110 protein-coding genes and 1 pseudogene (2 of these 111 only partly in view) are annotated in these 112,281 nt (G+C 59.0%); 51 read left to right on the top strand and 60 right to left on the bottom strand.

Annotated elements, in window-relative coordinates:
• The 3 genes from RGM3321_RS20095 to RGM3321_RS20085 form a co-directional block, all read right to left on the bottom strand.
• Window positions 1–740: the 5' portion of a metal-dependent hydrolase gene (locus RGM3321_RS20095; protein ID WP_244394558.1), read on the bottom strand. 112 nt of this gene lie to the left of the window's left edge; the window shows 740 of its 852 coding nt (coding positions 1–740); its start codon is at window positions 738–740; its stop codon lies beyond the left edge, outside the window.
• Between the two features lie 120 nt (window positions 741–860).
• Window positions 861–1,184: an EscU/YscU/HrcU family type III secretion system export apparatus switch protein gene (locus RGM3321_RS20090; protein WP_244394557.1), complete on the bottom strand. Its 324-nt coding sequence runs from the start codon at window positions 1,182–1,184 to the stop codon at window positions 861–863.
• Window positions 1,184–2,821: a flagellar hook-length control protein FliK gene (locus tag RGM3321_RS20085; protein WP_244394556.1), complete on the bottom strand. Its 1,638-nt coding sequence runs from the start codon at window positions 2,819–2,821 to the stop codon at window positions 1,184–1,186. The genes RGM3321_RS20090 and RGM3321_RS20085 overlap by 1 nt, the downstream gene beginning before the upstream one ends.
• 190 nt (window positions 2,822–3,011) lie before the next feature.
• On the opposite strand from RGM3321_RS20085, the gene ccmA reads away from it, so the two are divergent.
• From ccmA to RGM3321_RS20035, 10 genes are read left to right on the top strand one after another with little or no spacing between them, the layout of a single operon-like run.
• Window positions 3,012–3,653, top strand: a complete 642-nt coding sequence (gene ccmA, locus RGM3321_RS20080; protein WP_244394555.1) for a cytochrome c biogenesis heme-transporting ATPase CcmA — start codon at window positions 3,012–3,014, stop codon at window positions 3,651–3,653.
• Window positions 3,650–4,321 (top strand): heme exporter protein CcmB, encoded by a 672-nt coding sequence (ccmB, locus tag RGM3321_RS20075; RefSeq protein WP_244394554.1) that lies wholly within the window; start codon window positions 3,650–3,652, stop codon window positions 4,319–4,321. Before ccmA ends, ccmB begins: the two co-directional genes overlap by 4 nt.
• 54 nt (window positions 4,322–4,375) lie before the next feature.
• Window positions 4,376–5,179, top strand: coding sequence for a heme ABC transporter permease (locus RGM3321_RS20070; RefSeq protein ID WP_244394553.1), 804 nt, complete (start codon window positions 4,376–4,378; stop codon window positions 5,177–5,179).
• Window positions 5,176–5,352 carry a heme exporter protein CcmD gene (gene ccmD, locus RGM3321_RS20065; RefSeq protein ID WP_004417064.1) on the top strand — a complete coding sequence of 59 codons (177 nt, stop codon included), beginning with the start codon at window positions 5,176–5,178 and terminating at the stop codon, window positions 5,350–5,352. The genes RGM3321_RS20070 and ccmD overlap by 4 nt, the downstream gene beginning before the upstream one ends.
• Window positions 5,349–5,816, top strand: a complete 468-nt coding sequence (gene ccmE / locus RGM3321_RS20060) for a cytochrome c maturation protein CcmE (RefSeq protein WP_244394552.1) — start codon at window positions 5,349–5,351, stop codon at window positions 5,814–5,816. The genes ccmD and ccmE overlap by 4 nt, the downstream gene beginning before the upstream one ends.
• 3 nt (window positions 5,817–5,819) lie before the next feature.
• On the top strand, window positions 5,820–7,793 hold the full coding sequence (locus RGM3321_RS20055) for a heme lyase CcmF/NrfE family subunit (RefSeq protein WP_244394551.1): 1,974 nt from the start codon (window positions 5,820–5,822) through the stop codon (window positions 7,791–7,793).
• Entirely contained in the window at window positions 7,790–8,326 is a 537-nt protein-coding gene (locus RGM3321_RS20050; protein WP_244394550.1) for a DsbE family thiol:disulfide interchange protein, read from the top strand. The genes RGM3321_RS20055 and RGM3321_RS20050 overlap by 4 nt, the downstream gene beginning before the upstream one ends.
• A complete protein-coding gene (locus tag RGM3321_RS20045) occupies window positions 8,323–8,793 on the top strand; it encodes a cytochrome c-type biogenesis protein (RefSeq protein WP_244394549.1) in 471 nt (156 codons plus the stop codon). The genes RGM3321_RS20050 and RGM3321_RS20045 overlap by 4 nt, the downstream gene beginning before the upstream one ends.
• On the top strand, window positions 8,790–9,971 hold the full coding sequence (ccmI, locus tag RGM3321_RS20040) for a c-type cytochrome biogenesis protein CcmI (RefSeq protein WP_244394548.1): 1,182 nt from the start codon (window positions 8,790–8,792) through the stop codon (window positions 9,969–9,971). The genes RGM3321_RS20045 and ccmI overlap by 4 nt, the downstream gene beginning before the upstream one ends.
• A gap of 11 nt (window positions 9,972–9,982) precedes the next feature.
• Complete coding sequence (locus RGM3321_RS20035; protein WP_122257972.1) at window positions 9,983–10,390, top strand: hypothetical protein; 408 nt, start codon at window positions 9,983–9,985, stop codon at window positions 10,388–10,390.
• A 57-nt stretch (window positions 10,391–10,447) separates the two neighbouring features.
• Here the strand turns inward: RGM3321_RS20035 and RGM3321_RS20030 are convergent, their stop codons facing one another.
• The 3 genes from RGM3321_RS20030 to RGM3321_RS20020 all read right to left on the bottom strand — a co-directional run bounded on the left by RGM3321_RS20030 (window position 10,448) and on the right by RGM3321_RS20020 (window position 13,546).
• The gene (locus tag RGM3321_RS20030) at window positions 10,448–11,446 is read right to left on the bottom strand and encodes a sulfate ABC transporter substrate-binding protein (protein WP_244394547.1); all 999 of its coding nucleotides are present in this window, start codon (window positions 11,444–11,446) and stop codon (window positions 10,448–10,450) included.
• Window positions 11,447–11,550: 104 nt separating this feature from the next.
• Window positions 11,551–12,384: an ion transporter gene (locus tag RGM3321_RS20025; RefSeq protein ID WP_244394546.1), complete on the bottom strand. Its 834-nt coding sequence runs from the start codon at window positions 12,382–12,384 to the stop codon at window positions 11,551–11,553.
• Between the two features lie 148 nt (window positions 12,385–12,532).
• Entirely contained in the window at window positions 12,533–13,546 is a 1,014-nt protein-coding gene (locus RGM3321_RS20020) for an AraC family transcriptional regulator (protein ID WP_244394545.1), read from the bottom strand.
• A 321-nt stretch (window positions 13,547–13,867) separates the two neighbouring features.
• On the opposite strand from RGM3321_RS20020, the gene RGM3321_RS20015 reads away from it, so the two are divergent.
• From RGM3321_RS20015 to RGM3321_RS19990, 6 genes are all read left to right on the top strand, one after another.
• The gene (locus RGM3321_RS20015) at window positions 13,868–15,115 is read left to right on the top strand and encodes a dienelactone hydrolase family protein (protein WP_244394544.1); all 1,248 of its coding nucleotides are present in this window, start codon (window positions 13,868–13,870) and stop codon (window positions 15,113–15,115) included.
• A 9-nt stretch (window positions 15,116–15,124) separates the two neighbouring features.
• Complete coding sequence (locus RGM3321_RS20010; protein ID WP_244394543.1) at window positions 15,125–15,928, top strand: SDR family oxidoreductase; 804 nt, start codon at window positions 15,125–15,127, stop codon at window positions 15,926–15,928.
• A gap of 84 nt (window positions 15,929–16,012) precedes the next feature.
• A complete protein-coding gene (locus tag RGM3321_RS20005; protein ID WP_244394542.1) occupies window positions 16,013–17,251 on the top strand; it encodes a styrene monooxygenase/indole monooxygenase family protein in 1,239 nt (412 codons plus the stop codon).
• Between the two features lie 23 nt (window positions 17,252–17,274).
• Window positions 17,275–17,811, top strand: a complete 537-nt coding sequence (locus tag RGM3321_RS20000; protein WP_002554209.1) for a flavin reductase family protein — start codon at window positions 17,275–17,277, stop codon at window positions 17,809–17,811.
• Window positions 17,812–17,851: 40 nt separating this feature from the next.
• Entirely contained in the window at window positions 17,852–18,787 is a 936-nt protein-coding gene (locus RGM3321_RS19995) for a transporter (protein WP_244394541.1), read from the top strand.
• 82 nt (window positions 18,788–18,869) lie between these two features.
• Window positions 18,870–20,423 (top strand): PAS domain-containing methyl-accepting chemotaxis protein, encoded by a 1,554-nt coding sequence (locus tag RGM3321_RS19990; RefSeq protein ID WP_244394540.1) that lies wholly within the window; start codon window positions 18,870–18,872, stop codon window positions 20,421–20,423.
• A 285-nt stretch (window positions 20,424–20,708) separates the two neighbouring features.
• Here the strand turns inward: RGM3321_RS19990 and RGM3321_RS19985 are convergent, their stop codons facing one another.
• Entirely contained in the window at window positions 20,709–21,719 is a 1,011-nt protein-coding gene (locus RGM3321_RS19985) for an AraC family transcriptional regulator (RefSeq protein WP_244394539.1), read from the bottom strand.
• 193 nt (window positions 21,720–21,912) lie between these two features.
• Between RGM3321_RS19985 and antA the strand changes: the two genes are divergently transcribed.
• The 7 genes from antA to RGM3321_RS19950 all read left to right on the top strand — a co-directional run bounded on the left by antA (window position 21,913) and on the right by RGM3321_RS19950 (window position 28,138).
• Window positions 21,913–23,319 (top strand): anthranilate 1,2-dioxygenase large subunit, encoded by a 1,407-nt coding sequence (antA, locus tag RGM3321_RS19980; RefSeq protein WP_244394574.1) that lies wholly within the window; start codon window positions 21,913–21,915, stop codon window positions 23,317–23,319.
• A 2-nt stretch (window positions 23,320–23,321) separates the two neighbouring features.
• On the top strand, window positions 23,322–23,831 hold the full coding sequence (antB, locus tag RGM3321_RS19975) for an anthranilate 1,2-dioxygenase small subunit (protein WP_244394538.1): 510 nt from the start codon (window positions 23,322–23,324) through the stop codon (window positions 23,829–23,831).
• A gap of 15 nt (window positions 23,832–23,846) precedes the next feature.
• A complete protein-coding gene (antC, locus tag RGM3321_RS19970) occupies window positions 23,847–24,869 on the top strand; it encodes an anthranilate 1,2-dioxygenase electron transfer component AntC (protein ID WP_244394537.1) in 1,023 nt (340 codons plus the stop codon).
• 57 nt (window positions 24,870–24,926) lie between these two features.
• Window positions 24,927–26,048, top strand: coding sequence for a muconate cycloisomerase family protein (locus RGM3321_RS19965; protein WP_244394536.1), 1,122 nt, complete (start codon window positions 24,927–24,929; stop codon window positions 26,046–26,048).
• A 40-nt stretch (window positions 26,049–26,088) separates the two neighbouring features.
• Window positions 26,089–26,379 carry a muconolactone Delta-isomerase gene (gene catC, locus RGM3321_RS19960; RefSeq protein WP_244394535.1) on the top strand — a complete coding sequence of 97 codons (291 nt, stop codon included), beginning with the start codon at window positions 26,089–26,091 and terminating at the stop codon, window positions 26,377–26,379.
• A gap of 61 nt (window positions 26,380–26,440) precedes the next feature.
• Complete coding sequence (gene catA, locus RGM3321_RS19955; protein WP_244394534.1) at window positions 26,441–27,346, top strand: catechol 1,2-dioxygenase; 906 nt, start codon at window positions 26,441–26,443, stop codon at window positions 27,344–27,346.
• Window positions 27,347–27,592: 246 nt separating this feature from the next.
• On the top strand, window positions 27,593–28,138 hold the full coding sequence (locus RGM3321_RS19950) for a GNAT family N-acetyltransferase (RefSeq protein WP_244394533.1): 546 nt from the start codon (window positions 27,593–27,595) through the stop codon (window positions 28,136–28,138).
• A gap of 20 nt (window positions 28,139–28,158) precedes the next feature.
• Here the strand turns inward: RGM3321_RS19950 and RGM3321_RS19945 are convergent, their stop codons facing one another.
• The 6 genes from RGM3321_RS19945 to RGM3321_RS19920 all read right to left on the bottom strand — a co-directional run bounded on the left by RGM3321_RS19945 (window position 28,159) and on the right by RGM3321_RS19920 (window position 33,711).
• Window positions 28,159–29,592 (bottom strand): efflux transporter outer membrane subunit, encoded by a 1,434-nt coding sequence (locus RGM3321_RS19945; protein ID WP_244394532.1) that lies wholly within the window; start codon window positions 29,590–29,592, stop codon window positions 28,159–28,161.
• A complete protein-coding gene (locus RGM3321_RS19940; RefSeq protein ID WP_244394531.1) occupies window positions 29,589–30,473 on the bottom strand; it encodes an HlyD family secretion protein in 885 nt (294 codons plus the stop codon). The genes RGM3321_RS19945 and RGM3321_RS19940 overlap by 4 nt, the downstream gene beginning before the upstream one ends.
• Window positions 30,470–30,679, bottom strand: coding sequence for a DUF1656 domain-containing protein (locus tag RGM3321_RS19935; protein WP_003315925.1), 210 nt, complete (start codon window positions 30,677–30,679; stop codon window positions 30,470–30,472). Before RGM3321_RS19935 ends, RGM3321_RS19940 begins: the two co-directional genes overlap by 4 nt.
• Window positions 30,676–32,763: an FUSC family protein gene (locus RGM3321_RS19930; RefSeq protein ID WP_244394530.1), complete on the bottom strand. Its 2,088-nt coding sequence runs from the start codon at window positions 32,761–32,763 to the stop codon at window positions 30,676–30,678. Before RGM3321_RS19930 ends, RGM3321_RS19935 begins: the two co-directional genes overlap by 4 nt.
• Window positions 32,760–33,212, bottom strand: coding sequence for a MarR family transcriptional regulator (locus tag RGM3321_RS19925; protein WP_244394529.1), 453 nt, complete (start codon window positions 33,210–33,212; stop codon window positions 32,760–32,762). The genes RGM3321_RS19930 and RGM3321_RS19925 overlap by 4 nt, the downstream gene beginning before the upstream one ends.
• 259 nt (window positions 33,213–33,471) lie before the next feature.
• On the bottom strand, window positions 33,472–33,711 hold the full coding sequence (locus RGM3321_RS19920) for a hypothetical protein (RefSeq protein WP_244394528.1): 240 nt from the start codon (window positions 33,709–33,711) through the stop codon (window positions 33,472–33,474).
• A 53-nt stretch (window positions 33,712–33,764) separates the two neighbouring features.
• Between RGM3321_RS19920 and RGM3321_RS19915 the strand changes: the two genes are divergently transcribed.
• On the top strand, window positions 33,765–34,433 hold the full coding sequence (locus RGM3321_RS19915; RefSeq protein ID WP_005733740.1) for a polysaccharide lyase family 7 protein: 669 nt from the start codon (window positions 33,765–33,767) through the stop codon (window positions 34,431–34,433).
• Between the two features lie 19 nt (window positions 34,434–34,452).
• Here RGM3321_RS19915 and RGM3321_RS19910 read toward each other — a convergent pair whose 3' ends face one another.
• Window positions 34,453–35,841, bottom strand: a complete 1,389-nt coding sequence (locus RGM3321_RS19910; protein ID WP_244394527.1) for a heavy metal sensor histidine kinase — start codon at window positions 35,839–35,841, stop codon at window positions 34,453–34,455.
• A complete protein-coding gene (locus tag RGM3321_RS19905) occupies window positions 35,820–36,509 on the bottom strand; it encodes a heavy metal response regulator transcription factor (RefSeq protein ID WP_002554192.1) in 690 nt (229 codons plus the stop codon). Before RGM3321_RS19905 ends, RGM3321_RS19910 begins: the two co-directional genes overlap by 22 nt.
• Window positions 36,510–36,679: 170 nt before the next feature.
• Between RGM3321_RS19905 and RGM3321_RS19900 the strand changes: the two genes are divergently transcribed.
• From RGM3321_RS19900 to RGM3321_RS19890, 3 genes are all read left to right on the top strand, one after another.
• Window positions 36,680–37,285 (top strand): hypothetical protein, encoded by a 606-nt coding sequence (locus RGM3321_RS19900; RefSeq protein WP_004657065.1) that lies wholly within the window; start codon window positions 36,680–36,682, stop codon window positions 37,283–37,285.
• Between the two features lie 72 nt (window positions 37,286–37,357).
• Window positions 37,358–37,978 (top strand): cytochrome b/b6 domain-containing protein, encoded by a 621-nt coding sequence (locus tag RGM3321_RS19895; protein ID WP_244394526.1) that lies wholly within the window; start codon window positions 37,358–37,360, stop codon window positions 37,976–37,978.
• Window positions 37,975–38,745: a molybdopterin-dependent oxidoreductase gene (locus tag RGM3321_RS19890; RefSeq protein WP_244394525.1), complete on the top strand. Its 771-nt coding sequence runs from the start codon at window positions 37,975–37,977 to the stop codon at window positions 38,743–38,745. Before RGM3321_RS19895 ends, RGM3321_RS19890 begins: the two co-directional genes overlap by 4 nt.
• A 405-nt stretch (window positions 38,746–39,150) precedes the next feature.
• On the opposite strand, the gene efeO (RGM3321_RS19885) is transcribed toward RGM3321_RS19890, so the two are convergent.
• From efeO (RGM3321_RS19885) to efeU, 4 genes are read right to left on the bottom strand one after another with little or no spacing between them, the layout of a single operon-like run.
• On the bottom strand, window positions 39,151–39,975 hold the full coding sequence (efeO, locus tag RGM3321_RS19885) for an iron uptake system protein EfeO (protein ID WP_005733750.1): 825 nt from the start codon (window positions 39,973–39,975) through the stop codon (window positions 39,151–39,153).
• A 29-nt stretch (window positions 39,976–40,004) separates the two neighbouring features.
• Window positions 40,005–41,327 (bottom strand): iron uptake transporter deferrochelatase/peroxidase subunit, encoded by a 1,323-nt coding sequence (gene efeB, locus RGM3321_RS19880; protein WP_244394524.1) that lies wholly within the window; start codon window positions 41,325–41,327, stop codon window positions 40,005–40,007.
• A gap of 24 nt (window positions 41,328–41,351) precedes the next feature.
• Window positions 41,352–42,563, bottom strand: coding sequence for an iron uptake system protein EfeO (gene efeO, locus RGM3321_RS19875; protein WP_244394523.1), 1,212 nt, complete (start codon window positions 42,561–42,563; stop codon window positions 41,352–41,354).
• Window positions 42,564–42,571: 8 nt separating this feature from the next.
• The gene (gene efeU / locus RGM3321_RS19870; protein WP_244394522.1) at window positions 42,572–43,426 is read right to left on the bottom strand and encodes an iron uptake transporter permease EfeU; all 855 of its coding nucleotides are present in this window, start codon (window positions 43,424–43,426) and stop codon (window positions 42,572–42,574) included.
• Between the two features lie 311 nt (window positions 43,427–43,737).
• Here efeU and RGM3321_RS19865 point away from each other — a divergent pair, with 311 nt between their 5' ends.
• Window positions 43,738–44,352 (top strand): DNA-3-methyladenine glycosylase 2 family protein, encoded by a 615-nt coding sequence (locus RGM3321_RS19865; RefSeq protein WP_244394573.1) that lies wholly within the window; start codon window positions 43,738–43,740, stop codon window positions 44,350–44,352.
• A gap of 70 nt (window positions 44,353–44,422) precedes the next feature.
• Window positions 44,423–45,523 carry a bifunctional DNA-binding transcriptional regulator/O6-methylguanine-DNA methyltransferase Ada gene (gene ada / locus RGM3321_RS19860; RefSeq protein ID WP_244394521.1) on the top strand — a complete coding sequence of 367 codons (1,101 nt, stop codon included), beginning with the start codon at window positions 44,423–44,425 and terminating at the stop codon, window positions 45,521–45,523.
• Here the strand turns inward: ada and ampC are convergent.
• Together ampC and RGM3321_RS19850 are read right to left on the bottom strand one after the other, a co-directional pair.
• Entirely contained in the window at window positions 45,512–46,669 is a 1,158-nt protein-coding gene (gene ampC / locus RGM3321_RS19855) for a class C beta-lactamase (RefSeq protein ID WP_244394520.1), read from the bottom strand. The genes ada and ampC overlap by 12 nt on opposite strands.
• The gene (locus RGM3321_RS19850) at window positions 46,669–46,815 is read right to left on the bottom strand and encodes a hypothetical protein (protein WP_005744526.1); all 147 of its coding nucleotides are present in this window, start codon (window positions 46,813–46,815) and stop codon (window positions 46,669–46,671) included. Before RGM3321_RS19850 ends, ampC begins: the two co-directional genes overlap by 1 nt.
• Here RGM3321_RS19850 and RGM3321_RS19845 point away from each other — a divergent pair.
• Together RGM3321_RS19845 and zapE are read left to right on the top strand one after the other, a co-directional pair.
• Window positions 46,814–48,259 carry a SulP family inorganic anion transporter gene (locus tag RGM3321_RS19845; protein WP_244394519.1) on the top strand — a complete coding sequence of 482 codons (1,446 nt, stop codon included), beginning with the start codon at window positions 46,814–46,816 and terminating at the stop codon, window positions 48,257–48,259. The genes RGM3321_RS19850 and RGM3321_RS19845 overlap by 2 nt on opposite strands.
• A gap of 50 nt (window positions 48,260–48,309) precedes the next feature.
• Complete coding sequence (zapE, locus tag RGM3321_RS19840) at window positions 48,310–49,425, top strand: cell division protein ZapE (RefSeq protein ID WP_244394518.1); 1,116 nt, start codon at window positions 48,310–48,312, stop codon at window positions 49,423–49,425.
• A 3-nt stretch (window positions 49,426–49,428) separates the two neighbouring features.
• Here zapE and rarD read toward each other — a convergent pair whose 3' ends face one another.
• From rarD to RGM3321_RS19775, 13 genes are all read right to left on the bottom strand, one after another.
• Window positions 49,429–50,313 carry an EamA family transporter RarD gene (gene rarD / locus RGM3321_RS19835; RefSeq protein WP_244394517.1) on the bottom strand — a complete coding sequence of 295 codons (885 nt, stop codon included), beginning with the start codon at window positions 50,311–50,313 and terminating at the stop codon, window positions 49,429–49,431.
• A 177-nt stretch (window positions 50,314–50,490) separates the two neighbouring features.
• Window positions 50,491–51,138, bottom strand: coding sequence for an HAD-IA family hydrolase (locus RGM3321_RS19830; protein WP_244394516.1), 648 nt, complete (start codon window positions 51,136–51,138; stop codon window positions 50,491–50,493).
• 6 nt (window positions 51,139–51,144) lie between these two features.
• Window positions 51,145–52,371 carry an MFS transporter gene (locus RGM3321_RS19825; protein ID WP_244394515.1) on the bottom strand — a complete coding sequence of 409 codons (1,227 nt, stop codon included), beginning with the start codon at window positions 52,369–52,371 and terminating at the stop codon, window positions 51,145–51,147.
• A complete protein-coding gene (locus tag RGM3321_RS19820; RefSeq protein WP_244394514.1) occupies window positions 52,368–53,282 on the bottom strand; it encodes an ABC transporter substrate-binding protein in 915 nt (304 codons plus the stop codon). Before RGM3321_RS19820 ends, RGM3321_RS19825 begins: the two co-directional genes overlap by 4 nt.
• 8 nt (window positions 53,283–53,290) lie before the next feature.
• Window positions 53,291–53,887 (bottom strand): GDP-mannose pyrophosphatase NudK, encoded by a 597-nt coding sequence (gene nudK / locus RGM3321_RS19815; protein ID WP_058409091.1) that lies wholly within the window; start codon window positions 53,885–53,887, stop codon window positions 53,291–53,293.
• Window positions 53,884–54,792 (bottom strand): S-methyl-5'-thioadenosine phosphorylase, encoded by a 909-nt coding sequence (gene mtnP / locus RGM3321_RS19810; protein ID WP_244394513.1) that lies wholly within the window; start codon window positions 54,790–54,792, stop codon window positions 53,884–53,886. Before mtnP ends, nudK begins: the two co-directional genes overlap by 4 nt.
• Complete coding sequence (locus RGM3321_RS19805; RefSeq protein ID WP_244394512.1) at window positions 54,789–55,901, bottom strand: fatty acid desaturase; 1,113 nt, start codon at window positions 55,899–55,901, stop codon at window positions 54,789–54,791. The genes mtnP and RGM3321_RS19805 overlap by 4 nt, the downstream gene beginning before the upstream one ends.
• A 2-nt stretch (window positions 55,902–55,903) precedes the next feature.
• On the bottom strand, window positions 55,904–56,602 hold the full coding sequence (locus RGM3321_RS19800) for an HAD family hydrolase (RefSeq protein WP_244394511.1): 699 nt from the start codon (window positions 56,600–56,602) through the stop codon (window positions 55,904–55,906).
• The gene (locus RGM3321_RS19795) at window positions 56,599–57,969 is read right to left on the bottom strand and encodes an FAD-dependent oxidoreductase (protein ID WP_244394510.1); all 1,371 of its coding nucleotides are present in this window, start codon (window positions 57,967–57,969) and stop codon (window positions 56,599–56,601) included. Before RGM3321_RS19795 ends, RGM3321_RS19800 begins: the two co-directional genes overlap by 4 nt.
• Window positions 57,950–59,056, bottom strand: a complete 1,107-nt coding sequence (locus RGM3321_RS19790) for a DegT/DnrJ/EryC1/StrS family aminotransferase (protein ID WP_244394509.1) — start codon at window positions 59,054–59,056, stop codon at window positions 57,950–57,952. Before RGM3321_RS19790 ends, RGM3321_RS19795 begins: the two co-directional genes overlap by 20 nt.
• Window positions 59,053–59,565: an NUDIX hydrolase gene (locus tag RGM3321_RS19785; RefSeq protein ID WP_244394508.1), complete on the bottom strand. Its 513-nt coding sequence runs from the start codon at window positions 59,563–59,565 to the stop codon at window positions 59,053–59,055. The genes RGM3321_RS19790 and RGM3321_RS19785 overlap by 4 nt, the downstream gene beginning before the upstream one ends.
• Window positions 59,566–60,678 (bottom strand): DegT/DnrJ/EryC1/StrS family aminotransferase, encoded by a 1,113-nt coding sequence (locus tag RGM3321_RS19780; RefSeq protein ID WP_244394507.1) that lies wholly within the window; start codon window positions 60,676–60,678, stop codon window positions 59,566–59,568. It abuts the gene before it with no gap.
• A 42-nt stretch (window positions 60,679–60,720) separates the two neighbouring features.
• A complete protein-coding gene (locus RGM3321_RS19775) occupies window positions 60,721–61,740 on the bottom strand; it encodes a Gfo/Idh/MocA family oxidoreductase (RefSeq protein WP_244394506.1) in 1,020 nt (339 codons plus the stop codon).
• Window positions 61,741–62,576: 836 nt separating this feature from the next.
• Here RGM3321_RS19775 and RGM3321_RS19770 point away from each other — a divergent pair.
• Entirely contained in the window at window positions 62,577–63,728 is a 1,152-nt protein-coding gene (locus RGM3321_RS19770; RefSeq protein WP_244394505.1) for an MFS transporter, read from the top strand.
• Between the two features lie 6 nt (window positions 63,729–63,734).
• Here RGM3321_RS19770 and RGM3321_RS19765 read toward each other — a convergent pair whose 3' ends face one another.
• The 5 genes and pseudogenes from RGM3321_RS19765 to RGM3321_RS19745 all read right to left on the bottom strand — a co-directional run bounded on the left by RGM3321_RS19765 (window position 63,735) and on the right by RGM3321_RS19745 (window position 67,236).
• Complete coding sequence (locus tag RGM3321_RS19765) at window positions 63,735–64,568, bottom strand: PhzF family phenazine biosynthesis protein (RefSeq protein ID WP_244394504.1); 834 nt, start codon at window positions 64,566–64,568, stop codon at window positions 63,735–63,737.
• Window positions 64,569–64,666: 98 nt separating this feature from the next.
• Window positions 64,667–64,864, bottom strand: coding sequence for a hypothetical protein (locus RGM3321_RS28520; protein ID WP_244394503.1), 198 nt, complete (start codon window positions 64,862–64,864; stop codon window positions 64,667–64,669).
• Window positions 64,865–64,894: 30 nt separating this feature from the next.
• Window positions 64,895–65,128 (bottom strand): annotated as a pseudogene (locus RGM3321_RS28515) (retron system putative HNH endonuclease); the annotation flags it as partial.
• A gap of 224 nt (window positions 65,129–65,352) precedes the next feature.
• Complete coding sequence (locus tag RGM3321_RS19750; protein ID WP_244394502.1) at window positions 65,353–66,678, bottom strand: AAA family ATPase; 1,326 nt, start codon at window positions 66,676–66,678, stop codon at window positions 65,353–65,355.
• Between the two features lie 75 nt (window positions 66,679–66,753).
• Window positions 66,754–67,236: a multidrug/biocide efflux PACE transporter gene (locus RGM3321_RS19745; protein ID WP_244394501.1), complete on the bottom strand. Its 483-nt coding sequence runs from the start codon at window positions 67,234–67,236 to the stop codon at window positions 66,754–66,756.
• 99 nt (window positions 67,237–67,335) lie between these two features.
• Here RGM3321_RS19745 and RGM3321_RS19740 point away from each other — a divergent pair, with 99 nt between their 5' ends.
• The 3 genes from RGM3321_RS19740 to RGM3321_RS19730 all read left to right on the top strand — a co-directional run bounded on the left by RGM3321_RS19740 (window position 67,336) and on the right by RGM3321_RS19730 (window position 70,835).
• Window positions 67,336–68,220, top strand: a complete 885-nt coding sequence (locus RGM3321_RS19740) for a LysR family transcriptional regulator (protein ID WP_244394500.1) — start codon at window positions 67,336–67,338, stop codon at window positions 68,218–68,220.
• Between the two features lie 97 nt (window positions 68,221–68,317).
• Window positions 68,318–68,536: a DUF6434 domain-containing protein gene (locus tag RGM3321_RS19735; RefSeq protein WP_244394499.1), complete on the top strand. Its 219-nt coding sequence runs from the start codon at window positions 68,318–68,320 to the stop codon at window positions 68,534–68,536.
• 208 nt (window positions 68,537–68,744) lie between these two features.
• Window positions 68,745–70,835, top strand: coding sequence for a PAS domain-containing protein (locus tag RGM3321_RS19730; protein WP_244394498.1), 2,091 nt, complete (start codon window positions 68,745–68,747; stop codon window positions 70,833–70,835).
• A gap of 12 nt (window positions 70,836–70,847) precedes the next feature.
• On the opposite strand, the gene RGM3321_RS19725 is transcribed toward RGM3321_RS19730, so the two are convergent.
• Window positions 70,848–71,408 carry an ankyrin repeat domain-containing protein gene (locus tag RGM3321_RS19725; RefSeq protein WP_244394497.1) on the bottom strand — a complete coding sequence of 187 codons (561 nt, stop codon included), beginning with the start codon at window positions 71,406–71,408 and terminating at the stop codon, window positions 70,848–70,850.
• 61 nt (window positions 71,409–71,469) lie between these two features.
• Window positions 71,470–72,975, bottom strand: a complete 1,506-nt coding sequence (gene katB / locus RGM3321_RS19720) for a catalase KatB (protein WP_058400953.1) — start codon at window positions 72,973–72,975, stop codon at window positions 71,470–71,472.
• A 567-nt stretch (window positions 72,976–73,542) separates the two neighbouring features.
• On the opposite strand from katB, the gene RGM3321_RS19715 reads away from it, so the two are divergent.
• From RGM3321_RS19715 to RGM3321_RS19705, 3 genes are all read left to right on the top strand, one after another.
• A complete protein-coding gene (locus RGM3321_RS19715; protein ID WP_244394496.1) occupies window positions 73,543–74,268 on the top strand; it encodes a GNAT family N-acetyltransferase in 726 nt (241 codons plus the stop codon).
• A gap of 197 nt (window positions 74,269–74,465) precedes the next feature.
• Window positions 74,466–76,106, top strand: a complete 1,641-nt coding sequence (locus RGM3321_RS19710; RefSeq protein ID WP_244394495.1) for a methyl-accepting chemotaxis protein — start codon at window positions 74,466–74,468, stop codon at window positions 76,104–76,106.
• Window positions 76,107–76,244: 138 nt separating this feature from the next.
• Window positions 76,245–77,126 carry a CAP domain-containing protein gene (locus RGM3321_RS19705; RefSeq protein WP_244394494.1) on the top strand — a complete coding sequence of 294 codons (882 nt, stop codon included), beginning with the start codon at window positions 76,245–76,247 and terminating at the stop codon, window positions 77,124–77,126.
• Between the two features lie 27 nt (window positions 77,127–77,153).
• Here RGM3321_RS19705 and RGM3321_RS19700 read toward each other — a convergent pair whose 3' ends face one another.
• From RGM3321_RS19700 to RGM3321_RS19690, 3 genes are all read right to left on the bottom strand, one after another.
• Complete coding sequence (locus RGM3321_RS19700; protein WP_244394493.1) at window positions 77,154–77,582, bottom strand: nuclear transport factor 2 family protein; 429 nt, start codon at window positions 77,580–77,582, stop codon at window positions 77,154–77,156.
• Window positions 77,583–77,722: 140 nt separating this feature from the next.
• Window positions 77,723–79,351 (bottom strand): methyl-accepting chemotaxis protein, encoded by a 1,629-nt coding sequence (locus tag RGM3321_RS19695; RefSeq protein ID WP_244394492.1) that lies wholly within the window; start codon window positions 79,349–79,351, stop codon window positions 77,723–77,725.
• A 185-nt stretch (window positions 79,352–79,536) separates the two neighbouring features.
• Window positions 79,537–80,166 carry a TetR/AcrR family transcriptional regulator gene (locus tag RGM3321_RS19690; protein WP_244394491.1) on the bottom strand — a complete coding sequence of 210 codons (630 nt, stop codon included), beginning with the start codon at window positions 80,164–80,166 and terminating at the stop codon, window positions 79,537–79,539.
• A 224-nt stretch (window positions 80,167–80,390) separates the two neighbouring features.
• On the opposite strand from RGM3321_RS19690, the gene RGM3321_RS19685 reads away from it, so the two are divergent.
• On the top strand, window positions 80,391–80,912 hold the full coding sequence (locus RGM3321_RS19685; RefSeq protein ID WP_244394490.1) for a DUF3237 domain-containing protein: 522 nt from the start codon (window positions 80,391–80,393) through the stop codon (window positions 80,910–80,912).
• A gap of 58 nt (window positions 80,913–80,970) precedes the next feature.
• Here the strand turns inward: RGM3321_RS19685 and RGM3321_RS19680 are convergent, their stop codons facing one another.
• The 3 genes from RGM3321_RS19680 to RGM3321_RS19670 form a co-directional block, all read right to left on the bottom strand.
• A complete protein-coding gene (locus tag RGM3321_RS19680; protein WP_244394489.1) occupies window positions 80,971–83,091 on the bottom strand; it encodes a TonB-dependent siderophore receptor in 2,121 nt (706 codons plus the stop codon).
• Between the two features lie 109 nt (window positions 83,092–83,200).
• Window positions 83,201–83,638, bottom strand: a complete 438-nt coding sequence (locus tag RGM3321_RS19675) for a GNAT family acetyltransferase (RefSeq protein WP_244394488.1) — start codon at window positions 83,636–83,638, stop codon at window positions 83,201–83,203.
• A gap of 54 nt (window positions 83,639–83,692) precedes the next feature.
• Complete coding sequence (locus tag RGM3321_RS19670) at window positions 83,693–84,637, bottom strand: alpha/beta hydrolase (protein WP_244394487.1); 945 nt, start codon at window positions 84,635–84,637, stop codon at window positions 83,693–83,695.
• Window positions 84,638–85,000: 363 nt separating this feature from the next.
• Here RGM3321_RS19670 and RGM3321_RS19665 point away from each other — a divergent pair, with 363 nt between their 5' ends.
• The 3 genes from RGM3321_RS19665 (at window position 85,001) to RGM3321_RS19655 (ending at window position 88,267) form a co-directional block, all read left to right on the top strand.
• The gene (locus tag RGM3321_RS19665; protein WP_002554160.1) at window positions 85,001–85,483 is read left to right on the top strand and encodes a GNAT family N-acetyltransferase; all 483 of its coding nucleotides are present in this window, start codon (window positions 85,001–85,003) and stop codon (window positions 85,481–85,483) included.
• Between the two features lie 457 nt (window positions 85,484–85,940).
• Window positions 85,941–86,201, top strand: a complete 261-nt coding sequence (locus tag RGM3321_RS19660) for a DUF1652 domain-containing protein (RefSeq protein ID WP_244394486.1) — start codon at window positions 85,941–85,943, stop codon at window positions 86,199–86,201.
• 665 nt (window positions 86,202–86,866) lie between these two features.
• A complete protein-coding gene (locus RGM3321_RS19655) occupies window positions 86,867–88,267 on the top strand; it encodes a lysine N(6)-hydroxylase/L-ornithine N(5)-oxygenase family protein (RefSeq protein WP_244394485.1) in 1,401 nt (466 codons plus the stop codon).
• 109 nt (window positions 88,268–88,376) lie between these two features.
• Here RGM3321_RS19655 and csrA read toward each other — a convergent pair whose 3' ends face one another.
• From csrA to RGM3321_RS19640, 3 genes are all read right to left on the bottom strand, one after another.
• Complete coding sequence (gene csrA, locus RGM3321_RS19650; RefSeq protein WP_002554157.1) at window positions 88,377–88,565, bottom strand: carbon storage regulator CsrA; 189 nt, start codon at window positions 88,563–88,565, stop codon at window positions 88,377–88,379.
• 558 nt (window positions 88,566–89,123) lie between these two features.
• Window positions 89,124–90,476 carry a GntP family permease gene (locus RGM3321_RS19645; RefSeq protein ID WP_055005401.1) on the bottom strand — a complete coding sequence of 451 codons (1,353 nt, stop codon included), beginning with the start codon at window positions 90,474–90,476 and terminating at the stop codon, window positions 89,124–89,126.
• Between the two features lie 98 nt (window positions 90,477–90,574).
• On the bottom strand, window positions 90,575–91,063 hold the full coding sequence (locus RGM3321_RS19640) for a gluconokinase (RefSeq protein ID WP_244394572.1): 489 nt from the start codon (window positions 91,061–91,063) through the stop codon (window positions 90,575–90,577).
• A gap of 282 nt (window positions 91,064–91,345) precedes the next feature.
• Here RGM3321_RS19640 and RGM3321_RS19635 point away from each other — a divergent pair, with 282 nt between their 5' ends.
• Complete coding sequence (locus RGM3321_RS19635; protein WP_244394484.1) at window positions 91,346–92,362, top strand: LacI family DNA-binding transcriptional regulator; 1,017 nt, start codon at window positions 91,346–91,348, stop codon at window positions 92,360–92,362.
• Window positions 92,363–92,689: 327 nt separating this feature from the next.
• Window positions 92,690–93,661, top strand: coding sequence for a YncE family protein (locus RGM3321_RS19630; RefSeq protein ID WP_244394483.1), 972 nt, complete (start codon window positions 92,690–92,692; stop codon window positions 93,659–93,661).
• A gap of 77 nt (window positions 93,662–93,738) precedes the next feature.
• Here RGM3321_RS19630 and RGM3321_RS19625 read toward each other — a convergent pair whose 3' ends face one another.
• The 4 genes from RGM3321_RS19625 to glcD are packed head-to-tail and all read right to left on the bottom strand — an operon-like array spanning window position 93,739 to window position 97,974.
• Window positions 93,739–94,146 (bottom strand): heme-binding protein, encoded by a 408-nt coding sequence (locus RGM3321_RS19625; protein ID WP_244394482.1) that lies wholly within the window; start codon window positions 94,144–94,146, stop codon window positions 93,739–93,741.
• A 20-nt stretch (window positions 94,147–94,166) separates the two neighbouring features.
• Window positions 94,167–95,414, bottom strand: coding sequence for a glycolate oxidase subunit GlcF (gene glcF, locus RGM3321_RS19620; protein ID WP_244394481.1), 1,248 nt, complete (start codon window positions 95,412–95,414; stop codon window positions 94,167–94,169).
• Between the two features lie 2 nt (window positions 95,415–95,416).
• Window positions 95,417–96,475 (bottom strand): glycolate oxidase subunit GlcE, encoded by a 1,059-nt coding sequence (glcE, locus tag RGM3321_RS19615; RefSeq protein WP_244394480.1) that lies wholly within the window; start codon window positions 96,473–96,475, stop codon window positions 95,417–95,419.
• A complete protein-coding gene (gene glcD, locus RGM3321_RS19610; protein ID WP_244394479.1) occupies window positions 96,475–97,974 on the bottom strand; it encodes a glycolate oxidase subunit GlcD in 1,500 nt (499 codons plus the stop codon). The genes glcE and glcD overlap by 1 nt, the downstream gene beginning before the upstream one ends.
• Before the next feature lie 159 nt (window positions 97,975–98,133).
• Between glcD and maiA the strand changes: the two genes are divergently transcribed.
• Together maiA and hppD are read left to right on the top strand one after the other, a co-directional pair.
• On the top strand, window positions 98,134–98,769 hold the full coding sequence (maiA, locus tag RGM3321_RS19605; RefSeq protein ID WP_244394478.1) for a maleylacetoacetate isomerase: 636 nt from the start codon (window positions 98,134–98,136) through the stop codon (window positions 98,767–98,769).
• 143 nt (window positions 98,770–98,912) lie between these two features.
• On the top strand, window positions 98,913–99,989 hold the full coding sequence (gene hppD, locus RGM3321_RS19600; protein WP_244394477.1) for a 4-hydroxyphenylpyruvate dioxygenase: 1,077 nt from the start codon (window positions 98,913–98,915) through the stop codon (window positions 99,987–99,989).
• 56 nt (window positions 99,990–100,045) lie between these two features.
• Here hppD and RGM3321_RS19595 read toward each other — a convergent pair whose 3' ends face one another.
• The gene (locus RGM3321_RS19595; RefSeq protein WP_244394476.1) at window positions 100,046–102,244 is read right to left on the bottom strand and encodes an EAL domain-containing protein; all 2,199 of its coding nucleotides are present in this window, start codon (window positions 102,242–102,244) and stop codon (window positions 100,046–100,048) included.
• A 620-nt stretch (window positions 102,245–102,864) separates the two neighbouring features.
• Window positions 102,865–103,656, bottom strand: coding sequence for an IclR family transcriptional regulator (locus RGM3321_RS19590; RefSeq protein WP_244394475.1), 792 nt, complete (start codon window positions 103,654–103,656; stop codon window positions 102,865–102,867).
• 138 nt (window positions 103,657–103,794) lie between these two features.
• On the opposite strand from RGM3321_RS19590, the gene hmgA reads away from it, so the two are divergent.
• Entirely contained in the window at window positions 103,795–105,102 is a 1,308-nt protein-coding gene (hmgA, locus tag RGM3321_RS19585; RefSeq protein ID WP_244394474.1) for a homogentisate 1,2-dioxygenase, read from the top strand.
• Window positions 105,099–106,394 (top strand): fumarylacetoacetase, encoded by a 1,296-nt coding sequence (fahA, locus tag RGM3321_RS19580; RefSeq protein WP_244394473.1) that lies wholly within the window; start codon window positions 105,099–105,101, stop codon window positions 106,392–106,394. The genes hmgA and fahA overlap by 4 nt, the downstream gene beginning before the upstream one ends.
• Before the next feature lie 18 nt (window positions 106,395–106,412).
• Here fahA and RGM3321_RS19575 read toward each other — a convergent pair whose 3' ends face one another.
• Window positions 106,413–107,027, bottom strand: a complete 615-nt coding sequence (locus RGM3321_RS19575) for a TetR/AcrR family transcriptional regulator (protein WP_005732625.1) — start codon at window positions 107,025–107,027, stop codon at window positions 106,413–106,415.
• A gap of 194 nt (window positions 107,028–107,221) precedes the next feature.
• Here RGM3321_RS19575 and RGM3321_RS19570 point away from each other — a divergent pair, with 194 nt between their 5' ends.
• The 3 genes from RGM3321_RS19570 (at window position 107,222) to RGM3321_RS19560 (ending at window position 110,385) form a co-directional block, all read left to right on the top strand.
• Complete coding sequence (locus tag RGM3321_RS19570; RefSeq protein ID WP_244394472.1) at window positions 107,222–108,325, top strand: MBL fold metallo-hydrolase; 1,104 nt, start codon at window positions 107,222–107,224, stop codon at window positions 108,323–108,325.
• Between the two features lie 141 nt (window positions 108,326–108,466).
• Window positions 108,467–109,381: an MFS transporter gene (locus tag RGM3321_RS19565; RefSeq protein WP_244394571.1), complete on the top strand. Its 915-nt coding sequence runs from the start codon at window positions 108,467–108,469 to the stop codon at window positions 109,379–109,381.
• A 68-nt stretch (window positions 109,382–109,449) separates the two neighbouring features.
• Window positions 109,450–110,385 (top strand): LysR family transcriptional regulator, encoded by a 936-nt coding sequence (locus RGM3321_RS19560; protein WP_244394471.1) that lies wholly within the window; start codon window positions 109,450–109,452, stop codon window positions 110,383–110,385.
• Window positions 110,386–110,392: 7 nt separating this feature from the next.
• Here the strand turns inward: RGM3321_RS19560 and RGM3321_RS19555 are convergent, their stop codons facing one another.
• From RGM3321_RS19555 to RGM3321_RS19545, 3 genes are all read right to left on the bottom strand, one after another.
• Window positions 110,393–110,542, bottom strand: coding sequence for a hypothetical protein (locus RGM3321_RS19555; RefSeq protein WP_244394470.1), 150 nt, complete (start codon window positions 110,540–110,542; stop codon window positions 110,393–110,395).
• 118 nt (window positions 110,543–110,660) lie between these two features.
• Window positions 110,661–111,338 (bottom strand): type 1 glutamine amidotransferase domain-containing protein, encoded by a 678-nt coding sequence (locus tag RGM3321_RS19550; protein WP_244394469.1) that lies wholly within the window; start codon window positions 111,336–111,338, stop codon window positions 110,661–110,663.
• Window positions 111,339–111,497: 159 nt separating this feature from the next.
• Window positions 111,498–112,281, bottom strand: partial view of an aldose 1-epimerase family protein gene (locus RGM3321_RS19545; RefSeq protein WP_244394468.1) — the 3' portion only. 434 nt of this gene lie beyond the right edge of the window; only the last 784 of its 1,218 coding nucleotides appear in the window; its start codon lies off the right edge, out of view — the gene reads right to left on this strand; the stop codon is at window positions 111,498–111,500.

Here is a 112,281-nt window from a genome sequence, read left to right as displayed (position 1 = left end):
ACACTGTGTGCGTCGAGTCGACGGCTTCGTTCAGCAGCAAGCAGCGCCGTAAATATGACCATCGCTGTAATCACCGCCGGGATTCCCACCAGCACGAATGCGCCTGTTCGTAGCAGATAAGCTTTCGTCCCGCGGCCTACTGCATTGATCCATAGGTCATAGGCCACCGATTTATGCGCGACTTCTTCATGGGCATGCCATAGCCAGAGCTGTTTGAAACCGCTCAACGAGTCGTTAATCGATTCCGGTCTGTCCAGCGTCATCTGTGCCATCAGCGCAGCATAATGCTCTAACATCAATACGACAGCGAGACGAAAGGACGGCGAAACCCATCGTCCACTCAGCGCTGTCTTCAGAAGTTTTTCGACTTGGCGCTCAAGTTGCGCTGCGGGCAGGCCGGCCTCCCCAAGAAGTCGGTTGTAGTGGCTGTGTACACGGCGATGTGCAGCTTCCTGACTCATCAGGTCCATGACTCGTTGCCTGATTTGCGGATGGTCTGTGCGGCACTGGAAATACAGTGTGCTGGACATGATAAACCGCTCGACTGGAGGGGCCATTATCGACATCGTGTTCAGAAAATGGCTCATCAGCATTCCCTCGGCATGCCAGTCGCTCATTCTGTCTGCGGGTAAATCGAAGTGCGTATGACGCCCGGGCTGTGCCACTTCCAGTGGCTGACGCTGATTTTGCCCGGACAAGATTTGAGGTTTATACAGGTTGCTAGGGACCGTGCGTTTCATCACGAAATTTTCCGCTTCGATGTTCGTGACTCAATTAAAGATCCATTCGCAGCGGTCTGTGCGTCAGGCACCTGTGAAGCAGACCACTTGCAAGACTATTTGGCGATGAGATCCGTCGCTTTATCGACCCGGCGTAATATCCCGCTCGACAGGCGGCGCATTCGGGTCCTGGCCTGCCGGAAACTTGCCTTTCAGGTGCCAGGCAAACGCGATGATTTCGGCAATCGTGCGGTATAGCGGCTCGGGGATGCTGTCGCCCAGTTCCAAGCGTGCCAGCAGTTTGACCAGTTCGGCGTTCTCGTAGATCGGTACTTCATATTCACGGGCAATGGCCAGAATGGCCTCGGCCAGCTGGTCGTCGCCCTTGGCGCTGAGCGTCGGGGCCTGTTGGCCGTCGTAGCTCAGGGCAATAGCCTGGCGCGGGACATGATCGGGTAGGGACATCAGGCGTTCTCGTCAATCCAGCGTTGTTCAAGGGCGGTGCGCGGGCCGCTTGGCGGTGCGCCGTGGCTGCAGGCCAGTTCGCCCACTGCCAGGCCGCAGGCAATCAGCCGCTCGCGCAAATATCCCAGTTCATGTTCGATCAAGGCCGCGCTGTCGGGCCGCTCGGCCCATAGCTGACTGGACAGCGTGCCGCGCAACAACTGCGCCTGTACCTGCAGCGGCCCCAACGGCTCAAGGTCGAATGCCAGATCGACTTTCCAGAGTTTTTCCCGGGCTTCCTTGATCTCGACATCGTCACGGTCTTCGGCAGCTTCCTGATCCGGCTTGTCTTCACGCTGCACCTTGACCTGCAAGGGCACGATGTCATGCGCGTTACGCATCGGCACTTCCAGTTGCCAGGTGGTCACCTGAGTGCCGTCGGCATTGGTGCGGGTCTGCTCCAGACCGCCCAGCTGGTGGCTTTGCAGGCGCGAAACAGCTGCCGCAGCCAGCTTGAGCAGAATTTCCAGATCGTCCTCTTTTTCGCCACCGCTAACATTGCGCGACGGCAACGGAAATATGCTCGGCTGGGTGCGTGCGGCAACTAGCCCAAGGGTGCCCAGGGCGTTGCGAATCGCATTGGGCATGGCTCGCGCCAGAGTATTGGAAGCAGCGGCGGCGCTGTAAGTGGTGTTGTCCGGCAACCCCGGCAGAATCTGCGCAATCAGACGCATCAGGTTGGCTTTCATGTCCGGAACCTGAGTCGGATTGAGCCCGGCAAGCAGCTTCGCTTCCAGAAACACGCCGCTGGCATTGAGGGCTTGGGCGACGCCTTTCGGTGTGCTCATCTGCTCGATGTCGGGCAGATCGTCCAGCAACTGGCTGATGGCGGCTTGCAGCGGGGCGCTGATCGCTGAGTTGCTGGGAGGGCTGGCAGTGGCTGTACTGGCTGACTGCAGGTTTTGCAGGGCGTTGATCAGGTTATCCAGAGAGCCCTGGCGGTTTTGCTGAGCAGTCAGTTGCTGGGCCACGGCCAGTTGATCGAAACGACCGGGCAGGGCGACGAAGTTCAGCGCTTGGTTGCCTTGTACCTGCGCGCTCAGCAGGCTACCGACCGTCAGCGGCTGCGGACTTTCGATGGTCAGGCTGGAGCCCGCCAGCGCAGTATTGAGCAGCATCACTATGGCGCGATAGGTGGGCGTTGCGGCACCCGGGTTTTGCGTGGCCAGTTGATTGACTGCCTGCGCGATCACCTGGCTGGTCATGACTTTGCCCTGCAACAGCGTGCCGACCGGCAATTGTTGCGTATCGATGCTGGTCATCGAGTTTTTCAGTGCGCTGTTGATCTGTTGCAGCGTCAGTGTCAGCTCGTTGGGCGAGGCTTGCGCCACCTGTAACAGGCTGCCGGGCGTGAACGGTACGCTGCTGGTGACCTGCAGGTTGGTCAGGCTGCCATTGGCGAGTACCAGTCGCAGCAGCAACTGGAAGTTCTGGTTGACCTGCTTGAGGGTCAGCACTTCGGCGTCGACGGTTTCGCCTTCGGGGATCAGATTATCCGCCGATTGCAGCAGGGTCAGCACCTGCGCAGGGGAGATGCCGGCGCGCAGCAGTGTTGTGGTAGGGATTGTCGCCGGGACGCTGGTGATGTCGCCTGTCATTGAAATATCGACCTGAGGAAATTGCCCCTTTGATAACAGGACTCGCATGTATAATACCGGCCAAAACCGGACCAGCCGCCATTAACTTCTCTTCATGTAACGGCCATATCCCCCCCGACTTGAACCGCCTTCTACTGCGTATGTGTCTGTTTTGGTACATTTCGCGACGCTCCAGCACTGGAAACGCACGATGATCCCAGTCCCCCCATTTTTGCAAGCAACGGCTCTGACGTGTGAGCGGGACGGGCGGATGCTGTTCGAAAACCTTGATCTGCAGGTGCGCACGGGGGACATGCTGCAGGTCAGCGGCCCCAATGGCAGCGGCAAGACCAGCCTGCTGCGCCTGTTGTGCGGGCTGATGCAGCCCACCGCCGGGCACGTGCTGCTCAACGGTGAGCCAGTGGGCCGCCAGCCGACAGCGCCAGGGCTCAATCTGTCATGGGTCGGCCATGCGCCGGCGCTCAATGACCTGCTGACGCCGCTGGAGAATCTTTCCTGGCTCTGTGCACTCCATCACCCGGCCGATGCCGAGGCCATTTTCAATGCGCTCGACGCGGTCGGCCTGGCAGGTTTCGAAGATGTGCCGTGTCACACCTTGTCGGCCGGACAGCAGCGTCGCGTCGCGCTGGCGCGCCTGTATCTGCCAGGCCCGCCACTCTGGCTGCTCGATGAACCGTTCACCGCGCTGGACCGCCAGGGCATTGCCCAACTGGAACACCATCTTGCCGGGCACTGTGAAAAGGGCGGCATGATCGTCATGACCACTCATCACACCCTGAGCCGCCTGCCTGCGGGCTATCGGGAGATCGATCTGGGGCAGTGGTCAGCATGAGCAATGTCTTTGCAATGCTGATCGCCCGTGAGTTTCGTCTGCTGGCCAGGCGTCCGGCAGAGCTTGCCAACCCGCTGGTGTTCTTTGCGATTGTGGTCGCCTTGTTCCCGCTGGCGCTGGGGCCGCAGACGCAATTGTTGCAAGCCTTGTCACCGGGGCTGGTCTGGGTCGCGGCACTCCTGGCCGTGTTGCTGTCGCTGGATGGGCTGTTTCGCAGTGATTTCGAGGATGGCTCGCTGGAACAGTGGGTCCTTTCGCCGCACCCGCTGGCCCTTCTGGTCTTGAGCAAAGTACTGGCACACTGGGTTTTTTCCGGGCTGGCACTGGTATTGTTGTCGCCCTTGCTGGCGCTGATGCTGGGGCTGCCGGTGCGGTGCCTGGCGGTGTTGATGGTGTCGCTGCTATTGGGCACGCCAGTGCTCAGCCTGCTAGGTGCAGTCGGTGCGGCGCTGACCGTGGGTTTGAAGCGCGGCGGCCTGTTGTTGGCATTGTTGATTCTGCCGCTGTACATCCCGGTATTGATTCTCGGCAGCGGTGCGTTGCAAGCCGCGCTGCAAGGCATGCCAGCGACTGGCTATCTGCTGTGGCTGGGCTGCCTGAGCGCGCTGGCGATTACCCTGGCCCCCTTTGCGATAGCCGCTGGCCTGAAAATCAGCGTCGGTGAATAAATTGAGGTTCCGGAATCGAGAATTCGATGCCGGTCAACACCCTGGATACACCTGATGAAAAGCAACGCCATGAAAAGCAGCATCGGTTGGGCCTGGTTGCACACACTCGGCTCACCGAAAGGGTTTTACCGCATCAGCGCACGCCTGCTGCCATGGCTGAGTGTGGCCGCTGCACTGCTGCTCGGCATCGGCATCATCTGGGGCCTGGCGTTTGCGCCGCCGGATTACCAGCAAGGCAACAGCTTCCGGATCATTTATATCCACGTACCTGCCGCCATGCTCGCTCAGTCCTGCTACGTCATGCTTGCCCTGTGCGGCGTGGTCGGGCTGGTCTGGAAAATCAAACTGGCCGATGTCGCGCTGCAATGCGCGGCACCCATTGGCGCATGGATGACCGCGCTGGCACTGGCGACCGGCGCCATCTGGGGCAAGCCGACCTGGGGTGCGTGGTGGGTCTGGGACGCGCGCCTGACCTCGATGCTGATTCTGCTGTTCCTGTATTTCGGGCTGATCGCGCTGGGCAATGCCATCAGTAACCGCGACAGCGCCGCCAAGGCCTGCGCGGTACTGGCCATCGTCGGCGTGGTGAACATTCCGATCATCAAGTATTCGGTCGAGTGGTGGAACACCCTGCATCAGGGGTCGACGTTCAGCCTCACGGAGAAACCCGCCATGCCGGCTGAAATGTGGCTGCCACTGCTGTTCACCACGCTGGGTTTCTACTGCTTGTTCGGCGTGCTTTTGATGATGCGCATGCGTCTTGAAGTGTTGCGTCGCGAAGCGCGCACCCAGTGGGTCAAGGCCGAGATTCTGCGCAGCCTGGGGCACACAGCAGCGCAGTCGGAGAACACGCTTTGAGTTTTGCATCGTTCAGCGATTTTCTTGCCATGGGCCGCCACGGGGTATTTGTCTGGTCGGCATACGGCCTGTGCCTTGTGGTGCTGCTGATCAACGTGGCGCTGCCGCTATGGGCGCGGCAGCGCTTTCTGAAACAGCAGGCGCGTCGCCTGAAGCGGGAGAATCGCCCGTGAACCCGCTACGCAAAAAACGCTTGTTGATCATTGTCGCGCTGCTGGCCGGCGTCGGTCTGGCCGTGAGCCTGGCTCTCAGCGCCTTGCAGGAAAACATCAACCTGTTCTACACCCCCAGCCAGATCGCCAATGGCGAGGCACCACTGGATACCCGCATTCGGGCCGGCGGCATGGTCGAAAAGGGCTCATTGCAGCGCTCGGCCGATTCGCTGGACGTGCGTTTTGTGGTCACCGATTTCAACAAGTCGGTAACCATCACCTATCGAGGCATTCTTCCCGATCTGTTTCGCGAAGGGCAGGGCATCGTGGCGCTGGGCAAACTCAATGCACAGGGCGTAGTGGTGGCCGACGAGGTACTGGCCAAGCATGACGAGAAGTACATGCCCCCCGAGGTCACCAAGGCCCTGCGTGACAGCGGTCAGGCGGTACCGGTGGCGTCTCCCACACCCGTCAAACAGGGTTGATCGATGATTCCCGAACTCGGCCATCTGGCCATGATTCTGGCACTCGGCTTTGCGCTGGTGCAGGCCATCATTCCGCTGATCGGCGCATGGCACGGTGACCGCTTGTGGATGAGCCTGGCCCGTCCGGCAGCCTGGGGCCAGTTCAGCTTTCTGATCTTCGCCTTCGGTTGCCTGACCTACGCGTTCATGACCGACGACTTTTCCGTTACCTATGTGGCGCAGAATTCCAACACGGCGCTGCCTTGGTACTACAAATTCAGTGCCGTGTGGGGCGCGCATGAAGGCTCGTTGCTGCTCTGGGCGCTGATTCTCGGCGGCTGGACCTTCGCTGTTTCGGTGTTTTCCCGGCAATTGCCTCAGGTGATGCTGGCGCGGGTCCTTGCCGTGATGGGCATGATCAGTCTGGGCTTCCTGTTGTTTCTGATCCTCACCTCCAACCCATTCGCCCGCCTTTTGCCGCAAATGCCTGCCAACGGACGCGATCTCAACCCCCTGTTGCAGGATATCGGCCTGATCGTACATCCGCCGATGCTCTACATGGGTTATGTCGGTTTTTCCGTGGCCTTTGCCTTCGCCATCGCCGCCTTGCTTGGCGGCCGACTTGACGCCGCCTGGGCGCGCTGGTCGCGGCCGTGGACGCTGGTGGCCTGGGCCTTTCTCGGCATCGGCATCAGCCTGGGCTCGTGGTGGGCGTATTACGAGCTGGGCTGGGGCGGCTGGTGGTTCTGGGACCCGGTGGAAAACGCCTCGTTCATGCCCTGGCTGGTGGGCACTGCGCTGATTCACTCGCTGGCGGTCACGGAAAAACGTGGCGTGTTCAAGAGCTGGACGGTATTGCTGGCCATTGCTGCGTTTTCACTGAGCCTGCTGGGCACGTTCCTGGTCCGTTCCGGGGTGCTGACCTCCGTGCACGCCTTTGCCTCGGACCCGGCGCGCGGCGTGTTCATTCTGATGTTCCTGCTGGTCGTGGTGGGCGGCTCACTGACGTTGTTCGCGGTTCGTGCGCCGGTGGTCAAAAGCCATGTCGGCTTCGGCCTGTGGTCGCGTGAAACCCTGTTGCTGGGCAATAACCTGTTGCTGGTGACTGCTGCGTCGATGATCCTGCTGGGCACCCTTTATCCGCTGGTGATCGATGCCATGAGCGGAGCCAAGATGTCGGTCGGTCCGCCGTATTTCAATGCGCTGTTCGTACCGTTGATGGGGCTGTTGCTGGTGGTCATGGCGGTCGGCGTATTGGTGCGCTGGAAGGACACACCGCTGAAATGGCTGCTGGGCATGTTGGCACCGGTACTGGTCGGCAGTGCCGTGCTGGCAGTGATCGCCGCTCTGCTCATGGGCGATTTCCAGTGGGCGGTGCTGGCCACCTTCATGCTCGCCGCCTGGGTGCTGCTGGCCGGGGTCCGCGACTTGCTCGACAAGACCCGTCACAAGGGCCTGCTTCGCGGCGCACGCGGCCTGACCCGCAGTTATTGGGGCATGCAGTTGGCGCACCTTGGTATCGTGGTGTGCGCGCTGGGCGTGGTGTTGTCCAGCCAGAACAGCGCTGAGCGCGATTTGCGCATGGCCCCTGGCGAGTCCACTGAACTGGGCGGTTACGTCTTTGTATTCGAGGGCGCGAAGCATTATGAAGGGCCGAACTTCACATCCGATCGCGGCACCGTTCGCGTCCTGCGCAACGGGGCGCAGATCACTGAACTGCACCCGGAAAAACGTCTTTACAGCGTGCAGCAGTCAATGATGACCGAAGCAGGCATTGATGCCGGTTTCAGCCGCGATCTTTACGTAGCATTGGGTGAACCGCTGGGTAATGGCGCATGGGCCGTACGGGTTCACGTCAAACCGTTTGTGCGCTGGATCTGGCTCGGCGGCCTGCTGACCGGTATGGGCGGTGTGCTGGCGGCGTTTGACCGTCGTTATCGCATGCGGGTCAAAAACAAGGTGCGCGAGGCATTGGGCATGTCGGGAGTTGCCCTGTGAAACGCTGGGTCATGCTCCTGCCACTGGCATTGTTTCTCGGCGTGGCGGCGTTCCTGTATCGCGGTTTGTATCTGGACCCCGCCGAGCTGCCGTCGGCGCTGATCGGCAAGCCGTTTCCGCAGTTTTCGCTGCCCGAAGTTCAAAGCAGCCGCGTATTGACCCGCGCTGACCTGCTGGGCAAACCCGCACTGGTCAACGTCTGGGGCACCTGGTGCGTGGCCTGTCGGGTGGAGCATCCTGTGCTGACCCGGCTGGCGCAGCAGGGCGTGCTGATCTACGGCGTGAATTACAAGGACGTCAACACCGACGCGCTGAAATGGCTCAAGGAATTTCACGATCCTTATCAGCTGAATATCCGCGACGAAGCCGGCTCGCTGGGGCTGAACCTGGGCGTGTACGGTGCGCCGGAGACCTTCCTGATCGACCGTCAGGGCATTATTCGTTACAAACATGTCGGGGTCATCGACGAGGCTGTGTGGCGAGAAAAGCTCGCTGCCCGTTACCAGCAACTGGTTGATGAGGCGCGGCCATGAAGCGCTGTCTGATGACTGTCCTGCTCAGCGTGCTGTGCTCCGGCATAGCCCACGCTGCCATCGATGCCTACACCTTTCGCGACGACGCCGAGCGTGCCCGCTACAGCGAACTGACCAAGGAACTGCGCTGCCCCAAATGCCAGAATCAGGACATCGCCGATTCCAATGCGCCGATTGCTGCCGACCTGCGCAAGGAAATCTACCGCATGCTGGGTGAAGGGCAGAGCAATCAGCAGATCATCGACTTCATGGTTGATCGCTACGGTGACTTCGTTCGTTACAAACCCAGCCTCAACGCCCGCACCTGGCTGCTCTGGTTCGGCCCGGCCGGTCTGCTGATCGGCGGTCTGGCGGTGATCGGTTTCATCGTCGGGCGGCGTCGCAAGGCGCACTCCGAACAGGCCGATGTGCTTTCCGAGGACGAGCGACAACGCCTCGCCGCATTGCTGGATGACCACCGCCCATGATCGATTTCTGGATAGCGACCGGGCTTCTCTCGCTCGTGGCGCTGAGTTTTCTGCTGATACCGGTGCTGCGCGGCCATCTTGCGCAACGTGAAGAAGACCGCACAGCCCTGAACGTGGCGTTGTATCAGGAACGGCTGGACGAGTTGCAGGTTCAGCAAGAGCAGGGCGTGTTGTCGGTGGCGCAACTGCAAGGCGCCCGTGCCGAAGCTGCGCGCGAGCTGCTCGCCGACACTGAAGGTGCAGAGCCTGCCCCTACGTCGCGTCTGGGCAAACCCGTTCTGCTACTGGCTGCGGTGCTTGTGCCGGTGTTGGGGCTGGCGGGTTATCTGCAACTGGGGGCCATTGACCGCGTTGCGCTGAGCCGCGAATTCGCCCGACCGCCAAGCTCGCTGGCCGACCTCACCCAGCGTCTGGAGCGCAGTGTGCAGGCTCAGCCGGATTCAGCCGAAAACCTGTATTTTCTGGCACGCAGCTACATGGCGCAAAATCGTCCCGGCGATGCAGCCCGGATGTTCGAGCGCTCGGTGGCACTGGCCGGAAGATCGCCAGAGCTGCTCGGGCAGTGGGCGCAGGCGTTGTATTTCGCCAGCGACAAACACTTCACCGCACAGGTGCAGGCGCTGACCGACGAAGCGCTGCAGGCCGACCCCAAAGAAGTCACCAGCCTCGGTCTGCTGGGGATCGCCGCGTTTGAGACCCAGCGTTATCAGGCAGCGGTGGATTACTGGACCCGCCTGCTGGCGGCGTTGCCCGCGCAGGACGCTTCGCGCTCGGCGCTGGAAGGCGGCATAGCCCGCGCCAGAGAAAATCTTGCCGGGCAGGCCGCGCCGGTCAAGGCCAAGGCGCTCAAGGTGCGTGTCACGCTGGCTGCCTCGCTCAAGGGTAACGTTCAGCCGGGTGACAGCGTGTTCATCTTCGCCCGAGCAATCAACGGCCCGGCCGCGCCACTGGCGGTCAAACGTATCACGGTGGCAGACCTGCCTGCCGAGGTCGAACTGAGTGATGCCGATGCAATGATGCCGCAACTGAACCTGTCGAACTTTGCGCAAGTCCAACTGGTTGCGCGAGTGTCTCGCGCAGGGCAGCCAACCACCGGTGAGTGGGTCGGCCGCAGTCAGCCGCTGGCCAGTGACATCGCGGCGCAGCAGGTATTGATCATCGACAGTCCGGATAACTAGAGAAATCGCTTATGTACCGTACCGCACGCATCACCTTGTTGGGGCTGGTCGTTGGCCTGAGTGCCTGTGCTGTCCAGCATCCGGCACCGCCTCACAGCCAGGATCCAATCCTTAACCTGCCAGGCGGCCAGCAACCCGGCGCACCTCGGCCAAGCACGGCGCCTGCCGAGCCTGCCAAAGCGCCAGCCGCAGCGCCGAAGACCTCGGCCAGTTTCGCCCCACCACCGGGCGGTGGCAGCCATTGGGACCCGCGCCTGGGCGTGTACGTTATGGACGATCAGCCCAACACCTTCTATCGCCAGCGTACTTACTATCAGTGGAACAACGGCTGGAGCTGGGCAACCAACCCCAATGGTCCGTGGCAGGCGACCGACGCCAGCGGCGTACCGGCCGGGCTGGGCAAGCAGTTCAGTAACTGATTCAAGCCTGCAAATGAAAACGGCGACCTGATGGGTCGCCGTTCTGCGTTGGGGGGCTTATTTGCCCGGATAGATCTGGTCGAACACACCACCGTCAATGAAGTGGGTCTTTTGCACCGTGCGCCAGTCACCAAAGGTTTTCTCGACCGACAGGAAGTCCACTTTCGGGAAACGGTCGGTGTATTTGGCCAAGACCTGCGGGTCGCGTGGGCGCAGGTAGTTTTTCGCCGCGATTTCCTGACCTTCCGGTGACCACAGGTATTTCAGATAGTCTTCAGCCAGGGCGCGGGACTGTTTTTTGTCCACGACCTTGTCGACCACACTCACTGGCGGCTCGGCCTCTGCCGACACGGACGGGTAGACCACTTCAAACTGGTCGCGACCGAATTCACGGGCGATCATTTCCGCTTCGTTTTCGAAAGTCACCAGCACGTCGCCGATCTGGTTGGTCATGAACGTCGTGGTCGCGCCTCGACCACCCGTGTCGAGCACGGGCACATGGCGGAACAGTTCACCGACGAATTTCTTCGCGGCCGCTTCATCGCCACCTTTTTTCAGGGTGTAGCCCCAGGCCGACAGGTAGGTATAACGGCCGTTGCCCGAGGTTTTCGGGTTAGGCACGATGACTTCCACGCCATCCTTGATCAGGTCCGGCCAGTCTTTGAGGGCTTTCGGGTTGCCCTTGCGCACGATAAATACAGTGGCCGACGTGAACGGCGCACTGTTGTTCGGCAGGCGGCTGACCCAGTCTTTCGGCACCAGCTCGCCATTGTCGGCCAGCGCGTTGATATCGGTGGCCATGTTCATGGTAATCACGTCAGCCGGCAGCCCGTCGATGACCGAGCGCGCCTGCTTGCTCGAACCGCCAAAGGACATCTGCACGGTCACGTCTTCATTTTTCTCGGCTTTCCAGTGCTTCTGGAAGGCGCTGTTGTAGTCCTTGTAGAAATCACGCATCACGTCGTAGGAGACGTTGAGCAGCGTCGGGGCTGCCTGGGCAGCGCTGGCAAAGGCCATGCCAGCGGCCAGTAGCGAGGCGGCGAAGAGTTTATTCACTGCAGGGTCCTTGAGATGAAGAGTCGTGTGATAAAGCCTGATGGCGTAATGCCGCGACACTATCAGTATCGCGCCTGCTGTTTAAAGACTGAAAAGGTCTTTGCTTATGCCTTGTGCTCTACTTTTGCAAACAATTGATTACCGCAGCGCGAACAGAACGCCGCGCCGTGCTCGTGGAAATTCTTCGAGCACACCGGGCAATCGTGTTTCAGCTGTTCGCCGCGCATGGCGTTGGCCAGTTCGGCGGTGAATATACCGGTGGGCACGGCGATGATCGAGTAGCCGATGATCATCACCAGCGACGAGAGCATCTGCCCGACCGGCGTTTTCGGCACAATATCGCCAAAGCCCACAGTGGTCAGGGTCACGATAGCCCAGTAAATACCTTTGGGGATGCTGGTGAAGCCGTGCTCCGGGCCTTCGATCACGTACATCAGCGTGCCGAATACCGTGACCAGAGTGGAAACGGTGACCAGAAACACGATGATCTTCTGCTTGCTGCCACGCAGCGCAGCCAGCAAATAGTTGGCCTGGCGCAGGTAAGTGCCGAGCTTGAGCACCCGGAAAATCCGCAGCATACGGATGATCCGCACAATCAGCAGGTACTGCGCGTCGCTGTAATAGATCGACAGAACCCCCGGCACGATGGCCAGCAGGTCGACCAGCCCGTAGAAACTGAACGCGTACTTCAGCGGTCGGGGCGAGCAGTACAGGCGCAGGATGTATTCGATCGCAAACAGCAGGGTAAAGCCCCATTCGATCCAGGCGAACAGCATTGCGTAATCGCGGTGAATGCTCTCGATGCTGTCAATGACCGTGACCAGCAGGCTGAGCAGAATCGCGACCAGCACAATCTTGTCAAAGGTTCTGCCGGCAGGCGTATTCGCCTCGAAAATAACGATATGCAACCGCTCGCGGCGGCGGAGAGAGGTGTCCATGGTGCTTCCCGAAGCAAAGATCGGCAGAGCCTAGGAGCATTGGGCAGGTGAGTGCAAGTGCGTTGGCACCACATTCAAAGATCGGACGCATAGCGTCCAGAACAGCGTTCCTACGCTGGAGCGTCAGGAACGATAACCTCAACTATCCTCATTGGCGAAAGCGCAAGGTTGCCGAGGGCAACTCGCCGTAGTACTTGCGATATTCCTGCGAGAACCGCCCCAGGTGTGCAAATCCCCATTTCATTGCGATATCGGTCACCGAATCGGTACCGGGGTTGCGCAATTCCAGGTGTACGCGCTCCATGCGTACATTGCGCAGGAACGCCATCGGGCTGATGTTGCGAAACTCCCGGAACCCGGAAAATAGCGTACGCACGCTGACCCCCGCATGCTCGGCCAGTTGTTCGATGGACAGCGGCTCATGAGCGTGGGCGAGGATGAACTCTTCGGTGCGTTTGACAAAGTACGGCGAAACCCGGCGGGCCGGTTCCGGCGCGCTCAACGGGTTTTGCAGGGTGTTCGGCTGCCCGTATATAAGGGCATTGATCAACGTCGCTTCAAACTGCTTGAGCACCAGCGGGTTGTGGATGGGGTGCCCGTCGAAGGCCAGTGCATCAGCCAGTGCACCGAGCAACTGCAGAAAGTAGCTCGCGTTCGGATGGGTCAGCAGCAGTTCGGGCTTGAAGCGCAGCGGGGTTTTCAAACCGTGGCCCAGATGCTGGGCACAATGTTTTTCGACCTCTTGCCGATCCAGACGCAAGGCCAGTTGTGGAGCATCGGCGGCCCAGCGCATCGAAACCGGTGTGTCGGGCGAGATGATTGAGGCGCATTGTGCCGAGGACGTAAAACGCACGCCGTCACAGTGGATCTCGGCACTGCCGCGCGTTGGAATCTGAATTAGAAAGAAATTTTCCAGTCGGCCCGGATCGATGCTCACCGGCACCCCGTACTCCAGTCGGCTCAACGACAGCTTGCCCAGGTGCACATGGTGCATGGAAGCACTGACTTCCTGCGTGGATGTCGCCACCTTCAGATCATGAGGTTGGAATACCTTTCCTACCTGTTCACGAATGCGTTCTCGGTCATGCAGCAAAAAGAGACGGTTCTGCGCCGTAAACAGCGGCGTGTTTTCAAAAAGGGCCCCACCCAATTCCGAATTCATGGCAACTCTCACTCGTGCACGGTTTCAAGGCAGCTTGAGTCTTTATGTCACCCGCCATTTTCACACTGCGGATAACGCTCGCAGTTTCTGGATACTGCGGCCGCTCTGCTGTTTCTTTTTGGCCACTTTTTTGTGGTCCTGACGAGTACTTAGCAAACGCCACGCCAGTTCTACGCATGCGGATTTATTGCGTATCGAAAGAAAAAAAGCGTTGTGCAACTTTTTGCGCCGTCCGGACAGGGCCCGCAGCCAGCGGATAGTGGATCCCGTTCAAGGCTCGCAAGATTGGCTCCAACTTCACACGATGTTGGAGACTCGCAAATGAACGGTCGCTATGTCAGCGTCAATGCGCACGATGGAAGACAGTTCCAGGCCTACCTGGCCACTGCAATCGGCGGCAGCGGCCCCGGAGTGGTGCTGTGCCAGGAAATATTCGGGGTCAATCAGGCAATGCGCGACGTTGCCGACTTCCTCGCCGAGGAAGGCTACAGCGTACTGGTGCCCGATCTGTACTGGCGGCAGAAGCCTGGCGTCGAGCTGGGTTACAGCGAAGAGGATTTTCAGCAGGCATTCGGTTTTTATCAGGCGTTTGACGAGCGTGCCGGTGTCGATGACATTCGCGCCAGCCTGCACGCCCTGCGCCAACTGCCGGAATGCACCGGCAGTGCTCAAGGAGTGGTGGGTTATTGCCTGGGCGGCAAGCTGGCTTATCTGGCCGCCTGCCGCTTGCCCGAGGTGGCGTGTGCGGTTGGCTATTACGGGGTTGGCATAGAGAAGGCGCTGGCCGAGCTGGAGGGGCTGCAAGGTCGCCGTCTGGTGTTGCACGCTGCCGAGCTGGATCAATTCTGCCTCACAGAGGCCCGTGCCGAGATATTTTCCGCCGCACAGAACACGCCGGGCGTGGAAACCTACCTGTATCCCGGCGTCGACCACGCCTTCGCCCGTCCCAACGGCCACCATTTCAACAAGCCCGCCGCGCTGATGGCACATGAACGCACTGTGGCAGCACTGCGCCGCACGCTGGGCCCCGAGTACGACCTGTCAGCGCTCTGGGAAGAGCACATTCGTCATGAGTTCGAGACCCGTGACGTGCCCGCAACAATGGCCACTATGGTTGCCGAACCGTACGTCAATCACATTCCGACCATGACCGGCGGTGTCGGCCATGCGCAATTGAGCCGCTTCTATCAGCACCATTTTGTGCACGGCAACCCGCAGGACATGGCGCTGACGCCTATTTCCCGAACGGTGGGCGCTACCCAGATCGTCGACGAATTCATCATGACCTTTACCCACGACAGCGAGATCGACTGGATGCTGCCGGGCGTCGCGCCCACGGGGCGCAAGGTGCAGATACCGATGCTTGGCGTTGTGAAGTTTCGAGGCCCCAGGCTCTGTCACGAGCATATCTATTGGGACCAGGCCAGCGTGCTGGTGCAAGTCGGTCTTCTTGACCCGTCCGGGCTGCCCGTCGCCGGGGTCGAAACCGCCCGCAAGCTGCTTGATGAGAGTCTGCCTTCCAACAGCCTGATGCCCAATTGGGCGAACAGTGCCGACCAAAGCGCCTGAGGATTACCCATGTCTACATTTCTGAACCCCGATGCCTTGCACGGCAAGGTCGCGTTGATCAGCGGCGGCGCAACACTGATCGGCATAGCCGTGGCCCGCGGACTGATCGAAGCGGGCGCGCGAGTGGCGCTGTTCGACATTGACGCCGAAGCCGGTCAGCGCGCTGCCGAACAGTTGGGCAAGCAGGCGCGATTTTTCCCCGTTGATATCACCAGGGATGAAGAGATCAGCGAAGCCCTGACCGGGGTGCGCCAGGTTTTGGGCCCGGTAAACCTGCTGATCAACCTGGCCTGTACCTATAAGGATGACGGCTTTGCTTCCAGCCGCGAAGACTGGTTGCAAGCGTTGAACGTCAATCTGGTTTCGGCCATCGCTCTGGCTCAGGCCGTACACGACGATCTCAAGGCCAGTGGCGGTGCGATTGTCAATTTCTCTTCCATTTCTGCGGGCTGCGCGCAGACCGGTCGCTGGCTGTATCCGGTTTCCAAGGCGGCGATCAGGCAACTGACGCGGAGCATGGCCATGGACCTTGCCCCCGACGGCATTCGTGTCAATTCGGTATCACCGGGCTGGACCTGGTCGCGGGTGATCGCCGAGGTCAGTGGTGGCGATCGCGCCAAAGCCGATCAGGTGGCGGCTTCGTATCACCTGCTGGGCAGGCTCGGCGAGCCCGCTGAAGTGGCCAACGTCGTGACCTTCCTGTGCTCGTCAGCAGCCAGCTTTGTCACCGGTGCCGACTATGCCGTGGACGGCGGCTATTCGGCGATGGGGCCCGAGCAGAACTTGCCTGCCATCCCGCGCCTGGCGCAGTGATGGCTTCGGCGGACATGCAGCCTTTTCATAACGCTTGACCCCGGTGCAACACGCCTACCCACTCACAACAACAGGAATGCCATCATGCGTCGTATTGCAATCGTCGGAGCCGGCCAGGCCGGTCTGCAACTCGCTCTCGGGCTACTTGCCGAGGGCTATCACGTCACCCTGACCACCAACCGCACGGGCGAGCAGATTCGCAACGGCAAGGTCATGTCCAGCCAGTGTATGTTCAACACCTCGCTGCAGACCGAACGTGATCTGGGGCTCAACTTCTGGGAGCAGCAATGCCCGGCAGTCGAGGGTATCGGCCTGACCGTGCCGCACCCGGAGTTGCCCGGCGAGCAACTGTTCAGTTGGGCCGCGCGGCTGGATCGCTACGCTCAGTCAGTGGATCAGCGGGTGAAAATGCCGGTATGGATGGACGAGTTTGTCAAACGTGGCGGCGAGCTGGTCATTGCCGATGTGGGCATCGACGAGCTGGAAACCTTGTCGCTGAACCATGATCTGGTGCTGCTGGCCGCTGGCAAGGGCGAAGTGGTCAACCAGTTCGCCAAAGACCCGCAACGCACGCAGTTCAGTCAGCCGCAGCGGGCGCTGGCGCTGACCTACGTTAAGGGCATGACGCCGGTTTCGCCGTTTTCCAGGGTGGCGTTCAATCTGATTCCCGGAGTCGGCGAATACTTTGTGTTTCCGGCGCTGACCACCAGCGGCCCTTGCGAAATCATGGTGTTCGAAGGTATCCCCGGCGGCCCTCTGGATTGCTGGCAGGACATCAAGACACCTGAAGCCCACTTGCAGAAAAGCCTGGAAATCGTTCGTCAGTACCTGCCCTGGGAAGCCGAGCGTTGCCACAACCTGACCCTCACCGACGATCAGGGTTTCCTGTCCGGGCGCTTCACGCCGATGGTCCGCCGCCCAGTACTGACCTTGCCGTCCGGACGTCAGGTGCTGGGTATGGCCGACGCGCTGGTGGTCAACGATCCAATCACCGGACAAGGCTCCAACAACGCCGCCAAGTGCAGCAAGGTCTATCTGCAATCGGTGCTCGATCGTGGCGATCAAGCGTTCGATCAGGCGTGGATGGAGCAGACCTTCGAGCAGTACTGGAGCTACGCCCGGCATGTGGTGGAGTGGACCAACAGCATGCTCACGCCGCCGCCCCGGCATTTGCTCGAACTGCTCGGCGCGGCCAGCCAGTCACTGCCGCTGGCTTCTGCCATCACCAACGCGTTCGACGACCCGCGCCAGTTTGCCCCGTGGTGGTTCGACGCCGAGCAATGCCAGGCCTTTATCCAGAAGAACAACAAACAAGCGGCATAAGACTGCTGCCAGAGGGAGCCCCTATGAGCACTGATATCGAAACCACCCAGCCACTGTGCGACGCAAAAGACTCTGACCCTCGCGACTTGCGCGGTCTGTTGGGCCAGTTCGCCACTGGCGTCACGGTCATAACGACCTGCACTGCCGACGGACGCAAGGTGGGCATGACCGCCAACTCGTTTTCATCGGTTTCGCTGGAGCCCGCGCTGGTGCTCTGGAGCCTGGCGCGCAGCGCACCGAGCCTGAACGATTTCTGCGAGGCCAGCCACTTTGCGATCAACGTGCTCGGTGCCGAGCAGCATGGCTTGTCGCGACACTTTTCCCGACCCTCCAGCGACAAGTTCGCCGGCGTGGCGCATGCGGCCGGCACAGCTGGCGTACCGCTGCTCGATGACGTGGTCGCCACGCTGGTGTGCCGTAACGTGCGTCAGTACGAGGGCGGTGACCACCTGATCTTCATCGGCGAAATCGAGCATTACCGATACAGCGGCGCAGAACCGTTGGTCTTTCACGCAGGCCAGTACCGGATTGCCGCCGCGCACCCCGGACTGGCCCAGTAAGCCTGCCGCACGACATGCAGAAAAACGGGGAGATAAACGCATGAAAACGCAACTGATGTGTGTTTGCGGGGCGGGTTTGTTGATCGCACAAGGGGCCGGTGCCTACGACTTGCCGGTGGTCAATCTGGGCCTGACCAGCTTTCTGGACGGCGGTTTGCCCGCAGGTCCCGGGTGGTACTTGCAAGAGTATTTCCAGAATTACAGCGCTGATCGCCTGCGCGACAAGGACGGCAAGGCCCTGGGTTTGCCGAAGCAGGATCTGGATTATCAGGTCGCGGTGACCCAGCTCAGCTACCTGTCTAACGTGCGTCTGGGCAACGCCAGCCTGGGGCTGAACGCAGTATTGCCTGTGGTGACGCGCATGAAGGTCGACGACGGGCTGAACAACGCCGCGTTGCGCGGCCAGACCGGTATGGGCGATCTGTTGATCGGGCCGTTCATTCAGTTCGACCCGGTGATGGGGCCGGACGGACCGCGCTTTGTGCAGCGCATTGAGTTGCAGGTCAACCTGCCTACTGGCGAGTACGACGACAAACACGCGATCAACCCTGGCAACAACGCCTGGTCGTTCAATCCGTATTGGGCTGCGACTTACTGGTTCACGCCGAAGTGGACGGCGTCGGTTCGCGCGCACTACTTGTACAACGGCAAGAATGACGACCCGGCACAGTCGTTCGGCAATGTCAGCGATATTCAGGCAGGGCAGGCGTTGCACGCCAACTTCGCGACTGAGTATGCGGTCACCGATCAGCTTCGGCTGGGGATTAACGGTTACTGGCTCAAGCAGATCACCGACACCCAGGTCGACGGTCACGACGTTTCCGGGCGCAGGGAAAAAGTCTGGGCAATCGGGCCAGGTGCTATGTACAGCTTCTCGCAAAACGACCATGTGTTCGTCAATGCCTACTTCGAACAGGATGTCGAAAATCGTCCTGACGGCAGCCGCGTACAGATGCGCTACGTTCATCATTTTTAAATCACCGCAGGCGCTGCTCCACAGCTGACTCGGGTTTTGCCTGTCGATGCGACAGGCTTTTTTTCTGTGTGCGAGTTTCAATATGACCATTCCTTCTAATAGCTCTGCACCCAGCAGGCCTGCACTGATTTGCCGGACCAACCTCAAAGGTCAGATCAGACACTGCTCCGATGGATTTGCCCGCGAACATGGTTACGCTCGCGATGAGTTGCTGGAGACCTCGATGACGCTGCTTCGTCACGAGTTGATGCCCGCCGCTGTCTTTGCAAGCCTGTGGTCGACGCTGGGCCAAGGCACGCCGTGGATGGGCATCGTCTGCAACCGTCACAGGGACGGCAGCCAGCGTTGGCACAATGTGTACATCAAACCGGTATACGGCAGCGAAGGCGTGCAGGGCTACGGTGCGATCTATCTGCCGTTGAGCAGTGAGCAACAACACCGTGCTCAGGTGTTTTTTGCCCGCTGGCAGCGTCGTGGCTCGCCGGTCTCGGTGGTTGCGGCAATGACTCGCTGGTTGTCGTGGAGCTGGCCGGCTCTGCTGGTCGGTTCCGGTATCGCTCTGGCCTGCGCGGCGCTGGAGTCGGCCTGGCTGCAAGGTGCCAGCGCATTGCTGGGTGTCCTTGTGCTCACGGGCTGGCAGAGCTGGCGTCAAAACCGGCAAGTGCGAGCGGTATTGGCGTCACACCCCAAAGCGTTTTCCGCCCCTGCGCTGGCCGGGTTGTACGCTGACCTGAGCGCTACGCCAGCGTTGGTCAACATGGCTTTGATCGCCGGGGAGGCGCGTCTGCAAACTGCCCTCAGCCGGATTGGCATGAGTGGCCGACTGATTGACGAGCACATGGGCGCGCTGCATGAATTGATCGGCCACGAGGCCCGGCGACTCGAAGAGCAGCGCAGTGAATCCGATCAGTCGGTGGTGGCGTTGAGCGAGATGACTGCGACCATCCAGGAAGTCTCTCGCAACCTGCAACACAGTGCCGAAGCCACTGGCCAGGCGGTGGAACAATCCAGTCAAGGGCAAGCCTTGGCTGAACAGAGCTTGTCGGCCATGCAGCGGCTGAATGCCTCGGTCGCCGAAATTTCCGCTGCGGCCGGCCAGCTTTCGACGGCAACTGAATCCATCGGCAGCATCACTGACATCATCAGCAACATTGCCGGACAGACCAACCTGCTGGCGCTCAATGCCGCCATCGAAGCCGCGCGTGCCGGTGATGCCGGGCGAGGTTTCAGCGTGGTGGCCGATGAGGTTCGGCAACTGGCGACCCGCACCCAGGAAGCCACGCTGAATATTCAGCCGCTGCTGCAGCGCTTTCGCCAGACCACCGAACAGACCGTGCAGCTTACCCATGAGGGGCAGACGCTCTCCCGGCAAGGCATGGCAGCGGTCACGTCGGTGCGTGAAAGTTTCTCTCAGGTCAACGAAGCGCTGGACCGGATTTCCTCCATGAGCGTGCAGATCGCCAGCGCCATGGAGCAACAGGGGCAGGTCGCTGAAGACCTGAACCAGCAAGCCATGCGGATCGCCGACGCCTCGCGACAAAGCGCGGCCAAGGCACTGGATGGCAGACGCATCAGTGAGGAAATTGGCCATCAGGTGGAGGGTTTGAGGAGCCTCGCCGAGCGGTTTGATCGTTAGCGGTTGCTGTTGGGGGCTTGAGTCGGGCCTGAATCTTTCTGATATCGCAGAACTGTATGATGCGTCGCGTCACATATTGGAGCCTCACGCCTGCTCCGGGCAGTACGAGATGCAGGCTTGAGATTCGGTTACGGCTACTGTCTCGCCAGGCTGAAGACTTTTGACGCAGAGCGTCACGAACTGCCTGCCAACGCGTAGCATTGGCACGATAGTTATAAATCTCGTGGGAGCCTGCGGCCCATCAAAGCAGATTTGTGTATGAAAACGAGCGCTGCATAGGAACGATTAGTGTCGGCTGCCACGTTCCAGCGTCTGCGAGGGCAGCTCGCCGAACAGGCGCTGGTAGTCCTGTGCAAAGCGCCCCAGATGATTGAAGCCCCATTGCGAGGCGATGGCCGCGATGTTGTAGCCACTGTGCCCCTGCAACAGGCTGCGCCGCGCAGACTGGAGTCGAAAACGCTTGAGGTAGGCCACAGGCGAAACGCCGAAGTGTGCCTTGAAACTGTCGTGCAGTTTCTGCGGGCCTATACCGGCCGCGCGTTCGATATCGATCAGGTGGATATCATCGCCGCAATGGTCTTCGATGAACTGTTGCGCCCGTTTCAGAAAGGCCGGACAGCGGCTCTGGACCTTTTCGTTCAGGGCCGCCGAATAGTTGTTCGGCTGCGAGAGAATCAAGCCTTTGATCAGGCTGCGCTCCAGGTCCCGCGCCATCGGCAGGTGCTCGAAATAGTCGCTGTCGCCGTCCATTTCATCGACCAGATACCGCACCATGCGCCACCACGATGCCGTGGCACCCAGTTCGGCATTGATACACGGCTCGAACACCAGCGGCGCCTGGGCCGGACGCTCCAGCAACTCGTCCAGCACGCGCTGCATTGAGCAGCAGTCAATCGCCACCTGCAACTTGCGGCAGTTGCCGGTGATGCTCAGTCGCTGCGAGTCGAACGGCGAAATAATCAGCCCGGTTCCGGCATTGGAACGCAACAGTCCCTTGCCGCAGTCAAGCTCCTGCTCGCCGTCCAGCGGCAGGCTGATGCTGTAGCTCTTCAACGAACTGCCGGGCTCGACGCCGATCACCACATCGGTGCCGTACTGGATACGCCCCAGCACCGTAGACATTGCGCTGAGCACGTTCGCCGAATGTTCGAATTCCAGGCAATGCGGAGCGCTCGCCTGAAGGCTGTGCGGGCCGCAGATGGTCGACATCCAGGCGCGCGCGCCGTCCAGATCATGGTGCGCGGCATGAAGGCCGTGGGCGCGCGAGTCGTTGGGCAAAACAGCTTCACTCTTCATATCGATGCCCTGCCGGTAAGTCCGGTCTGGTTCTGATCAGGTTCTGCTCACGTTACTGCGGCAGGTATGCCGCCTCTATCCACTTACTGCAAATAACCGCAAAACGGATATGTTCTGCCGGGAAAACGGATAGAAGGTCATTGCTGCGGGGCGTTCAATCAGTTCAAGGCTGATGACTCTAAAAAGGAGCCCCCTGATGAGCAGCGCAAAAACCGTAAGCCAATGGCAGCACTTCGTTGAAGGTTGCCTGGATTTTCGTCCAGTCGAAGGTGTGTACCGCATTGCCCGGGAGATGTTCACCGAGCCCGAGCTGTTCGATCTGGAGATGGAACTGATCTTCGAAAAGAACTGGATCTACGCCTGTCACGACAGTGAAATTGCCAATAATCACGACTTCATGACAATGCGCGCCGGTCGCCAGCCGATGATCATCACCCGTGACGGCAACGGCCAGCTCAATGCATTGATCAACGCCTGTCAGCATCGCGGCACCACCCTGACCAGGGTCGGCAAAGGTAACCAGTCGACGTTTACCTGCCCGTTCCATGCCTGGTGTTACAAGAGCGATGGCCGCCTGGTCAAGGTCAAGGCACCCGGCGAGTATCCGGAAGGCTTCGACAAGGCCACGCGTGGTCTGCGCAAGGCGCGCATCGAGAGCTACAAGGGGTTTGTTTTCATCAGCCTCGATGTGCATGGCAGCGACAGCCTTGCCGACTACCTGGGCGATGCCAAGGTATTTTTCGACATGATGGTCGCGCAGTCGGCTACCGGTGAACTGGAAGTGCTGCCGGGCAAGTCGGCCTACACCTACGACGGCAACTGGAAACTGCAGAACGAAAACGGTCTGGACGGTTATCACGTCAGTACCGTGCACTATAACTACGTCGCCACGGTGCAGCACCGCCAGCAGGTCAACGCCGAAAAGGGCGCAGCGGCGGGCAGTACGCTGGACTACAGCAAGCTGGGGGCCGGTGATGCAGACACCGACGACGGCTGGTTCTCGTTTCACAACGGTCACAGCCTGCTATTCAGCGACATGCCCAACCCGAGCGTGCGCCCCGGTTACGCGACCATCATGCCGCGCCTGGTGAAGGAATACGGGCAGAGCAAGGCTGAATGGATGATGCACCGGCTGCGCAACCTGAACATCTACCCGAGCATGTTCTTCCTCGACCAGATCAGCTCGCAACTGCGCATTATCCGCCCGCTGGCCTGGAACAAGACTGAAATCAACAGTTTCTGCCTGGGCGTCAAGGGTGAGTCCGACGCCGACCGCGAAAACCGCATCCGCCAGTTCGAAGACTTTTTCAATGTGTCCGGGCTGGGCACGCCGGATGACCTGGTGGAGTTTCGCGAGGCCCAGCGTGGCTTTCAGGCGCGCCTGGAACGCTGGAGCGACATCTCGCGCGGGTACGAAAAATGGGTCGCGGGGGCAACACCCAACAGCGAGGCCATCGGCATCTCGCCGGTACTCACCGGCACCGAGTTCACCCACGAAGGGCTGTACGTCAATCAGCATGGTAACTGGCAGCGCTTCCTGCTCGAAGGGTTGGCACGCAAGGCCGCTGAAGAACACTCCCTGAAACTGCGTGAGGTCTGAACATGAGCGCCCAATTGCAGTACCGCATCGAGCAGTTCCTGTACCACATGGCCGAAGTCTGCGATGCCCAGGATTGGGATCGCTACCTGGACCTGTTCAGTGAGGACAGCGAGTTCCACCTGCCGCAATGGGATTCGGAACATGTCTACACCACCGATCCCAGAAAAGGCATGTCGCTGATCTATTACCCCAACCGCGGTGGCCTGGAAGATCGTGTCTACCGCCTGCGTACCGGCAAAGCGGCGTCAACCATCCCGATGCCGCGCACGCTGCACCTGATCAGCAATGTGCGCATCGCACCTGCGGATGGGGATGTAAATGGGCAGGCGGGCGAACTGGACGTGCAGGTCAACTGGCACACCCTGTATTACCGCCTGCAAGTTGCGGAGCAGTTCTTCGGACGCGCCAGCTATCGCCTGCGTCCTGATGGCGACAGCTGGAAAATCGCCCGCAAACACGTGGTGCTGCTCAACGACACCATCAACTCGGTGCTCGATTTCTATCACCTCTGAGGTAGCGGGGCGGACATGACTTATAAGGTCGCTTTCAGTTTTGCTGATGGCAAGACGCTGTTCTGCAACGTGCAGAACAATGAACTGTTGCTGGATGCTGCGTTACGCAGCGGGATCACGTTGCCGATGGATTGCCGCGAAGGCGTGTGCGCCACCTGTCAGGGGCGTTGCGAGTCGGGGCAGTACACCCAGGATTACGTGGACGATGAGGCGCTTTCGGCCAGCGACCTGGCGCAACGCAAGGTGCTGAGCTGCCAGACCCGGGTGAAGTCCGATGCGGCGTTCTACTTCGATTTCGCCTCCAGCCTGTGTGACAACACCGGCCCGAGCGCCCTTCAAGGCAAGGTCAGCCAGGTCGAACAGGTTTCGCAGGGCACCGCCATTGTTCAGGTGACGCTGGATGAGCAGGCCAGTGGACTGGATTATCTGCCCGGCCAATACGCCCGGTTACAAATTCCCGGCACTGATCTGCGTCGCTCTTACTCGTTTGCCAATGCTCCCGGCAGTAACACGCTGGAGTTCCTGATTCGCCTGTTACCTGACGGGGCGATGAGCAACTACGTGCGTGACCGCTGCCAGGTGGGCGACGTGATTCAGTTCGAAGCACCGCTGGGCACGTTCTACCTGCGCCATGTCGATCGGCCGCTGACGCTTGTCGCCGGAGGTACGGGGCTGTCCGCCTTCCTCGGCATGCTTGATCAGATCGCCGCCAAAGGAGGCTGCGGGCAGCCCGTGCACCTTTATTACGGCGTGCGTACGGCGCAGGACCTTTGCCAGCTTGCGCGAATTGAAGCCTACAGCCAGCAGATTCCCGGGTTCAGGTTTGTCCCGGTGGTCAGCGAAGAGCAGGCCGACTGGAGCGGAAGGCGCGGCTACATCGTCGATCACCTGGACGCCGCTGCATTGGCCGCAGTGCCCACAGACATTTACGTGTGCGGGCCGCCACCGATGGTCGAGTCCATCAAGGACTGGCTGCACGGGCATTCGCTGGACGCCTCGCGTTTGTACTTCGAGAAATTCGCCGACAGCAGCGTTTGACCGGCCGCCTGACGCCAGTCGCTGCTCCAGAACAATTACCCAGCAGACGGAACCCCCATGAGTGCCATCACGATCGAACGTTTCGAGACCCTGATCGTCGACCTGCCGACGATTCGTCCGCACAAACTGGCCATGCATACCCTGCACGGTCAGACACTGGTCATCCTGCGCATTCGGTGCAGTGACGGCATTACCGGTATCGGCGAGGCCACCACCATCGGCGGCCTGGCTTATGCCGGAGAGAGCCCGGAAAGCATCAAGGTGAACCTCGACAAATGGTTCGCTCCACTGCTGACCGGGCAGGACGCGACCAACCTCAACGCCGCGATGCAACGCGTTGACCGTGCCATTCGCGGCAATACGTTCGCGCGTTCTGCGGTTGAAACGGCGCTGCTTGATGCTCAGGGCAAGCGCCTGGGTTTGCCCGTCGCCGAATTGCTTGGCGGACGCGTACGCGACGGTGTGGAAGTGGCCTGGACACTGGCCAGCGGCGACACCGGCAGGGACATCGAAGAAGCCGAGCGCATGCTGGAGATGCGCCGTCACCGGCATTTCAAACTGAAGATAGGTGCCGGTGAGCCCGTCCGTGATATCGCCCATGTTGCGGCGATCAAGCGGGCATTGGGTGATCGAGCCAGCGTGCGCGTCGACATCAATCAGGCGTGGAGCGAGGCGGTGGCCATACGTGGCTGCCAGCTGCTTGCAGAGGCTGGCGTCGAGTTGGTCGAGCAGCCGCTTTCGCGCCACGACCGTGCCGCCATGGTTCGTCTGAATGCTCGCAGCCCGATTCCATTGATGGCCGATGAAGCCATTGAATCGGTGCAAGACAGCTTTGCGTTGGCGCAGTCGGGTGCAGCGTCGATTTTCGCTCTGAAAATCGCCAAAGTCGGCGGCCCGCGTGCCGTGTTGCGCACCGCTGCGATTGCCGAAGCCGCCGGTATCGGGCTGTACGGCGGCACCATGCTGGAGGGCAGCGTCGGCACGCTGGCTGCAGCTCACGCCTTCGCCACGCTCGACCGGCTGGAGTGGCACACCGAACTGTTCGGGCCACTGCTGCTGACCGAAGACATTCTGGTCAAGCCACCGGTCTATCGCGATTTTCAACTGATCATCCCCGACACCCCAGGGCTTGGGCTGGAGCTGGATGCTGAGCGTCTTTCGCACTTTGCCCGCAGTTGATCTGCCGGAGCACAAGACTAGCCACGAGGATATCCACAACATGCTTTTCCACGTCCGCATGACCGTCAAACTTCCGATCGATATGCCGGTCGACAAGGCCGCTCGACTCAAGGCTGATGAAAAAGCCCTGGCCCAGCGTCTGCAGGAAGAGGGCACCTGGCGCCATCTGTGGCGCATCGCCGGGCTGTACGCCAACGTCAGTATTTTTGATGTGGCAGACGCCCAGGCACTGCACGACACATTGCTGCAACTGCCGCTTTATCCCTACATGGAAATCGAGGTTACGGCCCTGTGCAGGCACCCGTCTTCCATCCATCAAGACGACCGCTGAGTTAGTGCCTTTTCAGCCCGACACCCACAAAACAACAATGAACACCGATGAGGACAAGACTATGAGCGTACGCATTTCCCAGACTGATGATGTACAACAGTTCTTTAATGAGGCTTGCGGCCTTGACCAGCCAGGCGGCAGCCCACGGATGAAAAGCGTTGTGCATCGGGTGCTGACCGACACGATAAAAATCATCGAAGACCTGCGTATTACGCCGGAAGAGTTCTGGAAAGCCGTCAATTACCTCAACGTGCTTGGCAGCCGTCAGGAAGCCGGTTTGCTGGTGGCGGGGCTGGGGCTCGAGCATTACCTGGATTTGCTGATGGACGCTGAGGACGAACAGGCCGGGCAGACTGGCGGCACCCCGCGGACCATTGAAGGGCCGCTGTATGTCGCGGGTGCTCCGCTGTCCGATCACTATGCCCGCCTGGACGATGGTCAGGATCCTGCAAACGTAATGTTCATGACCGGCCAGGTTCGCGGCACCGACGGAGCGCCGCTGGCCAATGCCATCGTCGATGTGTGGCACGCCAATACCAGGGGCACCTACTCGTATTTCGACCCGTCACAATCGGCTTTCAACCTGCGTCGCCGGATCCGCACCGATACACAAGGGCGCTACCGCTTCCAGAGCATCGTGCCATCAGGCTACGGCTGCCCGCCGGATGGGCCGACTCAGCAATTGCTCGACCAGTTGGGTCGCCATGGTCAACGTCCGGCACACATTCATTTCTTCATTTCAGCGCCTGGCCATCGTCACCTCACCACGCAGATCAATCTGGCGGGCGACAGGTACCTGCACGATGATTTTGCCTACGCCACGCGGGATGAACTGATCGCCGAAATTCGCTTCACCGAAGACGCCAACGGCCGCCACGCAGACATAGACTTCGACTTTGTGCTCCAGCCTGCAACGACTGTCGAGGACGAACGCCGCCAGGAACGCCTGCGGGCACTGGAAGTCTGAGTCGAGCGTATTCTCCGAAGATGTAACGCTCCGACCACTCAAGATCGGACGCAGAGCGTCCAGAGCGGCATTCCCACGCGGAGCGTGAGGAACCATACCCTGACTATCGTGCGTCGCTCTGCGTCGCATACCGTTCTGGACGCTCCGCGTCCTCTTGTGGCGTAGAGCGTCCAGTGCTGGAATCATCAGGGCTACGTATAACAAGCCAGGTGGTGAGCGTCGGCAATGGCTGACGCGGGAGGATGCATGCAGTATTCGGGTGAGGGCTTTTCGATCAGGGTATTGGCGTTTGATGATTGCGAGTTGATCAACTGGTATGAAAAGGCCAATCGCAAGCATCTGCAGCCTTGGGAACCGTTGAGGGACGATGACTATTTCATCCTCGAAAACGCCAGATCAAGGGTTCAGCAGCAGTGGGAAAGCATGCAGGCCGGCAGCGCGATTTTCTTCCTCGTCACCGAGCCAGACGGCGGCGAATTGCTGGGGCGGTGCAGTTACACGAATATCGTGAGGGGCGTTTTTCAGGCCTGCAGTCTCGGCTTCTCGCTGGCAGAGACTGCTCAGGGGCGTGGCTTGATGAAAAGGGCGCTTGAGGTGACCAATCGCTATTGTTTCGAACAGATGGGGCTGCATCGAATCATGGCCAGCCACATGCCAGCCAATGTACGCAGCGAGCGACTTCTGCAATCACTCAGCTTCGAAAAGGAAGGGTACGCGCGCGCCTACCTGAAAATTGCTGGCGTCTGGGAAGACCATGTCCTGAGGGCACTGATCAATCCGAACGAGGCCTGATGGCGAGGCGAACGCCTTTCCTACTTCTGCGCCACGTCATCCTTTTCCCAGCCGCCGCCGAGTGCCAGAAACAGGTTGATCTGTCCCATGGCCACTTGGGTGTTGGCCTCTGCCATCTGTGCGCGTACGTCGGTGTAGGTGCGGGTGGCTTGCAGGTCGGCGAGGAACGAGGCGCGTCCGGCCTGGTAGAAGCGGTGGGTCTGGTCAGCGGCTTCCTTGGCCGACTGCTCGGCTTCCTTGAGAGCATCGCGGCGGTCGAGCAGGGCGGTATATTGCGCCAGGCCGGTCTGGGTTTCACGGATGGCGTTGAGCACCACACCGTCAAAGCGAGCCAGAGCAGCCTGGGCCGAGGCTTCAGCCTGATGGATGCGTGCGCGTGAGCCGTTGGACGGGATGGTCCAGTTCAGCAGCGGCCCGAAGCCCCAGCGGTTGGCGGCCGGTTTGCCAAGGTTCTCGATCAGGCCGGTAGTGCCGATGCTCGCGCCGATGCTGATGTCAGGATACAACTCGCCGGTGGCAACACCGATCTGAGCAGTCGACATCGCCAGATGACGTTCAGCCCGACGCACATCCGGGCGGCGTTTGAGCAGTGTTGCGCCGTCGCCCACCGGCATGACCTGCGCAATGTGCGGCAGCGCGTTGCAGCTGCTGACCCCGGCGGGCAGTTGCTCCACGGGTTTGGCCAGCAGCATCGACAGGCGGAACATCGCCGCCTGACGCCGCGCTTCGTAACGGGGCATTTCGGCGCGCAATGACTTGAACTGCGTCTGCGAGCGAGTGACCTGGGTTTCATCGCCTCGCCCGGCATCGCGAAGACGCTGGTTGAGGGTCACGCTCTGTTGTTGCAGGTCCAGCGATTCGCGGGCGATGTCGAGCTCTTCGTTGGCCGCGCAAATCTGCGTGTAGGCCCGAACCACATCGGCGACCACGGTGATGCGTGCGGTATCGACCGCCGCCTGATTGGCATCGACATTGGCCTGCGCTGCTTCGATACCGCGCTGCAAGGTGCCGAACAGATCGAACTGATACGACGTAGTCAGACCCACATCCCCGACGTTGGCGACCGGCACCTTGTCGGTCAGCAAAAACGCTTCGCCCGATTCCTGCACGCGCTGTGCGCCAATTTTCGCGCCGTTGGTAAAACCGCCCGCCGCTTCGGCCTCCGAGGTCTGGTAGCGGGCACGCTGCAGGTTGGCGGCGGCGATGCGCAGGTCGGTATTGGAGGCGATGGCCTGGCGCACCAGTTCATCCAGACGCGCATCCTGATACAGCCGCCACCAGTGCGCAGGCACCGGGGCCGATACCGTGTTGACCGAGCGCCCGGCCAGCTCGCCCTGTAAATCCGGACGATTGATCGCGCCATCCTTGGGCAGTTGGTAATCCGGCCCGACTACCTGACAGGCCGACAGCACAGCAGTAAAACCGAGTGCGGCCACGCGTAAGGCACGTTTCATCGTGTGCGCTCCCGCGTATCGTCGATGATCGACACCGTTGCAGTACGCCCGGCGATCATGCGGAAGTCGGCAGGTACGTCATCGAAGGCAATGCGCACCGGAATGCGCTGTGCCAGACGCACCCAGCTGAAGGCCGGGTTGACGTTGGGCAGCAGGTTCGAGCCGCTGCTGCGGTCGCGGTCTTCGATGCCGGCAACGATGCTCACCACGTGGCCGGTCAGCCGTGCGTTGTCACCGATGACGCGAATGTCGACGCCCTGGCCGACATGAATGCCGTCCAGTTTGGTTTCTTCGAAATAGCCGTCGATGTGGAACGATGCGGCATCGACCACCGACAGCACCGGACGCCCGGCGGTGACAAACTCATGGTCGCGGGGCGCACGGTCATTGAGGTAGCCGTCCACCGGGCTGCGGATCACCGAACGATCCAGATTCAACTGCGCGGCATCCACTGCGACCTTTGATTCACCAAGCGCAGAAAGGGCGCGGGCTTCGCGCGACTGGCTTTCTTCCAGTTGCTCACGCGCCACCAGATTGCCCAGGCCACGGTTACGCTTGTTCTCGCGGCGTGCCTGCTCCCAGGTCTCCTGGCGCTCGGCGACTGTGGCCTGCGCCTGACGCAAGGCCAGACGGAAGCGGTCCTGATCGATGGTGAACAGCACCTGGCCTTTGTGCACGGGCTGATTGTCGGTGACTTCGACCTTCTGGATCAGCCCGGACACGTCTGGCGCGATTTGCACGATATCGGCACGAATATGCCCGTCGCGGGTCCATGGCGCGTACATGTAATACATCACCATGCGCCACACAACGACGGCAGCCAGAGTGACAATCAGCAGGGTCAGGACCACGCGGCCCAGTGTCAGTATCGGTTTTTTCATGTCATCAGGTATCGACTTAGAGTATCCACGGCGCCGAGCAACAAAGCGTATAGACCTACGTTGAACAAAGCCCGGTGCCAGACCAGACGGTAGAAGTGGGCACGCGACAGCACTGCGTGCACGACAAGAAACAGCAGATAGGCGATGCCCATCATCGCCAGGAACGTGGGGATGAAGATCCCGCTGATATCCAGATCACCGATCACAGGGGCGCTCCATCGATGTTATGCGGCAGTTGCTCGGTCAGTTCGCCGCCCACGGTGACAATCTCGACCCCCGGCAACAAGGCCAGACGCAGGCCGCTGAGGGCGTGCAACAGGTGCAGCCGGGCCGGGTTGTCGCCCATCTCCTGCGCCGTCAACGAACGGCGTGCGCGGTCCATTGCCATCAGCAGGCCGCGGGGCGCGGGCAGCCTTTCACCGGCCTTGCGACAGTGCTTGAAGTAGCCGCTGACTTCATCGATCACCTGACGCAACAACACTTGTGCGGCAGGCGTGGCGCGTCGGGTGTAGGCCAGCAGGTCGAGCATATTCAGCGCGACCCGCACTTCACGCAGGGCAATTCCGGTGTCCTGCGCGGTAAGCGTCAAACGCGGCAGTTGCTGCATCAAACGGTCGAGCATTTGCACGCCCATGCGCCGGTGTTCGGCCAGAGACGAGTCTTCACTGAGGCTGGCGATGTCACGCCAACTGAAACGGGTCAGACGCTTGACCGCCAGTTCAACGCCGAACGGGCGGAACACCAGCGTCCAGATAAAGGCGAACAACAGCCCGGCAGGACCGGCCAGGTTGGAGTTGAGAAAGTTCATGAAGTCCGCGTCGTAGGCGCTCTGAATGCTGATGAACGACGAGGTGTTGACGATGGTCAGCAGTGTGCCGAGAAAGAAACGCGGTTGCACAGTCAGGGTGCCGACGCAGATGAAGGGCACCGCAAAGGCCAGAACCAGCATCGGGAAGTCGTGCAGGTTAGGCAGCACCACGAACAGGTACAGGCTGGCAAATACCACCGAGAGCAGGGTCCAGAAGAAGAATCGGTAGATTTGCGGGGCAGGGTCGTCCATGGCTGCAAAGAAACTGCACGACACTGCTGCCAATGCCACGGCACTGGCACCGTCTTTCCAGCCCAGCAGAATCCACAACACCGATGCAGCGATGATCGCCAGTACCGTCGAAGTCACTGAATAGAGCATCAGGCCGCGGTCCAGAAACGGCGTCAGCCGACCCAGACGCCAGTGGCGATAGACCGCTCTCCATTGAGATTGATCGTCTGTCTTGATCGCATATTGCAGGGTCCGGCAATCCAGCCACAGGTCGATCCACTCGCCGAGCCTGAACAGTGTATTGGAGAGCAGCAGTTGATCGCGGTCGTCCAGTTGTGTGGAGTTCGGCTGGAGGCGTTCCAGCTCACCGTGCAACTGTTGCCATTGCTCCCGTTGCGGGCCGTCGGCAGTGCTTTCAAGCCAGTCGCAAGCCTTTTCAAGCACGGGTTTCAGACTGGCCAACAGCTCAGGCGTGCGTCGCTCCAGCGCCCACAATGCGTCATCCAGTGCATCGATGACCGGCAAAAGATGGATCATTCGGCCGCGCAGTTCATTGGCGTTGCGTACGGTTTGCTTGCGTGCGCCTTCGTGACTCAACTGGCCGATCATCATTTCCAGCGAGTTGAAGCTGCCGACCATCGAATTGCGTAGTGCGCCGATTTCCTCGGGCTCACAGGTGCGGCTGATAAAGCGCTGGCTGTAGGTCGAGGCGTCACTGAACCATTTTTCTGTGGTGGCCTGAAACACCGGTGCCAAGCGTCTGGGCCAGAACATCGCACCTACGACGGCGGCGCAGATGATGCCGAGAAAAATCTCTTCGGTACGCGACACGGCGATATCGAATACGGCCTGCGGGTTGTCGACCACCGGCAGGGAAATCAGCGGCATGGTGTAACCCGCCAGCATCAGTGCGTAGCTGTTGGCAGTACGCAAGTGCAGGGACAGAAACAACAGGGTGCCGGTCCACAGGCCGACCACGATGGCCAGTAGCAAGGGCGTCTGTACGAACATCGGCACCAGCAGCACCGACGCCGCTGCACCGGCCAGGGTGCCGGCGGCCCTGTACAGCGCTTTGGAACTGGTCGGGCCGACAAAGGGGCTGGAGACGATGTACACCGTGGCCATCGCCCAATAGGGGCGAGGCATTTCCATCAACAGCGCGATGTACAGCGCCAGCATCGACGCGCCGAAGGTACGCACGCCGTAGAACCAGTCGCGTGCCGGTGGGACGCTGGAGAAAAATCCGCTCAAACCGGCCCCCCGTGCTCACCTTGTGCAGCCTCGGCGAAGGCCTGGAATACCCGCAAGGTGGCTTCGAGATCGGCGGGTTGAAGGCCCTGAAGCACATCCGCCCGCAGACGCGTCAGTTCCAGTTCTATCGAGCCTGCCAGTGTACGGCCCTTGTCGGTCAGGCTCAGGGCCTTGGCGCGGCGATCATTGGGGTCTTCGCTGCGGCAGACGATGCCGGCCTTGCACAGCTGGTCGAGCAGGCGCACCAGTGTCGGGCTTTCCATGCCAGCCGCCTGCGCGACTTTTACCTGATGCACGCCGTCACCCAGGCGTGCAATGGCCAGCAGTGGCCCGGCGCACGCTTCAGAAATTTCATAGGTGGCCAGTGTGTTGTGGCAAATGCGTCGCCATTGGCGAGAGGCGGCTACCAGGCCGCTGCTGACAGCGCGATGCAGTGGATCGACAAGCATGAATCACCGGGTTGAGTCAGGATTGAATTTAGTTAGGAGCAATATTGTTAGGGAGGACATTAGTAGGATGCTAACTAATATCCCGTAACAAATTCTTACAGTCAACCCGAAACTGCCGAGTGGAGACTTTTCGCTTATTCAAGCGTCCGCCAACCGGTTTTACCCATCAAAAGGGCGATAAACGGTCGCCCGCGTCAGCGTGCAATGCTGAAAGTTCATTTTTTTAAAAAATAGTTTCTACCGTTCGTCGGTAAATTGTTCAAAAATCGGGTGATTTTGCCCAGGCCCATTCAAAAAAATGACGCGGCATTCGATAGGAGGGTCCTGATGAATCGCTGCCTGCAGCAAATGGATGGCAATTCGCCTTGCAGGAAGATTTGACATCAAAGTAATGGCATTGGCTGTTTTGTGGCGGTTTATTGGCGTCAGTGTCTTGTTGTTGCTGTTTAAAAAATAAACGATTCAGCCGATAGTCTGGTTGACCACAACGGGCCAGCACACCCGTTCCAGAGCCATCTGTCGGTGCGTAATGCGTACCTTGCGAGCTACTCCATGATCGACCTTGCCACCTGGAATCTTTCCGTCCCTGTCGGAAGTCCCGCGACCATCATCGAAACCCCCAAGTTGGTGAAGGGCTATCGGGATGGCTATTTTCAATCCGGAGATACGCTGTTTTTCTGGGCACCGGTGACCGGTTCCACCACAGAGAACGCCAAGTACCCGCGCTCCGAATTACGCGAGACGACGTCCGATGGCAGGGTCTTCAACTGGGCCTACTCAAGCGCTGACAATTTTCTGCGCGCGACGCTGGAAGTCGATCAAGTACCTTCCACGGGCAAAATCGTGATCGGTCAGATTCACTGCTACCAGAGCACCGAACCGCTGCTGAAGGTTGAGTACCAGTACAAGGAGAAGCTGCAGACCGGCAATATCGTCGCCAAGTTTCGTCGTACGCCAGACTCGGAAATCGAGGTCATTACCATTGCGCAGGGCGTGCCGCTCAACAAGCAGTTCAACTACACCATCAACCTGTCGCCCAGCGGCGACCTGACGGTCAATGCCTTTGACGCAGTCTGGTACGCCAAGCTGGATTCAGCCTGGGCCAGTAAACTGTTCTACTTCAAGGCAGGGGTCTATACCCAGGACAATACCGGTTACACCACTGAAGGCGGTTCCGCCACTTTCTACAAGCTGGCCATTGCCCACGAGAAAAAGAATTGATCATTGCGGTCTGGAAGATTCATATCGCTGGAAATATCAGACTGAAGCAGATTCTGCCGGCGGCGGGTTGAGCCACTTCGACCCGCCCGCCATGCAGGTGCATGATTGCCGTAACAATGGCCAGCCCCAGGCCGTTGGAGTCCGATCGCTCATGGCGTGAGGCGTCACCCCGATAGAAACGGTCGAACAGTCGCGCGAGCGTGGCGTGTGGCAAGACCGGGCCCTGATTTTCTACCTCGATTCGCCACTGACGATCAACTGCCGCAACACGAATCAGGATCTCGCTGTTTTCATTCGCATAGCGAATTGCGTTGGCGACCAGATTGCTCAGTGCACGGCGCAGCAGGATCGGGTCGGCCAGCAACGTACCTTGTCCGCTGTGGCTCAGCCACAGATTACGTTCTTCAGCCAGCCCTTCGAAATAACCGGCCACGCGTTGCAATTCATCGTGCAGGTCCAGCGGCTGGCGTTCCAGCGCGGCCTGGGCTTCGTCCGCTCGTGCCAGAAACAGGATGCTTTCCACCAGCCTTGAGATACGTTCCAGCTCTTCCAGATTGGAAGCCAGCAGGGCTTGATATTCATCGGCGCTGCGGTTCTGGCGCAAGGCGACCTGACAGTGGCCCATCAGCGAGCCGACCGGTGTGCGAATTTCATGGGCCAGATCGGCAGAAAACTGCATCAGGCGCCGGTAGCCATCGTCCAGACGGTCAAGCATGGCGTTGAAGGCATCGCTCAATTGTTGCAGCTCGACAGGCGTGTCGTGGCTGTCGAGCCGTTTGTGAAGGCTGGCCGGGGTGATTGCGGCAGCGTGGGCAGCCATTCTGCGCAGTGGGCGCAAGCCGCGTTGCAGCAATACGTAACCCAGCACGGCGGTAATCAGGAACGCCAGCGCAACGGCGATATAAATGCTCTGCCGGAAGCTGGCGAGCATGGCCATTTCCTTGACCATCAGGTGCGCGGCCTGCAAGCGCACTTCAACGCCATTGGACATCACCTGTACCGCGGCTGCACGCAACGGCACGCCTTGCAGGCTCAGGCCACTGCGCAGGTCATCGACCCGTAATGGCTGATCCTGCGCCACGGTCGGCAGTTCTGGTAGCGGCGCGCGTTGCGGGTTGACCGATATCACCGGTGGCTTGCCCGGCTCGCCAATGATGAAGATATCTTCCTCGCTGTCGAGCATGTTCTCGAACAGTTGCGGACTGCCTTTGAGGTTGTCCATCGTCAGGTCATAGCGCAACAGCTTGCGGAAATGATCTAGCCGCGCCAGTACCGCGTGGTCGCTGCGCTGCATCACCGTTTCCTCTATGGACTGGTACAGATAAAGGCCCGCGCCGCTGACCGTAAGCATGGCCACCAGCGCGAAGGCGAGGGTAGAACGCAGGGTCAGGGAAGGCTGGCGTCGCATGGCCGCACCTCACACACATAACCGATACCGCGCACGGTGTGGATGAGCTTGACCGGGTAGGGCAGGTCGACCTTGCTGCGCAGGCGCTTGATGGCGACGTCCACGACATTGGTGTCGCTATCGAAATTCATGTCCCAGACTTCCGAGGCAATCTGTGCCCGTGACAGCACGTCGCCTTCGCGGCGCAATAACAGGTGCAGCAGGGCAAACTCCTTGTTGGTCAGCACGATGACCTGCTGCTGACGCGTCACGCGGCGGCGCAGCAGGTCCAGTTCAAGGTCGGCCAGATGAAAGTGGTCTGCCTCGCGTACCACACCCCGGCGCAGGATGGTGCGGATGCGCAGCAGCAGTTCAGTGAAGGAAAACGGCTTGACCAGATAATCGTCAGCGCCTAGCTCCAGCCCGCGAATCCGGTCCTGCAACTGGTCGCGCGCGGTGAGAAACAGCACCGGCACGTCCTGCCGGGCGCGCAGTACTTCGATGATCTGCCAGCCGTCGATGCCCGGCAGCATCACGTCCAGCACGATCAGGTCGTAGCGGTTTTCCAGGGCCAGGTGCAGGCCGTCTGCACCGTGCTGGGTCCAGTCGACCTTGTAGCCGGACTCACCCAGGCCCTTCTTCAGGTATTCGCCGGTTTTGGTGTCGTCTTCAATCAGCAGGATATGCATCGTTTTGTCCGCTACGCTTTTGCAGGCACCCACGGTGCACCGATGCCAAAGTCTAACCAGTTGCCGACAAGGTGTCCGGCGAATGACAAAAATGTCATTGCCCGGTCATTCTGCGGTGCCGGTAGCGGTGCAAGGATGGGTTTCAGATATCAACTGCCAAGGAAGTACCGATGAAGACTGCACTCTCTACAACGTTCGGCCTGCTGTTGCTCAGCGCTGCTGTCATGACTCAGGCTGCTGACATGAAGGTGGTCAAACCCATGCGCGGGACCGTCGACAGCGTAAGCGCCGACACACTTGACTTCACCACCCGTGCGGGCCAGCACCAGAGCATCAAACTGACTGAAAAGACCGGTATTCGTCTTGTATCCGAAGCCGATTTCAAGCAGATCAAAGGTGACAGCTTCGTGGGTTCGGCTGCCATTCCCCAGGCTGATGGCACGTTGAAAGCGCTGGAAGTGACCGTTTTTGAAGCAAGCCTCAAAGGCAGTGGCGAAGGTCACTATGGTTGGGAAAACGCTGATGGCAGCACGGGCACCATGACCAATGGCACCGTCGGCACGCTGGCCGGGGCTGATGGTCGCACGCTGACCGTCAAGTACGAGGGTGGCGAGAAGAAGCTGGTGGTTCCGCAGGACGTGCCTATCGCCTACGTTGAACCGGGCAAGGTCGACCAGTTGACCAAAGGTGCCAAGGTCGTGGTGTTCCCGGCTGACGACGGCAAGTCGGCACGCGGTGTGGCAGTTGGCAAGGACGGTTTTACCCCGCCGATGTGATCGCCGCCGAGGATGTCAGTGGCTGGCTGCTGCTGACATTCCCGGCCATGCCTGATTCAGAGGAATCTCGACATGAAAACCCGTCCCATTCACCCGTGGCCGGTGCGCCTGACGCATTGGGTCAATGCCGTGGGCATGGTCTGCATGTTCATGAGCGGTTGGGCGATTTACAACGCATCGCCACTGATGCCATTTACCTTTCCCAAATTCCTGACCCTCGGCGGCTGGCTGGGCGGCTCCATTGCCTGGCACTTCGCGGTCATGTGGCTGTTGGTAATCAACGGCCTGCTGTATGTGCTGTATGGCGTATTCAGCCGCCACTTCAAACGCGATCTGCTGCCGGTTCGCCCTTCTGAAGTGAAGCGTGACATGAGTGATGCGCTGCATTTTCGCCTGGCCCACGTCAAAGGCCGTTACAACGCGGTGCAACGGCTGATGTACTGGCTGGTGTTGATCATGGGCGTGCTGGTCGTGGTGTCCGGGCTGGCTATCTGGAAACCGGTGCAGTTTCAGGGCCTGGTTGCCCTGCTGGGCGGGTTCGATTTTGCCCGCTGGGTGCATTTTGGCGCGATGACCGCCATCGGCGCGTTTGTTGTTGTTCATCTGGTGCTGGTCGTGCTGGTGCCCAGTACCTTGTTACCCATGATTACCGGCGGCCGCCAGCCGAACGAAGATGGAACTGCGCAATCATGAACGAACCACGTAAACGTACGACTCAGCGCATCATTCTGGAGCCTGCGCAGCAGCGTCAGCTGGCTGATATCCAGCGCCGCTCGTTTCTGCGCGCGGGGCTGACCGTGGGCGCGATGTCGATGCTCACGGGCTGCAACCTGCAGGATGGCGATCAGGTCGATAAGGTGCTGTGGGCCATGTCGCGCTGGAATGACCGGGTTCAGGCCTGGCTGTTCAACGGCCAGAAGCTGGCGCCGACCTACAGCAAGGCGCAGTTGATCAACCCGTTCCCGTTCAATGCGTTCTACCCTGAATATAACGTGCCGGAGGTGGAGCTTTCCGACTATCGGTTGGCGGTGTCCGGGCTGGTGCGTGACAAGCAGCCGTGGACGCTGGGTGCTCTGCGCAAATTGCCGCAACGCACCGATATTACGCGGTTGATCTGCATTGAGGGCTGGAGCGCGATAGGACAATGGGGCGGTGTGCCGCTGAAGACGTTTCTGGAGTATATCGGTGCCGATACCACGGCACGTTTCGTCGGCTTCAAGTGTGCCGATCGCTATTATTCAAGCCTGGATATGCCCACTGCGCTGCACCCGCAGACGTTGCTGGCGCTGGACTTCGGTGAAGTGGCCCTGCCACCTGATTACGGTTACCCGTTGCGGGTGCGGGTGCCGACCAAGCTGGGCTTCAAGAACCCCAAGCACATCGTCGAGATCTTCGTCAGCAACGAAAACCCCGGCGGGTACTGGGAGGATCAGGGCTACAACTGGTTCAGCGGGATCTAGGCGCGGACGCAGAGCGTCGCACGATGGCGGTAGTGAGATTATCGTTCCTCACGCTCCAGCGTGGGAATGCCGTTCGTGACGCTCTGCGTCACACAGCGGTTCTGTGGTGTCAGGTGGATGTAGGCTCGACTCAAGTCACCTTTTCGCCCCTCGGCGAGTTACTTTGATGAGGCCAAAGTAACCAAAGCCTTTCGCTCCTGTTTCCGGCCCGACTTCGTCGGGTTCCTTCGTCCTGACACTGATCCGGGGGTCGCCGCAACGGGCCATCCATGGCCCGGTGCGGCTAGCCTGGCGTCCTGCCAGGCTACCCCCGGATCAGCGCCAGAACTCAGCCGTCACTGACGTCGCACTCTGCGTCGTCAGTGCCATCGCGTTAAAAAGCGCTTTCAGGCGCGGCGTTTCAGGTCAATTCAGGCCCAGTTTGCCGCGCAGGGTCGAGAGGTCTTCGGCCAGGGTGTTGACCGGGCCGACCAGAGCTTTGCGGTCGTTCTCTTTGACTTTGTCGTAGGTTTCAAAGCCACCGTCCTTGGTCTTGTACTTGGCCAGAATCTTGTCCACGGTGGCGAAGTTCTTGTCGACTTTGCTGGAGAAGGCTTTGTCCTGCTGCTCGATCTGCGGGCGGAACAGGTCGACTATTTTCTTCGCACCGTCGATGTTGCCCTGGAAGTCATACAGGTCGGTGTGGCTGTAGCGGTCTTCTTCGCCGGAAATCTTGGTCGCCGCTACTTCTTCCAGCAAGGCTGCTGCGCCACCGACGACTTTCTCAGGCGGGAAGGTCAGGTCGGCTACGCGCTTTTCCAGGTCCTTCACGTCGCTCATCAGCTTGTCGGCTATAGGGCCCTGGTCCTTGGTGGTGTTCTGCGAGAACAGCGCGTACTCCAGACGATGGAAACCGGTGAAGTCTTCTGCCGTAACGCCTTGCTCGTGGTCGTCGACGCGTGAGTCGATGGATGCATCCAGGTCACTGAACAGTTCGGCAATCGGCTCTACCGACTCGTAGTACACGCGGGTAGGGGCATACAGCTTTTTGGCCGTCGCGATGTCGCCCTTCTTCACGGCATCGGTGAACTTCTGGGTGTGGCTGACCAGTTCTTCGATGTTTTCGGTCACGTAAATCTTGTAGTCCGAAACCGGACCTACCAGGTCCAGCGGCGCGGTGGCGGCAAAGGCAGCCAGTGGCGTCTGGAGCAGGCCAAGGGTCAAGAGCAAAGCCAGGGGCGTCTTTTTCATGGGTGTCTTCCGGGTCTGGAGTGGGTAGGTCATGCGGTTTTAGTGGGCGACGCCGCTGCCAGCAGCGAGCGGCCGATGAAATCCTGGTCACCGGTTACCCCCGGCAGGGTGAAGAAGTAACCACCACCGACCGGCTTGAGGTATTCCTCCAGCGGCTCGCCGTTGAGGCGGGTCTGAACGGTGATGAAGCCTTTTTCCAGGTCAGCCTGATAGCAGATGAACAGCAGGCCCATGTCCAGCTGACCGTTCTTGTTCACCCCATTGGAGTAATTGAACGGACGCCGCAGGATCAGGTTGCGCTGGCTCTCGGCGGTACGCGGGTTGGCCAGGCGGATGTGCGAATCCAGTCGGGTTTTCTTGCCTTCCGGGTCTGCTGCATAGTTGGGTACGTCGGTCTCGACCTTGCCGTCCATAGGCGCACCGGTAATTTTGCTGCGACCGAAAATCGATTCCTGCTCCTGCAATGGCGTACGGTCCCAGCGTTCCACGAAGTTACGGATGATCCGCACGGCCTGATAGCTGCCATTGGCGGCCCACGCTGGCTCATCGCTGCCCGGCTGCACCCAGACCAGCTCGTTCATGGTCTTCTGGTTGTTGGAATCCGGGTTTGCCGAGCCATCCCGGAAACCGAGGAAGTTGCGCGCGCTTTCCGGCGGCTGACCAGGCTTCTTCGGTGCCTGCGGCGGCACGGTGCCTTCCTGTTTCCAGCGCACCAGCAACAGGTCAGGCAGGTTTTTGACGATGTCGCGCAGGGCGTGAATGTTGCTGTCGGCGGTGTTGGCGCAGAACTGAATACTCAGGTCGCCGTGACAACTGGCCGGGTCCAGCGCGTCGTTGGGGAAGCCGGTCATGCGGATCAGGCGTTTGGGTTTGACCGGGGTCAGGCCAAAGCGCTCATCGAACAGCGATTCGCCTACCGACACGGTAATGGTCAGGTTGTCCGGGGTGACCACCGGTCCAAGAATGCCGGAATCAGGCGGTGGTAGTTTCGGATCAATCTCCGGCACCGGGCCGCCGGTCATCAGGAACGCGATGCGCTCATTGAGCGTGCGGAACAGGCGCTCGAGATCTTCGCGGTCGGCAGCCAGCACGTCGAACGCGACCAGCATGCCTGCGGCCGGACGCGGGTTGACGATGCCGGTCTGATGCAGGCCATGAAAGTCGTTGTGGTCCTGGGTCTTTTCGCTGTTGGGCGCTTCGGTGACTTGCGCCGGCGTTGCGGCCAGTACGTTGCCGCTCAGGCTGCTGCCAGCCAGCGCGGCACCGGCAGCACCGAGCCCCATCAAGACACGGCGACGCTGTATTGAAGCGGGGGCGTTAGTAGCGTCTGAATTGCTGTCTGGGTTTTTCATCGTAGTGTGCTGTGCTCCAGTGAATCAGAGGTCAGAAAGGCCAAGTGCCGCGTCGATGCCGGTGAGTGCGTCAGCCAGCGCGCCAGCCTTGGCGGCGATTTGCCGACGCTGGGTCTCGTCCACCTGGTCATAGGGGCGCATGCCTCCCTCAGCGGTGCTCAACGCATCAAGTGTGGTGTCCAGATCCGCCATGGCCGCATCGATTTTTTGCAGCAGATCGGCAGCGCTGCGGGTCAGCAACGGACGCAGCAGATCGACGATTTTGCGGGTACCGTCCAGATTGGCGGCAAAGCCGTTGAGGTCGCTGTGGCTGTAGCGTTCCTCTTCGCCGTTGCTGCGTACATCAGCCAGGCTGCGCATCGTGCGGATGGCGATGGCCGCCAGTTGTTCGGGGGCCAGCGATTGCGCCATCAACTGCTGTTTGAGCTGAGTGACATCGGTTTGCAGGCGCTGCGCGACGGGCGACAGGCCCTCGACGCTGTGCTGATCGAACAATGCGTATTCAATGCGGTGGAAGCCGGTAAAGCCCGGATCCTGTTCACGCTTCTCGTAGTAATCGGCGCGGGCATTGATGGCATTGTCCAGTTCCGACAGGCGCTGAGCAGCGGGAGCAATACGCTGATACGCGGTGCGGGCGGGCAGATAGGCCGCCTGAGCGGCGCTCAGGTCGCCAGCGTCAATGGCCTGTTGCAGAGCCGTCACGGCCTTGATCAGTGCCGAACCTTGCAGGCTCAGGTACACCCGGTATTCGGAAAGAGGGCCGATGAAGGCGGTCATCGACGGGCGTGCCTTGGCTTTTGCATCTGACTCGGCAGTCGGGGTGACGTGCAAGGTGCCACGCGGGTTGCTGAGCAGGCCGCAGGTGATCGCGTAATCGCCGGGCGCCAGATTGGCATTGATCACCTGGCTCAAGCCCGGCGCAATGTTTTCCCGCTCTTCAACCACCAGCACGCCATCGAGAATTTCCCATTCGACGGCGCGTTCCGAGCGGTTGACGATGCGGAAGGCATTCTTGCCCGCCGCCACTGTCAGCACATTCGGCTCACAGTTGCGGGCGTGAATATTGACCACGGTTTCAGTGCCTGCATTGGCTGCACGCTTTTTTGCGGCGACCTGCGAGGCGTAATAGAACAGCCCGCCAGCGGCAATCATCAGGATCACCGAACCGGCGACAGCCAATTGCAGGGCACGGGGCGGCCGGGCGTTTTCGGAAGGCCCTGGGGTACGGATAGACATGAGTGCCCTTATTCGTTCGTCACAGAAGATGTTTTCGGCTGTAGGGTCTTGCCGGACGCCGGGGTGTGCGGCATGAAGAACAGCAGCAGTGCCCCGATCAGGTAAATCAGGTAGGCACTCAGAGTGCTGACCGTCGGCGCGTCCTGGTAACCGAACATGCCTGCCAGCACCGAACCGGCAGGGCCGTCCATCGGCAACCGTGCACTGATGTCGAAGACCACTTCCTGCAGGTGATTCCAGATCCCGGCTTCATGCAAAGCCTGAACAGAGTTGGCGAGAATGCCCGCGGCTACCACCAGAATGAACAGCCCGGTCCAACGGAAAAACAGGCCCAGGTTCAGGCGCATGCTGCCGCTGTAAATGGCTACGCCGAAGCCCACGGCCAGCAACAGGCCGAGCAGGGCACCCAGCGGTGCGCCCGAGCCTTCGCTCTGCTGGAACACCGCGAGCAGAAAGAATACGGTCTCCAGCCCTTCGCGGGCCACGGCGAAAAACACCATGGCGATCAGCGCGTAGGTCTGGTTTTTCGAGCCGGTGAGGGCAGCGTCCAGAGATTCATGCAAAGCGTGCTTGATCGAGCGGGCGACTTTGCGCATCCAGAACACCATCGAGCTTAAAATGCCCACGGCGATCAGGCCGACAATGCCTTCGAACAACTCCTGTTGCTTCTGCGGGAACTCGGCGCTCATCAACTCAAGCCCGCCACCGACGAACAGCGACAGCGCGGCAGCAAGGAACACGCCGATCCACACCGCAGGCATCCACTCGCCGCGGCCGGTCTGCTTCAGGTAACTGGCGATAATGCCAACAATCAGCGCGGCTTCTATGCCTTCGCGCAGCATGATCAAAAATGGAACGAGCATATCTCACCGGGTCAAAACTGTAGGGTGAACGTGCTTCAGCGAGCTATAGCCGGAAACACTGCGTAACATAATGATACTCATTCTTGACTGCGGGTAGTTGTTTTTTATCTGCGTCCCGGTTTTGGCAGGTTGTTCAGGTCAGGTTCAGCTGGGCTGACTTGAGCGTAAGAAGCACCGGGGCGGCCCACTGGGTGGCCTGACCTGCCTATTTCAATTTGGAAAACACAATGTCATCAGAATCAGACGCACCTTGTAGCGAGTGCGTACCGCCACGTGACGCGAACGCTGCTGCACATGCAGAGGCGGTCGAAATGCTCAAAGCCATCGACAGGCGGTGGGAGTCACTGATCAATCACGTCGGCCCCTGTCTGCACCCCGTCACTGCTGCGCAGGACCCTTTCCAGGCGCTGATCAAGGCCGTCGCCTATCAGCAACTGCATGCCAAAGCGGGTGACGCTATGGTGATGAGGCTGCGCGCCCTGTTTCCAGACGCGGCCTTTCCGGCCGCACAGGCATTGGTCGAGCTGGATGAGCAAACACTGCGCTCCTGCGGTTTCTCGGCGTCCAAGTGCCGTGCGATCAAAGCCATTGCCGCGGCACGGGTCGACGGTCTTGTCCCCGATGTCAGCGCTGCATTGGCCATGAGCAATGAAGCGCTTGTCGAGCGCCTCATCCAGTTGCCGGGCGTAGGTCGCTGGACGGTTGAGATGATGCTCATTTACGGTCTGGGCCAGATGGACGTGATGCCCGCCAGCGACTATGGCGTGTGCGAAGGCTATCGACGGCTGTATGCTCTCGAACTCAAGCCGGGTCATAGGGAAATGGCCAGAATTGGCGAACGGTTCGGCCCTTACAGGACGATTGCCGCCTGGTATTTGTGGCGAGTACCCACCAACTTCAGCGACATCGATTTATCTCGAATTTGAAAGCAAGACTCGGAGTGCCTGGGCGTTGCGGCAGGGATAGGCTCATCGAAACTCAAGACAGGCCATCAGCATGGAAAACATGAACGGCACGTTGAAAGCGTGCGCGCTACGGACCGAAGAGGACCCGCGCTGGGAGATCCTGCTCAATCGTCGTCCAGGTGCTGACTTCGTCTACGGTGTGCTGACAACCGGTATCTATTGCAAACCCGGCAGCCCGAGCAAACTCCCAAGACCGGAAAACGTCGTGTTCTTTGCCTCGGCGAGCGAGGCTGAAGCTGCCGGGTTTCGCCCGTCGCGGCGCACTGGCAGTGATCAGCAAAGCGTGGACCTCAAGCATGCCTCGGCCGTTTCCGAAGCCTGCAGGCTGATAGACGCCTGCGACTCGATGCCCAATCTCGCTGCGCTTGCGGAGAAGGTCGGGATGAGCAGTTTTCATTTTCACCGCACTTTCAAGAAGCTCACCGGGTTAACGCCCAAAGCCTACAGCGTTGCTTCCTTGCGCTCGCGAGTGAAAGTCGAGCTTTCCCACGACGTGACCATCACCAGTGCGCTGTATGAAGCAGGTTTCAACTCCAACAGTCGATTCTATGAGGCTTCGCAAAAAATGCTGGGCATGAAACCTTCTGAATACCGGGCAGGTGGGGCTAATGTCGATATCAGGTTTGCATTGGGTGAAAGCTCGCTGGGGTCGATTCTGGTGGCCAGAAGTCCCAAGGGCATCTGCGCCATTTCGCTCGGAGACGACCCCAATGTTCTGGTCGAAAAGTTTCAGGATCAGTACCCCAATGCCAATCTGATCGGCGGGGATGAAGAGTTTGAACAACTTGTCGCCCAGGTCGTGGGCTTTGTCGAGTCGCCTGCGACCGGCCTCGCGCTGCCGCTGGATATCCGCGGCACGGTTTTTCAGGAGCGGGTATGGCAGGCGCTCAGGGATATACCTGCCGGATCGACCGCAACCTACACCGATATCGCCACGCGAATCGGTATGCCCAGCGCGGTTCGCGCAGTGGCGAATGCGTGCGGCGCCAACACGCTGGCAGTTGCCATTCCCTGCCATCGGGTCGTGCGCAGCGACGGGTCGTTATCCGGTTATCGCTGGGGTGTCGAGCGCAAGCGCAAGCTGCTTGAAATCGAAGCTGCCGAGGGAACAGGGCTTTTTTCAGGGCTTTGAACAGCACCCTGACTCGCCGAGAATCCGGTAGGCCAGCCTTACCCGTTCTTCATTCGGATAGTTCTTGTTGGCCAGAATTACGATGCCGAGCTGTTTTTCCGGTATGAACGCGACATAGCCACCGAAACCGTTGGTTGATCCGGTCTTGTTGACCCAGACCGCAGATTGCGCTGCCTGCGGCGGCTCGATCACTTCGGTTTTGAGGGTGTTCAGCATGGCACTGGCGTTGCCTTCAAGCAGCTGCGCCAAGCCAACCGGCATCGGATACTGCTCCCAGATCAGATCCTGAGTCATGCCGCCGACTTTGAAATAGCTGATCCGTGTGTCGCTGAGCGCGCGTTGCAGCGGCGCGTCGTATTGACCAGGCCCAAGGTTTGCCTCGACAAAACGGATCATGTCCCGAGCACTCGATTTCACGCCGTAGGCTTCACTCGCCAGAGGACCTGGGTTAACTCTGACCGGTTCGTCGAGTTTGTTGTAGCCCTGCGCATAAAGCGCCTGCTTTTCGTCGGCCACGGTCACGTAGGTGTTGCTCAGGTTCAGCGCCGGAAAAAGGCGCTGCTGGAGGGCTTTTTCATACGGCAGCTTCATGCTGCGCGCCGCAACCATACCGAGCAGGCCCACACTGGGGTTGGCATAGGTGCGGTGAGTGCCGGGCAGGTAGTCGGGCTGCCAGGCCTTGAAATAGTCCATCAATTGGCGAGTGTTCTGCACCTTGTCGGGCACTTGAAGGGGGAAACCGCCTGCTGTGTGGGTGCCGAGGTGAAAGACCGGTATCTTGCCCAGACGTGTGTCATTCAATTGCGGCAGGTAGGTGTCGATGCTGTCGGTCAGCGACAACTGCCCATTGGCCTGCGCCCAGGTGGCCAGTGTGGCGGTGAAGGTTTTGCTGATCGAGCCCAGTTCGAACAACGTATCGCTGGACACCGGCTGGCCGGTTGCTTTTGAGGCGACGCCGTAGTTATAGAACTGTTGTGTACCGTTGCGGGTGATGGCGATGGACATGCCTGCAATGTTGTTTTCCTGCATCGCCTGCTGCGCCGCTTGCTGCACAACGGCATCAAGGTCAGGTGCCGGGTCTTGAGCGCAGGCAAGGGACGCGTTCAGCACAAGCGCCGCGCATAACAGTGTCTTATTCCATGGCATCACATGATTCCTTGTTGTTTTGGGTCGCCGCCGATCATCGAAGAACGCTGTTTTGAAGCCTTGCTGCGGTGGTCGGTGGCGGCGGGTTTGCGTAATATGCCTCCTTTTTTGCGCTTCCTCCACGGGGCGCGGTTCAGGTAACCCATGAAATCAATCCGTATACGCGCCGAAGTCCTGGCCGGGCTCACGACATCTTTTGCCTTGGTGCCCGAGTGCATTGCCTTTGCACTGGTGGCCCATCTCAACCCGCTGATGGGGCTCTACGGCGCGTTCATCATTTGTACGCTAACGGCGCTGTTCGGCGGGCGTCCGGGTATGGTCTCCGGCGCGGCCGGTTCGATGGCGGTGGTAATCGTCGCGCTGGTGGTGCAGCACGGCGTGCAGTATTTGCTGGCGACCGTGCTGCTGGGCGGTTTGATCATGATCCTGTTCGGGCTGCTGCGGCTCGGCAAACTGGTGCGGCTGGTGCCTTATCCGGTGATGCTGGGCTTCGTCAACGGCCTGGCGATTGTGATTGCGATGGCGCAACTGGAGCACTTCAAGGTTGGTGAGTCATGGCTCAGCGGTAAGCCGCTGTACGTGATGCTCGGTCTGGTGGCGCTGACCATGGCGATTGTCTATCTGTTGCCGCGCCTGACTCGTGTTGCACCGCCTGCGCTGGTTGCGATTCTAGGCATCGGGCTGGCGGTCTACCTGCTCGACCTGCCGACCCGCACCCTGGGCGACATGGCGCACATTGCCGGTGGCCTGCCGGTATTCGCCATGCCGGACATTCCGTGGAGCCTGGACACCCTGCGCATCATCGCCCCGTACGCCATCCTGATGGCGCTGGTCGGTCTGCTCGAAACCCTACTGACCCTGAACCTGACCGACGAGATCACCGAAACCCGTGGTTATCCGGATCGTGAGTGCGTGGCACTGGGCGCTGCCAACGTGGTGTCCGGTGCCTTCGGCGGCATGGGCGGTTGCGCGATGATCGGCCAGACGGTGATCAACCTCAGTTCCGGCGGCCGCGGTCGTGTGTCGGGCGTGGTAGCGGGTTTGATGATCCTGATGTTCGTGCTGTTTCTGTCGCCGCTGATCGAGCGCATTCCATTGGCGGCGCTGGTCGGGGTGATGTTCGTGGTCGCTCAGCAGACCTTCGCCTGGGCCTCGTTGCGTGTGCTGCGCAAGGTGCCGGTCAATGACGTGTTGGCGATCATTGCGGTGACCGTGGTCACGGTGCTTACCGATCTGGCCACTGCGGTGCTGTTCGGCATTATCATCGCGGCGATAAATTTTGCCTGGCAGCAGGCCCGCGAGCTGTATGCAGACAGCCATGTAGAGGCCGACGGCAGCAAGGTCTATCACCTGCACGGCACGCTGTTCTTCGCCTCGACCACGCCGTTTCTCGACCAGTTCAACCCGGCCGAGGACCCGGCACAGGTGACACTGGACTGCCGCCACCTGAGTTTCGTCGATTACTCGGCCATTGCTGCGCTCAAGACCTTGCGCGAGCGCTATGTCAAAGCGGGCAAGCATTTGCGTGTTGTGCATCTGTCCGAGCGCTGCAAGCGGCTGCTCAAGCGCGCCGGCGTGCAGCACGCATGAGCCGCTTTTAGGCCGTATGTCTTTTCTCTGATACCGAAGGTGTGTGCCTGATGGATGCCGTCTCCCCGCTGCAAGCCTACGAACGTGCCGTCCAGCGTGGTTTTCAGCCTGATCAGGCGCAGTTGCAGGCTGCCCGACAGTTGCAGGCGTGCTATCAGGCACTGGCCGATGCTCGTGGTCGGGCACAGGGCGTCTATTTGTGGGGGCCGGTCGGGCGCGGCAAGACCTGGTTGATGGACCGCTTTTTTGAAAGCCTGAGCGTGCCGGCCCGGCGTCAGCATTTTCATCACTTCATGCGCTGGGTGCACAAGCGCATGTTCGAGCTGATGGGCACGCCTCAGCCGCTGACCGTGGTCGCCAAAGAGCTGGCGCGGGAAGTGCGGGTGATGTGTTTCGATGAGTTGTTCGTGACTGACATCGGCGACGCAGTGATTCTCGGCGGGCTGCTGCAGGTGATGTTCGAAGAAGGCGTAGTGCTGGTCTGTACGTCCAATCAGCCACCGGAAAAGTTGTACAGCCACGGCCACAACCGTGAGCGTTTCCTGCCTGCGGTCGCCGCGATCCTGAAATACATGAATGTGGTGGCGGTCGACGGCGGCGAGGATCATCGCCTGCACCCCGGACAGTTGCACCAGCGTTACTGGGTTGCGCAGGCCGGTCAGCCAAGTGCATTGAAGGCGATATTCGAAGCGCTGAGCGCTGGCCAGCCGGTTCACGACTCGCAGGTCATGCTCGGCTATCGCAGTATCAATGTGGTTCAGCATTCCGACACGGCAGTGTGGTGCCGCTATCGCGACCTGTGTGAACAACCGCTGGCGGCAATGGATTTCATCGCGTTGTGTGATCGTTTCTCGGTGATTCTGCTTAGCGAAGTACCGCCCCTCAGCGCCGCCCAGCGCGAGGCGAAGATTGCCCGTGGCACCGAGGACGGGGTGGAGCAGGTGACGGCGGGCGACCGCGAGCTGCCGCAGTTATCGCCCAACGACGACGGCGTGCGACGTTTCATTGCGCTGGTGGACGAATGTTACGACCGGCGCATTCCGCTGTATGTCGAAGCGCCAGTGCCAATGGACGAACTGTACACCCAGGGTTATCTGTCGTTTGCCTTTCGGCGCACCCTGAGTCGGCTTCAGGAAATGCAACTGGAGCGTTTCACCGAGTCCTGAGCCTCAAGCTGCATCCCGACGGCGCTGGGCCAGCATGTGTTTGGCGCCTTCGATCATCAGCACCACGACGGCCATCCAGATTGGCAGGTAAGTCAACCATTCATCGCGGCCGATGCTCTCGCCCAGCAACAGGGCGACGCCTACCAGCAGCACCGGTTCGACATAACTGAGCAAACCGAACAGGCTGAACGGCAGCAAGCGGCTGGCAACGATGTAACTGACCAGTGCCGAGGCACTGATGACCCCGAGCACGGGAATCAGCAGGTACAGCAGCGTTGCCTGTTGGATGGCTTGCGGATGACCGTTGGCGATAAACCACAGGCCGATGGGCAGCATCAGCAGCATGTCGAACCAGAGCCCGCCGAGGTGGTCGGTCTTGAGCTTGCGTCGCAGCACGAAGTACAGCGGATAACCGCCCGCGACCAATAGCGTCTCCCACGAAAAGCTGCCCAGCCGCCACAGCTCATGGCCGACACCGATCATGGCAAATACCGCCGCGACCTTTTGCAGATACGAGAGGTGCTCGCCGTACACGATGCGGCCGGTGAGAATCATGCTCAGCGGCAGCAGGAAATAACCCAGCGACACCTCCAGGCTGCGCCCGTGCAGCGGTGCCCACATGAAGATCAGCAACTGCGCGCCCAGCAACAGCGAGGACAGCAGCAGCCCGGCTATCAGCAGCGGCTGCCGCCTGAGCCGCCCCGCCAGTTCACGGACCCGTGTCCAGTCGCCACTGACCCACATGAACAGCGTCGCGCAAGGCACTGTCAGCAGCATGCGCCAGCCGAAGATCTCTTCACCGTCGAGGGGCGACATCAGCGAGGTATAGAAATACATGACCCCGAACAGCACGGAGGCCAGGACTGACAGCGCGACACCTTTGTACACAATGGCCTCTTTTGCAGATGCTCGGGCATGGACTTGCGCACCGGTCTGGTGCGAACGGAGGCCAGTTTAGTGTGCAGGTGAGGAAAAAGCTTGGGTTTGCAGGCGCAATTTTGCTCAGGCAACGGGCACACCGTGGTATGTCCCGGCACCTGACAGGTCAGAGATGCATCAGCAGGGTTATTTCAGCGTATTCCAGAGTGCATCGTCGTTGAAGTCGCGGATAACGCTTTTGGCTCCGGCCGCCCGAAGCTGAGTTTCGTCAAGCCCCGACAGCATGCCGAAAGTATGAATCCCGGCGGCGCTCGCCGATTGCACACCCGCCAGCGAGTCCTCGAAAGCAAGCGCCTGGTCGGCCGTCACGCCCAGCAGCTCCAGGGCTGTGAGGTAAGGCATGGGATGCGGTTTGCCGCGCTCCAGCTCGCCGCCGATCACAATGATTTCGAAGCGGTCGACAATGCCCAGCCCGGTCAGCATGGCCATGGCATTTTCGCGTGGAGCATTGGTGACCACCGCCGTGCGCAGGCCGCTTTGCCGAGCGTGGTCAAGGATACGCAGCACGCCCGCCACGGGAATGGTTTCACCCAGTTGAGCGCGAAACATTGCCTCTTTTTCCGCTGCCAGACCGGCGTATTGCGCCGCGGGAATATCGGGAAACAGACCGCCAAAAATCATGTCATCCGGAAAGCCCATGACATGGGCCTTGTAGTAGCCGATGTCCATCGAACGGTCCCAGCGGGCCAGCAACTGGTTATAGGCGTTCAAATGCAGTTCATCGGTATCGATAAGGGTTCCGTCCAGATCGAACAACAGCGCGCAAAGAGCCATTGGTTCTTACTCCTTTGAAGGTTCGGTAGGGTTGCCGACAGACCAGACGCCACGCAGGGCAGGTACCCACGGCAACATGAGAAGGGGGTAGACGATCAAAAGGCTGAAGGCAGCTTCGACTCCGATTCGTTCGGACAGCAGCCCGAGCAGAAACGGTGCCAGCAGGAGCGCCACGCCGACCGCCTGTGACGCTTGCGTGCTGAGCGCGGAGCTTGCGTGGGGCGCAACGCGCATGGCGGATCCCAGGATCAGCGGAAAGAAGTTGCCCAGACAGGCACCGAGCACGAACGTGAGGATCGCGGTGCCGACCACCCCTTCGATCAACGACAGCACCAGCAGTGTAGCAATGGCGCTCAGTATCACCACGGTCAGCAATGTAAAGGGGGAGGCCCGGCGCAGCGCATAGCTGCTGACCAACCGCCCGCAGACGGTGCCGGCAAAGTAAAGGCTCATCAGCGTAGCGGCGACCGACGCACTGGTCTGTACGTGGGTCTTGATGTATTCCGCGCCCCAGAACCCCACACCCCATTCCGCCGAGATGCCCAGAATCACCAGTGCCCACAGGCTGAGCCGAACCAGACGCTGTGGGCGCAGGCTATCGGCCATTGGCGACGACCCGGCTTGGCCGGGCGTGGCCCGATGGATCGTCTGCGGTGCGCAAAACATGATCAATGCCCATGCGCTGATCAGCAGCGGAGCCACGCGCCACGACAGCCCGATAGCCGTCGCTGCGCCCACCAGCAGCGCGCCGCCCAGCACACAGAGGCCTGCCACGATGTGGGCTTCCACCAGTTTCGCGGCAGCCTGCTGGCCATAAAGTTTGCCGAGCATGGCCTGTCCTACGGCCATCACCAGACCTCCCGAGAACCCCATCAGTACGCTGCCGGGCAGGGTCATGGGTAAACCGCTGGCGATCGAAAACAGCCCGCTGGCCAGCACAATCGAGCCTATGGCGATACGTCCGGTGCCGATGGGCAGTGCCCGACCTTCCAGCCAGCGATACGGAGTTCCGATCAGTACCAGCCCCAGTGCATAGGCGGCAAAATGCAGGCCGGTCCAGCGCAGATCAAGATCGAATTCGGCACGCAGAAACGGCATCAGCGGCCCGAGCATACCTTGCTGAGCCCCGAACAGGCCGAACATCAGGTAAATCGACCAGGGCCGCCGCTCCGTTCCTGCTGGCGCAGACGACGAGGGCTGCTGCGTCGAAGGGGGGTGGGCCATGTCGGTCATAGGCCAGCCTTTGTGTCGAACAGTGAATGCCAGCGTGCACAACGGGCGACCTTGGCATGGCTGGCCTCGATTGCATTCAGCGCCTTGAGATCGACAGTCGCCAGGGTCTCGCTCGACACGCCGCCGACCACCACCTTGCCGTAGTGTCGGCTGATTGCAGCAGCGTCCGGCGAAAGCATCCAGCCAAGCGCCTGTACCGCCTGCTTCGCACGTTGCGAACCGGCGCGGCAGCCGAACACTTCGAACTCGTAACGACGTGCGTCATCGGGGACGCACCACTGCAAGGAACTGTGCTGCGCCGCTGCGCGAGTGGCCGCCGTGGAAACCGTAACGCCGACGTATGCACGGCCTTCGGTCACGGCGTCTATCGGTGCTGTGGAAGACCCGCTGATCGAAGGTCGCAATTGTGCCACTTGAGCCAACATGCTCCAGGCCCCCTCGCCATACGCTTCCAGCAAAGCGCTCAGGTGCAGATAGCCTGCACCTGAGCGGCCCGGATCTGGCAGGGCAATGCGCTGCGCCCACTCTGGCGCGCAGAGCGCCTCCCAAGAGAATGGTGGCGTGAGGCCGTGTGCGGCGAGCCCTTCAGGATCGTAGCAAAAGGCCGGCACGAAGCCTGAAGGGCTGAACCAGCGCCGGTCAGCGGCAATCGCTTGTGCAGGCAAGGTCGAGCAGTCAAGCGCGTCAAGAATCAGCAACTGTGCGCTCAGTGCGGGATCAGGCAAGGCGGTGGCCGCAGTCCCCAACAACAGGTCCCAGTTGCCCGCCGTGCCGTTGCTCACGCGGTCGATCAGCTCTGATGTGGACCAGCGAGAGAGGCGCACGGGCACCCCGATATGCTCGCTGATGCCTGCCACGAACTCGGCCAGTTCGGCATTTTCCATCGAGCTGATAGCGATAAGTTCATCCATGTCAGGCCTCAATCCAGCAGTCCATGCAGTTTGGCGTATTGCAGCAGCATGATGGTCTTGCCGTCGCAGATCGCTCCGGTGTCTATCATCGCCAGCGCTTCGTCCAGAGGCAATTCAAGAACCTCGATTTCTTCGCCTTCCGCCTCCAGGCCACCTCCGTCGCTTAGCTTGTTCTCGTCGAAATATTCACCGACAAAAAAATACAGACGCTCGGTCACCGACCCCGGGCTCATGAACGCCTCGAACACCTTGCGCACTTCCTGAATGCGATAACCGGTTTCTTCCTCGGTTTCCTTGCGTATACAGGTGTCTGGATCGTCACGATCCAGCAACCCTGCGCAAGTTTCGACCAGCATGCCATCGTGCTCGTTGACGAACGCGGGAAAGCGGAACTGCCGGGTCAGGACGACGGTCTGCTTCAGCTTGCTGTAGAGCAGGATGGTCGCGCCGTTGCCCCGGTCGTAGGTTTCGCGGGTCAGTGTGCGCCACGTGCCGTCGCGCCCCTGAAAGTCATACGTGGTCTTGCGCAGCACGTACCAGTTGTCCGAGAGCACATCGACCTTTTTGATTCGTACCCGGTCCTGGGTGGTCAGCGCCTTGCTCATGCTTTCGCTCCCAGGTGAGTGGCGTTGGGAGCAACCGTCAGCAGGCGTGCGACCATTTCCGGATCACGGTGCTCGGGGGCGGTCATCACCGCCGTATCAAGTGCATGATCGCACCCGGATGAACAAGCCCCCTGATGTTCGCCCAAGCGCGTGACGGCTTCGGTGACCAGACGACGGGTCAGTGCGAACGTACCAGCCATTCTCTGGGCAACCAGCGTCGCGTTGACCTCCTCATGGGATTCGTGCCAGCAGTCGAAGTCCGTGGGGATGGCAATCATTGCGTAGCAAAGCTCTGCTTCACGCGCCAGTTTGGCTTCCGGCATTGCGGTCATACCGATCACGGTGCCGCCCCATTGGCGATAGAGACTGGATTCGGCACGCGTCGAAAACTGCGGCCCCTCCATGACCACGTAGGTGCCGCCATTGAGAGCATGCACATCAGCGGTTTCTGCAGCGCTGGCCAACACCGAGCGCATGCGCCCGCACACAGGGTCGCCGAACGGTACGTGGCCGACCAGGCCCGGGCCGAAAAACGTCTTGTCACGCTTGATCGTGCGATCAATGTATTGATCGATCAGCACGAAACTGCCTGGCGGTGCGTCGTGGCTCAGGCTGCCCACGGCACTTACCGATAACAGTTGAGTGCAGCCAACACTGCGCAGCGCGGCGATATTGGCGCGCACGTTGATGAACGCTGGCGGGATGGTGTGCCCGACACCGTGGCGCTGTACGAAAGCCACTGGCACATCATTGAGGGTGCCCAGCGTGACGGGGGACGAGGGTTTGCCGAATGCTGTTTCGCATTCGACAAGCTGTATGTCCTTCAAACCGGGCAATTGCTGAAGGCCACTGCCGCCGATGATGCCGATACGTTGAGTCTGCTGGTGAGCCAAGGGGGTATTCATACGCTGCCTCTGGTCTTCAAGGTGGTTTCGGGGTGTCCGGCATTCACCAGACGCTCATACAGTTCGGAAAGCGCGGTGGGTGCGCTGCCGCGTCGCAGCAGCAGGCCTTCACTGGCGTTGTTGCTGTAGCGTGGCTCGTGAATTTTCAAGTGCCGGTCAATCGCTGGCAGGTAGTTCCAGCGCACGCCCGGGTACAGCGAGTGCGCCAGATGGTAGGCATCCGACGTTGGTGCGATGAACACGCGGATCAGCCATCCGCTAACACCGAAATAATCGGTGGGGCGGCCTGCCAGGTACTCAAGATCGCGGCGGTCTCTGGACGTCCCTTCGACAAACCAGCGGTGCTCGGTGAGCAGTGACACCCAGGCAAATACCGGGTATGAGGTCAGCAATGGCACCAGCCAGCCAAACAGCACGCCTTTCCAGCCGCCTGCCCAGTAGAGCAGGGCGGCAACCGTCATCAGACACAGCACACGGACCGCCGTGGTCAGGTGCGAGTGATTCAGCAAACTGTTGCGCGCCATGGTGCTCAGATTGACCCAGGCACCCTGAGGCGTCAGCGGATAGAGCAACAATGAATGAAATTTTCCGGGGGATATCCCGGCCACATAGCCACCGGCATGTACTCGCGCGCGGTTGGGGTCAAGATGCGGATGATTAGGGTTGCGATGATGTTCCAGCGTGTGGGTCTGGTGTCGGCTGCGCATGTCGCGTTTGAATGACGGGAACTGATAGAAGATGTTGCTCAGCCACCACTGCCATTGGTGATTAGGGCATAGCGCAAAATGCACGGCGTTATGACCGAACTCCTGCAGCGCCCGAAACCGTCCGCCGCTCCAAAGCACGACCATCAGCCATGTCAGCGGTGACGAGTAGAGCGATGCGAGCAGTACGGCGGCCACGATATCCATCCATGTCCAGATGAACGGCAGTGGCGCAAGCCATTCATCCAGCGGTCGGTAGTAGTGCTCCTTGCGGTCGGGAAGCCTTGGTATCAGACGCAGCAATCGCAATATGCGCTGCGTATCGCGGTAATAAAAAGCGACGGTCGCACGCAAAGCCAACGCAGTGGCGATCAGAGCAGCCAGAACAAGGTGCGATGTGCTCATGGTCAGGCACTCCCGGTCTTGGCGAGCAGGGCGTGACCGTGCGTGAAGCGCTCAAGCAGATTGCCCAGGCCGCTGAACAGCGGGGCGCCGCTGAGCTGCAGGCGTTGGTAGTCCTGATGACCTGTCGAAACCAGAACCGGTGACCAGCCCACCGCCTGCGCGACGTCGAAATCATGCAGCGTATCGCCGACAAACAAGGTTCGTGAGGCGGGCGTGCCCAGTTTTTTTTGCAGCACTACGGCTTCGGCCGTCTTGCTGGTAGCCTGGTTATGGCTCAGCCCGACGACATGCTCGAAACTGTCAAACAAACCCTTGGCACGGAGGGTCTGTACCAGAACGTCGCAGTGCGATGCCGACAGGATCGAGACGCCGATCCCGAGCTGGCGCGCCGCATCGAGAAACTCGATCACGCCCGGTTGCAGCGGGCATTGAGCGACATTTGCGTCAAAGTGTTCGAGGTAGTGTTTGACGATGACAGAAAAGGGCACACGGTCCAGATCGAAGCCGAGTGACGCGTAGAAACCGGCAATCGGAAAATCGAACCTGGCCCGATATTGCTCGGCGGTTACAGGCGCGACACCAAAATGCTCGCCGCAGCGATTCACGGCGAAGACAGCAAGATCGATGTCGTCGATCAAAGTACCGTTCCAGTCGAACACCACATGCTCGATGCCGGAAAAATGCAGGATATCGTCAATCATTGTCGAGTATTCCGAGAAAGTAGGGCGTTAAGCGCAATGCGCGACACAATTGCCGGCGCATAAACCCGGGCGGGGTTTACCACCAGATTGGTCACTCCGATCTGTGTTTCCAGTGCACGGCGGTTGTCCGCCGAGAGCGAGCCCAGCCCGGCACCGTACCAGTGGTCGAAACGGGTGCGCCATGTGCGTTCCCCCGAGGTTTCCGGGAAACGAAAGTCTTCGGTCGTGGCCATGTTCCAGGCACCGTCGACGACACCGCACAGCAAGCCTTGCAACTGATGGCAACCGAGCGAGCGGTCCAGCAGGGCATCAAGGCGTTGATCGAGGCAGTCGGCTTCAAGCGCGCCGATGGTCATGCCCTGGCTGTAAAGCGGATTCATGCTGCTCAAGGCATCGCCCACGACCAGCAAGCCCTCTGGCCAGCGCTCGAGACGGTCGTAATGGGTGCGACGACTGCCGGGCATCCTGAAGGTAAAGACCTCGGACAGTGGCTCGGCCTCGCGGATGACATCATGGATGTCTGGCACAGGCAGGCCGGCCAGTGCCTGAAGGAACTCGTGCGGATCCTTGCCGGGGAAGTTGCCGAACCAGCCACCGGTGGTGACCATCCAGCGATCGCCCTCGATCGGGCTGATGACCCCCATCGAATGCTGGGCCGGAGCGGTCGGCAGCACCAGTAGTACTTGCCATTGTTCAGCGAAGGCAGGCAGCCGTTTGTAGATGCGCGATGCGTAGCCCAACTCGGTCTTGACCACGCTGTTCTGCACACTGCCAAAGCCTGCGCCTTTCAGCCATGAAGGCATGTGTGTGCCCCGGCCACTGGCATCCACCAGCAGGTCGCAGGACAGGCTGAGCTCGCAAGAGCCGTCATCAATGATGACACCGCTTACCTGGCCTGGCTTTTCAACACCTGCAAACTCGATACGCGTCACCCGTGTACCCGAAAGAACAGTGACCTGCGGGACTGTCGTCAGGCAACGGCGCAACTGGTTGTCGATGAGCCTGCGGCTGCAGTAGTGAGCCTCGATACCGCTGCGATAACGATTTTTCCAGCGACCGCGCTGGTACCACTTCACATCATGTCCGAGGTCCGCTACCTGAGCACCGTGTTGTTCGAGTGCGCTCAGCAGGCCCGGAAAGATCCGCTCCATGATCTGCTTGCCGCGCAACAGCAGCAGATGCACATGATGCTCTTGAGGGAGGCTCTGACGTGGTCCCGTCTCGTCGTGAAAGTCGCCTTTCTCGACAACGGTGACACGCTCGAAACGGCGTGCCAGTACAGCAGCGGTCAGGCAGCCTGTGACACTGCCGCCAATCACTACCGCATGGCCCGAACGCAGGGCCGGTTCAACCGGGAGAGTAGCCATTGAGTACCTCGGCGATGTAATGCAGATCGTCGTCCAGCAGGTTCTGATGCAACGGCACCGTCGTCAACGAACGCAGCAACCTGGCAGCGTTGGGGCAATCGCGGTGATACCGGGTCAGCAGCGGTAGTTGATAAAGCGGCTGGTTGTCATATTTACCGATGTCCGATTCGATGCCGTGGCGTTGCTGGTAGTGCACCAGTTGGCGACCGTCATGCCCCACCGATTGCAGTAGCAGGGAATAGGCATTGACCGCGCCGCCTTTGACGACAGGCAGCTCGCGAAACGCCGGGTTGTCGAGCTTTGATAGAAGCTGTTCGCGGTTGCTCATGCGGCGTTCAAGATGCGAATAGAGCTGACGCGAGCGCGCCAGTCCCAGCGCTGCCTGCAGACCGCCCAGTTTCAGGTTGATGCCCAGCGACTCGCCCGTCAGGTTGCCGAAACGGGTATAGGCACGGATACGTCTGGCCCGGTCATCGTCATCGGTCATCACGAAGCCGCCTTCGCCGGTCGAGATGAACTTGCAGTCATGGGTGCTGAAACAGCTGATATCGCCATGTCGCGCGAGCCACGTGCCGTCCAGCCGGGTCATGTGGGCGTGGGCCAGGTCCTGAATCAAGGTGATACCGGCTTGCCGCAGAAACGCCCAGGTGTCTTTCGAGCGGATCGGATACCCCCACATGGGCACTTCGATGACTGCGCAGGTACGGGGTCCGATACAGCGCTGCAGGTCTTCCGGGTCCAGGCCGAAGCTGTCCGGCGCGACATCACAGAACACCGGCACAAGCCCCAGTGAGAGAATCGGCAGGACCGTACAGATCGGGCCTGTCGGCGCAACGATGACTTCATCGCCCGGCCTGAAGTCGACGCCGGCAAGCGCAGCAGTTACCGACGCCGCACCCGAAGAAACGGCGATCACATGCCTGATGCCATACAGCGCCGAAAGTGCTGCTTCGTATTCTTCGACCACCTGCGAAGTGCCTGTCAGGCCCGAATGCAGGGCGCGCTCCAGCTCATGCAGGTCATCGATCGAATGCATCGGCCCTTTCTGGGTAATGGTGCGCATCTGGGTAATGGTTCGCAGGTTCATTGCGCCACCTTGATTCCTACCAGGTCCCACAGCGCATCGTCTGCAAAAACCCGGTCGACCATTCGCCGGAAGTTGGGAAACATCTTCAGGTCTGCGGTTTCCTGCTGGCTGAAGAAGCGCGCATGCTCGACTTCCCGGTTATCCGGGCAGGCAAGCAGACTGGTCGCCGTGACATAAATCAGGTCCAGGTGATAGTGCGGGCCGCGTTTATCGTCGATGTATTCGCACAGTACTCTGTAAGGCTGATGCAGTACGGTGACATCGGTTTCGACGTCGGCGAGCTCTTCATCGCGCTCGCCGAGCAGCTCGGCATGAATACCGGTTTCCTCGAAAATTTCCCTGAGCACTGCGACGTCCGGGGTTTCTCCCTGTTCGATGTGCCCGCCCGGGTAAAGCCAGACTCCGAGCTTGCGGTGATGCAGCAGCAGCATCTTCCGTTCCGGGTTCAAGACGAACCCGGACGCGGTGAAATGCCGATCCAGTTGTGAGCGATCGAGTGGGTCGGTCATTTATGCGGCACCATACTGGTTGATGCGATCAGCCATGTAGTCGAGTTCCGCCCGGGTAATGTCCGGATGCACCGGAATCGTCGTCATGCCAGCCAGCAGCGCTTCCGCATTCGGGCATTCGTTGCGGTACTGCGCGAGTGCCGGAAATTCATAGAGCGCCTTGCACCCGTAACGCTTGATGTCGGACGGGATACCGGCCTCGTCGAGGTAGTCGATGAATGCACGGTTGTCGGCGAAGTGCAGCTCAAGGTTCAGGAAGTAATAGTTGGGCACACCGCCCTCAATGATCTTTTTCTCCCGGACCTTGCTGTGGTCGAGCCTGGCAAGAAAGTAGGCTGCGTTCTCTCTGCGTTGCTGGATCTGGCCTGTCAGTGAGGCCAGGCGGCTGCCACCCAGTGCCGCCGGCAGTGCCGCGAGTTTGTAGTTAAGGCCGAAATCCTTGCCATTGAGGTTGCCGAAACGACTGTAGTCGCGGCAGCGCTGGGCCAGTTCCTGATCGTCGGTGAGAATGAAGCCTCCTTCACCGGTTGCCAGTGGCTTGCGTTCATGGGTACTGAAGCAGGAGAGGTCGCCGAACTGCGACAGCGGGCGGCCTTCCAGGGTAGTGCCGTGCGAATGAGCCAGGTCCAGAATGAGCTTGATACCCAGCTCGTGGGTCAAGGTGCGTAATTCGTCGACTTCCGTCGGATAGCCCCACATCGGAATATCGATGATGGCCTTGGTGCGTGCCGTTATCCGCGCTTTTATTGACACAGGATCGGCGCCAAAGCCATGGGCCCGGGTGTCGACAAAGATGGGGTTGGCCCCGGCCGCGATGATTGGGTAAATCGTGCACAGCGGGCAACTTGGGGTCAGCAGAACGTCGTCGCCCGGACCGACACCGGATGCATAAATAGCCACGCTTAACGCTGCGCCGCCTGACGATACGGCAATGGCGTGTTGCGCTTCGAACCAGGCGGCGAGTTTGCTTTCGTACTCACCGACCACATCGCTGGTGCCCGACAGTGGGCGTTCCAGCGCCAGTTGCATGGTCAGCAGGTCATCGGTATACACCGGACGATATTTATCCGAGACAGCAGGTCGAGCAGTTGCGCTATTGGAAAGACTGGACATTTTTGCAGGCTCCGAAAACAGGCATTGGGTTGACGTAGAGGGTCAGGCGCTCAGAGCAAGGTCTGGTCGAGCCATGGCGTCTGCATTACAAATGCTCTCGATGACCTGGTAGGTCGGTCGCAGGCTTTCGAAGCTCGCTTCATAGGCGGCATTGGTGCGAACGGAGTGAAAAAACTGTTCCAGCTCGCCGAAGTAGCCGCTGCGCTCATACCCGGAATCAAGAGGCCCCGGCTGCCATGCGCCTCTCCAGCGTTTGCCCGGGCCGGTAGCGCTGGTGCCGTGTTCCGGCTCGTGCATGGTGATGTTCCACAGGTTATTGAGCTCAACCATCATCGAGTTCGAACTGACGATCTTCATGTCGAATTCGAAGTAGGGGAACATGGTGCCGCTGAGCAGGCTGACACTGGCGCCCGTGGTGAACTGCAGCTCCAGACTGACCAGTAACGAGTCGCCATGACGCTGTACTCGGGATTCGATATCACGCAGCTCGCCGCCGCCGAACGTGACGCCCAGGTCGATCGTATGGATGGCCTGGGCGAGCAGGAAAGATCTCAACGTCGAATCGAGGCCCCAGAGTGGCGATGTGGGCTTGCTGGCGTAGTGGTTGAGCTGGATATGTACGATCTGGCCGAATTGCTCGGCACTGGTCATCTGGCGCAACTGGCGCATGGGCTTGGCAAATTTGAAGTTCATACCGACGCCGGTGATCACTTTCGCGCGGCGACTTGCATCGATCAGCTCCTCCAGTTCGGCAAGGGTGAAGCAGGGTGGCTTCTCGACAAAAACATGCACGCCTCTGGCCATCGCTTTGAACGCAAGATCGCGATGAGCCTGCGGCGGGCAGGCCATGACGACCGCATCGAGTCCGGCGTTTGCGAGCATGTCATCGAAATTGTCCGTGATCATCACGTTCGATACGAAACGATTGATTTGCTCGGCTCGACTGCGATCACTGTCGCAGACCGCCACAATACGAATGTCCGGCATTTGCAAAAGCGTGGGCAGCAGATTTTCCTGCATCTGTGCGCCGAGGCCAACGATGCCAACTTTGAGTCCAGTCATAATCATCTCCGTCTTGAAAAGTCAGATGTAGTTCATTGGAAAACAAGGGCAAGCGCGTACACCAATCCCGTGACGGATTGCCCGAAGGGCAAACTGAATGAGTTCGGTGTTCGTTTCGAGTCGGTAGAGCAGGGCAGCAGTGCCCTAAGGTATGGGGGCCGTCGGGCAGGGGGGACTGCCATCATGTGTGGCAGGCTGGCTTGTGACGGTCGGCATCAAGTCAGGGGCGTTAGATATCCTTGGCAACCGGTCACGCACGTTGCACATCAGGACAGAGGATGGACGATTAAGGGTGTTTGGCAAGCGGGGAGGGAGGTAGCCTTTATTGCTCTGACTGATTCCGGTGAGGAACAGTACGCTGGTAAAAGACTCATGCGGTGCGTTACGCAGGGAGCGATGGTTTTTGTTCGGGCAAGTATTCATATATCGAATCCTCCATGAACATCTGGTTCTTCCGTGGCCCGCTGACAATTCCCGTGGGGAACATCTCATCGGTTAGTTGCACTAACCCAGTGCGGGAACGAATCTAACCCAGCCCTTTACCCATGGCAATAAACGAGTCTAGATCAAAAAAACATAAAAAAAGATTATGCAGATTATGCTTTCGTATTAAGTTCATTGAGATACTTTAAAATGCTTTTGATATTCAACGACTTTTTCAGATATTCTTGGTGTTTGCTGGCTTTTTGCCAATCGTGGGTAGGAAGATTATTCATGTTTCACGCGATTTTTAGCAGGCGTGAATCGATTGCGTATCATAAGTTTATCTGACGCATTGGATTCTGAAGTGCCGAGCCTCGCGACTCGTGGTAACCCAACCCCAAAAAGGAGCATGCATGACCTCTTTCAGCACCGCAGCCCAGGATGCCAAGGCTCGGGCGGAACAGTCCTCAACGCGTATAGCGTTTTTCATTGCCGGTTTCAGTGTGGCTTCCTGGGCGCCACTGGTGCCTTACGTCAAACAGCGGATGGGTCTTGATGAGGGCACGCTCGGGCTTTTGTTGCTGTGCCTCGGCGTAGGCTCGATTCTCTCGATGCCGTTGGCCGGTGCGCTGGCTGCGCGGTTTGGCTGTCGGCGGTTGCTGGTCTGCTCGACGGTATTGATCTGTCTGTGTCTACCGCTATTGGCGACGATATCCAGTCTGCCGCTACTCATAGCCACGCTGTTCCTGTTTGGCGCGAGCATGGGGGGGGTGGATTGCACGGCCAACGTTCAGGCTGTGATTGTCGAGCGTGCCAGCGGCAAGACCATGATGTCCGGGTTCCATGGCCTGTTCAGCCTTGGCGGTATTGTCGGCGCTGCCGGTGTAGCCGGTCTGCTCAGCCTGGGTATTTCACCTTTCCAGTCGATGCTCGTCGTGGTGATGCTGACCTTGATAGCGCTGGCCAAGGCCGCTCCGAACCTGTTGCCTTACGGCAGCCCGTCCGATGGACCTGCCTTTGCGATCCCGCGGGGTGTGGTGCTGTTCATCGGTCTGCTGTGCTTCACCGTCTTCCTGGCCGAAGGCGCAATGCTGGACTGGAGCGCCGTGTTCCTGACGTCATTGCGCGGTGTCGAAGCGTCCTACGCCGGGCTTGGCTACGCAGTCTTTGCTGTGACCATGACGCTGGGGCGGCTGTCTGGCGATGCCATTGTGCGACGGGTCGGCTCCAATCGGGTCATTATTCTGGGCGGGCTGTGTGCTGCGGGCGGCCTGGCGGTTGCCACGCTGATTCCGGTCTGGCAGGCGGCGTTGCTGGGTTACGCACTGGTGGGGGCAGGGTGCTCGAACATCGTGCCGGTCTGCTACAGCGCAGTCGGTCGGCAGAAGACCATGCCGGAAAGCGTGGCGATCCCGGCGATCACCACGGTCGGTTACGCCGGGATTCTGATTGGTCCTGCGGCAATCGGTTTCATCGCCCATGTCAGCAGCCTTGAGTTGGCGTTCATGATCGTTGCCGTGATGTTGCTGGGCGTGGCAATAGGTGGCAGCAAACTCAGGACCTGATTCTGACTACAACGTGCGCGCCATCCCCGACACCCGGATCGAACTCCCGGGCTGCTCGGGGATTTCGGCGCGCAGACGTGACGGGCTGCCCATGTCCTCGCCCTGAATAATGTCTATCAGACCACCGTGCGGCCAGCCTGTGTCGCGCAGATAACCACCCAGGGCAGCCGTGGCCGCACCGGTAGCCGGGTCCTCATAAACGCCACCGAAGGCAAACGGGTTACGGGTGTGGAACAGCTGTTCGGTTTCGGCCCATACCAGCAAAATAGTCGCCCAGCCTTCGCGGACCATCAGCTCCCGACCGGCCTGCTGGTCATACTGCATGGCCTTGAGCTGCGCCCGGCTTTTTAGCGCCAGCACCAGGTGCCCGGCACCGCCGTTGATGTGCGCTGGCTTGATGCGTTCATCCAGATCGCTGTGCGTATAGCCGAATAGCGCCAGGGCTTCTTCCAGCAACTGCGCGCTGATCGGCTTGCTGAAGGTCGGCGGCGATTGCAACGCTGCCGAAGTCAGAGAGCCTTGCGCATGGCCCTCGACGGTGATCTGCGCCTGATTGAGTGTCAGGCTGAACACGCCGTCGCCTTGCCGTGCCGCCAGCGCAGCGCCCAAAGCGATGGTCGCGTGTCCGCAGAACGGGACCTCTGCCAGCGGCGAGAAATAACGCACCCGCCAACGGCCTTCCACAGGCGCGGCAAACACGGTTTCGGAAAATCCGACCTCGGCGGCAAGCTGCTGCATGACGACGTCATCGGGCAACGCATCGCCAATCCACACGCCTGCCGGGTTTCCACCGCGATCGCCATCGCTGAACGCAGCCAGTTTGAGTATTTCAGTTGTCATTGAAGGGTGTCCTTGCCGTGGTCAGTGGGCGACAGTGTGCTCTTGGGGTAAAGGGATAATCCAGTGAGAAAAACAGGCGGGATATGGAAGTATCGCTCTCACTTCTGCAAGAAGTCTCTGATCGTCGTCGCGTATGGATGCCAGCGAGTGGCCTCGATCTCCTGCCGGAAATATGCGATACGATCAGCGTCTGACCACGATGCGATCTCGCAAAGATCCGCTTCGCGCAGCTTGCGGTAAGCCCGCACTGCATTTGCCCGAGCGCCCTCAAGCGCCGGATCGTCGAGACCAAACACGCGAATGGTCTCTGTGGCGCAGCTATTCTCGTGATCACTCAGGTTGTTACGGGCGAGTACCTTTCCAGATGAGTGGAAATACAGGTAATGCTCTGGATCATGTTTGTCAGGTTTGATGAGGAGGTCGGGGTTATAGGGAGGAGCCGAGCGTCGATCCTTGTGATGACCGCAATGTTGCGTACTTCCACATGCAAGAAAAAGGTTACTCCACTCGAATGTCAGTTGCGGGTAGTGTTTCGGATTCTTTCGCCGAAAATGCTCAATATGGCCTTCATGAAAAACGGCCCCCTCGCAGTAAGCGCATCGCGCGCCTTACTCTGCTGCGTCTTCTGTAGTTACACCGTGGATGCCTTGTAGCTGGACGAGCGCAAAACGCAGCTGTTTCTTGCAGGTCCCGTGAAAGTCTGACCATTGGTGTGTTGGATGAGCGTAGTCGGCGAGGCAGAGAGGGGCGTCTACAGAGGCACGATCCAGTTTGAGCACGACGGTCAACCCTCGGTGTTCGAGTGTTTTTGCAACTTGAGCGCCTGAAAGCGGATCAGTCTGTCGGCATCCAGAATTACCTGATGCTGTGCTCCATAAAAGTCGAGCCGCTTTTTTCGTAATGTCAGACCGTCATGGTCTTCATGCGTACCGTTTTCGATTTTTGCCGCGTATTCGGCTACCCAGTGTGCTTCATTCACAGGCGGAGTGGGGTTTACACCCATGATGTCGTTGAGGGCTACGGCGCTTTCAACGCCTTTGACTTCCTGTGAAGCACAGGTAGCGTGCCAGTTTTCATTGGCGTCCTGAAATACCATGCGTATGCATTCGCGCTTTACCGTCGAAAGCACCTGCGGGCTATGCGTACCTACAATGAACTGGATGTTCGGAAAGGCTTTGCGAAGGCTGGCAATCACGCGTTGCTGCCACGCCGGATGCAAGTGCAAATCGACTTCATCGATCAATACAATGCCGGTTGTCTGCAGCGAGGCCTGCTCTTTGAGGTGGCCATTCAGGCGAGAACAACGAAGCGCCAGATCAGCAACCAGCGTAATCATGGCGCGTACACCATCGCTGAGCAGGCTCAGTGGCAGTGCAGAGTGATCGGCATGAAACATGGACAGCTCTTCAAACGTCAGACTGTAATGGAAGTCGCTCCAGCCTTCTTCAGCCATCACCTCGTTCACTGCGTCTCTAATGCCCTGCAAGCGAGGCTCAAGATTGGAATGCTCGTAGCCGGGCTGCTGTTTTTGTTGAATGACGGCCAGGGTCGCCTTCCTCATCCACTCCTGTAACTGCACATAAGTAGAGAACGCGGACAGGCAATCTTCGTAACCGGCAGTGCGACTCTCGGTCAGGATCGCTTTGCTGGACACGGTTTTATGACTGACCCAGAGTCGCCTCGAACTGTAATAGCGCACAACAGGCAGCGAAGTCGCCGAATCGCTGCGCAGCATTGACTGAAGTTCTTTCCCCCATGCCGCCAACGGCTCGGCTTGTTTGGTGGTAGTTCGGCTCTTGGGACCGTTAAGCGCCCGTTGCCAACGCATCGCAGGGTTGGACATTTCTGCATTGATGACCACTGGAAATTGCTGCTCGCTTTCAAAACCTTCGCCTACCCGTGCATAACGGGCGTCAGTGCGCTCGATATGCTTGGACACTCCCTGATCAAATGAACCAACTAAGGGGCCCAGAGCAGCAACAATGGCTTCAAGAACCGACGTCTTGCCCTGCCCGTTGCGAGCGGAAATTACCGTCAATTGCGGATCGAATTTGATATCAAACTCTGCAAAGCGACGATAGTTCGTAAGGCAAAGCTTGGTCAGATTCATAGGTTTCTTCTGGCTGTACGACGTTCGCACATACTAACAGTGCTGACTCCCGAGTGTCCGCGCAAACCCGTTTTCTCAAAGCACCTCACACCTTGCCATACGCCGCTGCACTAAACGTTCACGCAATGCGTCATAGGCCCAGTTGAACAGCATGGTGTATGGCAGAAACATCAGCAGCAGGCCGATATCCAGCCAGAATGCTTCCATCAGGCTGATCGTCAGCCACCATGCGGCCAGTGGCACGACGGCCAGAATCAGTCCGGCTTCGAAACCTGTTGCGTGCAGCACGCGAGTGGTCAGGCTCATGGCAAACCCGTACCTGTTGCGCAGTCTGTCGAACAGGGCGTTGTAGAGCATGTTCCAGAGCATGGCGATGGTGGAGATCATCACTGTCATGGCGCCCATCATTGCCAGCGAATGGTTCATGAGCCAGGCCAGCAGCGGCGCGACCAGAATCACGCCGCCGATCTCGAACAGGCTGGCGTGCAGCGCCCTTTCACGCAGGGTTTTGGACGCTACGGATGCGGGCTGGCTGGCGTGTTGTGGGCTGTTACTCATGATAAGACTGTCCTTCGTGCTCGTGGGTGGCAGCATTATCATCGGTGTTTGCGTTAAGCTGAAAATCAATACCATCGGTAAAGCCGATAAGAGAGTGTCATGAGTTATTCACCGGAAGCCCTGGAAGCCTTCGCCCAGATTGCCGCATTGGGTTCGTTCAGTGCAGCCGCACGCCGTCTGGGCAAGAGTCAGTCGACGATCAGTGAAGCAATCGCCCGCCTGGAGATCGATCTCGGGCTGGAGCTGTTCGATCGCTCTTCCAGGCAACCGGTTCTGACTGAAGCAGGGCGGGTCATGCTCGGCCGTGTCGATGACCTGTTGTGCGCCTCGGACCGACTGCGCCGGGCTGCTGCGCGGCTTGCGGCAGGCGTCGAGCCAAGGCTGACGCTGGTGCTGTCGGACGCCAACCAGTTTGCCGATTTCGAGCGGCTGATGACCGAGCTGGATCAGCGCTTTCCAGAGCTGGAGATGGAATGCGTATTCGCCGAGCACGGTGATGCCATCAGCCTGGTGCAGTCGGGCAGGGCATCATTGGGGCTGCTGTCGGCGCAAGCCAGCTACCCACCGGAGATCGGTCACGCGACCATCGACGAAAGTGCCGATTTCGGTCTGTTCGTCTCGCATAAACATCCACTCGCCGCGCTGGAACGGGTCGATTATCAGCAACTGGCGCGTTACCGCGCATTGCGCCTCAACACGCTGGTCGAGCACAGCATCCCCACCGACGACCTGCCCACCAGCGGCCATCGTCATTGGTCAGCGCCCAATTACCTGCTGTTGATGGACATGGCTGCCTTCGGTTTTGGCTGGTCGGCGTTGCCGCGCTGGCTGGTGTCGCGCTATTCGGGCGGGCTGCTCAAAGAGCTGAAAGTCTCGGGCTGGCCGCGTCGCTCGGCGGTCGATGTCATCTGGTCATTCCAGCGCAGCCTGGGGCCAGCTGGTGCATGGCTGCTGGAGTCGCTGGTGCCGTTTGCCGGAGAGTAAACGGATCGGTTTTCATAACCGACAGTCAGCAGTCGCGAGGCTTGCTGATTTCCAGCTATAAAGCACAGACCTTCAACACTGTCGGGCAGGGTAACGCATGACATTCGACTGGCACTCCGATTCTGTTACACGTGATACCCCGGTGGACGACCGCTACCGAAATACGCAGAACGTGAGGCGCTTCATGACCGGACAATGCGGGCCGTCGTTCAGGTTAGACCGGCCATTCATGGTGTGGATCACTAATGGCGAGCCGAAAAACATGGGCCAGGTTGCGGATGAATGGTTGCGTCTGCGGACAGCAGGATCGGAATGAGCTGACGTTGTGTGCTGTTGGAGGGCTGCCCGCCCGGGCTCGCTCTGGCTGTCTCGAGAAGCACATACCGCTCTGACTTTTCGAAAATCATCGATTTTCGAATGCAAAATGCCATTATTTTTGCAACCGAGCGTTTTTTCTCGTAGCGTGCTCGTGCCGCCCTGCCTGACGGGAACGCGGCGCAACCAACGCCGCAGGTGCCTCCGCCGTGACCCCGACAGATCTACAACATCTCCAGAGCCGATTATCGGCTTTGGAGCAGGAAAACGCCTCGCTTAAAGAGCGCCTGAGCGTCAGTGGTCACGAGGCCGAAAACGCCCTGGCGCACTCTCAGGAGCGTTATCGTTTTCTGTTCAACGCGATGGATGAAGGCTTTTGCATCATCGAGTTCTTTGACGGCCCGCATGGCCCGCTGAGCGATTACATTCATATTGAAGCCAACCCGGCTTACGAGTATCACGCCGGCATTCCCAATGTGGTGGGCAAGAAGCTACGCGAGATGGTTCGCGACGAGGCGGATGGCTGGGTCGAGTTCTACGGCAAGGTATTGCGCACCGGTGAGCCGGTCCGCTTCGAGCGCGAGTTGGTGGCAACCGGACGCTTCCTGGCACTGACCGCGTTCCGTATCGAGCCTGCCAGCCGCAAGCAGGTAGCGGTGTTATTTCAAGACATCACCGAACGCAAGCGCGCAGAGCTGGCGTTACAGCAGATGAATGAAACGCTGGAGGCACGTATTGTCGAGGCCGTCGCCGAGCGCAATGTGCTCGCCGATGTCGTCAATGGCACCAATGCATTCATCCATGTCATCGACGCCAATTACCGCTGGATGGCCATCAATGGCTCAGCGCTGCGCGAGTTCGAGCGTCTTTTTGGCGTCCGTCCTCAGGTAGGCGACAATATGCTCGACCTGCTGGACGACTGTCCACAGAGCAAAGCAGGTCTTAAACAGCGCTGGACGCGGGCGTTGGCGGGCGAGGAGTTTGCCGAAAGCGTCAGCTTCAGCGATTCGAATGATCCGGCCAGCCACTTCGAAATGCGCTACAGCACGCTTCGCGATGCACAAGGCCAGGCCATTGGCGCATATCTGTTTGCCTACGACGTCAGCGAACGGTTGCGCGAGCAGGAACGCCTGGCTCAGGCTGAGGACGCCTTGCGTCAGTCGCAGAAGATGGAAGCGGTTGGTCAGTTGACTGGCGGTATCGCCCATGACTTCAACAACCTGCTGACCGGTATAACCGGCTCGCTGGAACTGCTCAAGACGCGCATGAGCCAGGGCCGTTTCACTGAAATAGATCGCTATATAGGGGCTGCGCAGGATGCATCCAAGCGTGCAGCGTCGCTGACTCACCGCCTGCTGGCGTTTTCACGTCGACAGACGCTGGACCCCAAGGCTGTCGACATCAACCGGCTGGTGATCGGGATGGAAGAGCTTATTCGACGCACGGTCGGACCTCACATCACGCTGGAAGTCGTGACCTCAGTCGGGTTGTGGTCGACGTTCATTGACGCGCCGCAACTGGAAAATGCGCTGTTGAACCTGTGTATCAATGCCAGGGATGCCATGCCGCGAGGCGGGCGAATCACCATCGAAACCGCCAACCGGTGGATTGACGAGCGCGGCTCCCAGAGCCGGGACCTGATACCGGGGCAATACCTGTCGCTGTGTGTCAGTGACACCGGTACTGGCATGTCGCCTGAGGTTATCAACCGCGCGTTCGACCCGTTTTTCACCACCAAGCCACTGGGGCAGGGCACGGGTCTGGGATTGTCGATGGTGTACGGTTTTGTGCGCCAGTCCGGGGGGCAGGTGCGTATCTACTCTGAACCTGACCAAGGCACGACCATGTGCCTGTACCTGCCGCGTCACTACCTTGGGGTCCCGGAAGAAGTCGAGGCTGTCGAGACTTGCGAATCGGCTGCGCAGACCGAGCGTACGGTGATGATTGTCGACGATGAGCCGACCATCCGCATGCTGGTGGCTGAAGTGCTGGAGGATCAGGGGTATATCCCGATCGAGGCGGGCGAGGGGGCGTCTGCGCTGAAGATGCTGGAGTCCGATATGCGTATCGACCTGCTGGTGACCGATGTCGGGTTGCCTGGCGGCATGAACGGTCGGCAACTGGCAGATGCTGCGCGCATCATTCGACCAGACCTTAAAGTGTTGTTCATCACCGGTTATGCGGAGAACGCCATCATTGGTAACGGCCACCTGGATCCGGGGATGTGGGTGCTCACCAAGCCGTTCACCATGGACGCGCTCGCCAGCCGCATCTACGAAATGATCGAACGCAAGGATTAAGCCCAAAAACCGTCAGCGGGCAGGCAGCGTCTGGAATTCGCCTTTCGACAGGCCCTGCACGTCGTTGCCCATGCTGTCACGGATGGTCAGGTCGGCACCTTGGTCGGTCAACGCCTTGAGCACTTCAGTGCGTTTGAACAGCGCCGCGTACATGGCCGCCGTCTGCCCGGCATTGTTGGTCAGGTTTGGGCCGCAATCGGCCTGAACCAGACGCTTGGCGATGCTCAGTTCGCCCTTGAAAATCGCGCCCATCAGTGCGGTGTTGCCGCGATTGTCCTTGGCACAAGGGTCCGCACCCGCACTGATCAGGCGTTCCACCGAGTCTTGATGGCCGTGATAGGCCGCCAGAATAAGGCCGGTATAGCCTTGTTCGTCACGCACGTTGAGGTCATAACGGGCTTCGATGAAGGTGTCCAGCATCGGGTTGTTGCCTTCACGGGACGCGTCGAAAAACAGCGTGCGCAGCTGGCTGGCGGTCTGTTCAGCGGTCAGTTCGGGAGCGGCTGCCGGGGCAGGTGGTGTTGCGTTTGCGGCTGCAGCAAACAGCAGCAAGGCATAGATCAGATTTTTCACAGGCGTTCTCCTGGCTGGAACCGCCCCGGCGTCGGAAACGCCAGGGCGGGACATCAGATCATCAGTCTTTGAGGCTTGCAGCCAGCGACTTGACCTTGCTCAGATCGCCCTTGGCGACTTCGGTTACCCGAGTGCCGTAGTCCGGATCTGCCTTGTACAGGAACGACAGCATGATGTTCTTGCTTTCGGTGTCGGTGTCAGCCAGCGACTCACCAAAGCTCTGTACCAGGTCGGTCTTCTCTTTAGGGCTGTAGGAGCGATACAGATCACCCGCCTGCTTGAAGTTCTGCTCACGCGTAATCTTCGCTTGCTGGGTGGTGCCGCTGATCGGCAGTTCGCTGTAGCGCGCTTTTTCGTCGGCTGGACGCGGCTCCAGACGGCTCGGCTCATAGTTGACGCCGCTGGTGGTGTGACCGGTATTCAGAGCACCGTCCTGATTGCCGTTGTTCACCGCAACCTTGGGCTGGTTGACCGGCAGGCTCAGACCATTCGCGCCCAGGCGATACATCTGGGTGTCGGCGTAGGAGAACACACGGCCTTGCAGCAGACGGTCCTCGGAAGGCTCGATACCAGGAACCAGGTTAGCCGGGGCCATGGCGACCTGTTCGGTTTCCTGGAAGAAGTTGTCGACGTTCTTGTTCAAGACCATCTGACCGATTTTCTTCTCAGGGACGTCGGGCCAGATCTTGGTGGCGTCCAGTGGGTCGAAGTCGAATTTCGACAGCTCTTCAGGCTTCAGGACCTGAACGTACAAGTCCCATTTCGGGAAATCGCCTTTTTTGATGGCACCGACCAGATCGTTGGTCAGGTGGCTGTAGTCCTTGGACTGGACCTGAGCGACTTCTTTCGGATCGAGGTTCTTGATGCCTTGCAGGCTCTTCCAGTGGAACTTGACGTAGTGCACTTCGCCTTTGGCATTCACCAGTTTGTAGGCGTGCACGCCGTTGCCGTCCATGAAGCGATAGCCTGCAGGCGTACCCTCATTTGAGTACAGCAGGGTCAGCGTACGTGTGGCTTCCGGAACATGCGAGAAGAAGTCAAAGCGACGCGAATCGTTGTCCAGGTTGGTACGCGGGTCAGGCTTGAAGGCGTGGACCATGTCCGGGAACTTGATGGCGTCACGGATGAAGAAGGTCGGAAAGTTGTTGCCTACCAGGTCCCAGTTACCGTCTGCCGTGTAGAACTTGGTGGCGAAGCCGTGTGGGTCGCGCAGGGTTTCAGGTGAGTGGTTGCCATGAACAACGGAGGAAAAGCGCACGAAGACCGGGGTTTTTTCGCCCGATTTGAACACCGTGGCCTTGCTCAGATCGCTGATATCGGCCGATGCGGTGAACTCGCCTTTGACACCCGTGCCGCGGGCATGGACCACGCGCTCCGGGATACGCTCGCGATCAAAGCGCTGCAGCTTTTGCAACAGCTGCACATCTTGCAGCAGGACAGGCCCTTGGGCGCCTGCAGTCTGAGAGTTCTGATTGTCGCCGACGACGGCACCATTGTCGCGAGTCAGGGTGTCTGCTGCATAGGCGGTCGGAACCGTAACGAGACCGACTGCAGTCAAACACACCATGTGTCTGGACCAGTTTAATAACGGCATTTTGAATCCCTCATATTTTTAGTAGGCCGGTTAATCTTAGGCGCGTGAGGGCAGGGCGGTGATTATAAAAATATATCGGGGTGATTAAGATAAATACTGAGGGGGGAGCGGAACCGAGTAAAAACGTTCACAATTAGTTGAGGGGTTTCTTGGCTATGAAGAAGGCGGGCGATAGGCAGGTGCATAAAAAAGAAAGGATTTAGTTTTGTATCTTCATGAAAAATGAAGGTTTTTATTAAATGTCGATATTAATTAAAAGTGCGTCTAATTACGCTCTATAAAGCTAAGTAATAATCATTATCGCCATGAGTGTTCGTCAATAATAAAACCTCTGGCGTCACAGTGTGGAACGATCGTGCAACTGCATAACGTAATATTCAAAATTGCTGGCTTTTTGATATTGTCTTTTGAGGTCGTCGTATAAGTTACAACTAAGTTACTCTGCGGCAAAGTGACATTGTCTGTTTTGAAAGCGCTGACGCGCTATCATGTGGCCACACCCAGTGCTGCCACACCGCGTTTAATGGAGTCCCTCGTCTCATGCCCACCATCATGTTGCTACAAACCCCGCCACCGGAGTTCATCCGTAGCCAGATCCAGCAGATGGTCGTGGACTACGTGACCGACATCAGCATGGTAGCCATTGCGCCGAGCAATCCTCTGTACAACCTTTATCAGTATGGCGTGGGGTATGAAGTGCATCTCTACCTGAATGCCATGGACGGCTCGCAAAACCTGTCGGTCGAGCTGATCGTCGCGCTGGACGATGAGGACCCGGAAACCGTATTGGGTTTTTTACTGTACCTGCCCGTGCAGGATGATCTGCGGGCCTGCGCCGTGGCCTATATCGCGGTGCGCGAAAGCCATCGTCGCCAAGGCATTGCACGATCAATGCTGAATAAAATGGTCGGTCGCTACCCGCACGCAGAACTGTATTGCGTAGTGGGCAAAGTTGAGTATTTCGAGGCGATGGGCTTCCAGGTCCTGGGTGCGCGCGGCCCGCAGGTCATCATGAATACCCTGGATCACGGAACGGACGGCCTGCTTGCGGTCATGGACATCGCTCCGGTCTACAGCTCGGTGGAGGTGCGTCAGATTCATGCGTACCTGCTCAAACAGCATGGCAAGAGAGCAATGGTCGATGCAGAGAAGCAGCGTGACCGCCATCTCGACCGCATGACCCGGGATGCCAAGGCATTCGCCGAGCAGCGCCTTGAAAAGCAGGGCTTGCCGGAGGGCGTTCCGCAAGCGTCAAGGCTGCACTGACAGCCAATATGCCGCGCAGGCAGACCTGTACTGATAGAGGGTATTAGTCGCACAAGCGCTATCTGTCAAAGCCATCTATCAAAAAAGTGAGGAGCTTTGGAACGATCCAAATGGGGTGAAGTCATTATGATATCACGACTGCTTGGTCGCTCTCTCAGGCACGGATGTCACTCCTCATTCAGCAACAGGTAAGCCTCATGAATTTCCTGCGTCAGTCCAAGTTTTCGACCAAGCTTCTTTCGGCATTCATTTTCTGTGCACTGATCACACTGGCCGTTGGTGGCCTGGGCATGGTCGGGGTTACCCGCTTGGGCAACGCGCTTGAACTTACCTTTTTCAACAACCTTGTTTCTGTCAGCAACACCAATGAAACGCTGACCAGCCTCACCGCACACAACCGTGGACTGTACCGTTTGCTGGATGCGCAGGATGGCGGTGTCCCTGAAGCCGACAAGGAACGTGTTCGTCAGGCGTTGAGCGAAGATCTGGCTCGCGCGCAGAAAGTGTTTGCGACTTACCGTGCCACGCCTCTGGAAGATGACGAGCGTGCCGCCGGTGACCAGTTTGAGCTGATGATGCCCGGCTACGTTGCCGGAGCCCAGCAGGTCGTCGATCTGATCAGGGCCGGTGATAACGACGCTGCCCGCACCCGACTGAACACACTGTCCTCGGAAGGCTTTACCAAGGTGCGTAGCTATTTGCGTACTATGATTGATTCCAACAACCGTCAGATCAAAGAGGGTGCTGCGGCCGCTGCCAGTCTGCGGAACTCTTCGGTGATGATGCTGGAAATCGGCGTGGCCATCGCCTTTCTGGTGGCAATCATGCTGGGACTGTTGATCACCCGCATGATTACCCGGCCGTTGGCGGTCGCGGTGGCAAGTGCTCAGCGCATTGCCGGTGGCGACCTGACCCAGCCGATTGTTTCTGACCGTGGTGATGAGGCTGGGCAACTGCTGAACGCGCTGTCCGACATGCAGACCGGTCTGAAAAATACCATTCAACAAATTGCCAGTGCTTCGGACCAGTTAGCCTCTGCTGCCGAAGAATTGAGTTCGGTTACCGATGAAAGCACCCGTGGACTGACTCGCCAGAACGACGAAATCCAGCAGGCTGCGACTGCTGTGAATCAGATGACTGCTGCGGTTGAAGAAGTGGCGCGTAATGCAGTGTCGACGTCCGAAGCGTCGAAGGCTGCAACTGATGATGCAGTCGATGGTCGTGGTCAGGTGGATCACACGGTCAAGGGCATCACCACCATGGTGCACGAGATTACCGAGTCCACTGGCGCTGTGTCAGAACTGGCCGGGCACGTGCGGGAAATCAGCAAGGTGCTGGACGTGATTCGCAGTATTGCCGAACAGACCAACCTGCTGGCCTTGAATGCCGCCATCGAAGCCGCGCGTGCTGGCGAGCAGGGGCGTGGTTTTGCGGTGGTGGCTGATGAGGTTCGTGCCCTGGCGCACCGTACCCAGGCCTCTACAGTGGAAATCGAAGGCATGATCAGCACCGTGCAGTCCGGGGCCGATGGCGCCGTTGCGGCGATGGGCAAGAGCCTCTCACTGGCCACCAATACTCAGGAGCTGGCGCTGCGTGCCGGTGCCGCGCTGGAAAAAATCACCCTGGGTGTGGCGACCATCAACGAGCGCAACCTGGTCATTGCTTCTGCTTCCGAAGAGCAGGCTCAGGTCGCCCGTGAGGTGGACCGCAATCTGATCAACATTCAGGACCTTTCGACCCAGAGCGCCGCAGGTGCCAACCAGACCAGCGCTTCGAGCCAGGAACTGTCGCGACTGGCCACCTCGTTCAATTCGCTGGTCGCAAACTTCAAGCTTTGAGTTGTTTCAACACGGTACTGTCTGGCGCACGTCTTTGCCTTTTCGGTGGCTAAATTCCGCACTGGCATGAAAAAGGCGTTGCGCCCGACCGGGTCATTTCGCGCATCATAGGCGGACTCAGCCCGAGAGAGACTTTTCATGCCTGTCATTTTCAACACCCTGCGCCTGTCGCTCCCGAGAGTATCGTTATCATTTGTGGCCGTGCTGTGCTCTGGAATCTTTGCCAGTGCTGCGCTGGCCAGCGACGAAACGCAACTGGTCGAATCCATCAACGCCTATCGCGGTCAGGCACAACGCTGTGGCGAGCAGGTATCCATGGAACTGCCGCCACTGACCAGCGATGCACGTCTGGTGCTGCCCGCCAGTGGCAATCTGGACCTGCAACAGGCGCTGACGCGTGCCTCCTATCCAATGGTCACCGTGCAGGCGATCAGTCTGTCCGGCCCCAATGACGCTGACTCGGCACTTAAAGCGGTGCTAGAGAGTTTTTGCCGGGTAGTGCTGGACCCGCAATTCGTCGACATCGGGGTTAGCCGGCAAGGGCGAGACTGGCGCATTGTCCTGGCACGCTCGCTGGTGGCTTCGCGTCTTGGCGATTGGCAGGCAGAAGGGCAAAAGATTCTGGAAATGGTCAATAACGCCCGTACCCAGGCGCGCCAGTGCGGTACGCAATCCTTCGCTGCTACCACGCCCCTGGTCTGGAACCTCGTTCTGGGCACTGCCGCACAACGTCATTCGCAGGCGATGGCCAATCAGAACTTCTTTGACCACAAGGATCGCGATGGCCGTACGCCTGGCGATCGGGCCGAGCTTGCTGGCTATATAGGCCAGCAGGTCGGTGAGAACATTGCCGCAGGCCAGGACAGTGCACGCAAGGTGGTTGACGGCTGGCTGTTGAGCCCGGGCCACTGCGCCAACCTGATGAGCCCTGATTTTCGCGAGCTGGGAGCAGCCTACGCGATGGACCCGAAAAGTGACGCAGGGATTTACTGGACGGCTATGTTCGGCACGCAGCAGTAGCGCCTGCCGCGGCCTTGAACCGATGCGTTAAAAGCGGAATGCCTGACGGCCGATGAGCAGCCATTGGCCATTCTGCTTTTGCCAGATCTGGAAGTTCTCGATTTCGGTCGGCACAACCTTGCCGCTGTTCACTGCCTGTGCCGAGAAATGATTGCGCACCAGGGCGGTGTCGCCGGAAAGAATGATTTTCTGATTGAGCATCTTCAGGTCGTTAAAGGCGCTCTTGCCGGTTTCGATGTCTGCGATGAACGCTTTCTTGTCCTGAATGTTGCCGCTGGAGTGTCCATACGTGAGGTTGTCGGCGGTCAGCGCATTGAGTTGCTTTATGTCCTTGTGCCACATGGCTTGCGTGAGCTTGTCTACCGCCTTGGCAACATCAGTCTCGTCTGAAGTTGCCGCTGCGGCGTAACCGGTAAACAGGCACAGAAACGCCATTAGCAGTGTCAGCTTTTTCATGTTCATCCCTTTTCTTGTCATTATTGAATGTGAGCGAAGCCCGCGCAGATGACTAATTCATCTGTCGTCGTACAACTTAGATCAGGGCAGGCCATTCGACAAGGGGAGATGCCGGGAAGCGCGCTTCCCGGCGATAGCGCTTAAACGCGGAACTGTTTGGTGAGACGGTTCAGGCCGGACGCCAGCGTCGACAACTCGGCAGTGGCGATGGCGGTCTGATTGGAACCCTCGGACGTCTGACTGGACAGGTCACGAATGCTGACCAGGCTCCTGTCGACCTCACGAGCGACCTGGGCCTGTTCTTCGGCAGCCGTAGCGATCATCAGATTGCGTTCGTTGATCTGGCTGATGGATTCGGTAATTTCGAGCAGCGCCTTGCCGGCACCATTGGCCATCTCCAAGGTCTTGTGTGCCTGAACGCTTGTCTGCTCCATGGACGTAACAGCGTTACCGGTGCCGGTCTGGATCGAGCCGACCATCTGTTCGATTTCGCGGGTCGATTGCTGGGTACGGTGCGCCAATGCCCGTACTTCGTCCGCGACCACGGCAAAACCTCGCCCGGCTTCGCCCGCACGGGCTGCCTCGATCGCAGCGTTGAGTGCCAGCAGGTTGGTTTGTTCGGCGATGGCGCGGATCACATCCAGCACCTTGCTGATGTCCGTTGCCATGACCGCCAGGCCCTGCACCTCGGTTGAGGTGATCTGCACTTTGGAGACCATCAGGTTGATCGCCGTGACAGTCTCATCGACCTGCGCACGTCCGGCCATGGCTGCGGTACTCGATTGAGACGTCACCTCCGATGCCGATGCGGCGTTGCTGGCCACCTCCTCTACCGCGGCACTCATCTGGTTGACGGCCGTGGCAGCCATCTCGATTTCGTTGCTCTGGCGCTGAATGGTGCGCGACGCATCTTCGGTGACGGCGTGCATTTCTTCGGAAGTGGCGGCCAGCTGGGTGGAAGAGTCGCCGATCAGGGTCAGGGCACTGCGCAGGTTGGTTTGCATCAACGCCAATGCGGCGATCAGTTTGGCCGCTTCATCACTGCCTTCTTGTGGAATGTCTTTGCTCAGGTCATTGGCCGCGATGCGTTGCGCAATGTTCAGCGACTCACCGATTGGCTGGGTCAGGCTGCGGGTATACATCCAGGCCAGCAGCAGGGTAGCAATCACGCCGACCGCGATAAAAATACTCACCATCAACAAGGTTTGCTGATAAGCGGATTCGGCTTGATCACCCGCTTTTTTCGCTTTGCTGTCGTTGATGCCGATGAGTTTTTTTTGCGTGTTTTCGACCTGATCCGCCGCACTTTTCATGTCGCCATTGGAAATGGCGACTGCCCCTTCCAGATCGCCGGCTGCAACAGCGGCCAGGTAGCGATCCTGGGCTTTTTGATAGTCGACATTGGCTTTGACCAGTTCGTCAAACGTCTGACGCCCTTGAGGGGTAACGATCAGTTTGCTGAGGGAGTCCGAAAGACTGACGATCAATGAGCGGGATTGTTGAATGTCGCTAAGTGCCTTGGTCCTGCGATCCTGCGGTTCAAGGGGGTTACGAAGTCGGGCGTTGTTGCCCCTGATGCTCACAAACTCTTTGTCCAGAGAACCGAGCAGTTTTACGCTGGGCAGCACGTTGGTTTCGAGAAATTTTTCTGCTGTGTTGAGAAGTGCTGCCTGACGCAGGGCCAGCAGGCCTAGTGCAACGATCATCAGGCAGAAAATACCGAAACATACAGCCGAACGCGGTGCAAGATTGAGTTTTCGCAGGATCATTATTGTTTCTCCGAAGTAGGCAATAGGCTATCGCCTACCTTCGGTTATTCTTTACGACCCATACGAGTCAGAGATGGAGTTGTGAATCAGGTTATCCGGCTAAACGGTAAGCAAATATGTCATGCGCCAGCGGTTTTACATTTTAAACAACATTTAAAAAGGGCTGCCCGCCGCAGCCCGGTGAATCAGCGCTTTTCCATGCCTAGCATGAAGGTATCGACTGCTCGTTTGACCATGCTCTGAATCTGCTCGACGCTTAAGCGTGCGGGTGCTTGCTGATAAAGGCGAATGTCGGTTTCCGCAGTCAGCAGCGAGGTGAGTTGCAGCGCTGCGATATGCGGGTCAGTGGTACGTAGCTGGCCACGTTGCATGGCCGCATTCATCAGCGTCGTCACTGTTTGCAGGAACTCCCTGGGGCCTGAGTCATAGAACATCGTACCGATGTCGGAGTGCCCGGATTCGGCCACTACCATGCGGTACACCGCCAGCGCGCTGTCATCATTGATGAGCACCATCAACATTCGCTCCCCGAAGCGCGTGAACAGCGTTCGCAGGTCTAATTCTGTATCGGTGTCCTTGTCGACAGAGATCGCCAGTTCTGAAACGGCCTCGGCAAGATGAGCGGTTGCAACCCTGTTGACCACGGCGATGAACAGCTCTTCCTTGGAGGGGAAGTAACTGTAGATCGTTGCTTTGGAGCCGCCCATCCGTTTGGTGACTTCATTCATCGACGCACGTTCGTAGCCCATTTCGAGGAAGACGCTTGCTGCGGCATCAATGATGGCTTCGCGGCGTGCTTCAGTACGCACCTTCATTTATATCCTCAATCCTTTAGTGAACCGGGTAGTACAGTAAATACAAAATTCTCTAGACTGGAACTGAACCGTTCGGTACGATTTCAGCCGGTTCCAAGGAGCTTACTGGAAAAGGCAGCGCAGATAAATGCCGACGGATCGAGGCGCTCTATATTTTGCAAATCCGATGGCTGGACCCAGCCATCCATTGCCCGAATTGATTCAACGATGGAGTGAACAGGTCTATGAACGTCATCGATTTCAAGAAACCCGTCAAACGCTCTTTTCGTGGTAATGCAGCAGTGGCGCCTCAGCTTGAGAAGGTGCTGACCGTCATTCTGAAAACCGACGCTCCTGTGCTTATGGGCATATGCAGCGATGGACTGCGTAGCAATAGCAGGATTCTGGGCGGTGAGTTCCATGCCGAATATTTCAGTGGCTCGGTGCTGGCTGGCGGTAGCTGTATGCAGGTTGAATTGTCATCCGAGCTTGCCTTTGTGGACGCTTGTTTCACCCTGGTCACGCAATTGGGTGAATTGATCAACGTTGAAAGCCGGGGCGTTCTGCTCATGGACGAAGTGGGTCAGCAGGAACTGCAGAACGGGGTCTGGCCGATCAGTGACGGCCATTACCAATGCACGTGCACGCCGCGCTTCAAGGTTTCCCTTGGGCCTAATGAATGGCTGGAAAAGAGCGCCTTCATTGGCAAGACCGAGTACATTCAAGGCAATGAAACGCTGATCAGTTTTTACCGGATGAAGCCCTGATTCGTCGCTTTGGTTGGGCGTGGGGCAGGCCTTTTCAGGCCTGCTCCGTTGCAACTGGTTAAAAAGTGACACTGGCGCTCAGGCGCGCGGTGCGCGGCTCGCCAACGTTGACCTGCAACTGGCTGCCGCTACTGGACGGGTAGTACTGCTTGTCGAACAGGTTATCGACGTTCAATTGCAGGCGCGTCTTGTAGCCGGCCATCGGCACGTCCCAGCGTAGAAACGCATCGGCTACTGTGTAGCTGCTCATATAGAAGGTATTGGCATCATCGCCAGCGCGCTCGCCGACGTAACGCGCGCCTCCGCCGGCATGCCAGTCGCCCAGACCGGACGGGATCTGCAGGTGGTGGGTGAGGTACAGGCTGGCAGTGTGCTTCGGCGCCTGGCTCAAACGATTGCCCTTGTTGCTTGGGTCATCGAGCACTTCGGTATGGGTGTAGGCGTAGGTGCCGATCATGTCCCAGCGCTCCGCTATGCGCCCGGTCACGTCCAGCTCCACACCTTGTGAGCCGACCTTGCCAGCTGCTTCGCTGATGCCGGTCACGCCAGTGGGGGTGACGACGTTTTTCTTCTCGATGTCGAACACCGCGAGGTTGAGGTTAAGCGCCGGTGCCAGTGCATATTTGGCACCGACTTCGTAACTACGGCCTTCTTCCGGGTCGAAGGTCGTGCCGTCATCGTTCACATCGTCGTTGGGCACGAACGAACGGCTGTAGTTGCCGTACAGCGAGAGGTCTTCATTGACCTTGAATACCAGACCGGCCATTGGCAGAAATACATCGTCATTCTTGTCCAGATTGGTGACTCGGCTAGCACCAAGGCCTTGTTTGATGTACTGGTCATAATGCTGATAGCGACCACCCAGGACCAGGATCCAGCGGTCGTTCAGGTGCCAGTTATCCTTGAGGTACAGGGAAGATGAGGTCAGTTGATTGCTCAGGTTACTGTTCGCCGCGCTGACCACACTGGGCTCGGCCAGGCTGCCATACACCGGCGAAAAGATATTGAAGCCGTTTTGAGCCGTGTTGCGGTAGGTCTTGCCGCGATACTTGTCGGAGTCTTCCTGCTCGGCACCGATCAACAGATCATGTTGCTGGCCAAGAATCTCTTGCTTGCCGATGAAGTCCCAGCTGGCATAACGCGTTTCATAATCATAGTGGCCGCCATTGGCCTGACGACGCAGCACACCGCTGCTGGACAATGTGCTTGGCTGGGCAATCGAGAGGCTGTAGCGGTCGTTGTTCCAGCCGTAGGTCAGACGGGTTTTCCAGTCATCGCTGAGCTGGTACTCGAAGCGCGCGGTTGCGGTTTCGCTGATGCCCACGGTATTGGACCATTTTTCGTCGAGCCGCTTGTCATAGCTGATATCGGCCGGATGACCTCCCGTGAACACCGTGCCGCGGTCGAACGGGCTGACGTAATCGTTGTACTCGTAGGCGAGCGTCAGGCTGGCGCGCTCTCCGGTCCAGGACAAAGAGGGCGCGATCAGGGTGTGCTGGTCGACGCCATAGTTACGCCAATAGTCCTCGCTCTGACGTTCCGCCACCAGTCGGTAGGCCAGCCCGGAATCGCCCAGCGGGCCGGTGGTGTCGATGCCGAAACTGCCACCGCCTTCGCTGTAGGCCGAGCCACTGAGCGTGGTGCTTTGCACATATTGCGGTTGTTTGCTGATCACGTTGATCACGCCACCCGGCTCCATCGCGCCGTACAGCAGCGATGCCGGGCCTTTGAGTACTTCAACGCGCTCGGTGGTGGCGCCGAAGTTTTTCGATACCACCGAGCGTACGCCATCGCGCAGGACCGAGCCGTCGTCGTTAGTACCGAAGCCACGCTTGATCACCGAGTCCTTGGTGTTGCCCAGCGTGTTGCCCTGGCTGACGCCACTGACAAACTTCATGGCATCGTCCAGCGAGCGCACGTTGTAGTCGGCGATGGTCTGCGGTGTTACCACATTGACCGACTGTGCCTCCTCCTTGAGCGGCACATCACTCTTGCTCGCGGTGCTGGTGCTTTCGGCGCTGTAGCCTTCCCGGCCTTCGGTAGCGGCGGCGGATACCTGTGTGGCAGGCAAGGTTGCGGTTTCAGCAGCATGCACTGCGCCGCTGGCGCACATCGCCAGTGAAAGTGCGGACAGCAAAAAAGGGCCGGGACGGCGAGGACAGTGTGAGGAGGTGCTCAAGGGAAATGCTCAGCAAGGACGTTAATAGCAATAATTGTAATTTGATACTGATTCTCATGTAAATAAATGATTGAGCCCGTTGCTCTGCAAACAGGGGCCTCTCAGGGCATTAATGAGTATCGACGTTGGCGTCAATCCGCTTGCCCATGCTGATGATGGGCTCGGGGGTGTACCCCAGTGTTTGATAAAAGGCCTGCACACTTTCGTTGAACGTATGAATCTGCAGGTTGATCTTGACGCAGCCAAGGTCCGCAAGAGCCTGTTCAGCGTGCCTGACCAGTGCTGTTCCCAGTCCTTTGCCCCGCTGGTGCGGGGCAACCGCAACCGAATACAGCCAGCCGCGATGGCCGTCGTAACCGGCAAGAATGGTCCCGGTCACACGGCCGTCCATGACTGCGACGAAAAACAGCGGGTCCCCGACAGCCAGTTTCTTGTCGATCGACAACTCCGGGCGGTTATGCGGCATGGGGTCATTGAAGACTGTCTTCCACAGCTCGATGACGGTAAGGCGGTGATGCGGATCTGAATACTCGACAATGCAGTTCATTGCGCGGTCCCTGAGTGATGAGCCCAGAGACTACTGCGTCGTATCCGGGCATGTCTAACCAGCGTTCTTTGCCGGCTGGTCCTTTGTTGTGACCCTGGGCAGTGATGTGGGTGTATCGAGCAACGTACGGATGGCCCGACTATAGGCGGGCTGGCCGATCTGCATGCTGTTGTTGTGCGTACCGCCAGGCACCAGTATCAGTTTCTTGGGTTCCTGCGCCGCTTCGAACAGCTGCTCGCTGAAGCGTGCCGGTACGTAGCGATCCTCGGTGCCGTGCACGATCAGCACCGGCATGTGGATGTCTGCAATCTTGTCCAGAGAGTCGAACTTCTGCGACAGCAGCCAGCGCACAGGCAGCGAGGTATTGGCCAGTGCGGTGGCCACATCGGCCAGGTTGGTGAAGGTAGATTCTATTATCAGCCCGCGGGCCTGAATCGGCGCGTTGTCCTTTTCTGCGTCGTTGCCCAGTTCGGCGGCCAGATCCACCGCAACTGCGCCGCCCAGCGAGTGCCCATAGATCAGCCTGCGCTGCGGATCGGGCTGCAGTTGTTTCAGGCGGGCCCAGGCGATGCGTGCATCTTCGTACACTGACTTCTCGGATGGCAGCTGGCCCATGCTCTGCCCAAAGCCCCGATAATCGATTGCCAGTATCGAGTAGCCCTGCGCCTTGAGTTGCTGGATACGGAACAGCTGGCCGGTGAGGTTCCATCTTGAGCCATGCAGGTACAGCACGGCCGGTGCATTCTTGTCCGATGCGGGCCACCACCAGGCGTGGATATTCTGCGATGGTCCAAATGACGGTGCGCTGAGTTCGATCTCCTGCACATCGGCGGGCAGACCGCTGTACCAGCTTGCGGTGCCAGGCTCGATGCGAAAAACCAGCTCGCGCTCCTTGTGCTCAAGCACTGCACAGCCGACCGGGAGGCCGATAATGATGGCCAACATGCAGACCCATTTGATCGGACGAGCCTTGAAGCGAGCCAGGGGCGAAATCGGCATAAGACGCATGTTCCAGTCAACAAAGTGAAATAAATGCCGGTTCTGCGTCAGGGTTGCAAGACGAGTCGCCAAACATGGGTTACAGGATATTGCACAGAGGGGTTCCGGGTATGTTTTCAAGCTGAGCCATCGCGATGTACGTGCAAACCCCGACGCTTCAATACGTTGCGCCAGAAGGTCCGAATGCAGTGTCAACAAAGACGCTCATTAGCACAATTCGTTATTGAGGTGCCTTTTTCGATAGCCGGGGATTATGCTGTGACGGAGCGGGCGCTGTGTTTTTGTCACCTGCCGTCGCCCGAATCGCCGATCTGCTTGACGTTTTCTCGCGCTTTCTTCAATTTCTTCAAGAGGTTACCGCCCATGTTCCATCACCGTCCCCTGGAAGAAAAAGACATCCCCACCATCTGCGAACTGCCGCAGAATGCCGACGAACTGTTCTACATGTTCCCCAGAGCGACTTACCCGCTGACTGCCTCGCAACTCAGCGAAGCGCTGGAGACCCGTCACGACTCGACCGTCATCGAGATGGATGGCGAAGTTGTCGGGTTTGCCAATTTCTCTCAATGTAAATTTCGCGGCCGCTGCTCGCTGGGTAACGTGATCATCGCACCGAAGGCCCGCTCCAAAGGGGTAGGGCGTTACATGATCACCAGCATGATGGGGATCGCCTTTGACAAGCACGAAGCTACTGAGCTGATTGCATCCTGCTACAACCACAACGTCCCCGGGTTGCTGTTTTACCCGCGGATGGGGTTTCGCCCTTACGCCATCGAAGAGAAACGCGATAAACAAGGGGCACGAGTGGCGCTGATCCATCTGCGCCTGTCTGGCTCGGAACAGTAGTTTTCATGCGAGGGCACGCACGGCCATTATTGCATCGGCCCGGGCGTGCCTTTTATCTCTATCCTGTTTTTCAAGCGACTCGATAACAGTGTCTGGTTATTTTTTCAGATAACTCCACCCCGGCAGTCGACCGTTCGTCAGTATTTATGCTGTTTTCTGGTGTGACGTTTGTGCGCGGTGATTCATGTCAGGCGGTAGTACGCTGGAAATCATTACGATGAATCGTTTTTTCTGCTGATTCTTCAATAAGGAACGGCGTTAAAAGGGGGTGGCTTATTCGGTTGTGGAAGTTGCTATAAGGGGCGCGTGAGGTGTATAACTCGTTTAAGCATAACGCGAGTGACGACAGATAATTGGCGGGCTGGTCTGGGCCGTTTTTTAAAAGAGTCATCAACAATAAAAATTGTCAAAATTTGTCATGGTCGGGACATGCTTATACCCATAAGGAGATAAAGAGATGATTACGAGTGGACTGTCTGAGTTAGAACTCAGGAGTATCGTTGAACGTGCATTCCTGCCGTTGCGTTGCACCTGCACCATTGCCAACGATCAGATGACGGTGCAAATAAGCGATCCGGTGTCCGGGCGCACCCATCGCCAGACGAGCCTCCCGCTCAGCCGCATCAAGACCATGCGGGATATCTCTGCGCTGGTAGCCGGGTTGCGTGAAGAGCCGGCAAAAGCCAGGGCGTCACAAGCGCATTACAGCGCTGCCTGATATTGCTTCATCCCTCTGATGCCTTGGCATCACGCAGCAAGGCCTCGATCAGTGTTGATCGGGGCCTTGTCGTTTGTGCGGTTGTCGGTTTTAGTCTTTCCGGGCAAAACTCGCCGTCCCGTCGCTCGTCAATTTAACAGCGCCGGAGTCATGCTGTTTCAGCGTCGGGCAATAAAAAAATAAGAGAAATTCATGAAGCTTTTTAACAACCTTGGACGCTACGCACGCCAAGGCTTTAAAAAGCACAAGCGCCGTGAAATCATCAGCTTATAGCGCAACGCTGAACTGTTTGCGCAACGTTTTGCCAATTTGACACTTTTGCGTTTCTTTGCAACTATTCGATTGCCTCCTGAATGCGTAACGCATTGTCACGATTTTCCACTTGATAAAAATGCCGCCTTTAAAAACGGGCGGTAGCATTGAGAGTTTTTTATTGCCCACTCCGTTACTTCAAGATCCCGCCTGTTTTATGTGTTGTAGCTTTCTGTAAAAAACACTGTTTCATGACGACTCATCACTTCGGTGAATGAGCCTTTGTCGGTGTTTGGTTGTATGTGTTTCGCCTCGAATCGTGCAGGGACGCTGGTTCGCCTGATCAGCCAGGCACTCGATCATCCAGAACTTCTGTGCTGCACCAACGTATGAAATGACGATGGAGCATCATCATGTTTGATAACGGTATGGAAACAACCTGCGGCTGCGTCGTCGGAGGGGCCGGGCTCGCCGGCATGGGGTTTTTGTTCAATGCCCTGAAGACCGGTGCAATGCCTGGAATTGCCGCGAAAGGATTGATCGTCATTGATGCAAGCGACCGGCCCGGAGCAGGCGTGCTGGGGGAGTATCGGATTACCGCCAATTCTGTGGGTGATGTATTCATCGATTGCCTGCGCGATCCGGCGTTGCGTGAGGTATTCGAGCCGCTGGAAAACTCGGCAGCGTATTGGCGTATCAACGCGCAGGCGCAAAGCGCGCCGCAGCTGTCTGATGCCGGTCTGCTCATGGCCGAGGCCGCCAGGCTGGTACTCGACCACATCGTGCAGCGCTACGGAGTAAAAGTCTGGTCCGGTACGACCATTGAAGAGGTGGTGAGTGACGGCGACACATTCTGCTTGCACGTTGACGGTCCGCACGGCAAAAGACGTGTGCGCTGCCGGGCGCTGGTACTCAATCTGGGTGGACGTCAGGACCCTCAACACCTGATTGACGCTCTCTCCGCGCAGGGGCTGGCGTTGCCGGGCAATGTGAACATTCAAAGCGCCGACAGGTTGCTGCGTATGAATGCGGTGCAATTACGCGAAGTGTTCGGCCCCGCGCTGGTCGGTAAGGGGAGAATCACGATTGTGGGTGGGTCACACAGTGCATTTTCAATACTGGAAAATCTGGCAGATGCACTGGAGTTCGCGGGTTTGCAGGAACTGACGCTTATTCATCGAAGCCGCATCAGGCTGTTTTACGAAAGTGTCGAACAGGCACTGGCGGCTGGTTACCTTTTCGATACTCAATACGATGTGTGTCCGGTATCAGGTCGGGTCAACCGCTCCGGAGGCTTGCGTTATCGGGCGCTGGAGATTGGACGCGAGGCGCTGTGTAGCGGCCGTGTCGGCAAGACGGGGGTGCGCGTGCAGATGCTGCAGACGTTGGGTGGGCGACCTGGTGACCACGAGCTTGCCCGGCTAGCGCTTGCCGACTCGGCAGTGATCGTGCAGTGCTCTGGCTATCAACCCGTGCTGCCGACGCTAAGAGATGCCCAAGGCAACTTCATCAGCCTGCGCGAGACAGAGGGCGGTCTTGAATCCGACGCTTGCGGCTGTCCGTTGGACCAGCAGGGGCGGCGAATGAAGGGCCTGTATCTTTTTGGTCTGGGGGCCGGGCTTGGCGTCGATCCGCATCTGGGCAGTGAGCCCGCCTTCAATGGACGTATTTACGGTGTCTGGCAGTTTCACCATGATGCTAGCCGAGCAGTGGTTGAGGCCGTCACCAGCAGGCTGTCCTGTCCCACTGCAGTTGCCATGGTACCCGGGCTGGACTTGTTCATGCAGGCAACGCTTCACATACAGGCGGTTTAGGCAGCGATTAGAGGTAAACAGCACCATAAAAAACGGCGTCCCAGGGACGCCGTACGGCTGTCTGCCAGTAAATGGCAAATCAACATTGAATAAGGGGGTGCTGCAGGAATTATTGTGGGTCCTGGTTTGGAGCCAGTTCTGCCTGGATACGTTTGTAGATCTCTTCACGATGCACTGAAACATTTTTTGGTGCATTGATGCCCAGGCGGACCTGAAGCCCTTGAACGCCAAGAATCGTGACAGTGATCTCGTCACCGATGTTTATGCTTTCGCCTACTTTGCGAGTGAGTATCAACATAATCTTTTCCTTGATGGCCTCTTGAAAACGCCTCTCTCAAGAGGCTGGCGTTTGCCTTTGCGTGGTGATTGTTGCCGAGTGCATCCAAATGCATCCGTCTTATGACGTCACATGGGTGAATTAAATTCCCTCGGTTCATTTTCTTGTCATCGAGATTTGCATCTGCGATACGACGAGCGCGCCAATTCTGCCCGTTTCGACGTGAAAATGCCCGTATTTACTGGCGTCATGTAAAAAGTATCGTGAACCGCTGCACGCTTTGAGGTCGTCATCGTCTCACTCGACGAGGCGGGATAAGCCCATCTCGGCATGAGTGTAAGCGTAGGCATGACTTTGCGAGATTGCTCGGACTTTCTGAAAATTCAGTTGAAAGTGTTGAGCGGGGATGTAGGAAAGGGCTGCCGGGTCGCCATTGCTCCTGACCTCAGGCGTGTTGACGCTGTCAAGGACACTGGGTGCAAGATTCGGAATGCGCGCTGTTGCGCTGAGATGCGATGTACATCAAGGCGTTGGCCTTCGCGGGTTTTATAGCCCGCAAAGGCCCTGCCTGTAATGGGCTTAGAGCGCCATCGATAGCAACATGATGAAGATCAGGCCGACCACCGACAGGATGGTTTCCATCACCGTCCAGGTCTTGAAGGTTTCGGCTACCGTCATGTTGAAGTACTGCTTCACCAGCCAGAAACCGGCATCGTTGACGTGCGAGAGGATCAACGAGCCAGCACCGGTTGCCAGCACCAGCAGCTCGCGGTTGACGCCGGGAATCAGGCCGACCACTGGTGCCACGATACCTGCGCCGGTGATGGTTGCCACGGTAGCCGAACCGGTTGCAATACGGATGACGGCAGCCACCAGCCAGGCCAGCATGATCGGGTTGATCTGAGCTTGCACAGCCATGTGTCCGATCACGTCGCCCACGCCGCTGGCGACCAGCATTTGCTTGAAGCCACCGCCTGCACCTACGATCAGAACGATTGCGGCAACCGGTGCCAGGCTCTGGTCCAGCAGTTTCATGATTTTTGTACGGTCAAAGCCACGCGCTGCACCAAAGGTGTAGAAGGCCAGCAAAAGCGCTGCGAGGAGGGCGCTGATCGGGTGACCGATCAGGTCCATCCAGATGCGGAACATGTTGTTTTCCGGCAACACCACATCGGCAAAGGTCTTGAGCAGCATCAGGAAGACCGGCAGCAGGATGGTCACCAGCGTAATGCCGAAGCCTGGCAGGTTTTCAGTGCTGGACTCTTTGGCAATCTGGTCCATCAGCTCCTTTGAAGGAGTGCCAGGGATGCTTTTGGAAATCCAGTTGCCGAAGATCGGGCCAGCGATGATGGCCGTCGGTAGCGCAACAATCAGTCCGTAAAAAATGGTCTTGCCAATGTCGGCACCGAAAATACCGATGGCCAGCAACGGACCCGGATGTGGCGGAACCAGACCGTGCACCGCTGACAGGCCTGCCAGCAGCGGGATACCGATCTTGACGATGGATACGCCAGTACGACGGGCAACAATGAACACCAGCGGGATCAGCAACACAAAGCCGATCTCGAAGAACAGCGGGATGCCCACCAGAAAGGCCGAGAACATCATTGCCCAGTGCACTTTCTGCTTGCCGAAGGTACGTATCAACGTTTGCGCAATCTGGTCTGCGCCGCCCGAGTCGGCCATCAGCTTGCCGAGCATGGTGCCCAGGCCGAGGATGATACCGACGAACCCCAGCACGCCACCGAAGCCGTCCTGAAAGGATTTCATGACTTTTTCAACCGGCATTCCCGAGGTCAGGCCAAGAAAGCCTGCCGCCAGGGTCAGCGCGACGAAAGGGTGCACTTTGAAGGTGGTGATCAGCAGCACCAGGCCGACGATGGTCACCAACGCATCGACGAGCAGGAACGTCTCATGGGTCATACCGAACATGGGTGTTTCTCCGGTTTATTGTTTTAAGGAGCTGTTAACAGCGCCGACGTTTATCGTGTGTACGCAAGACAGCGCTGTCTTCTGCGCTCACGCCTTTATCAGGCGTGGGAGTCTTTCCACCATGCTGCGGCTTTTTCACCGATGACATCGATAGGCTGCGATGCATCGACGATCAACGTCAGCGGCTCGCCATATGGCGGCTCAAGGGTTGCGAACTGGCTGTCCACCAGACTGGCGGGCATGAAATGCCCCGGCCGGTGCGAGCAACGTTCGGCGGCAAGTTCCTTGCTAAGTTCCAGGAATACAAAGCCCAGGCCAGGCACTGCATCGCGCAGACGCTGGCGATAGATAAGCTTGAGCGAGGAGCAGGTCAGCACAGGGTGCTCACCGTTTGCCAGGGCAGCAGCCATCTCTTCGCCCAGGCGGGTCAGCCAGCCAGCGCGGTCTTCATCGTTGAGAGGGGTTCCAGCGCTCATCTTTTCGATGTTGGCCGGGGGGTGGAACGCATCGCCTTCGATCAGGCGACCGCCGCTGTTGCGGGCGATCTCGGCACCGACGGCGCTTTTGCCGCAGCCAGAAACACCCATTACCACAAGGGCGGAAATAGCAGTATTCGCAGTTGTCACAGTAGGCACCTCATCTGGAGACAGCGCTGTCTTTGTCCGGTGGACATCAGGCTCAGCCCGGGCTGTTCCAGTTTTTGTCGTTGTTTTGGGCTCATCAATAAGCATTGGAGGCTGTTCTCCGCGGCTACCCTGACCGGGTGGCCCATGTGAAACCAGCGATAAAGCATTGTCACCTTCCATGAGACAGCGCTACCTTATGGGGCATTCGACACATTTGGCAACCCCTATGTTAGTTGGCAACGCATGATCCGCATTGGTTCCCGCTCTACTGGTCGTCCTACGCTCAATGAGGTGGCAAGGCTTGCCGCCGTGTCGCCGATCACGGCCTCCCGAGCATTGCGCGGCGTTACCACCGTTGCGCCGGAGCTGGCGGAAAAGGTCCGCGCAGCGGCACACACCCTGGGCTATGTCGCCAATCCTGCAGCCAGGGCGCTGGCCTCTTCTTGTAGCCAGACCGTCGTGGTGCTGGTGCCTTCGCTTTCCAACCAGTTGTTTATCGAGACGCTGGAGGCCATTCAGGAGGTGTTGCGTATCCGCGGTCTGGACGTGGTGATCGGCAACTATCACTACTCGCCGGACGAGGAGGAGAAACTGCTGCGCAACCACCTGGTCAATCGTCCGCGGGGTATTTTGCTGACCGGTTTTGACCACACTTCGGCGTCGCGCCAGATGCTTGAAACCAGCGGCGTACCTTGCGTACACATGATGGAACTCGATACTCGACTGGGCGCCTACTGCGTCGGCTTCTCGCAACAGCAGGCCGGGGCCGAAGCCGCACGCCATCTGTTGGGCCGTGGTCGTCGTCGACTGGCTTACATGGCCGCTCAGCTCGACCCTCGCGTATTGCAGCGCGGGGCAGGGTTTCGCCAGGTGCTGGAGGAAGCCGGGCTGTTCGACCCCGAACTGCAGGTCTCGACGCCCCAGTCGTCCTCGATTGGCTTGGGTGGTGAGTTGTTTGCCCGCCTGCTGGAGCAACATCCGGATGTCGACGGGGTTTTCTTCTGCAATGACGACCTCGCGCAGGGCGCTGCCCTTGAGGCTTTGCGTCTTGGCGTCGCAATTCCCGAACGCGTATCGCTGGTGGGCTTCAACGATCTGCCCGGCTCTGCCCATATGGTGCCGCGCCTGACCTCGATACGCACGCCCAGGGAGGAAGTCGGGCAGCGCGCAGCACAGGTGCTGCTGGGCCTGCTCGACGGGGTCACGCAGCATTCGCAGGTGGATGTAGGGTTTGAGTTGGTAGTACGGGAAAGCTCCTGAGTATTTCTCAAGGCCAGCCCTGCATGCTTTCCCCCTGGCCATCACGCTGACCAGTGGTCGTTGCGCTTCGGGCTTTCCGCCGCTGGGCTGGAGTGCCCGACGGCCCTGTCCTGCAACGCTGTCGATACCCTCATTCGAACGGTTTCGACGCGTCCCGACTGTTATTTCTGACAGTACCCATCACCTCGTGTTGAGTATTCAATGACCCTACGTTTTTGGATCGGAGCGGCATAAGTGTCTTGGCCGCATCGTTGGATGACGGGGATATATCTTCTTATCTATTCCCCGTCCTGGCGGTCTTACAAGACCTATTGAAGGGTGAGAGAAATGCAAAAAAGAGCATCTCAAAACGTTAGAGCTTTGACTCACATCGCAGACCCGGTAGGTTCAGGCGCTCCTCTGGACATCGCATGGTTAACCGGCATCATCCCGCTGGGCTTTGTACCCGCTGAGATCGTTATCAGTCCCGATGAAACTACGCTGTATGTCGCTCATGAGAGTGGCCGCGAAGTCAGCGTGGTCGACATCGCCAGTGCAAGCGTGGTCGGCAGTATCAAGCGGGCAGGCGCGGGTGCGATTACCCTGAGCCCCGATGGGAAACGGCTTTACACCATTGGCCAGAAGAGGTGCTACGTGGTGGACACGCGCTTGCGCGAGGTCATCAGGATACTTCCGGCAGCCAACGTCAACCGGATCCTGTGCAGCCCGGATGGCCGGTTTATCTGCCTGTCCTTTCAGAATGCGCTTGGCGGGCTTATCCGCCTGATCGAGACCGAGAACTACACGGTCGAAAACGAGTTTGATCTGGGTGCCCTGACCAATGCGTCGCTGGCCCTCGGGATCAGCCCTCTGAATGACCGGTTTTACGCGACGATGCTGGTCGACCGGACGGCACCCACCGATGTTCTTGCAATCAGCAAGGTGGATTACCTGCAGTATGATATTCCCGGGTTTTCCGATCCGCGATCGATGGCCTTCAGTTCCGATGGCGCTTGGCTATATGTGGGCGGAATCGACGAGGTCTACATTATCGATGCCGCCACCAACAAAATGTTTTATCGGGAGAAGATAGGTACCCAGGGCTATCCGGTAAAAGTCATAGGCGTTACGCCGGATGAGCGCTATGTGTATGCGATCTACACCTGCAATTACGACGTCTACCGGATCGACACCGTGAAAGGAATCGCCACTTGTATCGCCTACTTTCCTTCGGTGGGCGGCGCGGTACTCAACAGGACCGGTACGTATATTTACTCGACCCACCCGGACATGAGCTGGATTTCGATCTACAGGTTGTAGTTGCTCCCGCCAAACCTGCCACGGCCGATGACGCAGACGCAGTGGCCGGTTGTCTTTGTCATCGGGGGCTTGAACTGTCAGTCGGCATTCAGCGCCGCGATGCCGGCATTGGCCACTTGCGCATCCTGCTCGGCCTTGACGCCGGAGACACCCACCGCGCCAATCACCTGGCCATCGACGATGACCGGCACGCCGCCTTCCAGCGAGGTCAGCAGCGGGGCGCTGAGAAATGCCATACGCCCGCCGTTGACCATCTCTTCGTAACCTTTGGACTCACGTTTGCCGAGTGCCGAAGTACGGGCTTTTTCGATCGAGATATAGCTGCTGATCGGCGACGCGTCGTCCAGCCGCTCGAACGCCAGCAGATGGCCGCCGTCATCAACGACAGCGATGGCCACAGCCCAGCCATTGGCCTGGGCCTCGTCGCGTGCGGCACCGAGCATCAGGCTCACTTCGGTCTGGGTAAGGACGGCTTTGATTTTCATGGGTTGCTCCGGAGCAGTGGTTATTGGATAGGAGTGCAGCGAGATTCTGGAGTGCCAAGCGCTTCGTCAATCAGCTCAATCCAGTGCCGTACCGAAGTTCGGTTGGCGCTGGCCAGGTGAGTCTGACAACCGATATTGGCAGTGGCGATGACCTGAGGTTTGCCGCTTTCCAGCGCGTTCATGCGGTTGTCGCGCAATTGACGGGCCAGGGCTGGCTGAGTGATTGAGTAGGTGCCGGCAGAGCCGCAGCATAAATGGCCGTCCGGCACCGGGGTCAGGTTGAAGCCTAGACGAGTCAGCACGCGTTCCACTTCACCACCGAGTTTCTGTGCGTGCTGCAAGGTACATGGACAGTGGAACGCCAGTCGCGTGTCAACCTTGATGCCCAGGGTTTCCAGCGGCTCGTCACGCAGCACTTCGACCAGATCCTTTGTGCGCGCACTGATGCGCTTGGCCTTGTCTGCATAGGCGGGGTCGTGGCGCAGCAAATGGCCGTAGTCCTTGACGAATGCACCGCAACCGCTGGCCGTCTGGATGAGGGTTTCGGCACCGCCTTCGAGCGCGGGCCACCAGGCGTCGATGTTGCGCCGCGCCCGGTCCAGGCCTGCGTCCTGTGCATTCAGATGATAATCCACGGCGCCGCAGCATCCGGCGTTGCCGACTGCAGTAATACCGATGCCCAGACGATCAAGCACCCGTGCCGTGGCAGCGTTGGTATTAGGTGACAGGCCTGGCTGCACGCAACCTTCAAGCAGCAGCGCCTGACGTGCATGACGAGTGATAGGCCGAAGCCCGGCAGGATGGACTGTTGCAGGCAATTTGGTTGCCAGTGTCTGCGGCAACAAGGGTCTGAGTTTCATGCCCATTCCGGTCAGCAAACGGAACAATCCGGTATTGGGAATTACCTGGCGCAGGCCTTCGCGCAGCAACCTCTGGCCAAGCGGGCGGGGCACCAAAGCCTCAACCGCTGCACGGCCGATATCCAGCAGATTGTGATAATCCACGCCGGACGGGCAGGTGGTCTCGCAGTTGCGGCAGCTCAGGCAGCGGTCCAGGTGCAAGCGGGTTTTTTCGGTGACTTTCTGGCCTTCGAGCACCTGTTTGATCAGGTATATTCTGCCGCGCGGGCCGTCCAGTTCATCACCCAGCAGTTGATAGGTCGGGCAGGTGGCGTTGCAGAAACCGCAATGCACGCAACTGCGCAGGATGCGTTCGGCCTCTTCGGCGCGGGGTAGGGTTCTGGCGTGTTCACTCAATGTGGTCTGCATGCTTAAAACTCCGCGTACAGTCGGCCGAGGTTGAAAATGCCCTGCGGGTCGAGCCGGGCCTTGAGGGCCTGGTGGTAACGCAGTACAGGTGCGGCCAGCGGGTGGAATGGGCTGTCGACAACGCCCTGGCTGTAGCAGGTTGCATGTCCGCCAGCCGCCGTCGTGATCGCTCGAATGGTTTCGCCGTCTGCATCGGATTTCAGCCAGCGCTGCGCGCCGCCCCAGTCGATCAGTTGTTCGCCTGGCAGGGCGAGCGCGGCGCTGTCGGCAGGTACGCAGAGCCGCCATAAAGGTCGCGGGTCCAGAAAAAAGGGCAGACGCTGCTCATTCAACTGCTGCCAGTACGCGCCATCCAACACTTCGCCACCGAGCCGCTCATGGGCTGCTGCTACCGAGCCTTCGCCGCCTTCAAGACGCAGGCGCAGCACTCGACCGTCGTGGCTGGCTGCGCTGATGGGCATCGGTTGCTGACCCCATTCGGCGAGGCGGGCCAAGGCTTGCGAGCTGTCCATCTCCAGCGCGATGCTGCTGCACCGACGCGGTTTGGGCAGCACCTTGAGCGACACCTCGGTCAGCACCCCAAGGCAGCCAAAACTGCCCGCCATCAGGCGTGAAACGTCATAGCCTGCAACGTTCTTCATGACTTCGCCGCCGAAGCGCAGGTGCTTGCCGAGGCCGGTGATGACCCGGGTGCCCAGCACGAAATCACGCACCGATCCGCTCCAGGGGCGGCGCGGGCCCGACAATCCAGCGGCGACCATGCCGCCGAGCGTTGCGGAGTCAAAGCCGGGCGGCTCGCAGGGCAACGTCTGGCCTGCGGCGTCGAGCACCTGCATCAGCTCGCTCAGCGGCGTACCGGCGCGGGCGGTGATCACCAGTTCTGTCGGGTCGTAACTGACGATGCCACGGTGTTCGCGGGTATCGAGCACCTCGCCTGCTGTCTCACGGCCAAGAAAGGCCTTGCTGTTGCCCCCCTGAATACGTAATGGCGTGCTGTCCCGCAGCGCTTGATCGACCCGCTCGAGCAGAGCCTGGCTGACGTCTTTGTCCATCTCGCTCATCAGAAGCGCTCCAGTTCGGGAAACGGCAATTGCCCGGCATGAACATGCATGGCACCGAATTCCGCGCAGCGATGCAGGGTCGGGATGTTCTTGCCGGGATTGAGCAGACCGCTGGCGTCGAATGCGGCCTTGATGGCATGGAAAAAAGTCAGTTCATCACTGTTGAACTGCGCGCACATCTGGTTGATCTTCTCGCGACCGACACCGTGCTCGCCGGTGATGCTGCCGCCGACCTTGACGCACAGCTCAAGGATCTTGCCGCCCAGTGCCTCGGCGCGCTCCAGCTCACCCGGTTGATTGGCATCGAACAGGATCAGCGGGTGCATGTTGCCATCGCCAGCATGAAACACATTCGCCACGCGCAGTCCGTACTGCGCTGACAACTCCTTGATGCTGCGCAATACTCCTGGCAACTCGCGTCGCGGGATGGTGCCGTCCATACAGTAGTAATCCGGTGACAGACGGCCCACGGCGGGGAATGCGTTCTTGCGCCCGGCCCAGAAGCGCACCCGTTCGGCCTCGTCTTTCGCCTGACGCACTTCGGTCGCGCCAGCCAGTGTCAATACCTCGCGAACCCGTTCGCAATCGGCGTGTACATCGGCTTCAACCCCGTCCAGCTCGCAAAGCAGGATGGCTTCTGCATCAACCGGATAGCCTGCATGGATGAAATCCTCGGCGGCGCGAATCGCCAGATTGTCCATCATCTCCAGCCCGCCGGGGATGATGCCAGCGGCAATGATTTCGGCCACCGCACGGCCGGCTTTTTCCACAGAATCGAACGCCGCCAGCAGCACTTTGGCCACCTGCGGCCTGGGCAGCAGCTTGACCGTGACTTCGGTAATGACACCGAGCATGCCTTCGGAGCCGGTAAACAGTGCCAGCAAGTCGAAGCCCGGTGAGTCCAGCGTGTCGCTGCCCAGGGTCATGGGCTCGCCTTCGACGGTCAGTATCTCGACCTTGAGCAGGTTGTGCACGGTCAGTCCGTATTTGAGGCAATGCACGCCGCCTGCATTTTCTGCCACGTTACCGCCGATGGAACAGGCTATTTGCGAAGACGGGTCGGGTGCGTAATACAGACCGTGGGGTGCCGCTGCCTGGGAAATGGCCAGGTTGCGTACGCCGGGCTGGACCCGCGCCAGACGAGCAGCCGGGTCGATAGCGAGGATCTGATTGAAGCGCGCCATGACCAGTAGCACGCCTTTTTCCAGCGGCAGTGCTCCCCCCGACAACCCGGTGCCCGCGCCGCGAGCGACCACCGGCACGCGATGCGCATGGCACAGTTTGAGCAGCGTCTGCACTTCTTCGACATGCCGTGGCAACGCCACCAGCATCGGCGTGGTGCGATAGGCCGATAACCCGTCGCACTCGTAGGGGCGCAGCTCTTCGGCACGATGCAGGATGTCCAGGTCGGGCAGTTGGCTTCGTAGCTCATGCAGCAATTGCTGCTTGTCGACCGCGGGCAGCACGCCGTCGATGCGTTCGTCATAAAGAATATTCATGCAGGCACCCAGCGTTGTTTTTATCGGGTTAATGCATCCTAGCTCATTCAGCACGAGGCTTGAGTTGACAGCGTCAGGCGGATCGCGCAATTTACGCATTACGTAATGTGGTTACGAAAATAACAAGCACAGCACCCTTGCGTCAGGCAGGCGACTTCCGTGGACCTATTCACCTACTACCGCTCGACCTCAAGTTACCGTGTGCGTATTGCGTTGGCCCTCAAAGGGCTGGATTACGCTGCGATCCCGGTCAACCTGCTGCTTGATGGCGGCGAACAGCGCACACCCAGCTATAAGGCGGTCAACCCGCAGGGCAGGGTGCCTGCATTGAGGCTGGACGATGGCGTGGTCATCACCCAGTCACTGGCGATCATTGAATACCTGGAAGAGTGCTACCCGCAGCCTGCGTTGCTGGCGCAGGATGCCGTTCTGCGTGCTCGCCAGCGGGCCGTTGCGACGCTGGTCGGCTGTGACATTCACCCCTTGCACAACGTTTCGGTACTCGACCGGTTACGCGGTCTGGGTTACGACGAACCCGCTATCCTGAGCTGGATCGAGCACTGGATCGGCGAAGGTTTGCAGGCTGTCGAGCAGTTGATCGAAAAGGACGGCTTCTGCTTTGGCATGAGCCCCGGCCTCGCGGATATTTACCTGTTACCACAGCTGTATGCAGCCCATCGCTACAACATCGAACTGAGTGCATACCCGCGTATCCAGCGGGTCGAGCGTCTGGCCATGCAACATCCGGCCTTTCAACAGGCACACCCTGATGCGCAATCGGACAAGCCGGAGTAGGCTGCCCTCATGAAGATTCTTGGTCTGCAACTGATATTCGGTGATTTTCTCGCGCGCAGTGTGCGAGGGATCCCGTGTGCGCCGCCTGCAGGACAGTGATTGCGCTGGTTTAACCACTCTCACTTTCCTGCAAGGAGCCAGTCATGGCTGATCTCTACGAAAACCCCATGGGCCTGATGGGCTTTGAGTTCATCGAATTCGCGTCACCGACCCCCAACAGCCTGGAGCCTGTGTTTCAGATGATGGGTTTCACCAAAGTCGCGACCCATCGCTCCAAGGACGTGACCCTGTATCGTCAGGGCGCGATCAACCTGATCCTCAACAACGAGCCGCACAGCCTGGCCTCATACTTTGCCGCCGAACATGGCCCTTCGGTGTGCGGCATGGCGTTCCGCGTGAAAGACGCGCAAAAGGCCTACAACCGGTCACTTGAACTGGGCGCACAGCCGCTGGAAATCGCCACCGGCCCCATGGAATTGCGCTTGCCCGCCATCAAGGGCATCGGTGGCGCGCCGCTGTACCTGATCGACCGTTTCGGTGAAGGCACGTCGATCTACGACATCGACTTCAACTTCATCGACGGCGTCGACCGCCACCCGGTTGGTGCCGGCCTTAAATTCATCGATCACCTGACCCACAACGTGTATCGCGGGCGCATGGCGTACTGGGCCGGGTTCTATGAAAAGCTGTTCAACTTCCGCGAGCTGCGCTATTTCGACATCAAGGGCGAATACACCGGCCTGACCTCCAAGGCCATGACCGCCCCGGATGGCATGATCCGCATTCCCCTTAACGAAGAGTCGTCCAAGGGTGCCGGGCAGATCGAAGAGTTCCTGATGCAGTTCAACGGCGAAGGCATTCAGCATGTGGCGTTCTTTACCGATGACTTGATCAAGACCTGGGACGCGCTGAAGGCAACCGGCATGCGTTTCATGACTGCGCCGCCGGATACTTACTACGAAATGCTTCAGGGAAGACTGCCCGATCACGGTGAGCCGGAAACTGAACTTAAATCGCGCGGCATCCTTCTCGATGGTTCTTCAGAAGGCGGCGAGCGCCGATTGCTGCTGCAGATATTCTCCGCAACCCTGATGGGCCCGGTGTTCTTCGAATTCATCCAGCGCAAGGGTGATGACGGGTTTGGCGAAGGCAACTTCAAGGCGCTGTTCGAATCCATCGAACGAGACCAGATCCAGCGCGGTGTACTTACGCCGGACTGAGCATAAGAAGCATCCGTCTTGTGCGATCAGGCGAGCCTGCCCAGGCTCGTTCTGAGTCATTTTCGCTTGAGCACTTCAGCTTGCCGATTGCGAGACGAGATATAGCGCTCGGTGAATTCATGAGCCGGCATGGGGCGACCATACAGATAGCCCTGACCCTCGTCGCACACATAATGGCGCATCAGACTTTCCTGCTCGCGGGTTTCTATGCCTTCTGCCGTGACTTGGAGATTGAAGCCGTTCGCCAGCCTGATAACGGCCTCAATGATGACTTCGTCTTTTTTGCTGCGCTCCACGCCACTTACGAATGAGCGGTCAATTTTCAGTCGTGTCACTGGATAGTCTTTCAGCAGGCTCAGGGACGCATAGCCGGTACCGAAATCGTCGAATGCAATGCCCACACCCAATGAGCGAAGGTGGCGCAGCGGTTCCATAATGCGTTGTTCGTTTCGCAGGATGATGTTTTCCGTGATCTCCAGCTCGAGTGAGTGTGCCGGCAAGGAAAAGTCTTCAAGTGCACTTTCAACCATTTCGGCAAAGTCACGCATGCGAAACTGAGCGGCGAACAGATTGACGCCGATGCGAAATTCGTCACAGCCGGTAGTTCGCCATTGAGCTGCCTGCTCACAGGCTGAACGCAGGATCCATTCGCCCACCGGTACCGCAAGAAGGCCTGCCTCCAGTGCCGGCAGAAAAAACGCCGGGGACATCACACCCAGTGTTGGATGGTTCCAGCGTATAAGGGCTTCAGCTCCGGTAATACGACTGTCCGCAAGTCGTACCTGAGGCTGGTAGTACAGCTCGAACTCTTTGTTGGCCCATGCCTGACGCATCGATGAGCTGAGCGCGCCTCTTCTTGACGCAGTCTGTCGATGCTCGGAGGTGAAGGCGCGAACAAGGGAGCGTCCGTCAGACTTGGCCTGGTAGAGCGCCAGATCCGCATTGCCGAGCATTTGCTCCTCGTCGTAGTCGGAGCCGGACCTTACGGAGACGCCGATGCTGGCGCCGATGTAGATAGAATTGTCTTCAAACTCAATCGGTTCCTCAATGACTGCGATGAGCGCCAGGCCCAGCTTGGTCGCCTTGTCAGGGTCTGCCGTGTCTGACAGGAATACGACAAACTCATCGCCGCCCAGTCGGGCGACCATATGGCTGGCCGGGACGTTTTTGCGAAGACGAAGAGAGGTCACCTGGAGCACAAAATCACCCGCAGCGTGGCCCAACGTGTCGTTGACGTCCTTGAAGCCGTCCAGATCGATCAGCAGGATGGCTGCTGAAAGCTGAGCATCGCACGCCTCCTTGATCCGCCTCTTGAGCGTCGATCGATTGGCAAGCCCGGTCAGGTGATCGTATTCGGCCGCATGCTTGAGTAATTTGTCCGCCTCGACACGCTGGGTGATGTCACGAATGATCGCTCCGAATTGTGGCTCGCCGGCATACGTCCATTGTGAGAGCGAAAGCTCGATCGGGATTGTATGACCGTCGCGATGTATGGCCGTCAGGTTAATGGACTTTCCGATAATGGAGGTCGGGCCGCCTGAAGCCACCCTCGACAAACCTGCATGATGTCTGGAGCGCATTTCGGGCGGAATAATGATGTCGAGAGGCTTTCCCATGGCGTCCTCGGATCGATGCCCGAAAATGAGCTCGGCCGAGTTGTTCCATGAGATGATCCGGTTTTTGCTGTCCGAGCAGATAATCGCGTCGGGTGAAGTCGAGGTGATATTCATGAAGCGGGCGTGGCTGTCTTCATTCTCGAGCGCGAGCCGACGCAACTCCATTCTTTCGATGACCATGATCGCCAGGTCCTGAAGAACCAATTGATCTCGCTGCGAGAAAGTCTCCCGAGGTTTATTGTCGATCAGGCACAGGCTGCCCAGCACATGACCGCTGGCGGTTATCAGCGGCGCCCCGGCATAAAAGCGAATATAGGGAGCGCCTGACACCAGGGCGTTTGAGCTGAATCTCTCATCCTGCAATGCATCAGGCACCAGAAAAACGTTACGGCCCAGGAGCGCAAAATTACAGAATGAGACGTCACGGCCCGTTTCGCAGACATCGAGGCCAACACGCGCCTTGAAGAATTGCCGATCGTGATGAACCAGCGAAATCAGCACAATGGGCACATCGAAAATCCGCGATGCCATTTGCACGATCTGATCGTATTCGTGCTCAGGTGGGGTGTCCATCAACGAAAAAGCATTCAAGATACGAATACGTTCTTCGTCATCATCGCCGACCGGATAAGTGTTCATTTGAGGCCATCGCGATAAGCTGATCGCAGCTGAAACACGAAGCGATCGATGTGCAAGGCCGCTGTGCCGGCAGCGGTAAAAGCCCCCTGCCAACATGCGCTTGCGCCACACCGGAGAAGCAACGTTCGATACATTGGCATTGGAGCACCTCTCACAGTAGCGTATCGGCAGCTGTTTTCGGACAGCTCAGAAGCTGTATCGTCAGAAAGCCGGATACCTGTAACAACTTCTTGAGCAACTAGCGTGGCGGGCATGTATCCAACTAAGGCCAGTATTACCCTGTCGTAACGAAGTGTTCAGGTTTGGTGGCGCAAGGGTATGGAAACTGCGTAGCGGTTTTCACTGCCAATTTAATGACCACCCTATGAGACGGCTTTTCTCTATTTCGACGAGGCTTGCACCTTCGGCGCTCAGCAAAGCCGCTTGACCAGGCTGATGGCCGGAACCAAAGGGCGTAATCGCGTCGAAGGTCGCTTGATTCACGGCTGGCAGGGAGCGAGCCGTTTTGCCAGGGTATCAACCGCTTCCACCCGATAGTCGAGCGTCATGGATCTGTACCTGCACATGGTTTGCTATGAATATATTTGAGAGACCCACGTGCGTCGCGGCAAACGCAAACGTCAGTCTGACGGACGGCTACCCCCCATGCGCTCGCTGATCGCCACCGCCGTTTGCAAAAGCCGTCTGGCGGCCAGATTCTGCGTCTCGTCGTTCAACACCGATCCCGGCCCAACCACGGTAATCACGCCCACCAGCTTGTCACCCATGGCGAACAGCGGCGAAGAGGCTGCGTTTATGCCCGGCATCAGCAAGCCCTGAATCTGGTGGACGCCCGTCGTACGGATCTGCTCGATATGCAGCTTGACGTCGCGCAACTGGTCGGCACTCAGCAAAGGCACTTCCTGCTCGCGAAGCGCAGCGGTTTTGTGCTCGTTCAGAAAGCTGTCGAACACCAAGCCGGTAGACGAGCCGAGCAACGGCAGCACCGAGCCGATTTGCGTCACCAGCGTCACTGCGCCCATCGACGGTTCGACATACACCACGGTCGGCCCTTTGTTGCCCCATACCGCCAGGAAGCAGGTCTGGTTCAGTTCATCACGCAGGCTGGCCAGCCACGGTGCCGATACTTTCAGTACATCCAGTTTGCCGAGTGAGGCCAGCCCGACCTGCAACGCTTCGCGCCCCAGTCCGTAGTGATTGTTGACAGCATCCTGTTCGGCAAAGCCACTGGCAATCAGCGCCTGTAGATAACGATGAACCTTGCTGGCTGGCATGCCCAGATGCTCGGCCAGTTTCGACAGGGAAGTGGAGGGCGACAGTTCGGCCAGCGCCTTGAGCACGCCCAGCCCCACTTCGGCGGCCTGAACCTTTTGCTGACGTCCGCCTGTCGGGCTTTCGATGTCCTGGGTCATGGGTGCTGTGCGCCGATCGGGAAAGGCAGCTTTATAGCTTGACCGGCTGGCAAACTCAAATTACGTTATGCGTAATCGTTTTACGTTAAATGATAATTCACCCGTCTCTGCCCGACCCCATAACAACAAGAGGTCCAGATGGCTATTAACTCTCGTTCCGACGCATTGGTCTATCAGTCGGGCTTTGGCAATCAGTTCAGCAGCGAGGTGCTGCCCGGAGCATTGCCGATTGGCCAGAACTCTCCGCAGAAGCATCCGCTGGGGCTGTATGCCGAGCAGTTCTCGGGCACTGCCTTCACGGTCGCGCGCAGCGAAGCCCGGCGTACCTGGCTTTATCGCATCAAGCCTTCGGCAGCCCATCCGCGTTACCAACGCATGAGTCGGCAGATCGCCGGTCAGGAGCAGGGCCCGATCAACCCCAACCGGCTGCGCTGGAATGCTTTCGATATCCCCGCCGAGCCTGTCGATTTCATTGACGGTCTGATCCCCTTGGCCAGTACCTCGGCGGCGGATCAGGCAGACGGTGTCAGCGTCTATGTATACGCAGCCAACACCTCGATGCAGCGCGCCTTTTTCAACGCCGATGGCGAATGGTTGATTGTGCCGCAACAGGGGCGACTCAGAATCATCACCGAATTAGGTCTGCTGGACATCGAGCCGCTGGAAATCGCCGTCCTGCCGCGAGGCATGAAGTTTCGTGTGCAACTGCTCGACAGCAGCGCCCGTGGTTACATCTGCGAGAACCACGGTTGCGCCTTGCGCCTTCCAGAGCTTGGCCCGATCGGCAGCAACGGGCTGGCCAATCCACGTGATTTTCTGACGCCGGTGGCCTGGTTCGAAGACAATCAGCAACCGATGGAGCTGGTGCAGAAGTTCCTCGGTGAACTGTGGTCGACACACCTGGAGCATTCGCCCTTTGATGTGGTGGGCTGGCACGGCAACAACGTTGCGTACAAGTATGATCTGCGGCGTTTCAACACCATCGGCACGGTCAGTTACGATCACCCGGACCCGTCGATTTTCACTGCGCTGACTTCACCGGGGGCCACCCACGGCCAGGCCAATATCGATTTCGTGATCTTCCCGCCGCGCTGGATGGTGGCGGAAAACACCTTTCGCCCGCCATGGTTCCACCGCAACCTGATGAACGAATTCATGGGCCTGATCGATGGGGCCTACGACGCCAAGGCTGAAGGCTTCATGCCCGGGGGCGTCTCGCTGCACAACTGCATGAGCGCGCATGGCCCGGATAATGTCACCGCAGAAAAGGCCATTACTGCCGAGCTGAAACCGCACAGGATCGAAAACACCATGGCCTTCATGTTCGAGACCGGCAAGGTATTGCGCCCCAGCCGCCACGCGCTTGGCTGCCCGCAACTGCAAGCCGATTACGATGCCTGCTGGAAGGGCATGGCCAGGACATTCAACAAGGAACCGCGCCAATGACTGGCTCTTTCAATCGTCGCAGCTGGGTGGCATCGGCCAACGAGCACGCTGATTTTCCGTTGCAGAACCTGCCGCTGGGCGTGTTCAGCCACGGCGCTACCGGACCGCGTGGTGGCGTGGCGATTGGCGATCTGATTGTCGATATGCGCGCAGCGACAGCCGCGGGGGTTTTTCACGGGCAGGCTGCCGAAGCTGCCGAAGTGGCCAGCCGCGATCAGCTCAACGATTTTTTTGCGCTGGGCGCGCCAGCCCGCCAGGCACTGCGCAGCGCATTGTTGCAACTGCTGGATGCGGACAACCCGCAACGTGACAGTGTGCAGGCCGTTGCAGGTTTGCTGCTGCCGATGAGCGAGTGCTGCCTGCACATGCCGGCGCGAGTGGGTGATTATTCTGACTTCTACGTCGGTATTCATCATGCACTGAACGTCGGCAAGCTGTTCCGTCCCGAGAACCCGCTGCTGCCCAACTACAAATATGTGCCGATTGGCTACCACGGCCGGGCATCGACCCTCTGCACATCCGGTACGCCGGTCCGGCGGCCCAATGGGCAGACCCTGGCGCCGGGTCAGGACGCTCCCGTTTTCGGTCCCTGCAAACGCCTGGATTACGAATTGGAGTTGGGTGTATGGATCGGGCCGGGGAATGCGCAGGGTGATGCCATCGCGATTGACCGGGCCGCCCAACACATCGCCGGGTTCTGTCTGCTCAACGACTGGTCGGCGCGTGACGTTCAAGCGTGGGAGTACCAGCCGCTGGGACCGTTTCTGTCCAAGAGCTTTGCTACGACGATTTCGCCCTGGGTGGTAAGCGCCGAAGCGTTGATACCCTTTCGCAGCCCCCAGCCAGCGCGTCCGGAGGGCGATCCTCAGCCGCTGCCGTACCTGCTTGATCAGAATGACCAGCAGGGTGGCGCGCTGGACATCGAGCTGGAAGTGCTGCTGCTGACCGCGCAGATGAAGGCCGAGGGGCTGGAGCCTTACCGGCTGGGTCTGAGCAATTCGCTGAACATGTACTGGACCGTGGCGCAGATGGTCGCGCACCACAGCGTCAACGGCTGCAAGCTGCAACCGGGCGATCTGCTTGGCACCGGTACGCTGTCCGGCCCTCAGGCAGGTCAGCACGGCAGCCTGCTGGAGATGACCGCAGGCGGCAAGCAGTCAGTGGCGTTGCCCAACGGTGAAAAGCGCATATTCCTGGAAGCCGGCGACGAAGTGATCCTGCGTGCCCGTTGTCATCGGGAAGGGCAGGTATCGATTGGCTTTGGCGAATGCCGGGGCGTCGTGCTCGACTGAACAAATGAATCAGAAGCGTCAGGGAGTCACTTCGTACCAGCCCAGAAACATGTTCAACGCCGACTCGACCACATCACTCTGCTCCTGAGGGTTGAGCAGTGCGGCATTGAAGGTTACCTGAGGCCAAAATGCGAACGACTTGAGCAGCGCGTGCATCTGCGTCGCCGCGAAACCGGGGTCGACCGGCTTCAGACGGCCGCCTTTCTGGGCTGCCCGGATCCACGCGCTGAAGGTTTCTTCGCGCTCATTGATACGGGCCATCCACACCTGAGCGCGCTCGGGCGAGTGAATGGTCGCGCCCACCACGACACGCGCCAGGTCGAGAAAATTACTGTTGGTGAGATTGCGCATCTTGCCCCACAGCAGGTCTCGAAGTTGCTCGCGCAGACTGACATTGGGGTGATAAATCACTTCCGATTGCGGCGGAGCACAGCTCCACAGACGCTGCAGCATCTCGGCGAACAGTTCTTCCTTGCTGGGGAAATGGTTGTAGACCGTGCGTTTGGACACCTCGGCCCGTGCAGCGATGCGGTCCATGCTGGTGACCTCGAAACCACGATCGCCAAATTCGGCAATAGCTGCCTGGACGATGGATTCGCGTTTCTGATCGGTGAGGCGCATGGGTGCGGTCATAGGTTCGCTTCAAACGGACGTTTAGAGAAAGTTACACTCAGCAGTTTACTTGTCGCCAAGGATCATGCAAGCTTAAAACTACACCGTGTAGTGTAAAACACTGTTACATATTTTTCATCGAGCATCCTGCAACGGGATCACGTACAAAGTATGCACGGCTGGAGCCTCAACCTGTCCCCAGGAGTCAGCAAACCATGGCCTCGACACATCTGAAAAAGGATGCTTCTTCACTGCCTGTTCTGTCCCGTCATGAGGGGCGATATCGGAACCACGCGACGATGAAACCGGCAAGTCTGCTGCGAACACTCGGCATTTTCTGGGATCAGGCATTCAATAAGCCCAAGGATACGCGCCCAGCAGGCGAAATCCCGGTACAGCCGCTGTCGCGTCAGCAGTTGCTGGCAGCGCCGGACAAAACGGTGTATCGCCTCGGGCATTCGACGGTCCTGCTCAAATTACGCGACCAGTTCTGGTTGACCGACCCCGTGTTTGCCGAGCGCGCGTCGCCGGTGCAGTGGGCGGGGCCGCAGCGCTTTCACCAGCCGCCGATCAGCCTGGAAGAGTTGCCGCCGATCAAGGCGGTGATCCTTTCGCACAACCACTACGACCATCTGGATTGTATGGCGATCAAGGCGCTGACCGACAAGACCGAGCATTTTCTGGCACCGCTTGGTGTGGGCGATACGCTGATTGAATGGGGCGTACCCGCGCACAAGGTCCGCCAACTGGACTGGTGGCAGTCCACCGAAGTGGCGGGCATCGAGTTTGTCGCTACGCCTTCGCAGCATTTTTCCGGGCGTACGCTGCTCGACAGCAACCGCACCCTGTGGGCGTCCTGGGTGATGATCGACGGCGATCAGCGGATCTTTTTCAGTGGCGACAGCGGCTACTTTGATGGCTTCAAGACCATCGGCGAGCAATACGGGCCGTTTGATCTGACTCTGATGGAAACCGGGGCCTATAACGTCGAATGGCCGCATGTGCACATGCAACCCGAGCAGACGCTGCAAGCACATCTGGACCTGCGTGGCCGCTGGTTGCTGCCGATTCACAACGGCACCTTCGACCTGTCGATGCATGCCTGGCATGAACCGTTCGATCGTATCCTGGCGCTGGCCTGGGAGCAGAATGTCTCGATCACCACGCCGATGATGGGCCAGCCGTTCTATGTGCAATACCCGTGTCGCGGTTTGACATGGTGGCTGGGCGTCGATGAAGTTGCCGAGCCCGAGCCCGAGCCCGAGCCCGAGCAGCACGGCCGCGTAGCGAACTGCAAATGCCCTCGGCAGAATGCCTGAAACTGCCCGCGTCATTGTGGAACTGATATTTAAATAGCGGCACCCAGATTTTGATTTGTCATATGAGAATGCGCCCGGCCTAATCCTGACCATCGAAAGTGATGGTGACGGTATGCAGTGCGTAGCTTGGCGGTTCGGAATATGGGGTTGATGGTCAGTATCGTACTGGTGGCGCTCAACCTGCGCCCATCGATGGCTGCGGTCGGTCCGTTGCTTGCGGCGATTCGTCTGGAGGTGCCGCTGGGCTTCGGGGTGGCGTCGTTACTGACCATGCTGCCGATTATGGCCATGGGGCTGGCGATGTTTTTCGGCATCGGCATCGCGCGTTACCTGGGGACGCATCGCAGCATCCTCCTGTCACTGTCGCTTATCGGCTTGGCAACCCTCGCTCGTCTGCTTCTCGATTCTGCTTCAAGCGCTGCCGGGCCCCGGCAGGCTTTTTTCCACATGCCTCGGGCCTGGATGCTGGGAGTTTTCTTTGGCCTCGGTACTGCGTCCTATACCTGCGTGCTGGCCTGGCTTGCGCCGTATTATCTGGAGAACGGCTGGAGCGAGCAGGATGCCGGGCTGTTGCTGGGCTTTCTGACCCTGATGGAGGTCGCATCGGGTCTGCTGGTTCCGGCGCTGGCCAACCGCAGTCGCGATAAGCGCGTGGCGCTGGCGGTGCTGCTGGTGTTGATGAAGATCGGTTTTACCGGGCTGATTCTGCTGCCGCAGCGGCTGGGCCTGCTGTGGACCTGCTTGCTGGGGTTGGGTATCGGCGGTTTGTTTCCGATGAGCCTGATTGTGGCGATGGACCATGCCGATGATCCTCGGCAGGCAGGCGGCCTGACCGCATTCGTGCAGGGCGTGGGTTACCTGATCGCCAGTCTGTCGCCGCTATTTGCCGGAGTAATCCGCGACTCGACGGGCAGCTTTGCAGGCGCATGGTGGTTACTGATGGCGTTGGTCGCGATCATGCTGTTGATGGTGGTGCGACTCGATCCCCGACGCTATGCTGAGCACCTGCGCAGCGCCGGCGTCAAACCGGTCATTATTGGCGAGGGGGCGGCATGATTGCATTTTGATGCTATCTTGTCCGCGTGGACCTGATCGTCCGGTCGCAGTGCCAGCGAGATGCCTCAATGCTCAACAGTAATGCCCTGAGAAAGCTGGACATGCAGGACCTGATGGTCTTTGTCTCGGTGTATGAACAGCGCAACCTGACCCTGGTCGCAGATGCGTTGCATGTCAGTCAGTCAACGGTCAGCTACTGCCTGAAAAAGCTGCGCGCCAACTTCGAAGACGATCTGTTTATCTGCACCCGCAATGGTATGCGTCCGACCCGCAAGGCATTGGCCATGCACGCCCATGTGCAGCAGATTCTCGAGTCGGTCAATTTGTGTCACGACGGCCTGAGCCTGTTTGATCCGACCCGCAGGCAAACCACCTTCACGGTATGTGCCCCCGAGTATTTCGAGCTGTTGGTATTGCCGCACTTGATGCGCGACTTTGTCGCCGCTGGCTTTTCGGTAACGGTCAATGTACAGAAACTTGAGAAGCAGTTGCCCGCCGAGCAATTGAACGACGGTCGTTTTGACCTCGCCCTGTGCTTCGGACCGGGCTTTCACCGAGTCCCGGACAGCCTGATTTCACAAGTGTTGCTTGAGGATGACCTTGTCTGCGTCATGGACGCCCGGTTCGCGCCGCTCAGTGCCCTGATGGACATTCAGACCTTCATCGGGCACCACCACGTGTACCCGACGCCGTGGACGTCCGGTACCAACATGGTCGATGGCTGGCTGCAACGGCAAGGGCTGGAGCGCAACATTGTTGCGCGCGCCAACAGTTACCGCGCCGCGCTGCAATTGCTCGAGGGCACTGATTTCATACTGGTTCTGCCCCGGCGCATTCAAACCCTGCTGGGTAACGAACCTTGGATTGCCGTGTTTGAGCTGCCGCCGGACCTGCCCGGTTTCAGTCTGGACATGCTGTGGAGTGCCCAGGCCGATCAGGACGAGGCCAGTGGCTGGCTGCGTGAACAAGTTGTGAAGGTCTGCGCCGAGCGCGGTCTGCTCTGACGCGTGGTCAGTTGCTGGACTTGTCTTGCTGCGGGTCTGGCGAAGTACCAGGCCGCGGTTGCTCGCCCTGTTGATTGAGCTGCTTGTTCTTCTCGCCCACTTTACCGGCGTTTTCCGGTTTGTGATCGAGGTCTTCGCGTTTGGATTCATCTGCCATGACCGTACTCCAGAGTGTCGGGTTATCTGTTGATTGGTCACTGACGGTTCTGCAAGATTCGATTTATACGACACGCGGTCCGGAGCAGTCTTTTTCGGCCCCGAACCGCAAAAACGTGTCAGCTCAGCAGGGTCAATACGTCTTTGGCAGCCTGTGCAGAGCTGGCCGGGTTTTGTCCGGTGACCAGCTTGCCGTCGGTCAGTACGTAGACGCTCCAGTCATCGCCCTTGGAGTAGTCACCACCCAGTTCCTTGAGCGTGTCTTCAACCAGGAAAGGCACGACATTGGTCAGGCCAACGGCCTCTTCTTCGCCATTGGTGAAGCCGGTGACGCGGCGACCCTTGACCAGCGGCTGACCGTCCGACGCTTTCACGCGGCGCAGCACGCCCGGCGCATGACACACCAGACCATGAGGCTTGTCTGCCTTGGCGAATGCTTCGATCAGGGCGATCGAGTGCTTGTCTTCGGCCAGATCCCACAGCGGACCGTGGCCGCCGGGGTAGAACACTGCATCGAAGTCGGCAGCGTTTATGCCCGACAGAAGACCAGTATTGGCCAGCACTTTCTGGGCATCGGTATCCTTGGCGAAACGCTCGGTTTCCGGGGTTTGTGCATCGGGCTCGTCGCTTTTCGGGTCAAGCGGTGGCTGACCGCCAGCAGGCGATACCAACGTGACCTCGGCACCGGCATCCTTGAACACATAGTAAGGCGCTGCAAACTCTTCGAGCCAGAAGCCGGTTTTCTTGCCGGTGTCGCCCAGTTGGTCATGGGATGTCAAAACCATCAGGATTTTCATATTCGTGCTCTTCATTGAAGGGTTGAGAGTGTGTAGACACACAAATGCCTGAAGGGTTGTCAGAATATTTTACGACCGTAACGTTTCAAGGCCGGACTTCAACGTTGTGGGTACGTCAAAGCCCGGCCTTGCTTCAGGCGCTGATCATTGCCCTGCAGTTCATTGCTCTTTGCTGAGGTCCACCAGCGGCTCTTTGCGCACCTCAGTCTCGCGACGGTCCTGAATGCTCTTGACCTGGCCAAGCGCCTTGTCGACCGCGCCCTTGTCAGCCAGCAGGCTGTAGATGATCTGGAACTGACGTTGCTCTTTGGGCGCAATGGTCGGTACCAGATTCAGTGGACGCTGGAAGCGGCGGTTGTAGGAGAAGCTGGTGCCCGGTTCCAGCCCGGTCACGTAACCCTGGCCTTTGGTGTCAGTGTTTTTCCACAGTGAGAACACCGGCAATTGCCTGGTATTGAAACCGACCGACACACCCAGGCTGCCTGCCTTGTTGTGCAGCACGGTCAGCGTATCGCCCTTGGCATCGCCATAAGGCACGACGTTGTAGACCGTTTCGTCATAATCCGGCGTCGGTGCACGGTAGGTCTGCCAGTCGCCCAGATCACCCTTGGCCTTCTCGTTGAACGGTGAAACCTGCTTGACCGGTGCTTCGAAGCGCGTCCCTTGCTCAAGGAACGGTGTGCTGAAGTTGCTGTGGTACAGCGCCTGGTATTCCTTCGGATAATCGCCATTGTTGGTCAGCGTATCGTTGAGCGAAAAGCTCGTGCTGCCTGGCTCGGTGACCAGTTCGGTCTGCACCGAAAAGTCGACTTTCTTGAACGCCTGTTCCTTCAGCTCACCCTTGAGGCGGATCGCATAAGGCGGCTTTTCGTCGATCTGCAGCGTCACTTTGCTGGCCGGAATGTTGGCCGCGCGGCCGTGCAGGGTCAGCAGTTCGCCGTTG

Origin of the sequence: Pseudomonas sp. RGM 3321 (assembly GCF_022836805.1) — a bacterium.
Lineage (GTDB): Bacteria > Pseudomonadota > Gammaproteobacteria > Pseudomonadales > Pseudomonadaceae > Aquipseudomonas.
This window is presented reverse-complemented; position numbering and strand designations above follow the sequence as displayed.

Coding starts and splice junctions, on each gene's coding strand:
- RGM3321_RS20035 (WP_122257972.1), top strand. CDS start 9,983: ATGTACCGTACCGCACGCATCACCTTGTTGGGGCTGGTCGTTGGCCTG.
- mtnP (WP_244394513.1), bottom strand. CDS start 54,792: ATGAATACCCCCTTGGCTCACCAGCAGACTCAACGTATCGGCATCATC.
- RGM3321_RS19845 (WP_244394519.1), top strand. CDS start 46,814: ATGAAATCAATCCGTATACGCGCCGAAGTCCTGGCCGGGCTCACGACA.
- RGM3321_RS19790 (WP_244394509.1), bottom strand. CDS start 59,056: ATGAACCTGCGAACCATTACCCAGATGCGCACCATTACCCAGAAAGGG.
- RGM3321_RS19595 (WP_244394476.1), bottom strand. CDS start 102,244: ATGAACACTTATCCGGTCGGCGATGATGACGAAGAACGTATTCGTATC.
- RGM3321_RS19950 (WP_244394533.1), top strand. CDS start 27,593: ATGCAGTATTCGGGTGAGGGCTTTTCGATCAGGGTATTGGCGTTTGAT.
- RGM3321_RS19825 (WP_244394515.1), bottom strand. CDS start 52,371: ATGACCGACATGGCCCACCCCCCTTCGACGCAGCAGCCCTCGTCGTCT.
- RGM3321_RS19565 (WP_244394571.1), top strand. CDS start 108,467: ATGGGGTTGATGGTCAGTATCGTACTGGTGGCGCTCAACCTGCGCCCA.
- RGM3321_RS19805 (WP_244394512.1), bottom strand. CDS start 55,901: ATGAGCACATCGCACCTTGTTCTGGCTGCTCTGATCGCCACTGCGTTG.
- RGM3321_RS19685 (WP_244394490.1), top strand. CDS start 80,391: ATGAACGTCATCGATTTCAAGAAACCCGTCAAACGCTCTTTTCGTGGT.
- RGM3321_RS19590 (WP_244394475.1), bottom strand. CDS start 103,656: ATGACCCAGGACATCGAAAGCCCGACAGGCGGACGTCAGCAAAAGGTT.
- RGM3321_RS19900 (WP_004657065.1), top strand. CDS start 36,680: ATGAAGACTGCACTCTCTACAACGTTCGGCCTGCTGTTGCTCAGCGCT.
- RGM3321_RS19575 (WP_005732625.1), bottom strand. CDS start 107,027: ATGACCGCACCCATGCGCCTCACCGATCAGAAACGCGAATCCATCGTC.
- RGM3321_RS19700 (WP_244394493.1), bottom strand. CDS start 77,582: ATGAAAAAGCTGACACTGCTAATGGCGTTTCTGTGCCTGTTTACCGGT.
- RGM3321_RS19640 (WP_244394572.1), bottom strand. CDS start 91,063: ATGGGTGTTTCTGGCTGCGGCAAAAGCGCCGTCGGTGCCGAGATCGCC.
- efeO (WP_005733750.1), bottom strand. CDS start 39,975: ATGAAAAAGACGCCCCTGGCTTTGCTCTTGACCCTTGGCCTGCTCCAG.
- RGM3321_RS19945 (WP_244394532.1), bottom strand. CDS start 29,592: ATGAAACGTGCCTTACGCGTGGCCGCACTCGGTTTTACTGCTGTGCTG.
- catA (WP_244394534.1), top strand. CDS start 26,441: ATGAGCGTACGCATTTCCCAGACTGATGATGTACAACAGTTCTTTAAT.
- glcF (WP_244394481.1), bottom strand. CDS start 95,414: ATGCAGACCACATTGAGTGAACACGCCAGAACCCTACCCCGCGCCGAA.
- RGM3321_RS19925 (WP_244394529.1), bottom strand. CDS start 33,212: ATGCTTGTCGATCCACTGCATCGCGCTGTCAGCAGCGGCCTGGTAGCC.
- RGM3321_RS19820 (WP_244394514.1), bottom strand. CDS start 53,282: ATGGATGAACTTATCGCTATCAGCTCGATGGAAAATGCCGAACTGGCC.
- RGM3321_RS19735 (WP_244394499.1), top strand. CDS start 68,318: ATGACATTCGACTGGCACTCCGATTCTGTTACACGTGATACCCCGGTG.
- nudK (WP_058409091.1), bottom strand. CDS start 53,887: ATGAGCAAGGCGCTGACCACCCAGGACCGGGTACGAATCAAAAAGGTC.
- hmgA (WP_244394474.1), top strand. CDS start 103,795: ATGGCTATTAACTCTCGTTCCGACGCATTGGTCTATCAGTCGGGCTTT.
- RGM3321_RS19740 (WP_244394500.1), top strand. CDS start 67,336: ATGAGTTATTCACCGGAAGCCCTGGAAGCCTTCGCCCAGATTGCCGCA.
- RGM3321_RS19780 (WP_244394507.1), bottom strand. CDS start 60,678: ATGTCCAGTCTTTCCAATAGCGCAACTGCTCGACCTGCTGTCTCGGAT.
- RGM3321_RS20045 (WP_244394549.1), top strand. CDS start 8,323: ATGAAGCGCTGTCTGATGACTGTCCTGCTCAGCGTGCTGTGCTCCGGC.
- csrA (WP_002554157.1), bottom strand. CDS start 88,565: ATGTTGATACTCACTCGCAAAGTAGGCGAAAGCATAAACATCGGTGAC.
- RGM3321_RS19915 (WP_005733740.1), top strand. CDS start 33,765: ATGATCGACCTTGCCACCTGGAATCTTTCCGTCCCTGTCGGAAGTCCC.
- ccmA (WP_244394555.1), top strand. CDS start 3,012: ATGATCCCAGTCCCCCCATTTTTGCAAGCAACGGCTCTGACGTGTGAG.
- RGM3321_RS20020 (WP_244394545.1), bottom strand. CDS start 13,546: ATGAATTCGGAATTGGGTGGGGCCCTTTTTGAAAACACGCCGCTGTTT.
- RGM3321_RS19630 (WP_244394483.1), top strand. CDS start 92,690: ATGCAAAAAAGAGCATCTCAAAACGTTAGAGCTTTGACTCACATCGCA.
- antC (WP_244394537.1), top strand. CDS start 23,847: ATGACTTATAAGGTCGCTTTCAGTTTTGCTGATGGCAAGACGCTGTTC.
- RGM3321_RS19745 (WP_244394501.1), bottom strand. CDS start 67,236: ATGAGTAACAGCCCACAACACGCCAGCCAGCCCGCATCCGTAGCGTCC.
- RGM3321_RS19765 (WP_244394504.1), bottom strand. CDS start 64,568: ATGACAACTGAAATACTCAAACTGGCTGCGTTCAGCGATGGCGATCGC.
- RGM3321_RS19770 (WP_244394505.1), top strand. CDS start 62,577: ATGACCTCTTTCAGCACCGCAGCCCAGGATGCCAAGGCTCGGGCGGAA.
- ampC (WP_244394520.1), bottom strand. CDS start 46,669: ATGCCATGGAATAAGACACTGTTATGCGCGGCGCTTGTGCTGAACGCG.
- RGM3321_RS20055 (WP_244394551.1), top strand. CDS start 5,820: ATGATTCCCGAACTCGGCCATCTGGCCATGATTCTGGCACTCGGCTTT.
- RGM3321_RS20090 (WP_244394557.1), bottom strand. CDS start 1,184: ATGTCCCTACCCGATCATGTCCCGCGCCAGGCTATTGCCCTGAGCTAC.
- zapE (WP_244394518.1), top strand. CDS start 48,310: ATGGATGCCGTCTCCCCGCTGCAAGCCTACGAACGTGCCGTCCAGCGT.
- efeO (WP_244394523.1), bottom strand. CDS start 42,563: ATGTCTATCCGTACCCCAGGGCCTTCCGAAAACGCCCGGCCGCCCCGT.
- RGM3321_RS20000 (WP_002554209.1), top strand. CDS start 17,275: ATGAGCACTGATATCGAAACCACCCAGCCACTGTGCGACGCAAAAGAC.
- RGM3321_RS19635 (WP_244394484.1), top strand. CDS start 91,346: ATGATCCGCATTGGTTCCCGCTCTACTGGTCGTCCTACGCTCAATGAG.
- RGM3321_RS19670 (WP_244394487.1), bottom strand. CDS start 84,637: ATGCCGATTTCGCCCCTGGCTCGCTTCAAGGCTCGTCCGATCAAATGG.
- RGM3321_RS20085 (WP_244394556.1), bottom strand. CDS start 2,821: ATGACAGGCGACATCACCAGCGTCCCGGCGACAATCCCTACCACAACA.
- RGM3321_RS20070 (WP_244394553.1), top strand. CDS start 4,376: ATGAAAAGCAACGCCATGAAAAGCAGCATCGGTTGGGCCTGGTTGCAC.
- RGM3321_RS19800 (WP_244394511.1), bottom strand. CDS start 56,602: ATGATTGACGATATCCTGCATTTTTCCGGCATCGAGCATGTGGTGTTC.
- RGM3321_RS19560 (WP_244394471.1), top strand. CDS start 109,450: ATGCTCAACAGTAATGCCCTGAGAAAGCTGGACATGCAGGACCTGATG.
- RGM3321_RS19655 (WP_244394485.1), top strand. CDS start 86,867: ATGTTTGATAACGGTATGGAAACAACCTGCGGCTGCGTCGTCGGAGGG.
- RGM3321_RS19750 (WP_244394502.1), bottom strand. CDS start 66,678: ATGAATCTGACCAAGCTTTGCCTTACGAACTATCGTCGCTTTGCAGAG.
- RGM3321_RS19665 (WP_002554160.1), top strand. CDS start 85,001: ATGTTCCATCACCGTCCCCTGGAAGAAAAAGACATCCCCACCATCTGC.
- efeB (WP_244394524.1), bottom strand. CDS start 41,327: ATGAAAAACCCAGACAGCAATTCAGACGCTACTAACGCCCCCGCTTCA.
- RGM3321_RS19990 (WP_244394540.1), top strand. CDS start 18,870: ATGACCATTCCTTCTAATAGCTCTGCACCCAGCAGGCCTGCACTGATT.
- RGM3321_RS20005 (WP_244394542.1), top strand. CDS start 16,013: ATGCGTCGTATTGCAATCGTCGGAGCCGGCCAGGCCGGTCTGCAACTC.
- RGM3321_RS19895 (WP_244394526.1), top strand. CDS start 37,358: ATGAAAACCCGTCCCATTCACCCGTGGCCGGTGCGCCTGACGCATTGG.
- ccmI (WP_244394548.1), top strand. CDS start 8,790: ATGATCGATTTCTGGATAGCGACCGGGCTTCTCTCGCTCGTGGCGCTG.
- RGM3321_RS19705 (WP_244394494.1), top strand. CDS start 76,245: ATGCCTGTCATTTTCAACACCCTGCGCCTGTCGCTCCCGAGAGTATCG.
- hppD (WP_244394477.1), top strand. CDS start 98,913: ATGGCTGATCTCTACGAAAACCCCATGGGCCTGATGGGCTTTGAGTTC.
- katB (WP_058400953.1), bottom strand. CDS start 72,975: ATGGTGTGTTTGACTGCAGTCGGTCTCGTTACGGTTCCGACCGCCTAT.
- catC (WP_244394535.1), top strand. CDS start 26,089: ATGCTTTTCCACGTCCGCATGACCGTCAAACTTCCGATCGATATGCCG.
- RGM3321_RS19795 (WP_244394510.1), bottom strand. CDS start 57,969: ATGGCTACTCTCCCGGTTGAACCGGCCCTGCGTTCGGGCCATGCGGTA.
- RGM3321_RS19985 (WP_244394539.1), bottom strand. CDS start 21,719: ATGAAGAGTGAAGCTGTTTTGCCCAACGACTCGCGCGCCCACGGCCTT.
- RGM3321_RS19625 (WP_244394482.1), bottom strand. CDS start 94,146: ATGAAAATCAAAGCCGTCCTTACCCAGACCGAAGTGAGCCTGATGCTC.
- efeU (WP_244394522.1), bottom strand. CDS start 43,426: ATGCTCGTTCCATTTTTGATCATGCTGCGCGAAGGCATAGAAGCCGCG.
- RGM3321_RS19995 (WP_244394541.1), top strand. CDS start 17,852: ATGAAAACGCAACTGATGTGTGTTTGCGGGGCGGGTTTGTTGATCGCA.
- RGM3321_RS19940 (WP_244394531.1), bottom strand. CDS start 30,473: ATGAAAAAACCGATACTGACACTGGGCCGCGTGGTCCTGACCCTGCTG.
- fahA (WP_244394473.1), top strand. CDS start 105,099: ATGACTGGCTCTTTCAATCGTCGCAGCTGGGTGGCATCGGCCAACGAG.
- ada (WP_244394521.1), top strand. CDS start 44,423: ATGGAAAACATGAACGGCACGTTGAAAGCGTGCGCGCTACGGACCGAA.
- RGM3321_RS20010 (WP_244394543.1), top strand. CDS start 15,125: ATGTCTACATTTCTGAACCCCGATGCCTTGCACGGCAAGGTCGCGTTG.
- RGM3321_RS19695 (WP_244394492.1), bottom strand. CDS start 79,351: ATGATCCTGCGAAAACTCAATCTTGCACCGCGTTCGGCTGTATGTTTC.
- RGM3321_RS20015 (WP_244394544.1), top strand. CDS start 13,868: ATGAACGGTCGCTATGTCAGCGTCAATGCGCACGATGGAAGACAGTTC.
- RGM3321_RS19660 (WP_244394486.1), top strand. CDS start 85,941: ATGATTACGAGTGGACTGTCTGAGTTAGAACTCAGGAGTATCGTTGAA.
- RGM3321_RS19570 (WP_244394472.1), top strand. CDS start 107,222: ATGGCCTCGACACATCTGAAAAAGGATGCTTCTTCACTGCCTGTTCTG.
- RGM3321_RS19905 (WP_002554192.1), bottom strand. CDS start 36,509: ATGCATATCCTGCTGATTGAAGACGACACCAAAACCGGCGAATACCTG.
- glcD (WP_244394479.1), bottom strand. CDS start 97,974: ATGAATATTCTTTATGACGAACGCATCGACGGCGTGCTGCCCGCGGTC.
- RGM3321_RS19850 (WP_005744526.1), bottom strand. CDS start 46,815: ATGGGTTACCTGAACCGCGCCCCGTGGAGGAAGCGCAAAAAAGGAGGC.
- RGM3321_RS19715 (WP_244394496.1), top strand. CDS start 73,543: ATGCCCACCATCATGTTGCTACAAACCCCGCCACCGGAGTTCATCCGT.
- RGM3321_RS19690 (WP_244394491.1), bottom strand. CDS start 80,166: ATGAAGGTGCGTACTGAAGCACGCCGCGAAGCCATCATTGATGCCGCA.
- RGM3321_RS19890 (WP_244394525.1), top strand. CDS start 37,975: ATGAACGAACCACGTAAACGTACGACTCAGCGCATCATTCTGGAGCCT.
- RGM3321_RS19965 (WP_244394536.1), top strand. CDS start 24,927: ATGAGTGCCATCACGATCGAACGTTTCGAGACCCTGATCGTCGACCTG.
- RGM3321_RS20025 (WP_244394546.1), bottom strand. CDS start 12,384: ATGGACACCTCTCTCCGCCGCCGCGAGCGGTTGCATATCGTTATTTTC.
- RGM3321_RS19645 (WP_055005401.1), bottom strand. CDS start 90,476: ATGTTCGGTATGACCCATGAGACGTTCCTGCTCGTCGATGCGTTGGTG.
- RGM3321_RS19550 (WP_244394469.1), bottom strand. CDS start 111,338: ATGAAAATCCTGATGGTTTTGACATCCCATGACCAACTGGGCGACACC.
- RGM3321_RS19865 (WP_244394573.1), top strand. CDS start 43,738: ATGCTCAAAGCCATCGACAGGCGGTGGGAGTCACTGATCAATCACGTC.
- RGM3321_RS19555 (WP_244394470.1), bottom strand. CDS start 110,542: ATGGCAGATGAATCCAAACGCGAAGACCTCGATCACAAACCGGAAAAC.
- ccmB (WP_244394554.1), top strand. CDS start 3,650: ATGAGCAATGTCTTTGCAATGCTGATCGCCCGTGAGTTTCGTCTGCTG.
- RGM3321_RS19830 (WP_244394516.1), bottom strand. CDS start 51,138: ATGGCTCTTTGCGCGCTGTTGTTCGATCTGGACGGAACCCTTATCGAT.
- antB (WP_244394538.1), top strand. CDS start 23,322: ATGAGCGCCCAATTGCAGTACCGCATCGAGCAGTTCCTGTACCACATG.
- RGM3321_RS19675 (WP_244394488.1), bottom strand. CDS start 83,638: ATGAACTGCATTGTCGAGTATTCAGATCCGCATCACCGCCTTACCGTC.
- RGM3321_RS19775 (WP_244394506.1), bottom strand. CDS start 61,740: ATGACTGGACTCAAAGTTGGCATCGTTGGCCTCGGCGCACAGATGCAG.
- glcE (WP_244394480.1), bottom strand. CDS start 96,475: ATGAGCGAGATGGACAAAGACGTCAGCCAGGCTCTGCTCGAGCGGGTC.
- RGM3321_RS19710 (WP_244394495.1), top strand. CDS start 74,466: ATGAATTTCCTGCGTCAGTCCAAGTTTTCGACCAAGCTTCTTTCGGCA.
- RGM3321_RS19910 (WP_244394527.1), bottom strand. CDS start 35,841: ATGCGACGCCAGCCTTCCCTGACCCTGCGTTCTACCCTCGCCTTCGCG.
- RGM3321_RS19785 (WP_244394508.1), bottom strand. CDS start 59,565: ATGACCGACCCACTCGATCGCTCACAACTGGATCGGCATTTCACCGCG.